Consider the following 115,343-nt stretch of genomic DNA (forward strand, 5'->3'; position numbering starts at 1 on the left):
CAATCTCAAACGGCCTACTTAACTTTGTCTTTCTGCTGTTTGATGTCTTCCTGACAACGTGGGGCGCATTATAGGGAGTTTCGGATTCAGTGCAACCCTTTATTTCAAATTAATTACCGAGTGATTAATATTCCTGCAGTACGTGTATTTATTGACTTAATCGTTTAAAATTTAATGTATTATATGGATAAACAAGAGGACATATTATGAATCTAAAAAATACAAAGATGTATAAAGGTATGGCACCAAAACTAGACAGTAGTGTTTTTGTAGAGGGCACTGCGGTACTTTATGGTGATATAACTCTAAAAAGTGATGTTAGTATTTGGCCTATGGTTGCTGCTAGAGGTGATGTTAATACTATTATTATTGGTGCAAGATCTAATATTCAAGATGGCAGTGTCTTACATGTCACACGAAAGTCGCCTTCTAATCCTGAAGGTAACCCACTACTAATAGGTGAAGATGTCACTATTGGTCATAAAGCTATGTTGCATGGTTGCACTATTGGTGATCGGGTATTAGTGGGTATGGGGGCAATTGTTATGGATGGCGCTATTGTTGGTAATGATTGTATTATTGGAGCAGGTTCTTTAGTCCCTCCTCATAAAACATTAGAAGATGGTTATTTATATGTTGGCAATCCAGCTAAACAAATAAGACCGTTAAAAACCTCTGAGTTGGAGTTTTTATCTGTCTCTGCTGATAACTATGTACGCTTAAAGAATGAATATTTAGAGCAGCTATAATAGAAAGCTACTCTAAAGTTGGTTTATTTAATATAAATCTTATGGCTCTTTTAATTAGCCTTTCTTAATAAATTTCTAATTTGGGATGTATCTGGTCGTACTCCATGCCAAATTAGAAATGATTCAGCAGCTTGTTCCACTAGCATACCTAGACCATCTATCGCTTTTACATCTGGATTACTATTTTCTAATACAAATTTATTAAAGCTAGTTTGATAAGGTTTGTAACTCATATCATAACTAACCGATATATTATTAAAACAAGCTGTGTCCATTTCTGGCACATCGTCTGTGATTGAACAAGATGTAGAATTGATAACAACATCAAATTCACCTTCAATTTTATCTAAACTACTTGCAGATAAATTATTACTATTTATAGCTGTTACTATTTGCTCTGCTTTTTGTTTTGTTCTGTTGGCTATAACTATGTGTTTAGGACTTTGATCAACTAAAGCCAGTATTGCTCCTTTAGCTGCACCACCGGCACCTAATACCAAAATACGTTTACCCTTTAAGTCTATATTATGGAATTTAAGATCTGTGACTAAGCCAATTCCATCGGTGGTATCTGCTTTAAAAATATTATCTTCTTTATATAGTGTATTTGCAGCTTCGGCTATTTGAGAATGGCTTGATACCTGTGAAGCATATAAATAGGCATCGTTTTTAAATGGTGTTGTTACATTTAAACCAGTTCCACCACTGGCAAAAAACTTATCTACCGTCTGTTTAAACTGATCAGGTTCAGACTCTAATAGTACGTAACTCAACTCAATATTAAGCTGTTTAGCAAAAGTTTGATGAATAAGTGGAGATTTAGAATGAGCTATAGGATTACCGATGACTGCAAATTGTTTCATTTGTTTATTTCAGAAAAGTTGATAATACAGTGATAGTCTCGAAATCGTATCTAGATAACAAGCCCATTAAGATAATATTAATGTATAAGTTAAACTCCTGTTGGAATTTTAATTGTTTAACTTATACATAGATTGGACATATTAGATCTAATTACTTAACGATTTAACCAGTTTCTAGGTACTAAGTAGTCATTAAGTTTTGCTTCTGGACTATTTTCATCTGGAGAATATTGGTATTCCCAACGCACCAATGGTGGTAGTGACATCAATATAGACTCAGTTCTGCCCCCCGTCTGTAAACCAAATAAGGTCCCGCGGTCGAATACGAGGTTGAATTCAACGTAACGACCACGTCGGTATAATTGAAATTGTCGCTGCTCTTCTGTGTAACTGTCATCTTTTCTTGCTTTAACAATTGGCGAATATGCTTTACAGAATCCTTTACCGACTTCTTGAGTAAACTCGAAACACTTCTCAAATCCCCATTCATTTAAGTCATCATAAAAAAGACCACCCACACCACGAGTTTCATCTCTATGTTTTAAATAGAAGTACTCGTCGCACCATTTTTTATATTTATCATATAAGTCATCGCCAAAAGGCTGACATATATCTAACGCCGTTTGATGCCAATGTAGAACATCTTCATCTTTTGGATAATAAGGTGTTAAATCAAAACCACCACCAAACCACCACACTGGCTCTTCGCCTTCTTTCTCTGCAATAAAGAAACGTACATTGGCATGAGTTGTCGGTATATGAGGGTTATGTGGGTGAATAACTAAAGACACGCCACAAGCATTAAAGCTGCGGCCTTTTAATTCAGGTCTGTGTGCTGTTGCTGAAGCTGGCATATTGGCGCCATATACATGAGAGAAATTAACACCTGCTTGCTCAAATATTTGACCATTTTTTAAAACACGAGAGCGTCCACCACCGCCTTCTTCTCTTTGCCACTGATCTTGTTCAAATCCGTTTCCGTCTAGTTCAGTTAATGTGGCACAAATATCTTCTTGGAGTGATTGAAAAAAGGCTTTTACTTGCTCTAACATATTGTTTTCCAACTTAATTCCTTATTACTTTTCCAGTAAATGCGTGTTTAATGGTTGAAGGGTTTGTGTTACCACCTAACGGCTCGTCAACATAAACAGCAACTTGTTCTTTAAATAGTGTTTGTAACTGCGGTAAATTCTGACAGGTTGGCTGTCCAGTCAAATTAGCACTGGTGGAAACAATTGCACTGCCAAAGTCATTACATAATGCAACAACCGTTGAATGCTCAGTAACTCTAACTGCAACTAATTCACTGCCGCCTGATATCCAAGATGGCGTTAACTCTGAACATGGTAACAACCAAGTTACAGGGCCAGGCCAAGAGTCGAAAACTTGTTGTTTAATCTCAACTGACAGTTTTGTTATATCTACATATTTTTCTACTTGTTCAAAACTAGCAGCAATTAAAATAAGCCCTTTTTCTATAGGTCTTTGTTTAATTGTTAATAAATGCTCTACGGCTACTTTGCTCTGAGGATCACAACCCATTCCCCAAACAGCTTCAGTTGGGTAAACGATAACTTGATTTTTTTTTAAAGCAGCGATTGCTGCTTGTCTGTTTAAATTATTCTTCATTTTGTTCAGCGGGAGATTCTACTTGAAAGTGGTGATTACAATTAGGGCATTGCAGCTCATTATTATGCTCTATCATTATACTCCAATCACACTCTTCACAGGTATGGAGTATCGGCTTGTGGTTAACGAGATAATCACATTTAGGATATTGATTACAAGCATAAAAGCTTTTGCCTTTTTTATTTGCTCGCATATGTAACTCACCTTTATTGCATAACGGACAAGCGACAGGTTCATAATCGTCGTCGTCATCATCTTTAACGGTAAAGTTACAATCAGGATAATTTAAGCAGCCAATGAACATACCAAACTTCCCTGCTTTCACAGCTAAGTCCCCTTCACATTCTGGACAGCAAACATCATCTAATATTTTTACCGTTTGAACTTCAGAAGATTGTGATAAAGCACGAGTATAATCGCAGGCTGGGTAAGTAACACATGTCCAAAAGGCGCCTGAACTTCCGCTCTTAATTTGTAATTCTGAATTACATTTAGGGCACAGCTCTTTAATTTTTGTGGCTTCAAACGGATTATCTTGGTCCGGGGTCATGTGCTGAGCAATCTATAAAATATATTTGTGTGGATCTTATCCACTACAAATATATAAGCAATAGAAATTAGTTAAATTAATTAATGAAGCGTTCCGTCTGGTTCATCAAAGACTAGATTCTCCATTTGTTCAAATGCTGATTCTTTACCAGGAACATTGAACAACACCATAAGTACAACCCATTTTAAGTCTTCTAATAAGATTTGGTTTTCTTCTAGTTCCATGACTCGGTCAATCACCATTTCACGTGTGGCAACGTCGAGTAAATTAACTTGCTCAAGAAAAAGTAGAAATCCTTGGGATTGAGTATCAAGCTTAATACTTTCTTCTAAAGTGTATACGCGAGTTGATACTGAGGTTTGCCCCGCTATAAATGGGACAATATCATTGGATTGTAGATCAGATAAATCTTCTAACCACATTAACGCTTTATATATGTCGTCGTCATGAAAACCGGCTCTTTTCAGCTCTTTGGATAATTCATCATCGTCTATCCATATTTCAGAACTGTCATTTACAATATTTTCAAATAAATATAAAAGTATATCAAACATAAATCGCCCTCTTAACGTTAAAGTAGGTAACCTAGGAACACACCTTTAAATAGCCTCCGGGCACTGACAATATAAACCCTTCAACCTCTAATCCTAATAGTCTTTCAAGTACCTGTTCAATAGGTAAATTTGACTTTTGAACTATAATATCAATTGGTGTTGTGTCATGCCCAACACTAGCTAACAATTTATCCTCTGCCAAGTTCTTTTTTACAGAAACTTTTTCTGGTTGAGGAAATTGCCAATACTCTTCAACAATATCATTTACATTAGTTATTATTTTAGCGCCTTGTTTAATAAGATGATGACAACCGTCTGATAAAGGATTAAATATGCTGCCTGGTACAGCAAAAACATCACGTCCCTCTTCCACTGCGCACCTTGCTGTTATTAAAGACCCACTTTTAATTGCAGCCTCCACAACTACTGTACCATTAGATAAGCCAGCAATAATTCTATTACGCTTAGGGAAATTAAATTGTATTGGTGGAACGTCAGGTAAAAACTCAGAAACTAACAACCCACCTTGTTCAACTATACCCTGTGCTAGTTGTAAGTGACGTTTAGGATAAATATTATTTAACCCTGAGCCGAGAACAGCAATAGTACTTCCATTTACCGACAATGCCGCTTTATGTGCAATCCCATCAATACCAATGGCTAATCCGCTGGTGATAGCGACATTAAATTGAGTTAACTCCGTCACTAAATTCTTGGTTACTTTGCTTCCGTATGCCGTAGGGTTTCTACTGCCAACAAACGCGACTTGCACTTTATTTAATAACTTAATGTTCCCGCGGACAAATAATAATGATGGTGGTCTTGAGGTGTTCAGTAACAGGTTAGAATATAACGCGTGATTAAATGGAATAACATGGACATTATGTCGTTCAAGCCACTCTACTAGAGCGTCGATATATTGCCAGTTAGGATTTGATAAATCTTCTATCTGTCTTGCTGTTAATTTAAATGCTGGCCATTCAGACACTGATAACTTAAATAAGTACAGAATATTCGGCAATAGACCCTCTAATCGTTTTAAAGCAGCAATGCCTAACTTAGGGCACATAAACAATGCTAACCAAAGTCTAAGTTCCGATTTTGACAGAAGTTGTACATTCATAATTTCATCCATAACCAGCTTGAATTTCCTATATTAGAAACATAGTTAACTATATATAAAATTGCTAATTTAAAATGAATGAATAATAACCATCAACACCTATTAAATTTTGCCATATACAGGTAAAATTAGATTATCTGTGGTTGCTGTAAATCTTAGTGTTTAAAAGGCAAGCACCTCGTATTTCAATATTGTTGAGTAAAAATTTTATATGACTGTTTTAAATGTACTGCAATTCCCTGATGAAAGACTACGTACTGTAGCCAAAGAAATAACAACGGTAACTCCAGAAATTCAAACACTTATTGACGATATGTTTGAAACAATGAAAGAAGAAACTGGTGTTGGCCTTGCAGCATCACAAGTAGATCAACATATTCGTTTATTTGTTTTAGATGTTAGTGAAGAGCAAAATGAACCTCTTGTGTTTATTAACCCTGTTATCACTCACAAAGACGGTTTAATGATCAATGAAGAGGGGTGTTTATCTGTTCCTCATTGTTACGCAAAAGTTGAACGCGCGGAAACCGTTACCGTTACTGCACTAGACAAAAACGGTGAAGAATTTACAAAAACGGCTGAAGGCTTAATGGCTGTTTGTATTCAACATGAACTAGACCATTTAGATGGCAAACTATTTGTTGATTACTTATCACCATTAAAACGCGAACGAATTAAGAAAAAATTGGAAAAAGAAGCTAAAGCCTTAGCTAAAAAGCAAGGGTAAACTGAGTGACCACAAAAAAGTTAAATATTATTTTTGCTGGCACTCCAGAGTTTGCAGCTAAGCACTTAGAGCACCTTATTGCTAATAACTACAATATTGTTGCTTGTTACACCCAACCAGATCGTCCAGCAGGACGAGGTAAAAAATTACAACCAAGTGCTGTAAAACAAGTAGCACTTGAGAACAATATACCTGTGTGCCAGCCTCAATCATTAAAAGATGAAGAAGCATTAACCGAATTATCTAACTGGAATGCTGATTTAATGATCGTCGTCGCTTATGGTTTATTACTTCCTAAAGCAGCGTTAGATGCACCAAAACATGGTTGTATTAATGTTCACGGTTCTTTATTACCTAAATGGCGTGGTGCAGCACCAATCCAACGTTCAGTATTAGCTGGTGATGTAGAAACAGGCGTTACCATAATGCAAATGGATATTGGTCTTGATACTGGTGATATGCTACTGGTAGAAAAGTGCGATATTACTAATCAAGACACTAGTGGCTCTATTTATGAAAAACTACAAATAATTGGCCCTAAAGCATTATTGAAAACCGTTGATCAAATTGAAAACGCTGAGATTACACCAATTCAACAAGACAACGAGCTAGCTACTTACGCACATAAATTAACAAAACAAGAAGCATTAATAGATTGGACGTTATCGGCCATTGAAATCGAACGTAACATTCGTGGCTACCAACCTTGGCCTGTTGCTTATACAGAATTAAGCGGCAATATTGTTAAAGTTTGGCAGGCTGAAGTCATAAGTTCATCAAGTAAACCAGCTGGTGAGATCATTAGTGCAGATAAATCTGGTATCACAGTAGCGACTTCTGATGGCGCAATTAAAATCACTCAATTACAGCCACAAGGCAAAAAACCAATGTTGGTTGCAGATTTTATTAACGGCCGTGCTGATTGGGTAACGTTAGGTAGTAACTTGTTAGTGGACGCAAATTAGAAATATATGAATAAAACCAAAAATGTAAGAGCAGAGGCGGCAAAGTGTTTAGTCGCAGTATTAGATAAAGGTTTATCTTTATCAGACGTGCTACCAAAATCTCAAGCCAATGTAGCACCAAAAGACGCCGCTTTATTACAAGAAATATGTTTTGGTGTATTACGTTATTTTCCAAAGTACGACGCGATAACTAATTTATTACTGAGTAAAAAATTAAAAGGCAAACAACGTATATTTCATCATTTGATAATAGTGGGTTTATATCAAATTGATAAAATGCGTATTCCAGAACACGCTGCTGTAGCTGAAACAGTGCAAGCTACCGTTGTATTAAAAGCTCCCGGACTTAAAGGGTTAGTTAACGCCTGCTTACGTAACTTCACACGTAACAAAGAAGCATTAGAGAATAAAACCGATAACCTTGTTACACAATACAGCCATCCTGGTTGGTTTATTAAACGTATTCAAGCCGCCTACCCTGAAAATTGGGCAGCAGTATTAGAACAAAACCTTGAACGTTCCCCTATGTGGTTACGAGTTCATACAAACAACGTGTCGCTTGAAACATTCATCATCGAGTTAAATAAAACCAATATTGAATTTGAGCAACCGTTAGAAAATAAAACTAGCATACTATTAAGTAAACCGAGTCCAGTTGAAGCAATACCTGGTTTTGAACAAGGTTGGTTTACCGTACAAGATGGCGCCGCACAACACGCCGCCTTATTACTAGAGCCTAAAGATGGTGACTTAATTTTAGATGCATGCGCCGCACCTGGTGGTAAAACCTGTCACATATTGGATTTAGCGACTTGTGATGTAATGGCTGCTGATATAGATGAAACTCGACTCGAACGTGTTTCACAAAACTTAACGCGATTAAACGAACACGCTGATATTGTCTGTGGTGACTTATCAGACCCAAGTGTTATTGATGAAGGTATTAAGTTTGACCGAATCCTTTTAGATGCACCATGCTCAGCTACCGGTGTTATTCGTCGTCATCCAGATATAAAATGGCTTAGACGTAATGAAGACATTGACGCACTTGCTCAATTGCAGAAAAAAATTCTAGAGACTTTGTGGCAAAAACTAAAAACTGGGGGCATTATGTTATATGCAACTTGCTCTGTTTTACCTGAAGAAAACAAACAGCAAATAGCACAGTTTTTACAGAAAACCGATAATGCTAAATTAATAAAAATTGATGAGTCTGAAACTAATGAAGCTCCGGGTTGGCAAATTTTACCCGGTCAGCTTAATATGGATGGATTCTATTACTGTCGCTTGATGAAGACGTCAGATTAATAATAAAAACAATAGGTTAACAACTATCTCAATATGAAGATAATTATATTAGGTGCAGGACAAGTCGGCGCGACTTTAGCGGAAAACCTCACAAGTGAAGAAAATGAGATCACTGTGGTTGATATTAACGCTGAAAAATTGCACGACTTACAAGACAAACTCGACTTACAAGTTGTATGTGGACAATGCTCTCACCCAGATGTATTAAGACAAGCTGGTGCAGAAGATGCCGACATGTTAATTGCCGTTACCAGAAGTGACGAAGTTAATATGATGGCCTGCCAAGTTGCCTACAGTATTTTTTCTACCCCGACTAAAATCGCAAGAATTCGCTCTCAGCAATATTTAAAATACAGAGAACAACTATTCCATAATCATGACTTACCGGTTGATCATTACATTGCACCGGAGCAATTAGTTACTCAGTATATTCGTCGTCTTATCGAATACCCTGGTGCGCTACAAGTATTAGAATTTGCTGGCGGCAAAGTCTCTTTGGTTGCGGTAAAAGCTTATTACGGTGGCTCTTTAGTAGGTTACGCTTTATCTGCATTAAAAGAACACATGCCAACTGTAGAAACTCGAGTTGCTGCCATATATAGAAAAGGCCAAGCTATCAAACCTCTTGGCACCACAGTTATTGAAGCTGATGATGAAGTATTCTTTGTTGCCGCATCGATACATATTCGTTTAGTAATGAACGAGTTACAAAAGCTCGAAGACAGTTATAAACGAATTATGATCGTCGGTGGTGGAAATATTGGTGCTGGCCTAGCAAAACTGTTAGAAACTGAATATCGTGTAAAAATAATAGAAAAGAATCAAAAACGAGCTGAATATTTATCGCAACAGCTTGAACATACAGTTGTTTTTACCGGCGATGCTTCAGATCAAGAATTGTTAGCTGAAGAGCAAATAGACCAAACTGACGTATTTATTGCCGTTACAGATGACGATGAAGCGAATATCATGTCTGCCATGTTAGCCAAACGCATGGGCGCACAAAAAACAATGGTGTTAATTCAACGTAGTGCTTATGTTGATTTAGTACAAGGTGGCGAAATAGATATTGCCATCTCACCGCAACAAGCAACTATTTCCGCTTTGCTAACTCATGTTAGACGTGCTGATATTGAGAATGTATATTCATTACGTCGAGGTGCAGCAGAAGCCATTGAAGCTATAGCTCATGGCGATGAAAATAGCTCAAAAGTAGTTGGTAAATCGATACAAGAATTAAAATTGCCGCCTAAAACCACAATAGGTGCAATTGTTAGAGGCGACGATGTACTCATTGCCCATGATGACACTGTTATACAGAGTAATGACCATGTTATTCTTTTTCTAGTAGATAAAAAATATATAACGGAAGTTGAAAAGTTGTTCCAAGTGAGCGCATTTTTCTTATAAAATTATGAATAATCAAGAAACACAAAACGATAATCCTGACACCCCCACGCATACCAATGATCACCTAAACGATTCTTTTAACCTAGGATATTTTGTCCGTTGGGTGGGTATTAGTCTTATAGTTATAGCTGGATTAATATACTTAGCTTATTACTTAGGTTCGAATGAAAATCAACATGAAATAACCCAGCTAAAGCAAGAGGTTAAAAGACTTGGTGAAATGGACTCTTTAAATGAGCTTATTTCTCAATTTGAATTAATTGGCAGTAATATTAAATTATCAGGGAATGAACGAATTCGTTTAACTGAATTATTAGATCAGGTAATTTTACATAAGAACAGCCTACAATTAACCGAAGTTGAATTAAGACAAAGTAAAAATAAAATTTCAAATATCACCGTAAATTATAAAGATCAGGTAGCACGGCTTAAAAGAGAGATTAAAGTATTAAAAGCTAAATTGTCAGAGGCTGAAATTGCCATGTCTTATAGCCAAGGCAAAGTAAAAACATTTACACTTAACGTTAAAGATACATACGCTCTTTTAGAAGAGCCTGCTGAACCTGCATCACGTATTAGACTACATAAAATTCTTAATAATGAAACGGCACAAATATATGTTGGTAATTCATTAATGTCTTTCAATATAGGACATACATTAAGATTCCGATTCGTCCCAAACTGGTTGTGTAACGTTACCTTAATTAAAATAAATAATGGAGTACAACAGGTTGAGTTTGAATATAAGTGTGACCTTAATTAAACCTCTTCACCTTAAGTTTTTGTCTTTAAAAAAACTTAAGGTATTTAAACTTAAATATGTAACGCAAGGCAATATTTCGGTCACATTAATTCCAATTCAAATAACGAATTAGTCAATTCATTAATTCAATTGGTATTAAATGTGTGTTGAGATAATTATTCTCAGCTTTGTCTCATGCATACAGTCATATATAAAATGGTATTTTGCGTAATTAGCTACGCCAAAATGCTGGAGTAAACAACACTAGTAATGTGAACACTTCCAGTCGGCCAAATACCATAGCCAACATTAAAATCCACTTTCCACCATCCGTCACACTTGCATAATTTGCGGCAACTTCACCTAAACCAGGACCTAAATTATTTAAACAAGCTGCAGTGGCGGTAAACGCCGTAATATTATCCATACCGGTTGCCATCAAACAAATCATGATCACAACAAACACTAATGTATAAGCTGAAAAAAATCCCCATACAGCTTCCACAACTCTGTCAGGTAGCGCTTTTCTTCCTAACTTAATAGAAAATATAGCTTTAGGATGAACAAGTCGATTTAGCTCTCTAATACCTTGTTTGAATAGTAAAATAACTCGTACTACTTTTAAGCCACCACCGGTAGAGCTAGCACAACCGCCAATAAAGGAACTAAAAATTAATAGCATAGGTAAGAATGTAGGCCAAGCTGAAAAGTTAGAGGTCGCAAACCCTGCTGTTGTTGACATAGAGACGGCTTGAAATAATGCCTGATCTAACGATTCAAGATTAGAATTATATTCACTTTGTGAAACTAATACATACCAACACACAAGTACCAAGGTCAATTGAATATATAGAAATATTTTAAACTCAGGATCACGGATATACTGCTTAATTGAACGGTTGGTCACTGCGGCATAATGTAATGAAAAGTTAGCCGCTGAAATTAGTAAGAATACAACACAGACTAAGTTAACCGCACTGCTATTGTAATAACCAATACTGGCATCATGAGTGGAAAAACCACCGATTGCTACCGTAGAAAATGAATGACTTATTGCATCAAACACATTCATACCCGCTAACCAATAACTAACTGCACATAATAGGGTTAATGAAACATAGATATACCAAAGGTGTTTAGCCGTATCTGCTATTTTAGGTGTCATCTTACTGTCTTTCATCGGGCCAGGAATTTCTGCACGATACAACTGCATACCACCAACACCAAGTATTGGTAATATTGCGACCGCTAATACGATGATCCCCATGCCGCCAAGCCATTGTAGTTGCTGACGATAGAATTGAAATGCTTTAGGTAAGAAGTCTAATCCTGTAAGTACAGTGGCACCTGTTGTGGTTAAGCCAGAAAAAGATTCAAAAAATGCATCTGTTATACCCATTTCTGGTGTGGCAGAAAACACAAATGGCAAAGCACCAAACGAGCCTAGTACCAACCAAAAGAAAACAACAATTAAAAAGCCCTCTCTTGCTCTTAATTCTTCTTTTTGGAATCGATTTGGGTACCAAATTAAAATACCGGCGATGATGTTAAAAAAGAAAGCGATGATAAATGGCACACCACCACCATCGTTATAGATCAGTGCAACTATTGCAGGTGGCAACATGGCCACACTAAATAGCGCAATTAACAAACCTAATATTCTTATTATCGTCCGGTATTGCATTGGCTTCTCTTATTTTAGGTCTAAGTCACGCGTCATGTTTTCATTACGTTCAGTGTGAACAATAATGTTGTCTTCAATACGAATGCCACCAAATGGTTTAAATTCAGCAACTTTATCCCAATTCACCATATTCTCTAATTTAGTGCCTTTTAAATCAGCTAATAAAGAATCAATAAAATATAAACCAGGTTCAATTGTAAATACCATATCCGCTTCAATTTGACGTGTAGTTCTTAAAAATGGGTGCTCTTTTGGTGACGCTATATGCGTACCTCTAGCATCTGCCATAAAACCACCTACATCATGTACCTGTAGGCCTAATTGATGACCTAGACCGTGTGGGAAGAATGTACGTACTAAACCAGCTTCTAAAGCTTGCTGAGCTGGCACTTTAATAATATTAAACTGCTCTAGCGCATTTGCAATTAACTCGTGTGTTTGAATATGTAAATCCACATAAGAACCATTTGGTTTTAATGCTTTGCCCATATCAGTTGCAATTTGATCAACAGAAGAGATTAACTCAGCAAATTCATTTGTCTTATCAAATGAGTATGTTCGGGTGATATCCGCAGCATAGCCATTAAATGAAGCTCCCGCGTCAATTAAGAAGCTTTTTGGTGACAATGGTTTACTACGCAAAAAATGAGTGTAATGCAGTATTGATGCATTTTCATTTAACGCAACAATATTACCATAAGGTGTTTCTGATTCTAAATGCTGACACGCATCTAAATAAGCCATTTGAATACCTAATTCAGATTCACCTGCATAAAAAGCATTTGCCGCTGCCTTATGACCCAAAACAGCTAAACGATTCGCTTCACGCAAACAATGTTTTTCATAATCAGATTTATACGCTCTTTGGTAATGGAAGTAGTTAACTAAGCTATCAGGGTTTATATGACCAAAGCTCAGTGCTTGAGCAACATCTACATTTTGCCCCACATAAGCAATGTTAGAGCGGTCATAAGGTAATAGCTGACCAACATCAGATGGATTTTTTAAATAAACGATTTCAACTTCGTCTGCCCAATAATCTGTTGGTTCATCAGGTACTTTATGCCAAAAATCGACTGGACGATAAAATATTAATTTAGGTTTTGTTTGTCCATCAACTACTAACCAACAATGTGGATTATCCACAACCGGTAACCAAGCTTTAAAATGAGGATTAACTTTAAATGGGTAATCCATATCATCTAAAAACTGACGAATAGGTTGACCGCTATGAATTACAAGTGCATCTACACGTTCGTTCGTAAGTGCTTCTAACGTTAATTTTTGTAGACGAGCGACATGCTCAGGAAAAGTAGCTGATAAAGAAGAAATTAAAGACATAATTGCGGCTCCGTATTTTTATAAGGAGTTTAGCATCTAAAGCCTTTTAGAATAAACAAGTTAGCGTTAAATGATATAAATAACAGCAGAACCATTTAACAAACGCTTAACAAGCCCGTTCAATTAACAAATTAACCAACAACATTTTCATTTATAGTGTTGGTTTAATTAACGTGCCTTGCATAGATGCAAATACATTATCTTGGCGTTTCAATAACTGTTGGTACACCTCGGTATAAGCCATAACCGCTTTCACGTAGTTTCTTGTTTCTTTGTATGGAATTGTTTCTATCCAAGCATCCGCCGGCATATTTTTATTTGGTAACCAACTTACTACTCGTGAAAAACCAGCGTTATATGCAGCGGTTGCCACTATCGGGTTACCTTTACTCTTTTTCATTAAGTAAGATAAGTAGTTAGTGGCTAACTTTACATTTTTTTCAGGTTTAAATAACTGAGATTTTATAACATTAGATTTAGCTACATAGCTTGCGGTACTTGGTTTTAATTGCATTAAACCCGCTGCACCTGCAGATGAGTATGCATCACGCATAAACGAACTTTCTCGTCTGGCAATTGCAAATACAAAAGCAGGATCAACAACATTCTTTTCTGCGTTAGTAGAGAGCAAACTTTTATATGCTAAAGGAAAACGTAAATTTACATCATTTAAGTAACCAACAGCAGCCAAGGTAAAAATAGGTCTGTCGTACCAACCCCAATTATAAGCTAATTGAGCTGCTGCTAATTTTTCTCTAGTTGTTGAGTTTTTGACTAATAAGTTCCACTCTCTTCTGGCGTCATTTAACCTGTTTAATTTGAATAACTCAAATGCCCGCTGCATCACTTCTGAGCGACCAATATTAAGAAACTCATGTTCACTAATATTAAGTGGTTCATGACGAAGATTAGCTTCTATTCCCATTTTGTTAGCCGATAAAAAACCATAATAATCTCGGCGCTCCGACAATTCTGAGAAGGCTTGTTTTGGCCATATTTTGTTTCCTAACTGCTCTAATGCTCTTGCTTTCCAATACACAACCGACTCGTCAGCTTGCATTTTATCTGGCAACGACGACAATATATTTACCGTATCTTGCCAATCACCACTTTCCAAACTATAAGCTAAACGCCATTGTTTTACGGATTCATCAACAAGTTCGTCTGGCACTTTTGACAACCATTCTAAAGTGGAATCATGAGCGCTTACGGCATAAGCCAAAGCAATACGTTTGGATAAAAACTCGGTTTCCTTAGTGCTAACGTTAAACTTTGGTGATAACTCCGTCCATATTCTGTCTACTCTTTCAGGAGATCTAAATACCATTTTATTAAGCGCATATAACAAGATGTCTTTTTCTTTGTCGTTATGTAGAAAAAAGAAGTTTTTCTTTCCAACATTAGCAGGTGTTCTTACTGCAGATTTCCACAAGCTTGCAAGATGAGTATCTGATGCGGCCAAGTGTGATTTTAAATAAGGTATTAATGCATTGTTCTTTTCCTTAACCGATAAAATCAAACGCTCTAATGCTTTCTCTGTTGTAAAGTAGCCACCTTCTTCCCACTTTTTAAATAAGTAATTACATTCTTTTGGTTGAGATATTGGCGCCATCCAAATAGCATCTATTTGAGGAATAATGTTACTAAGTGCTGCACCTGTCTGGAGTTGCCAGGTTAAATTTAAACAATTTAATCGTGTATCGCCTACATCAACATACTGCTCTAAAAAAGCAGGTCGTAATTGTTTATCGGCTAAATAATTTAACCATTTTTTCTGTAATCTATGGATAAATGGAGCTTCTGGATATCGTGAGATAAGTGCGGTAATACGACGTTTGTTTGACAACGACATATTGCGAGCAAGATAAATTGATTCAGCATACGGCGCTAAAGGATAATCTTTAATTTCAGGAGCAAGCTTTAAATATGACGATTTAGTACCATATCTAGCTTCATGTTCTACTTTTAAGTATAACTCTCTAATATCTTCAATATCTTGTCCATAGCTAGAGAAAGCAACAAGGCTAGTACACAATATAAGAATTTTATTTAACACATTTACCATTTAATACACATTACCTTTGAAATAATGATCAGCTAGAAGAAATAGATATAAAAATTAAGTACACCAATAGAGTGTAGTTAACTAATCTTAAGGTAAGTTCCGGATTTAGCAATAATAAAAATTACTAATGAAAATAATTAGCAAACCTTGTACCAAGTAAATTTTTACTTACAGTGAAATTCAAACAGTCGTTTAAAAACATTGCTTTTTTTGTGAAGTCGAGTAACACTCTACCAACTAATTAGACCAGTTGTATTTGGCCTCTGTATTAATACTAAGCTAGGAGATAAATATGTTGTTTAAAGGTGACACCCTTTCCGTAGACCTACAAAGTGATGGCATTGCCCATTTTACTTTTGACGCACCAGGTTCAGTTAATAAGTTTGACCAACAAACTATTAAAGAATGTAAGTTAGCAACCGATGCAATCAACAAAAGCACTGATGTTAAAGGTGTTTTATTTCGTTCTGCAAAATCTACATTTATTGTTGGTGCAGATATCACTGAGTTTCTTGGCTTTTTTAAAAATGAAGAGTCTGAATTAACTAAGTGGATTAAAAGCAGTACTGACATGTTTGATGGTATTGAAGATATTAAAGTACCAACTATTACTGCTATATCTGGATTTGCACTTGGTGGTGGTTTTGAACTTTGCCTAGCAACTGATATGCGTGTTGCTGATGAAACTGCACAAGTTGGCCTACCAGAAAACAATCTAGGTCTTATTCCTGGTTTTGGTGGCACAGTTCGTTTATCACGAATTATTGGTCCTGATAACGCATTAGAGTGGATCACAAGTGCTCGACCACAAAAACCTAAAAAAGCAATTGCCGATGGCGCAGTTGATGCTGTTACTAAAAGCGATAAATTAATTGATGTTGCAACTGCAATGTTAACAGATGCTATTAACGGTAAATTAGATTGGCAATCACGTCGCCAACAGAAACTAATGCCTATTGATTACAGCGCAACTGAACTAGAAAACGGCTCAATCGTTGCAAAAACTATGGTTATGGCGAAAGCTGGTAAACATTACCCTGCACCAATAGCAGCGGTAGAATCAGTATACTCTGGCGCATTGTTGCCAAGAGCAGAAGCCATGTTAATCGAAAATCGTTTATTCGCTTCTCTAGCTAAAACTGATACAGCAACCGCTATGATTGGCACATTCTTAAATGACCAATATGTAAAAGGTATTGCTAAGAAAGCAGCTAAAGGCGCTAGCATCACTGTAAAACAAGCAGCTGTACTAGGTGCTGGGATTATGGGAGGTGGTATCGCTTATCAATCTGCATCTAAAGGTACACCAATTGTAATGAAAGATATTAATCAAGCAGCGCTTGATTTAGGACTTTCAGAAGCATCTAAAATTCTTAACAAGAAACTAGCTAAAGGCCGTATCGATGGCAAAGCGTTTGCAAAAACCTTAACTAACATTACACCATCTCTTAGTTACGACTCTTTAAAAGACACCAACTTTGTTATTGAAGCTGTTGTTGAAAATCCAAAAGTTAAAGCGGCTGTATTAGCTGAAACAGAACAACATGTTTCTGCGGACACAATTTTGACTTCAAATACATCAACCATCTCTATTAACATGTTGGCTAAAAGTCTTACTCGTCCAGAGAACTTCTGTGGCATGCACTTCTTTAATCCAGTGCCATTGATGCCATTAGTAGAGATTATTCGTGGTGAAAAAACCTCAGATGAAACTATTGCAGCCACTGTTGCTTACGCCTCAAAAATGGGTAAAACACCAATTGTTGTTAATGACTGCCCAGGTTTCTTTGTTAACCGTGTATTGTTCCCTTACTTTGCTGGATTCAGCTTATTGCTAAATGACGGTGCTGACTTTACTAAAGTCGATAAAGTGATGGAACGTGACTTTGGTTGGCCTATGGGTCCAGCTTTCTTACTAGACGTTGTCGGAATAGATACTGCTGATCATTGTACAGATGTAATGTCAGACGGTTTCCCAACTCGTATGCCAAAACTAGCTAAAGACCCAGTGACTACGCTATATAGCAATAAGATGTTCGGTCAAAAGAATGGTAAAGGTTTCTACACTCACAGCCTAGACAAACGTGGTCGTCCAGCTAAAACCGTAGAAGAGTCAACCGTTGCTTTACTTGCTGATATAGCCCCTGCAAATAAAGAGTTCGACAAAGCTGAAACCATTAACCGTTTAATGATACCTATGATCAACGAAACCATTCGTTGTTTAGAAGAAGGTATTGTTGCATCACCAGCTGAAGCAGATATGGCTTTATTATACGGCGTAGGTTTCCCTCCTTTCAGAGGTGGCATTTTCCGTTACGTTGATACCGTTGGTTTAGCTGAATTTGTAGCACAAGCTGATAAATACGCTCACTTAGGTGAGATTTATCAAGTAACTGATAAAACACGTGAAATGGCCAAAAATGGTCAATCTTTTTATACAGCCTAGTAGGAGCTAAAAAATGAAAAATGTAGTTATTGTAGATTGCGTTCGCACCGCTATGGCAAAAGTACGTGGTGGTATGTTTACTCATGTTAGAGCAGAAGATTTATCCGCTGCTGTAATGAAATCGTTATTAGCACGTAACCCACAAGTTAATGCATCTGAATTAGATGACGTTATTTGGGGTTGTGTAATGCAAACACTTGAGCAAGGTTTTAATGTTGGCCGCCAAGCTGCTTTATTAGCTGGTATTCCAACGTCAGTTCCTGCGGTTACGGTTAACCGTTTATGTGGTTCATCTATGCAAGCTTTGCATGATGCAGCAGCTAAAATCATGTCTAACCAAGGTGATATGTTTATTATTGGTGGTGTTGAGCATATGGAACACGTTCCTATGACTCACGGCTTAGACTTCCACCCAGCGTTAAACTTATCAACTGCACAAGCAGCTGGTTCTATGGGTTTAACTGCTGAAGCGTTAGCACGTAAATATAATATTAGCAGACAAATGCAAGACGAATTCGGAGCACGTTCTCACCAACTTGCATACGAAGCGAGCATAAAAGGTCACTTTGCTAATGAAATCATTCCTGTTGAAGGCCATGATGTTAACGGTGCGTTAACTATGTGTGATTACGATGAAGTAATTCGTCCAGAGTCAACTGTAGAGTCATTATCTAAATTACGTCCAGTATTCAATCCTGTTAACGGTACTGTAACTGCAGCAACGTCTTCAGCTCTATCTAACGGAGCCTCTGGCATGTTAGTCATGAGTGAAGAAAAAGCGAAAGCATTAGGGTTAACTATTAGAGCTAGAGTTAGATCTATGGGTGTTTCTGGTTGTGAGCCTTCAACTATGGGTTGGGGTCCAGTTCCAGCAACTGGTATTGCACTTAAACGTGCTGGTTTAGCAATAACTGATATTCAACAGTTTGAATTAAACGAAGCGTTTGCAGCTCAAGCACTTTCAGTTATTCAAGGTTTAGGTATTGAAGACCGTATGGATTCTATTAATCCTACCGGTGGCGCTATTGCACTAGGACACCCTTTAGGTTGTTCAGGTTCAAGAATATCCACAACCCTTATCAATAACATGGAAAGAAACGATACTGAAATTGGTTTAGCCACTATGTGTATTGGTTTTGGTCAAGGTATTGCTACTATATTTGAAAGAGTGAACTAATCTCACTTTAGTTTTCTGTTAGTGAATATTCGCTAACAGTATCTACTAACAATAAAAAAGGTGTTTTAGTCCTCGACTTAAACACCTTTTTTTATCAAAATTACACAATGAATACTTTCGGTTATATGTAATGAACTCAAGTCCAGAAACAATACAGTCAGATGAAGTCTTAGACGCATTAACATTACGCTGCCCTGAGCCTGTAATGATGATAAGAAAAACAGTAAGAAATATGGAAGCGGGTCAAACATTACTAATAAAAGCTGACGACCCCGCAACGGTAAGAGACATACCGTCGTTCTGTCGTTTTATGGGACATGAATTAGTTGAGCAGTTTATTGATAGTAAACCGTTTTACTATTTAATTAAGAAAGGGAGTTAGTGGTTAGTTATTACTCACTTTTAAACTCTATCAATCTACTTTACTTACCATTACATGAGTTGGTATTTGAACCTTTCCTTGAGTCATTTTGAGCGTAAATGTATAAACCTGTGTTTTATTAGGCTTTAATGAAAATGGTTTTTGAATTGGTGTTGTATTTAATTTTTCAAAATCATAAGTGCATTCTAACTCCAACCACTTATCTAACTTAATGATCCTATCTGCATTATTTTTATAGCCACAGTTTCTGTATTTAGACCAGGTTTTATCCGCTATTTTAATATGATAAGCGTTACCATCAGCTTGAATTTTGGTTTTAATTATTTTGTTAGTAGAGTCTTTTATCGGTGAAAACTTAAATTCAGGTTTAGCTTCCCACCAAGTAAACTCAGAGCGTAAATACATATCCGAAGCGTTATCCTGTTGGAATATACTTTTACAGCTGCTTAATAAGATAACAGATGCTAAAACCACTAATATTTTCATAAAAATCACTCCACTAATTCATTAAATACTTAAATCAAATTGACATTGTTTGTACAGAATATTGTCAGTATAAATAACCAAATATATTCTATGCATAAAAAAAGCCAGCTAAACTGGCTTTTTAAATTAGAATGTCACTTTATTACGTTAAATCTATAAAACCGAAATATCCGCAGTAAACATAAATAAACGCTGTAACTCACCTAATATTGCTAAACGATTATTTTTAACAGCACTATCGTCAGCCATAACCATAACATCATCAAAAAACGCATCTATTACATCACGTAAGTCAGCAAGTTGATTTAAACCTGACTGATAATCACCAGCATCAAAGCTTGTATTAACAGAACCAGAAATAGAGTTTAGTTTATTAACTAAGTTAATTTCTGCAGGGTCAGTTAACAATGTAGCATCAATTGCAACAAATTCACTTTGGCCATTTTTGCTTAGTATATTATTAACACGCTTGTTTGCAGCAGCAAGTGCAACAGCAGTATCAAGTTTGGCAAAGTTAACTACCGCTTTTAAGCGACGTTCAAAGTCCAGTGCAGAAGTAGGACGCTTAACTTCTACCGCTCTTATCATTTCAACTTTGATGTTTTGCTCTTGATAATGCGCTCTAAAACGTCCCAACATAAAGTCGATAACGTCTTCTATTACTTTATCATTCGACAGTTTGTCGCCAAATAGACCAGCAGCGAATTCAGCAACTTGTTGGAAATCAATTGGTAATTCTTTTTCTATTAAGATACGAATAATACCAATTGCAGCACGTCTTAACGCAAACGGGTCTTTATCCCCTTTAGGATGTTGACCAATACCAAAGATACCAACTAGGCTATCAAACTTATCAGCAAGCGCTACAGAACAAGCTTCTAACGATGTTGGTAACTCATCTCCAGCAAATTTCGGCATATATTGTTGATATAAAGCATCCGCTACTTTTACATCTTCACCGTCATTTAATGCATAATATTTACCCATCACACCTTGGATGTCTGTAAATTCCATAACAACTTCAGTCATTAAGTCGGTTTTAGATAACAAACCTGCACGTTCTGACAAAGTAACGTCAGCATTAATTTGACTGGCAATATGCCCTGCTAATTTAGCAATTCGTTCAGATTTGTCTTTTAACGTACCTAACTGTTTTTGGAATAAAACAGTGTCTAGGCTTGCTAATCTAGATTCCAACGTATGCTTTTTATCTGTGTTATAGAAAAACTCAGCGTCGGCTAATCTAGGTCTTACTACTTTTTCATTACCCGATATAACTTGCTGCGGATCTTTACTTTCAATATTAGTGATAAAGATAAACTTAGGTAGTAACTTTCCGCTATCGTCTAGTAAAGGAAAGTACTTTTGGTCATCTTTCATTGTATAGATAAGTGCTTCTGGTGGTACATCTAAGAAGCGTTCTTCAAAAGTACCAACTAGAGCAACAGGCCATTCAACTAAAGAAGTAACTTCATCAAGCAAATCGTTATCTTCAATTGTCTTAGCATTGTTCTCTTTACAAATAACAGCCATTTGTTGGCTTATTGTTTGTTGTCTTTTGTTGAAATCAACCATTACATAAGCAGCGTTCAACTCTTCTTGATAATTATCAGCATGAGTAATTGTTACTAAGTCTTTATGATGGAATCTATGCCCCTGTGATTGATCACCAGAGGTTAAACCAAGAACTTTAACTGGTAACACTTTATCGCCATATAATGCGATTAACGTGTGTACAGGGCGAATAAATTCTTCTTTTCCTGTTCCCCAACGCATTGGCTTACTAATAGGTAATTGTTTTAGTGCTTGAACAATAAAACCTTCTACTAATTCGCTAATGTTCTTTCCTGCTACCGTAGCAACATGAAGTAACCACTCACCTTTATCGGTTTTAACGCGAGTCGCTTCTGTAACATCAATCCCACAGCCACGAGCCCAACCTTGAGCAGCTTTAGTTGCATTACCATCAGCATCAAATGCCGAAGATACTGCCGGACCACGTTTCTCAACTTGCTTATCCGCTTGTTGTTCATCTAAGTTATGTATTTTTAGCGCGAGTCTTCTAGGAGCTGCAAACCATTCAATAGAATCAAACTGTAAGTTTGCACTATTAAGTTGTGCTTCAAAATTTTCACAAAAAGAAACGGCTAATTTTTTTAGCGACTTTGGCGGTAACTCTTCTGTACCAAGCTCGATTAATAAATTTTGTTTAATCATTTTTATGCCTTATCAGAAGAATTAGTTTTACAAAGTGGGAAGCCTAATTTCTCTCTAGCATCGTAATAAGCTTGCGCACATGCTTTTGATAACGAACGCACACGTAGAATATAACGTTGACGTTCTGTTACTGAAATTGCATGGCGCGCATCTAACATATTAAATGCATGAGATGCTTTCATTACTTGCTCGTAGGCTGGTAATGGTAAATTTGCTTCAATCAGTTTTTGGCTTTCTTTTTCTGCTTCATCAAACTCAGTAAATAAAGCATCAACTTCAGCATACTCAAAGTTATAGGTAGATTGCTCAACTTCATTTTGATGGAAAACATCACCATAGGTAACTTTACCCATAGGACCGTCAGTCCAAACTAAGTCGTAAATACTATCTACACCTTGCAAATACATAGCTAAACGTTCAAGACCATAAGTGATCTCACCTGTTACTGGAGTACACTCTAAGCCACCAACTTGTTGAAAGTAAGTAAACTGTGTTACTTCCATACCGTTAAGCCAAACTTCCCAACCTAAACCCCATGCGCCCAAGGTAGGAGATTCCCAGTTATCTTCAACAAAACGTATATCATTAACCAATGTATCCAAGCCTAGCTCTTCTAGAGAGCCTAAATAAAGCTCCTGAATATTCTTAGGTGATGGTTTTAACATTACTTGGAATTGATAATAATGTTGTAGACGATTTGGGTTTTCACCATAACGGCCATCAGTAGGACGACGACATGGTTGCACATAAGCACTGCTCATAGGCTCAGGACCTAACGAACGTAAGAATGTCATTGGATGGAATGTACCAGCACCAACTTGCATATCTAGTGGTTGAATGATGACACAGCCTTGTCTAGCCCAATAATCTTGCAATGCTAAGATCAGGCCTTGAAATGTTTTTGTATTATATTTGCTCATAACTCTGTTCTATTGAACCTTATAAGTTAATCTATTTATTAAATTTCGTAGTTGTCAAACATGTAATTATCAAAATGCCATGCTTAAACGTAATAAAGCCTAGCAGCGATAACTGATAGGCTTTCTGTATTACTAACTATTAAATTATACGTCTAAGTTAGCAACTTTCAGTGCATTTTTCTCAATGAATTCACGACGAGGTTCAACGTGATCACCCATTAAGGTAGTGAATAATTGATCACATGCTATCGCATCTTCAATTTTCACTTGCAACATACGGCGCTGTTCTGGATCCATTGTAGTTTCCCACAATTGCTCAGGGTTCATTTCACCCAATCCTTTATAGCGTTGGATGTATAAACCACGTTTTGATTCTTTCATTAACCATTCAACCGCTTCGGCAAAATGTTCAATTGGGAAACGTTTTTCCCCACGGCTTACATAGGCTCCTTCTTCAAGAAGATCCATATTAATATTAGCTATCTCGATAATATTTTTATATTCAGTTGAATCAATAAAGTCTTTAGTAAACGTATAATCACGGTCTACACCATGCTGTCTAACTCTAATTTTAGGTAACGTTAGTTTACGCTCTTCATCAAAAACAGTTAATGGCGTGTAATTTACACCTTCAGTTTCTTTATCATTTAAATATTTAGTAAAGCTTTCAATCCAATTAACAACGTTTGTTTCGTTGTCCAACTGTGATGATAGTAACGATTTTTGGAACATTAACCCTGACAATATTTTAGGATTAATTTTCTTAGATAAACGGTTAAGGCTAGATTCTGCTAAGTGGAACTGTCTTAATAACTTCTCTAGTTCAAGGCCATGTACAGCTGGCGCTTCTAAGCTTAAATGTAGGGTACTACCTTCAAGTGCTAATGTGGTTAAGTATTCAGTTAATACTTCATCATCTTTAATATAACGTTCTTGTTTACCTTTCTTAACTTTATATAACGGTGGTTGTGCAATATAAATATAACCACGTTCTACAAGCTCAGGCATTTGACGGTAAAAGAAAGTTAACAACAATGTACGAATATGTGATCCATCCACATCGGCATCGGTCATGATAATAATATTATGATAACGTAGTTTATCTGGATCGTATTCTTCACGTCCAATACCACAACCTAATGCTGTGATTAACGTACCTACTTCCTGAGAAGATATCATTTTATCAAAACGTGCTTTTTCAACATTCAAGATCTTACCTTTAAGAGGTAAGATTGCTTGATTTTTCCGATTTCGTCCCTGCTTGGCTGAACCGCCAGCAGAGTCTCCTTCCACTATGTATAGTTCTGATTTACCAGGATCTTTTTCTTGGCAATCTGCAAGCTTACCTGGCAAGCCTGCAATATCTAATACACTTTTACGTCTAGTCATTTCACGCGCTTTACGAGCCGCCTCACGCGCTCTAGCAGCGTCTATTATCTTCATTACTATTGACTTAGCAACAACAGGATTTTCAATAAGATAATCTTGTAATTTTTCACCCATTGCTTGTTCTACTGCACTTTTAACTTCAGAAGAAACTAACTTGTCTTTCGTTTGCGATGAAAACTTAGGATCTGGTACTTTTACAGAAACAACAGCCGTTAAACCTTCACGAGCATCATCACCGCTGGCTGAAACTTCTAATGCGCCTTTACTCTTACCTTTGCCTTTATTTAGGCCTTCAGAGGTTATGTAACTATTAAGTGTACGAGTCAAAGCACCTCTAAAACCGCTTAAGTGGGTACCACCATCGCGTTGAGGTATATTATTCGTAAAACAAAGAATGTTTTCTTGGAATGAATCATTCCACTGCATGGCAACTTCAACAATAATGCCATCGTCTTTTTCTAGATTAAAGTAGAAGATTTCTTGGTTTACTGGAGTTTTGTTGGTATTCAAATAATCAACAAACGCCTTGATGCCACCATCAAAATAAAAGTGTTCACTTTTATCTTCTTCACGCTCATCAATAATACGAATAGATACGCCAGAGTTTAAGAAAGATAATTCTCTAATTCTCTTAACCAAAATATCAAAATGGAATAATACGTTTGAGAATGTAGTTGGGCTTGGCCAAAAACGTACTTCTGTACCATTTTCAGTAGCATCACCAATAACAGCCAACGGCGCAACTGGTTCACCCAATTTATATTCTTGTTCGTACAACTTACCATTACGGCGAATATTAAGAAGTAATTTATCACTTAATGCATTTACAACAGATATACCAACACCGTGCAAACCACCAGAAACTTTATAACCTGAATCTTCACCACCAAATTTACCACCGGCGTGTAATACAGTCATAATAACTTCTGCTGCTGAAACACCTTCTTCAGGATGAATTTCAGTAGGTATACCACGTCCATTATCTCGAACAGATACAGAGCCATCTAAGTGAATTTTTACCACGATTTCACTACAATGACCTGCTAATGCTTCATCTATAGAGTTATCAAGTACTTCGAAAACCATATGGTGTAAACCTGAACCATCGTCAGTATCACCAATGTACATTCCCGGGCGTTTACGAACTGCATCAAGGCCTTTTAAAACTTTGATACTAGCCGAATCATAATCATTTTCTACGGACATAGCTGCTCCATACTCTCTTGTCTGACGGTGCCATGTTCCACGTGGAACACGTTGACAGAATCTGTGTAATTCATAAATTCCATTGCAATATTATTCTCTATCCCTGTAACGAAAATTTGAGCTTGGGAATGCAAAAGCATTTCCAGCATCGTTTGTCTTGTTTGTTGATCTACCTCTGATGGTAAATCGTCAACCAACAACAAAATATTTTTTTTAGTTGTTTGTTTTATTATATTAACCATAGCAACAACTAATAAATAGAAAAGCATTTTTGCCTGTCCTCTAGAAAGACGACTAGACATATCTTCTCCATCTTTTAAAAATAAATAATCAGCTCGATTAGGACCAAAACCCACTTGCTTATATCGAATGTCTTTTTCGATTTGCTTTAATAGCATCTCATCGGAGACTTCTTGTTCAAGCGCTTTCTTTTTGTAACGCACCACTAAATTTTTCAACAAGTCGGTTCGTTCGTTACTTTCAAGTTCCAATGCTAATCCACTGATTGCTTTCGAAAAATGTTTATCTAAAAACAACTCTCGAAAATCATCAATCTTCTGTGCTAAATCAACCAACCCTCTATACCAAAAAAGCAATTCTCTTTGGTTTACACCTCCACGCCTTAGCAATGCATTGGTTTGTTTTAATGTTTTATTATAAGCAATCCAGTCATTTTGAAATTCATGTTCCACGTGGAACAAACCAAAATCAAAAAAGCTTCTTCTTGCTTTAGGTGAGCTCCAAAAAACATCAAAACTCTCTGGTGTAATAAGCTGAGTAGGGAATAAAATAGAAGCTTGAGATAGTTTAGTCACTACTTCACCATCTAATTTAAGTTTAGATGTTCCATTACCTTCTAAACCAATTCCTAACTTATGGGTTTTAGATTGTTGCTCTAAATCAGCACTTACCGCTAATAAAGAACAACCATCTTTTAACAACTCACCCTTTTTACTTGTTCTAAACGATTTTGCTCGACTTAGGAAAAACAAAGATTCTAATATACTTGTTTTTCCGCTGCCGTTTTTACCGTAAAAAACATTAACCCTTTTATCGGTAGTGATACTTGCCGTTTCTATATTCCGAAAGCCAAATATCTTCAATTGGGATATCAACATTTATAGATATTAACCAAATATAAACTAGCCAACTAAAGTTTCATCGGCATAACAACGTATAAACTAGATCCGTCATCATAGCCTTCAATTAGCGCACTGCTGTTTGAGTCCGCTAACATAATTTTAACTGTATCGGTTTTAATGTTGTTTAATACATCAATCATATAAGAAACGTTAAAACCTATTTCTAATGAATCACCAGTGTAATCAACAACAGCAGATTCTTCCGCTTGTTCTTGCTCTGGGTTATTAGCAGAAACTAATAATTCTCCGTTAGATAGATTTAAACGAACACCTTTGAATTTCTCATTAGATAAAATAGACACGCGCTGGAATACTTCTTTCAACATAGACTTATCGGCAACAATTGTTTTATCGCCACCTTGTGGAAGTACTCTGCGATAATCAGGAAAACGTCCATCCACTAATTTAGTTGTAAATATAAAATTTTGCTCTTCTATTCGAATATGATTACTACCAATATGCAACTGGATAACTGCATCATCATCTTCTAATAAGCGTATTATCTCCAGAACAGCCTTACGCGGGACAATTACTTGTCTTTGCTCTGTTAGCCCATTAACGATAGGTTGTTGCGCTAGAGCTAGTCTGTGGCCGTCTGTAGACACAGTTCTAATTAAATTAGGTTCTAATTCAAAAGACATTCCATTTAAGTAATAACGTACGTCTTGATTCGCCATGGAAAAGTGAGTACTTTCAATAAGCGCTCTTAAAGCATGGCGTGTTAATTCAATTTTCTCTGAACTCGACCATTCTTCAAGATTTGGATAATCACTTGCAGGTAAAGTTGAAAGGCTAAATTTACTTTTTCCCGACTTAACAACTGCTGAATGACCGTCTACTTTAAACTCAATCTCTGAGTTATCTGGTAATGAACGACATATATCAAATAACTTCTTGGCCGGTACAGTAATAGCACCTGCTTGAATAACATTTCCTGGTACAGCAGAAGCGATTAACTCTACTTCCATATCTGTTCCAGTAAATTTAACTTCTTCAAGTGAAGTTTCAATTAATACATTCGATAGAATTGGTAACGTATGTTTACGCTCAATAGCACCAGATACTAATGTTAACGGTCTTAATAATGCTTCTTTACTAATAATTATATGCATTTGTCTATTCCCACTACGAAGACAAGATTCTGTTCAGGTTTTGAACATCTTCTTTAATTTCGTGACTTTCTTCTTTTAATTCTTTGATCTTTCTACACGCATGCAGAACGGTTGTATGGTCTCTGCCACCAAATGCATCACCTATTTCTGGCAAGCTATGGTTAGTTAATTCTTTTGCTAACGACATAGCAATTTGTCTTGGCCTGGCAACCGAGCGACTTCTGCGCTTAGACAAAATATCAGCCACTCGTATTTTGAAATACTCAGCTACTGTTTTTTGAATATTGTCGATCGTTACCAGTTTATCTTGTAAAGCTAATAAGTCTCTTAACGCGTCTTTTACAAAATCAATTGTAATAGGTCTGCCAGTGAAGTTAGCGTTCGCTATCACCCTATTAAGCGCCCCCTCTAACTCTCTAACATTAGAGCGTAATCTTTTAGCAATAAAAAAGGCAACTTCTTCAGGTATCTTAACCTTACTTTGATGTGCTTTTTTCATTAAGATAGCCACACGAGTTTCTAACTCTGGCGGCTCAATTGGAACATTTAAGCCCCAACCAAATCTGCTTTTTAATCTGTCTTCCACCCCATCGATTTCTTTTGGATATCGATCAGATGTTAAAATTATTTGTTTGTTACCTTCAAGCAATGCATTAAAGGTATGAAAAAACTCTTCTTGTGAACGGTCTTTTTTAGCAAAAAACTGAATATCATCTATTAACAGTGCATCTAACCCACGGTAATAACGCTTAAATTCTTCAATAGCATTATTTTGTAATGCTTTAACCATATCCTGAACAAATCGTTCTGAATGCATATAAACTACTTTGGCATCTTTTTTATTCGCCATAATGCCATTACCAACAGCGTGCAATAAGTGAGTTTTACCTAAACCAGTACCACCATATAAAAACAGTGGATTGTAAGCATTACCTGGATTATCGGCCACTTGCATTGCTGCAGCACGTGCTAATTGGTTACTGTTACCTTCAACAAAGCTATCAAAGGTATAAGATTCATTTATATTTGATTTATGGTTTGTGCGTAAGCTCTGATTATTAATCGGCATGACACGAGATGGAGTATGTGAAGGTGCATTCACAGTGTTATTTGCTGGACTTGGCGTCACCGGCGCTTGATTGCTAGGCGCATTAACTATTTTTGAACCAACATCAAAGTTAACACTAGGAATATTGTCCGCATCACCAAACTGACCTAAAAGCTCAGAAATACGAACCATGTATTTATCTCTAACCCAGTCCAAAACAAATCTATTTGGCGCATACAGAGTAATTAGCTTTTCTGAGCTATGTAACTGCAGTGGTCGTATCCACATATTGAACTGCTGCAAAGTTAATTCTTGCTCGAGAACTTGCAAGCAACTTTGCCAAAGAGATTGATACACTGATTATCCTAATATGATGTACGGTTATAAAATTATAATCGCCGTTAAGCATTTTCTATTATGCCTTAGATTTATCCACAAACTCAACAAAGAATATGAATAAACTTCAATTAAAATATCAGTCCCTATTTTATAGATAGAGAGCTTGTGATATTTGAGTTAAACCCAGTAAATAATAGATTAAATTTTGATTGTCATTTATCAACAAAAAAAAGCTAAAACAGCAAAGTTATGCACAAAATCTATAAAATATTAGTAAAAAATGTGTATATCTTATTAATTTTAGTTTTTTTGAATGATTGTGTTGACTATATTTCCATCTATCTATATTATTCGGCGTCCTTTTTTGGGACCCTGCAGGGGTCGCGACCTGCGGAATATTTACATTAATTAGTTAAACCGATCGGATGGATTTAATATGAAACGTACATTTCAACCTAGCGTTCTTAAACGTAAACGTAGTCACGGTTTTCGTGCTCGTATGGCAACAAAAAACGGCCGTGCTGTCTTAGCTCGTCGTCGTGCTAAAGGACGTGCTCGTCTTTCAGCATAATTGTGAAAAGTAATACTTTTCCAAGGGAGTTACGCCTTGTAACTCCCTCTCAATTTTCCCGCGTTTTTGACCACCCCGTTAAAGCAGTCTCTGATCACATCACTATATTAGCTAAATTTAATGATCTAGAAAATCCACGTATTGGATTAACGATTGCTAAGAAAAAAGAAAAAACAGCAGTTGGTAGAAATAGAATTAAACGAATAATTCGCGATAGCTTTCGTTTAAATCAACATAATTTGCCCAATATTGATATAGTAGTCATCGCCAGAAATCAAATAGGTGAAGCAGACAATAAACATCTGCATAAACAATTGAATAAATTATGGAAAAAAATAACTCTGCGTTGCGAACAATCCTTAAAACAATAATAAGGTTTTACCAAAAGGCGATTAGTCCTTGGTTTCCAGCAAAGTGCCGTTTTTATCCAAGTTGTTCAGAATATGCAATTGATGCAATTAATCACCATGGTTCGATAAAAGGTAGTTGGTTAAGTTTAAAACGTATTTTAAGATGTAACCCATTTAGTAAAGGTGGATTTGATCCAGTACCAAATTCAACTCAATCAAATATAGAAAAAAAAGAGAATTAAGCTCTATGGAATCGCAACGTTCATTTTTAATTATTGGTTTAGGATTAGTAAGTTTTTTGTTATATCAACAATGGCTCGTTGACTATTCCCCAACCCCACAAGTAACGCCTCAAATAGAACAGACAAATAATAATATTGTTGGTTCGGCTTTACCTTCATCTATTGATGCAAATAGTGATTTACCATTAGCACCAAGTTCGGGAATTGTTGAAACACCAAAACAAGAACAACACTTAGTAACAATTACCACAGATACATTTGAGGTAAATATTGATACTAAAGGTGGTGATGTTGTTAAAACCGTATTGTTAAAACACGATGCAGAACATAAATCAGATGATAAGTTTGTATTGTTATCTCAGGAGCCAACCGTCTATGTTGCTCAATCTGGGTTAATAGGACGCAACGGTCCTGACGCTTCAACTGAAGGTCGCCCTATCTACCATATAGAAAAGACTGAATGGTTAATGGAAGGTGATGATCTTACTGTTCCTATGACTTATACCAGTAAAGATGGCTTAGAAGTTACAAAGACTTTTTACTTCCAACGTAATAAACACTCTATTGATGTTGCCTTTAATATTAAAAATACTTCATCGAAAACCTTAGAATTTGTGCCTTTTTATCAGTTAAAACAAGATTTCTCTACTGAAGAAGGCTCAATGATGATGCCAACATATCGTGGTGGTGCTTTCTCAACTTCGGAAGAATCATATGAGCATTATGACCTTGACGATATGAAAGATGAAAAACTTAATGAAGATACCTTAGGTGGCTGGGTTGGTATGATCCAACATTACTTTGTGAGTGCTTGGGTTCCGGCCAAAGACCAGAATAATAATATATTCACTAAAGTAGTAGGTAATGGCCAATACGGGATAATCGGTGTTAAATCACCAGCAATTGTTATTCAATCTGGTGAAACGGTTGAAAATAAGGCGACATTATTTTCAGGTCCTAAGAATCAAGAAGAACTTAGTACTCTGCATGACACATTAGACTTAACTGTTGATTACGGCATGTTATTTTTTATTAGCCAAATATTATTCTCTTTGCTTATTACTATTTATGGTTTTGTAGGTAACTGGGGTATCGCAATTATATTAATCACTGTGTTTGTTAAAATGTTGATGTATCCGTTAACTAAAAAGCAATATGAATCAATGGCTAAAATGCGTGCATTACAACCTAAGATGGCAAAATTAAAAGAACGCTTTGGTGATGACCGTCAGAAATTTGGTCAAGCAACCATGGAGTTATATAAGAAAGAAAAAGTAAATCCAATGGGTGGCTGTTTACCACTTCTTCTACAAATGCCGATTTTCTTAGCGTTATATTGGGTATTCTTAGAGAGTGTTGAGCTACGTCATGCTCCATTTGGTTTATGGATATCTGACCTTTCAGCTTCTGACCCATATTACATATTACCTGCATTGTTTGGTTTATCTATGTTCACCATGCAGAAGTTATCGCCATCACCAACGACCGATCCTATGCAACAAAAAATGATGTTGTGGATGCCGGTCATATTCTCTGTATTCTTTGTTATGTTCCCAGCTGGATTGGTATTGTATTGGTTTATATCAAACGTAATATCTATTCTACAAATGCTGTTCATTTATAGAAATATAGATAAAAAAAACGCAGCTAAAAAATAACTCTATGCAAACGGTTTAGCAAAAGTGCTGAACTGTTTTTTAAAATTGAGTTAAAATCAAAGGTGACTATTTAGTCACCTTTTTTATTGCATTAAATTCAAAGAGATACTCCAATGACCGTACTAGCTTATTCAAATGACACCATAGCTGCACAAGCAACAGCCCCAGGAAAAGGAGGTGTTGGCATAATCCGAGTATCAGGTCCTCAAGCTGAATTAGTTGCTAACAAGATTTTAGGTAAATGTCCTAAAACACGTTACGCGGATTACTTACCATTTAAAGCATTAGATGGTGAATTATTAGACCAAGGCATCGCACTATTTTTTAAAGGCCCAAATTCATTCACCGGTGAAGATGTATTAGAGCTCCAAGGCCATGGCGGTCCAGTCATCGTTGATATGATATTGCAACAAATTACTCAAATTGAAGGAATTCGTTTAGCCCGTGCTGGTGAATTCTCTGAACGAGCTTTTTTAAATGACAAAATTGACTTGGCACAAGCGGAAGCAATTGCAGATTTAATTGAGAGTAACTCTGTTCAAGCTGCTAAGTCTGCCATGCAATCACTACAAGGCGAGTTTTCAAGCAAAATTAATCAGCTTGTAGAGCAGATGATACGTCTACGTATTTATGTTGAAGCGGCTATCGATTTTCCAGATGAAGAAATTGATTTCCTATCAGATGGTAAAGTAGAAAAAGACCTACTCGCAATTATCGATTATCTAGTCACAGTACAAAACCAAGCCAAACAAGGTTCAATAATCCGCGAAGGCATGAAAGTGGTTATTGCAGGTAAACCAAATGCAGGTAAATCATCTTTATTAAATGCGTTATCAGGTAAAGATTCAGCCATAGTGACAGAAATAGCTGGAACGACTCGTGACGTATTAAAAGAACATATTCACATTGACGGCATGCCATTACATATTATAGATACAGCGGGTCTTAGAGAAAGCCCAGACAAAGTAGAGCAAATTGGTATTGAACGCGCTTGGCAGGAAATTGTATCTGCAGATAAAGTATTACTTTTAGTTGATGCTAGCGAAAATGAGAGTTTACAACCAGGTGAAATATGGCCTGAGTTTATGGCCAAACTACCAGAAAATATGCCTATTACTATTGTTCGCAATAAAATAGATTTAGTTGAATTAAATCAACAAGAAATCCAAGTAGATGGGGATATCCCAGTTCTATCTATTTCAGCTCAGCATAATATTGGTATTGAAGAATTAAGAGCACACCTTAAAAAATCAATGGGCTTTCAAGGTACAACAGAAGGTACCTTTATGGCTAGACGCCGTCATTTAGATGCATTAGAAGCGGCTTATTCCCATTTAATAACGGGTAAAGAACAGTTACTTTCTTACATTGCAGGTGAGATTTTAGCGGAAGAGCTACGCATAGCGCAGCAACATCTAAATGAAATAACTGGCGAATTTAGCTCAGATGACTTGTTAGGCCGTATATTTAGCTCATTTTGTATCGGTAAGTAATATAAACAGCAAATAAATTAAATAAGAAAATTATGATTGAAATAATAGTTGGGACAGAGACAGGCACTGCTGAATATGTAGCAGATGAAGTAATTGAGTTATTAGAAGCTAACGATATAAAAGCCAGATCCACCTTAGAGCCTGAATTAGAGCTATTATCAACTTCTGGCTTATGGGTTGTAATTACATCCACACAAGGTGCTGGAGACATTCCTAACAACTTACAGCCTTTTATACAGTATCTAATAAATAACCAAACGGACTTGTCCGATAAAAAAGCAATGATCATCGCATTAGGTGATTCAAGTTATGACACTTATTGCCAAGCTGGAAGCAAGATAAGTGAGCAGCTTTTATCGTTAGGTATTGAACTCATAACCCCTATATTTCAGGTTGATGCAATGGATGAAGAGATGCCAGAAGACCTTGTTATAAACTGGTTAACTGGTCATTTACCTCTAATAACAGCTATAAACTAACATTTGATCAAAATAAATTAGGATCCAAAAATAAATTTGGATCTTAATTGTTATTAACATCTCACATCCTATTTAGAGCAATAAATAAGCTTTTCACAACTAGTACTCAGCTTATCCACATTATCAACACAAACTTAGCTAATAAATATATACTTGTGTATAAGATCGTTAAGATCCTCTGATCTAACTGAAGATATCCAGAATATAACTATTGTAGGTAAAGTGCTTGTGGATAACCGCTATTTTTATATGCAGGTTAAACCCAAGTAGATCAAAGAATGATCACAGTATATAAAACAACTAACACTATGTATTAATGGGAAAAAATAGACTTACTAACAAAAAATGATTAGTTAATAGTAGAAATAATAAAAGATCTTTAAAAAGATCTTATATATATAAAGGAACACATCATTGAAAAAAGACTAAAATCTGAATAATAAATAACCGTTTCATTCCCGTTAAAAGAAAGATAGAATACGCGCCCTTTTTTAGAGGATCTTTATTTTAGAATTTTAGATCTAAATTAATAAAAAATTAGAACTGAAATAAAGTAACTTGAGGTACAAATGATTTTTGCTGAACAATTTGATGTAATCGTAGTTGGCGGTGGCCACGCAGGAACTGAAGCTGCACTAGCTGCTGCAAGAATGGGACAAAATACTCTTTTGTTAACCCATAACGTTGATACATTAGGTCAAATGTCATGTAATCCTGCAATTGGTGGGATTGGAAAAGGTCATCTTGTTAAAGAAATAGATGCTCTTGGTGGTTCAATGGCATTGGCAGCAGATGCTTCTGGTATACAGTTCAGGACATTAAATTCCTCTAAAGGACCTGCAGTAAGAGCAACTCGAGCTCAAGCGGATCGTATTTTATACAAAGCTTTCATTAGAGAAACTTTAGAAAGCCAACCAAATTTAAAAATATTCCAACAATCTTGTGATGACTTAATCGTAGAAAACGAAACTGTTGTTGGTGTAGTTACTCAAATGGGCTTAAAATTCAAAGCCAGATCAGTTGTATTGACCGTAGGAACCTTTCTTGGTGGAAAGATACATATTGGACTAGAAAACCACTCAGGTGGCAGAGCAGGCGATCCTCCATCAATAGCACTGGCTGATAGATTAAGAGAATTACCGTTTAGAGTTGACCGTTTAAAAACAGGCACTCCACCTAGAATAGACGCTAGAAGTATTGATTTCTCTGTTATGCAAGAACAACCAGGTGATACACCAACACCTTATTTTTCATATATCAGTGAAAAGGATACTCATCCACAACAAGTCCCTTGTTTTATCACTTATACCAATGAAAAAACTCATGAAGTAATTCGTGGTGGTTTAGACAGATCTCCAATGTATTCAGGCGTAATAGAAGGAATTGGTCCTAGATACTGCCCTTCAATTGAAGATAAAATTGTACGTTTTGCAGATAAAGACCAACATCAGATATTCGTAGAGCCAGAAGGATTAACAACCCATGAAGTTTATCCAAACGGCATTTCAACTAGTTTACCTTTTGATGTTCAAGTTGACTTAGTACGTTCAATTGCTGGATTTGAAAACGCACATATTACTCGTCCGGGTTATGCAATTGAATATGATTATTTTGATCCTAGAGACTTAAAACAAACGTTAGAAACTAAGTTTATAAACGGATTATATTTCGCAGGCCAAATTAATGGCACAACCGGTTACGAAGAAGCCGGTGCTCAAGGTTTAATTGCAGGAACTAATGCTGCATTGCGTTCTAAAGAAGCTGAACAATGGATCCCAACAAGAGACCTAGCTTACATCGGCGTTTTAATTGATGACTTATCAACTCTAGGTACAAAAGAACCGTACAGAATGTTTACTAGTCGCGCTGAGTACAGATTAATGCTCAGAGAAGATAATGCTGATATTCGTCTTACTGAGAAAGGTCGTGAACTAGGTTTAGTATGTGATAAACGTTGGCAGTTATTTAATGAAAAAATGGAAAAAGTAGCCATTGAAAAACAACGTTTAAAATCAACTTGGGTGCATAAAGATCATGCTCAAATTGATCAAGTAAATGCCTTGTTAAAATCACCAATGTCGAAAGAAGCAAGTTTAGAAGACTTAGTAAGACGTCCTGAAATACGTTATGAAGATTTAATGGAAATTGAAGGAATTGGTCCAGCTTGTGATAATAAACAAGCTGCAGAACAAGTTGAAATCCAAATTAAATACCAAGGTTATATTGATCGTCAGCTATTAGAAATTGAAAAATTACAAAAGCATGAAAAAACAATACTGCCTGCAGACTTTGAATATTCAACCGTCAGCGGTTTATCAAATGAAGTAGTTGCTAAATTAAAAGATGCGCGTCCAGAAACTATTGGACAAGCATCTAGAATTTCAGGTATCACGCCTGCTGCTATATCTTTGTTATTAATTTATCTAAAAAAACAAGGCGCATTACGCAAAACGGCTTAATGTTTGTTTTGAAAGTAATAGGTATAAATAAAAAATTTTTAATTAACACTAGGTATGACAGATTTTGCTAGTTATACTTTTGGGTCTATTTTATAAATTTTGAATCTATTATTATATGTTGAAAGCGAGACTAGCTAAATTAATTGCCAAAACAGACCTACAAGTTAGCGATGAACAAATCGAAAAACTTGTCGCTTATGTAGGTTTGCTTGATAAATGGAATAAAGCTTATAACTTAACTTCTGTTCGTCAACCTGAGCAAATGCTAGTAAAACATATAGTCGACAGTCTTGTAGTAAGTCCTCACTTATCTGAAGTGTCAGATATCAATAATAAATTCATCGATGTAGGAACAGGTCCTGGATTACCAGGAATTCCTCTGTCTATTGTAAATCCTGATTATGAATTCACTTTGTTAGATTCTCTTGGCAAACGAATTCGGTTTATTACACAGGTAAAACACGAGTTAAAATTAGATAATGTCACACCGTTACAAAGTCGAGTTGAAGATCACCAAGGACAATATGCTGGAGTTTTAAGTAGAGCATTTGCATCAATTTCTGATATGGTAAATTGGAGTCATCATTTAGTTGCCGAAAATGGATTGTTTTTCGCATTGAAAGGCCAACTTGATCAACAAGAAATAGATGACTTACCAGAATTTGTCGAAGTAAAACAAGCTTATACGTTAGTAGTCCCTGAGTTAGATGGTGAAAGACATCTCGTTTTATTAAAAAAACGTTAGTTAGAATTGAGGATAATGTGGCCAAAATAATAGCAATTGCCAATCAAAAAGGCGGTGTTGGAAAAACAACATCGGCAGTCAATCTTGCAGCTTCAATGGCAGCGACTAAACGTAAGGTTTTATTAGTAGATTTAGATCCTCAAGGTAACGCTACTATGGGATCGGGTGTTGATAAATACGATGTAGAATTCAGTACATATGATTTATTAGTAGAGGACACGCCTCTAGATAAAATAATAATTACAGAAACCATAGGTGGTTTCCATCTTATTGCAGGTAATGGCGATATTACAGCTGCTGAAGTAAAAATGATGGAAATGTATGGTCGAGAATTACGTCTTAAAAATGCATTAAGTAAAGTAACTAATGATTACGATTATATATTTATTGACTGTCCACCTTCGTTAAATATGCTAACTGTTAATGCTATGGCTGCTGCAGATTCGGTTATTGTTCCGATGCAATGCGAATATTATGCATTGGAAGGGTTAACTGCATTAATGGACACTATTACGCAATTAGCTAAAGTAGTGAACCCAGATTTAAAAATAGAAGGGATCTTACGCACTATGTACGACCCTAGAAACCGTTTAGCAAATGATGTGTCTGAACAATTAAAACATCACTTTGGCGATAAAGTTTATAGAACTGTCATTCCTAGGAACGTTAGATTAGCAGAAGCACCTAGTTTTGGTGCACCTGTTATGTATTACGACAAATCTTCATCTGGTGCTAAAGCATATTTAGCGCTTGCCGGTGAGATGTTACGACGTTCAAATAAAACAAAAGCCGCATAAAAAATTCAAAGGAACAATATGTCTTCACGAAAACGTGGATTAGGTAGAGGTTTAGATGCCCTTTTATCTACACAATCAAATCATAATGCAAATTCTGACAATGCATTAGATCAAGCTGATATTGAAGCAAAGACAGGTTTATCTAAAATACCAATTGAGCAACTTGTTCCTGGTAAATATCAACCACGCCAAGATATGTCACCAGAAGCGCTTGATGATCTTGCATCATCAATTCGTTCTCAAGGTATTATTCAACCAATTGTTGTTCGCCCTATTTCTGATAATACGTATGAAATAATTGCTGGTGAACGTCGTTGGCGAGCAGCTCAATTAGCTGAGTTAGATTTAGTTCCTTGTATTATTAAAGATGTTCCAGATGAAGCTGCTGTTGCTATTGCGTTAATTGAAAATATTCAACGTGAAGACTTAAATGCAATGGAAGAAGCTATTGCGTTGCAACGTTTACAAGATGAGTTTGAACTTACTCATCAAGAAGTAGCTGATGCCGTTGGTAAATCTCGTACTTCGATAACCAATTACCTTAGATTAAACAAATTAGAACCTGACGTTAAAACATTAATGGAACATGGGGATTTAGAGTTTGGTCACGCTAAAGTCCTATTAGGTCTTTCTGGTGATGAACAAATTCTAGCAGCTAGAAAAGTAGTAGCAAAAGAATTAACAGTAAGGGATACCGAAAAGTTAGTTAATTCCATAACCGAAGGCGTAAAAGATAAAGAAATTGTTGATAAAGACCCAGATGTTAAATTGTTGGAGCAACAATTAATTGAGAAACTCGGTGCTAAAGTCGATATTTCTTACAACCGAAAAGGAAAAGGAAAGCTCGTTATTTCCTATTCATCTTTAGATGAACTCGACGGTATTATCTCCCACCTCAATCCCGAACAAGATTAATAAATTTAAAACCAACGTTAGTTGGTTTTTTTATGCCTGTTAGTATCATTTATTCATCAACCTATGCGTATTTGTATATAAAATATCAAGTTAGATGCATAACCAGTCACAAAATTTTTTTGCTATACATGAAGATGATTAATCTATAATTGAGTATAGGGGAATACCTTACTTTTAAAGCTCTTAATAGTTGCAAATTGATGACATAAACGTATAATTTCGCGAGTTTTGGCCTAAGAAAGCCGATAAGTTAAAAATTATCGTTTATTAAATTTCGTTAATTAGGCTTTAAGAAATGCCAATATAATTCGGCAACTTAGTACCCTTTGTATTTATATGTATATTAATAGGTTTGTTTAATGAGTAGAACGTTAGCCGGCAGATATAGAAAAACTGCTTATAAGGGCGTATTACTTCAAGGGTGCTGTGCAATTATTATTGCAATTATTATTTTTATTGGTTGGGGATTTACAGCAGGTACTTCGGCATTAGCTGGAGGGTTTGTATCTGTAGTCCCTAATTTTGTATTTGCTATGTACGCTTTTAGATATGTTGGAGCGTCCAAGTCAGAATTAGTATATGTGTCTTTAAAAAGAGGCAATGCGTTAAAGTTTTTGCTTACTATTTGTTTTTTCGCACTAGTATTTAAGTATTTTACAGTAATGGCTATGCCATTTTTTATCTGTTACATACTGGTGATGTTCTCACAATGGTACGCACACATTTTTTTTAATCATTAACATTTAGGATATAACATGGCTGCAGAAGAAGTTACTCTGGATGGCCATATTCAGCATCACTTAACGAATGCTAAGATGTGCTCGACCGACGCCGGTCTAGCCTTCAATAAAGCATGCGCAGATAGTGGTTTCTGGACATGGCACGTAGATACCCTTGCATGGTCAATCGGACTAGGTCTAATATTTTTATGGATCTTCCGTAGCGCCGCAAAAAAAACCACCATTGGTGTACCTGGTAAATTCCAATGTTTCATTGAGATGATCATTGAATTTGTTGGCAATAATGTTAAAGACACATACCACGGTAAAAGCAGCTTGATCGCACCATTAGCCCTAACAATTTTTGTTTGGGTATTCTTAATGAACTTAATGGATTTGATACCAGTTGACTTTATACCAGCATTTGCCGGTTTTGTTGGCGAAACAGTAGTTGGTGTTGATAGTCATGACGTATTCATGAAAATCGTACCTACCACAGATATTAACTTAACGGCCGCTTTAGCTATTGGCGTGTTTATTCTGATGATTGGTTATTCTATTAAAATTAAAGGGGTTAGTGGCTTCATTAAAGAACTTACACTTCACCCGTTTAGCGCTGATAGCAAAGTAGCTATGGTATTCTTAATTCCGTTTAATTTATTATTAGAAACAATCGCTTTAGTGTCTAAGCCTTTCTCGTTAGCACTACGTTTATTCGGTAACTTATACGCTGGTGAATTGATATTCATACTTATCGGCGCTGTTGGTTTAATGCAACTTCCGTTGCATTTTGTTTGGGCTATATTCCATATCTTAGTAATCGTGTTACAAGCATTCGTATTTATGATGCTAACTATTGTTTACCTAAGCATGGCAAGTTCAGACAATCACTAATTTATACACTTTTTATATTTAACTTTAACAATTGAAACTTTGGAGAAAAAAATGGAACTATTATTAGGTCTTAAGTACATCGCAGTTGCTTTACTTATCGGCTTCGGTGCAATCGGTACTGCTGTCGGCTTCGGTAACATGGGTGGTAAATTCCTAGAAGCATGTGCACGTCAACCTGAGCTTGCACCATCATTACAAGTGAAAATGTTTATACTAGCTGGTCTAATCGATGCGGTAGCAATGATTGGTGTTGGTATCGCAATGGTAATCTTGTTCGTACTTTAAAACATACCTGTTAAATAGCTTACTATTTAAGGAGGAGCGGTTGTGAACTTAAACGCCACTCTTATAGGCGAATTAATCGCGTTTACGGTATTTGTATGGTTTTGCATGAAGTATGTGTGGCCACCGCTAAACAACGCAATTGAAGAACGCCAAAATAAAATAGCAGATGGTCTTGCTGCGACAGAACGTGCAGAAAAAGACCTCGAGCTTACTCAAGCCAAAATGGCAGAACAGTTGAAAGAAGCGAAAGCTCAATCAGCTGAAATCATTGAGCAAGCAAAAAAGCGTGCAACACAGATTGTTGATGAAGAAACGCAAAAAGGTCATGACGAACGTGAAAAAATTATTTCACAGGGTCATGCTGAGGTTGTCGCTGAGCGTAACCGTGCGAAAGAAGAACTTCGTCAACAAGTATCTGTTTTAGCCATTGCTGGTGCAGAAAAGATCTTAGAGCGTCAAATTGATGCTGCTGCACATAGCGACATTCTAGATAAACTAGTTGCAGAACTATAAGCAGAGGAAGAGCAAATGTCTGAATTGACTACAGTAGCTCGTCCCTATGCTAAAGCTGCGTTTGATTTCGCTGTTGAAAGCGGAGCCGTTACGCAATGGCATGAAATGTTAACATTTGCTGCACAAGTTGCAGAAAATGAAGATATTAGTGCTTATTTAGCAGGCTCTCATTCACTAGAAGTTACTTCTGACTTATTTGTCAAAGTATGTGGTGAACAACTAAACGAACAAGGCCAAAACTTTGTAAAAGTATTGGCTGAAAATGGACGTTTAGTTGCTCTTCCTGCAGTTGTTGTTTTGTTCGAAGAACAAAAAGCACTGTACGAGAATGAGATCGAGGTCGATGTGACTTCAGCAACAGAAATTAGTGAAGCACACCAATCATCATTGGTTGTTTCTTTAGAAAAACGTCTAGCACGCAAAATTAAGCTGAATTGTACTGTTGATAGTTCTGTTGTAGGCGGATTGTTAATCAAAGCGGGCGATACCGTTATTGATGGAACTATTCGTGGCAAGTTAGAACGTTTATCACATACATTACAATCGTAATTGGGGATTTGAGCATGCAACTTAACTCAACTGAAATCGCTGAACTTATCAAGAAACGTATTGAGAAGTTTGACGTTGTCAGCGAAGCTCGTAACGAAGGTACTATCGTATCAGTAACTGATGGTATTATTCGCATCCATGGACTTGCAGCTTGTATGCAAGGTGAGATGATAGAGCTTCCTGGTAGCCGTTTCGCTATCGCATTAAACTTAGAGCGTGACTCTGTAGGTGCGGTAGTAATGGGTCCATATGCGGACCTACGTGAAGGTACCAAAGTAAAATCTACTGGTCGTATTTTAGAAGTTCCAGTAGGTGAAGGTTTATTAGGCCGCGTAGTAAATACACTAGGTGAGCCAATCGATGGTAAAGGTCCAATCGACGCAGCTGGTTTTGAACCAGTTGAAAAAATTGCACCAGGCGTAATTGAACGTCAATCAGTAGATGAGCCAATTCAAACTGGTTATAAATCTGTTGATGCCATGGTTCCAGTTGGCCGTGGCCAACGTGAATTAATCATCGGTGACCGCCAAACAGGTAAAACTGCATTGGCAATTGATGCAATCATCAATCAAAAAGATTCAGGCATTAAATGTGTATACGTAGCAATTGGCCAAAAAGCCTCTACTATTGCTAACGTGGTTCGTAAGCTAGAAGAACACGGTGCGTTATCTAACACTATCGTTGTTGCTGCTACTGCTTCTGAATCTGCTGCACTACAATTTTTAGCGCCTTTCTCTGGTTGTACTATGGGTGAATATTTCCGTGATAACGGTCAAGACGCACTTATCGTATATGATGATTTGTCTAAGCAAGCAGTTGCTTACCGTCAAATTTCATTGCTATTAAAACGTCCACCAGGACGTGAAGCATACCCAGGTGACGTTTTCTATCTTCATTCTCGTTTATTAGAGCGTGCTGCTCGTGTAAACAGTGTGTATGTTGAACGTTTTACTGAAGGTAAAGTTAAAGGCAAAACTGGTTCTTTAACAGCACTTCCAATCATTGAAACTCAAGCTGGCGACGTATCTGCGTTCGTACCGACTAACGTAATTTCGATTACTGATGGTCAGATATTCCTTGAGTCAGACATGTTTAATGCTGGTATCCGTCCTCCTGTAAATGCAGGTATCTCGGTATCACGTGTTGGTGGTGCAGCTCAAACTAAAATTATCAAGAAACTAGGTGGTGGTATCCGTCTAGCTCTTGCGCAATACCGTGAATTAGCAGCTTTCTCTCAGTTCGCATCTGATTTAGATGAAGCGACTCGTGCTCAATTAGAGCATGGTGAGCGTGTTACTGAGTTAATGAAGCAAAAACAATATGACCCAATGTCAATTGGTGACATGGGTGTATCTTTGTTTGCTGCTGAGAAAGGTTACTTACAGGACATCGCAGTTTCTAAAGTTTTAGACTTTGAAGCAGCGCTAATTTCTTACATAAACAGCACTTATGCTGATCTTATGAAAGACATTAATGCATCTGGTAACTTCAACGGTGAAATCGAAGCAAGTTTGAAAGAAGCTATTGAGAAATTCAAAGCGACACAAACTTGGTAATTAGGTTAGGTGAGATTTTCTTGTTAAAAGATAAACTCACCTTCGTTGAAAGTTAATCGGAGAATCACATGTCCGGCGCAAAAGAGATAAAAGGTAAGATTGGGAGTATTAAAAATACTCAAAAAATTACCAGTGCTATGGAAATGGTTGCGGCTTCTAAAATGAAGAAAGCTCAAGACCGTATGGCGTCAAGTCGTCCATATGCACAAATTATGCGTAAAGTGATTGGTCATCTTGCACGTGGAACCATTGAATATCGCCATCCATATTTGGAAGAGCGTGAGGTTAAACGTGTAGGTTATTTGGTCATTTCATCTGACCGTGGTCTGTGTGGTGGCTTAAATTCTAACGAATTTAAAGCTGTAGCCCATGACGTTGAAAAATACTCTGAAGCAGGTGTAGAACTAGATTTTGCACTTATTGGTTCAAAAGCAGTAACTTTCTTTAACCGTTTTGGCGGTAACGTTGTTGCAGTAAAATCAGGCTTAGGTGATGCACCATCTGTACAAGATGTAGTAGGTGCAGTACGTATTATGTTAGATGCGTACAATGAAGGCAAAATTGACCGTTTGTTCGTGGTTTACAATAAATTTGTAAATACCATGACTCAAACGCCAACGATCGATCAGTTATTACCTTTACCAAAGTTAGAAGAAGACAAAGACATGTCTGGAAACTGGGATTACATCTACGAACCAGAACCTGAAGCGATATTAGATGCTTTATTGGTTCGTTACGTGGAATCACAGGTATACCAAGGTGTCGTTGAAAATGCAGCATCTGAACAAGCTGCACGTATGATCGCAATGAAAGCCGCTACAGATAATGCGGGCGACATAATCGACGATTTACAATTGGTATATAACAGGTCTCGTCAGGCAGCAATTACTCAGGAAATTTCTGAGATATGTGCTGGTTCTGCTGCGGTTTAGGTTAACAAAAATTTATGAGGAAATGTCATGAGTCAAGGTAAGGTCGTACAGATCATTGGCGCAGTTGTGGACGTTGAGTTCCCACAAGATGCAGTACCTGCGGTATATGACGCTATACAAGTAACTGATGGTAACCTTGAAGGGTTAACATTAGAAGTACAACAACAACTTGGTGGTGGTATCATTCGCGCAATCGCGATGGGTACAACTGATGGGTTGTCACGTGGTGCAGCAGTCGTTAGTACCGGTAAAGGTATTGAAGTTCCAGTTGGTGTTAAGACGTTAGGTCGCATCATGGACGTATTGGGTAATCCAATCGACGAAGCTGGTCCAATAGGCGAAGAAGAACGTTACACGATTCACCGTGAAGCGCCTTCTTATGAAGAACAATCAAGCTCTACTGAATTATTAGAGACTGGTATCAAAGTAATCGACTTAGTTTGCCCATTTGCAAAAGGTGGTAAAGTTGGTCTATTCGGTGGTGCTGGTGTTGGTAAAACAGTAAACATGATGGAACTTATCCGTAACATCGCAATCGAGCACAGCGGCTACTCAGTATTCGCAGGTGTTGGTGAGCGTACTCGTGAGGGTAACGATTTCTACCATGAAATGAACGAATCAAACGTACTAGATAAAGTATCTCTAGTGTACGGTCAGATGAACGAGCCTCCAGGAAACCGTTTACGTGTTGCCCTAACTGGTTTGACAATGGCTGAAAAATTCCGTGACGAAGGTCGTGACGTTTTATTCTTCGTTGATAACATCTACCGTTATACATTAGCTGGTACAGAAGTTTCTGCACTACTAGGCCGTATGCCTTCTGCTGTTGGTTACCAACCAACTCTAGCTGAAGAAATGGGTGTTCTACAGGAACGTATCGCGTCTACTAAGACAGGTTCAATCACATCAATCCAAGCGGTATACGTACCTGCGGATGATTTGACGGATCCATCACCAGCAACAACGTTTGCTCACTTAGACGCTACTGTTGTACTTTCTCGTGATATCGCATCAAAAGGTATTTACCCAGCGATCGATCCACTAGACTCGTCTTCACGTCAACTTGATCCATTAGTTATTGGTCAAGAGCATTATGACGTAGCACGTGGTGTACAAACTGTATTACAACGTTATAAAGAGCTAAAAGACATCATCGCGATTCTAGGTATGGACGAATTATCTGAAGAAGATAAACAGACTGTATCTCGTGCTCGTAAGATTGAACGTTTCTTATCTCAACCATTCTTCGTAGCAGAAGTATTCACTGGTTCTCCAGGTAAATACGTATCGCTTAAAGACACTATTGCAGGATTTAAAGGTATTCTTAATGGTGACTACGATGAACTTCCAGAACAAATGTTCTACATGGTAGGTTCAATCGACGAAGCGGTAGAAAGAGCTAACAAATAGAATACGGAGCGTAAAATGGCTGCAATGACTGTACACTTGGATGTAGTAAGCGCTGAACAGAAATTATTTTCTGGTCTTGTTGAAACATTACAAGTAACAGGTAGTGAAGGTGATTTGGGTATATATCCAAATCACGCGCCTTTACTTACTGCCATTAAACCTGGCATGGTACGCGTAGTTAAGCAATTCGGCGTAGAAGAAGTTTTCTATGTTGCAGGTGGTATTTTAGAAGTACAACCTGGATCTGTTTCTGTATTAGCAGACACAGCTGTAAGAGCAGAAGACCTAGATGAAGCAGAAGCACTAGCAGCTAAAAAAGCTGCTGAAAATGCGATTGCTGATCCAGGCGCTGACTTTGAATACGCAGCAGCAGCTATACAGCTTGCTGAAGCAATTGCTCAAATACGTATTATCCAACAAATTCGTAAAGGCTAATTAAGCTTCCGAAAGTTTGATGAGTCGACTCTTATACACCCTTGTATCGTCGACATTCCATCATCCATTATGTAAAAACCCAGCTTTGGCTGGGTTTTTTTATGCCTGAAATTTATTTCTGATAAATAAAACTATCAAATGATAGAAAAAACATAATTAATACATGTGGTTATATTATATATAATTATTAATTCAATAAATTAGTCAAATAGTAATGATTATCATTTGTGTTATTGGTTTGGTTGGTATATTGTAACTGTAAGTTGATGGTCAACTTGTTGTTGTGTTGATACAACTGAAAGGTTGTCTCTGGGATGATTTAGGCGAGGCATCGCCTTACACGGAAGTTAAAGCACTTTGTTCCCCTCTCTTGCTCTCTTACAGGCAGGGTAAGAGAGGTGGAACACCCCTTTGTACATTATTACCTCTACTACTTTGTCTTATCCATTAAAATAGCTTTTGTCTCTTGTTGCTAATGCAGCTTAAAGCTATTATGCATTATCTATTTTATTTGTAAGTATTTCTTATCGTGTCTCACAATATCGCAACAAAAAGTAAGCAAGAACAAGAAGCTATTCAATATGACTTAATGTCTTCATATTGGGCATACAAAGAAAGACGTGGATTGATGAGCAAACCTGAAATATTTAAATATATACATCAGCATTTTACTGATGCGACAATTCAAGATCACCTTATTCAACGTTATGAGTATTACAAAACTCAGTAGTTCAGACGTTAGTATGATTCAAAATAACAATTCGTAATTAAAATCATATAATTTAATAACTTAGTTCCACATGGAACCAAAATGTCTAATAACCTTCAGTACGAAAAAATTTGGAAAGTAGTTCAACTAATTCCCCAAGGAAAAGTAGCCAGCTATGGTCAGGTAGCAGATTTGGCTGGTTTACCCGGGAGAGCTCGCCTTGCTGGAAAATGCTTAGGTTATGTACCTAAGGATGGTGTTAATGGTAAGCCGGTTCCTTGGTTTAGAGTATTACGTTCGTCTGGCCAATTGGCTTTTCCTTTAGGCTCTGAGACTTTTGAGCGACAACGTGCACTATTAATGGATGAAGGTGTTTTTGTAAAAGGTAAAAGCACTTCTATCAAAAAGTACGGTTGGAAACCTGATCTTGGTGAAATACTCTTTTTACTAGAAAATTAAAAACGAATTATTAAAAACAAAGAATAAAAACATTCACTTCCGTTTTCATCTAGTTTTATTTAATAGTTAGGTTACACTCATAAAATCGTCCAGTTAATAAACAGATGTAGAGTGAAAGATGAATATTCAAGATTACCAACAAGCTCGTTTATCTCGTGATCCTCGTTTTGATGGCATATTTTTTACTGCAGTAAAAACCACAGGTATTTTTTGTCGACCGGTTTGTCCTGCATTTCCACCTAAAGAAGAAAACGTTGAATACTTTGAGACCGCCTCAGAAGCTTTGGTGTCAGGTTATCGTCCTTGTTTAAGATGTCGGCCTGAGTCAGCTCCATTCTCTCCAGCATGGAGCGGTACAGAGACCACAGTGAAACGTGCGTTATCCATTATTCATCAAAATGGTTTTAACGGGCTAAAATTATCAGAGCTAGCAGAAAAGTTAGGGATCACCGACAGATATCTACGCAAGTTGTTTGAACAGCAGTTAGGTGTTTCGCCAAAAACTTATGTGCAACATCAGCAAATTTTATTCGCTAAGTCTTTATTACACCAAACACATTTGCCCATTAACCAAATTGCTTACGCTTGCGGCTTTAATAATGTTCGTCGTTTTAATGATGCGTTCAAACGCATAACCACTAAAACCCCTTCTGAAATTAAAAAGTTACAAGTATCTGACGCCCCAATACGACTACAAATGAATTACCAACCACCTTTTAATTGGCAGCACTGGCATGACTTTTCTGAGTTTAGATTAATGGATGGTATAGAAACATTAGGTAATAGCTCTTACGGCAGAACATTCCATTGGCGAACTGAAACTGGTGAGTATATTAAAGGTTGGTTTAATGCGGTACATAGACCTGACAAACAAGGGTTTAATGTAAGTATTAATATTGATGATGCAAAATATTTATATCCCGTAAGTCAGAAGATCAGACAAGTTTTCGATTTAAACGCTAATGTAGAATTAATTAAAACACAGATCTTAAAAACGGGTTTTCCAGAACATAGTATTCAACCTGGTATACGTATACCAAGTTGTTGGAATTCATTTGAAGCCGGAATAAGAGCTATTTTAGGGCAGCAGATATCGGTTAAAGCGGCAACTACATTATTGAATACGCTGGTCAAACACTTAGGTGACAAAGAAGAGATTAAAACAGGCGAAGATAGCAAAACTCGCTACTGGTTCCCGACCGCAAAACAAGTGGCAGACTCAGATTTAGTATTTATGAAAATACCTGAAGCAAGAAAAGCGACCTTGATCACCTTAGCTAAATGGTGTGCAGAAAACCCAAATGGGCCAGTTGAAGACTGGTTGGCGTTGAAAGGCATAGGTCCGTGGACTGTGGAATACGCACAAATGCGCGGTGAAGCAAATACCGATATTTGGTTAGATTCAGATTTAGGCGTACAAAAAGCGTTAGATATTTTCCCAGAAATTGATGCTGACCAAGCAAAACCATGGCGTTCATATTTAACATTCAATATGTGGGGAATGTTGTAATTTTTTAGATACGAGTGAAAAATGAAAAATAAATTAGCTTTGCATCGTTACATAACAACACCTTTGGGTCCGTTGGACATCACTCTTGATATTTCAGATCAAATAAATCCAAGATATCAATCGTTTAAGTTCAAAGATGAGTCGGAAGTAGTACGCAAGGTTGATGAGTCTAAACATGAATTATTAGACTTAGCGGCAATGCAATTACAACAATATTTTGCTGGTCAACGGCAAGAATTTTTAGATTTGGTTCCTTATTTTCATAACGAAGGTACTAAATTTCAACGCCAAGTTTGGCAAGCGTTATTGGATATTCCCTATGGTGAAACCTGTTCATATTTAGATCTAGCGACAAAGATAAATAATCCAAAAGCAGTACGTGCTGTTGGTGCGGCTAATGGAAAAAATCCTCTAGCGATTATCGTTCCTTGTCACAGAGTTATAGGCGCTAACGGAACATTAACTGGCTATGCTGGCGGCTTGGACAAAAAACAGTGGCTATTGGAATTAGAGCAACAACAGATACCCTTGTTATAAAGGTAGTTCATTAATATCACGTCAAATCCAACCTTTTTGTTTAGCTATTCTTGCCGCGTCTACCCTATTAGTGGCATTGAGTTTGGATATGGCTTCGGATAAATAATTTCTAACTGTACCTTTAGATAAAAATAACGTTTGCGCTATTTCTTCGGTTTTTAAGCCATCCCCGGCGAGCTTTATCGCTTTTCTTTCTTTGTTTGATAATGGGTCATTATCATCTAAAGCCATTAATGCGAGTTCAGGATCTATTACTCGCTCACCATTTTTCACTTTAGTAAAGGCATTAACTAAATATTCAGTTGGCGCTTCTTTAAGAACAAACGCTTTTACACCTAATGCCATTGCCCTTTTTATGTAACCTGATTTAGAAAATGTAGTCATGATCATAACGTTAATATGGCTATATTTTTCATGGACGATTTCGGCTAATTCAAGCCCTGACATAATAGGCATTTCTATATCGGTTAGAATATAGTCCACCTCCAAGTCAGCAAGCATGTTTAGTGCAACTTGCCCATTTTCAGCCTGCCCTACAATTTGAACATCATCTTCTAAAGACAATAAACTGCAAATAGCACCACGTACTAAAGCTTGATCTTCAACCACTAATATTTTCATTATTGTGAAACCTTAACTGCAGTTTGTTCGTTAATTAATGGAAGTGTCACTTCAAGTTTTACGCCGTCGTTATGTGTGATGGTTATAAATCCATCTAGTTCAGCAACTCGTGAGCGCATGCCGTCAATACCATTACCGGCAGTAAAGTTAGCTATATTGCCATTGTCGGTGATCGTCATATTCACATCTTTAGATGTTGAGTTAATAGTCATAGATACTCGATCACCTTTACTATGGCGCAAAATATTAGTTATCCACTCTTTGCTTAACATAATAAGGGTGGACTCAACCTTAGCGGATAACTCACCAACTTGGATATTACTTGTTGTCTCAAAATTCATTTGTTTAAGGTCGTTAGTGAGTCTTTCTATGGTGCCAACTAGCCCTTTTTGTTTAAGACCGGTAACAGCATAACGGACTTCCGCTAACGTTTGCCTTGCAAGTGACGCGACTTCTGCTATTTCTTTTTTTGCTGCATCAAACTGTTGCTTGGCTGCTAATTTTTCAGCAAGCTCTGATTTTAATGCTAACGAAGATAAAGAGTGTCCTAGTAAATCATGCATATCACGGGCGATACGTTCACGTTCAGCTATGGTAGATAATTGTTCAATTTGTTGATTTTTCTTTTCTTGCATACGTCCATGCAAATACTCTTTTTGACTAAAAATGCCAAATACAAATAAACCAAGGCTACAGGCTAATGAGGGACCTAAGTAATAGATGCTGACGATATCAAAGGCAAAAGCAGAGATAACTTGGCCTAAAACATTAAGACCCAGTAATAAAAAAGCTCGGTTAGGTAAAAAATAATAACCAGTAAAAAACGCAGCATATCCAAACAGTGTATTAGCACCTGGGTTTATATAGGCGGCGCAAGAGGACAACAGAATAATGGCGATTATAGGTTTAATTGCAGCATTAGCTGTTGTACGTATAGCTTGTATATATAGCAAGATGAAAACTATATAAATGCCGGCTGCGATCAGTAGTTCATTGCTGGTATATCTGTCGTATCTGGCTATTAAATTGAAGAAATAAAATGCGGAAAAAATTAGAGAAAAATAACTCCACTTAGCGGCATCTGTTCGTATTATCGGTTCGATATAAAATGGCGTTTTCACGGTGTTTTCAGTCATTTACCTATTCCTAGTGGCGCTTTGTACAAAACTACATAATGCAGCGACTTAATTCGATATGAGAAAAGCCAACTGGGATATTACAACTCAGTTGGCATGTTAAAAAAAGCTAGGTTATTAATTTTGTGACAATAACATCTTAGCCCAACCGTAATCTGGGTTAATGTTTAACGCCAGTTGCCAGTCTTGTTTAGCTTTATCGGTTTCACCACTTTGCATATGTACTAAACCTCTCCATGTATAAGTTTCAGCATAACCCCAATGGAATCCTGAATCTTGGTCATTAGCGTAAGCCAATACCGCTTTATCAAAAGCTTGGTAAGCCGCTTCACTGCTTCCGCCAAACATTGGAGGTGTATTTAGTTTACCAATACCTTTCACTAATAAAACACGTGGGTTATTTGGTGCTAATGTTTCAGCTTCAGCTAACTTAGCATTTGATTTTGGTCCAAAATACATACCTTTAATTGGTTCTAGGGATATTTTATAACCATACACTTGTGCTAATAAGGCTTTAATTTCAACATCATCAGGTGTTGATGAATCTAGCTGTTCTAATAATTCGATAGATTGATCAATAGACTGATTTGCTTGCTCAGTTTTACCCATTAAGTTGGCGCTTAAACCAGTACGGTAATACGCCAATGCTTTATCGTATCCTGTAACTTGTGTAGTTATCGTTTGTAGCTCAGTCACATTTAACGTTGCAGCGGCTTGTTCTATTTGGTCTATGTCTGCTTGACTAGAAATAGCAGTAAAAGACAGTTGTAAGCTTATTGTTAATACAATTGGTATAAGTAATGTTTTCTTGATATTCATGTCATAGCTCCTATTTAGTTGACGTAGATAATATTGGCTAATCAATGGAAGTATTTTAGAGCAAGTTGTCACCAATTTGATGTGACAATAGTCATGAATTTAATCTAATAAAAATAGTTGGTTACGAATGTTTAAAAGAATAGCTATGTGATTAAAGTAGGAAATTAATCCAAAATAGATAACTAAAAATACAAAGTAAGGTTGATAATACAACGGCAGACGCTGATATATCTTCTGCTATATTGTGTTTTTTTGCCATAATGTAAGCGCCGACTCCTACTGGGCTAGCTGATAACATAACCGCTATAAATATTTGTTCAGAGGTTAATTCAAATACATAAGTTCCTGTTAAATACACAAATGCAGGCAGTAGCATTAATTTATAGACAGAATTAATGAAAGCCACGGTTCTATTACCTTTAAATGGTAAGTAATACATAGATGCACCTAAGCCAAATAATGCCAATGGAATTGCAGATGCTGACAAGGTAGTTAATGGGTTTAATAGTAACTCTGGAATGCTTACACCTAATAAATTTAAGCTAAACCCACCTAGGATACTCAGGACTATTGGGTTTTTACCGGCTCTGATCAGAGTTTTAAATCCAGAATTATTTACTAATATTTCTGTGAGTGTAAATAATACAGCGCTATGGAAGGCAATTAGAACAAATCCACTACCTGCTGCAGTTTCAGATAAAATACTAGCAACAATAGGAATAGCGACTAAAACATTATTTGAGTAAGTCGCCGAAAGTGCGGTTAATGCACTGTAATCATTTTTATGTTTCAGTCTGTATTTATTGATCATAAAGATAACAATAAAACTGGTAATCACAGGAATGTAAAAAGATAAAAACCATTGAGGTGAAAGTGCAATTTCTAAGTTGGTTTTATATGTGGAGTTAAATAAGAATAAAGGTACTAACAAGTTAAAACTAACGGCCGACAAGCTATCCATTTGTGCTTTATTAAATAGTTTTACCCTTACCGTTAAATATCCTAAAAAGCAGATTATAATTAACGGCAATATGATAAAAAATGTATTCATTTTATAAAGCCTCTGATCATTTAGTACACTCTTCGTTTATTCAATATAACCAATAGCTAATACAGCCAATACTCAATCACAAGTCCAATAAATATTACCATTCCAATAAAATGATTTTCTAAAAATGCTTTAAAACAGGCCATTCGTTCTCTATGTCTACATTGCCATAGCTGTTTCATGAACAACAAAGCACAAATCACTAAACTAGTAATTACAGGCCAGTGCCAATTTAATACAATCGCCATTTTACCTATCAATAACAAAGTAATGAGCTGTAACATTCCAACATTTAGTAGATCATTTTTACCGAAGGCTATTGCGGTAGATTTAACACCAATTTTTAAATCATCTTCTCTATCGACCATGGCATATAAAGTGTCATAAGAAACAGTCCAGGCAAGGTTTGCAAAATATAATAACCATAATACGTCTGGTAAGTCGGCATTTATTGCCATAAATACCATAGGCATGGACCAACTATATGCAGCACCTAGTACCACTTGCGGGTAATGGGTGTAACGTTTCATAAAGGGATAACAAAAAGCTAATATTAAACCAATAACCGATAAGATTATGGTTTGCAGATCTAGCGTTAATACCAATAAAAATGCGATAAATATCAATAATACAAATAACTGTAATGCTTCATTAGGTAAAATTTTTCCAGACGGAATCGGTCTTTGTTTGGTTCTCGTTACATTGCCATCTATATTTCTGTCAGCATAATCATTAATAACACAGCCTGCAGATCTCATCACAACCGTACCTAATATAAATACCAGTAAATAATGCCATTGTGGAAATCCATTAGATGCTATCCATAGTGCCCATAATGTGGGCCACATAAGTAAATAAATACCAATAGGTTTATCCAGACGCATTAACTGAATGTAGGCTGCGTAATTAGATGGTTTTAGCAAAAATCGCATGGATAAGGTCTCTTATTTGAAAAGGTGATTAATAAATAGCTTTAATTAAAAAGCTCAGGTAAAAAGCATTCACAGACTAATAATGGTTTTCCATTTAAATGGAAAACAGATCGGCGAATATAACAATCCTGTTTTATAGGTTGTTGCAATTGTTGTTCTATATATTGACCAAGCTGACTCGTTGGCGCCACAATAGAAAATTCAATATTACTGCGAATCGCTTGTGGTGACTGGAACAAAACCTGTCCTAACGATTTATTACCAAGTTCGCTTAACATTGATTCTGTGCCTGTCACTGTAGAGTCTGGCATTATTGTTTGAGCATAAACTAATGGCTTAGTTCCTTGTTTTAACAATACCTCACGGAATAAACCGCTGTTATCATTAACCGACAATAGTGTTTTTATATCGGCTGAGATAACCTGTTCTACTTGGCTTAGCAGCTGAACAGAAAAAGCAGTTCCTAACTCTTTGACTTTAACGGTCAATGAAGTATCAGAACAAATCCAACTTTCTACATCGGTATCATTAATGTTCTGGTCTTTTTGGTCGCTAGAGTACCAAAGGTTTGGAAGGTTAATTGGAAACAATTTAATTACCACATAATTTATCTGGGCGTATGTTAACAAGCTCAATAAAAAAGATCTTGTTAGTTTTAAATTAACAGTGGTAGTTAATCAATAAACCTCTAGAATTAACAATATATTGGATTAGACATTTATAGGATTGGAAAATGATAAAACGTTTTTTTAACGCATTGGTATTAATAGGTTTTTTAGCAAGTACTCAAGCTCACGCAAATGTTGCGGTTAAAAAGTTTAACGTTGGTTATTATGGCTTTGAGCCAGATATTATCACCAATTATGTCAGCGCTAACGCAAGAAAGGTAGGTTTTGTCCGCATCACAGTAGAATTAATGGTAGAAGATGTAAGCTACGTTTCAATTGTTGAGCACCATAGTCCGTTATTAAGAGATGCGATTATTGATGTGTTAATGCGTCAACCAGAGCAAAAAGTTAAATCTATGACAGGGCGAGAAGAGATCCGCGTACTTATTCTAGATAGATTAAAGCGAGTAATGGAAGAAGAGACTGGCAATGCTTTAATACAGGATATCTTGTTTACTAAATATTTATATCATTAATATTAAAGACTTATAATGAAAAAACACGATATATGTATCGTGTTTTTTTATCTGTGCGAATTAATAAAGTTAAGCTAACGATTATTCACTGTTAATATTTGCGCACAAATTAAACCAGCAATTAAACCAAATAAATGTGCCCAATTCGCCATGTTTATTGGTAATAAGTCAATAAAACCAAGTCCCATCCAAATTAGTAAAAATACAAAAATATTATTAGGTAATTGGATATCACTATTTGGCCTATTTCGTCCATATAGCCAAGTGAATCCAGTTAGCGCATAAACAACGCCAGATATGCCCGCAAAGTTCGTACTAACTAATACCGCCTGTGCTGTATTGGATAATAACGCGCTTAATAAGGTTAAATTGATTAACCAAAAAGCAGATAAAGATTTCTCTATTTTACCACCTAAGTACCACCACCAAGTTATATTGAATACTAAGTGCAATGTATCCAGGTGCATTAGTATTGGAGTAAATAACCGATACGGCTGTGATAAATCCAAACGAAAACTAAGTGCATTGAAAATCACTTGAGAGTAGCCAGAGTAAAAGGCGATATAAATAGTGATACAAATTAAAGTAATAAGTTTTGTGAACCAGCCTGTACTATTCCAAATTCGGGCTAAACCTAAATCTGTTTTTGAATTACTACCATCAAATACAGAATTGTCTTGAGGTTGGTTTACTTGCCAAGATGCATCTAAAAATTTAGCTTGGTTTGGGTTATGTACAAAATCAGTAAACATCTTCTGGCATAGTTGATGTTGCTCAGGAGCAACGGAGATAACATAACGGTTATCTAGCTTCTCAACCTTATGCTCAATCTTATTAACACTTAAGTAGTCAACAAAAGCTTGGCAAGCGCGTTTATTACCAAGCTCACCAATGGTTATCATTGTGGTAATGTGACGAATGGATAGTTAAGCTTCCACATCTCAAATCCACCATCCACACTGTAAACTTCATCAAAGCCTTCTTGCGCAAGGTATTGTGCAGCGCCTTGGCTGCTATTGCCGTGATAACAAAATACTAAAACTGGAGTTTCGTAATCGTATTTTTGTGAAAACGAAGACATGCTAGCATTACTTAAATGGAATGCATTTTCTACATGACCACTGGCAAATGATTGATCATCGCGAATATCGGCAATAACAACATGCCCCGCTTCTATTAATTTATGAGCTTCTGCAACACTAATACGTTTAAATTCAGACATGATATTTTTCCTGAGATATTTATGCGTTAAATGATATCGCATTTTTAATCTTTGTCGATTTCTGTTTTGCAGATAATTATAATTTTTAACGATGGCACACAAAGTACATTCTTCCGCCCTGTTATTAATGTCACAAAGTAGGCTATAAATTAGACAGAAAACCAGTCTTCGACTACCTTGTATACTATATAAATAAGCGATTCCCATTTAGGTATCTAGATTCTTAATATAGGTTATAAATGAAAATATCCAGCAAGTTGATGATCATCGTTGCTTTGACATTCTTTGAAATAAACTTAACTTTATGGTCTATTTTTGAAGTTGCAAAAGGTGCAACATTCCACCAACTCAATTTTCTACACTTAAAATATAGTTCTATCTTTTCTAATGAAATAACCAATATAGAAAATGGTTCTTCTTCTATTTCTATAGCACAGTTGAAATTTGATATTAATAATATTAAACAGCAACCGATTGACTGTTTAGATCAAGTTAATGCCCTTAATCTATTTATGATGAAACAGATTGGCACCGACATCGCTTTAGATATATGTAAGCAGGATATCCAGTCTGCAAATAGGATATTGGCTTATTTAGATAAATTTTCTGAAGAGATTGGTGATAGGGATAGTTTAGTTCAAGAACTCAAAGTGGCTTCCGATGCATTCAATGAAAACTCAATTTTATTTGAAAAGCCTATAGTAGAAACAGTCGCATTTATTATGCGTACAATAATTCCCCTAGTTATTATTGTTTCTTTTTTTAACATACTATTTATTACTTACATGTCGCGCAACATAAAGAGCTCAATCAGCAGTGTAATAAACTTGCTAAGTAATCCAAATAGTAAAGAGAGTTTGGATATAGAGATAGATAAAAATGTGACAGGTGAATTAAAAACGTTATTAGATGTAGCTAAAAAGCGCGTGATAAAGGAATTAATGGTCATAGAAATCAATCAAAAATTAGAATCTTTGGTAGAGAAAAGGACATTGAATTTAACTCGAGCAAATGAGGAGTTAGCTCAATTTGCTTACCGTGTTTCACACGATTTAAAGGCTCCTTTAACATCGACAAAACGACTGGCGCAATTTATTAAGGAAGATATCAAGGATGGTGAGTTAAACACAGCGTTAAATGATACGGACAAAATTATCTCTCAGATGATCAAATTAGAACAACTTGTTATGGGGATTTTAGCATTAACAGAGGCAGATTCTAGTGAGAAAGAGCTAGTTGAAATTGATTTTGAATCAATACTATTAGAACTAAAATCTACTACAAGTGAACTACAAAAAGACAATAACTGCACATTTATAGTTGATATAAATGTGCAGAAACCAATGAAAAATGAAAAAGTAAGGATTGTCCAAATTTTAGAGAATTTAGTGTCTAATGCCATTAAATACAGTTATCAAAATCAGGAGCAATCGTTCGTAAAAACAAGTGTGCTGGAGGAATCGGATAGCTATGTGATCCAGGTTGAAGATAATGGGTTAGGTATACCTAAATCAAGGCAGGGCGAAGTATTTCAAATGTTTAAACGTTTCCACCCGAACGTGAGTTTTGGCTCAGGATTGGGAATGGCTATTGTTAAAAAGCACGTTGATTATATGGGGGGTACTATTGAAATGAAATCATCAGGAACCGGTACTATTTTTACAATAGTGTTTGAAAAGGAGATCGTTAAATGAAGCAAATAAATGTATTGATTATAGATGACTGTGAGGTTGACCGTTATATTCTTAAACGTCATCTCAATAAAATTGGTGTGATGAATGTCTTTGAAAAGGATGATGGTTTATCAGCCCTACAATTTTTAAAGGACTATGAAGAAAACCGCAAAATTTATAAAGACAAATTCCCGCCAATCGTTATATTTTTAGATATTAATATGCCAAATATAGGCGGTTTTGAGTTTTTGGAAAAATTCGCTGAACTGCGTAAAACATTAGAATTAAAATCTTGTGTGATTATGATGTATTCATCATCGGATCTTCCGGAAGATAAAGCTAGAGCATCATCGTTTAATTTTGTGAAAGATTTTTTAACTAAAGGTGAGATTCAAATAGATGAGCTTAAGACTAAGATTGAAGCGTTATAAGTTTTAGATTGTCTTATTAAGCAGCACATAGTAAATATTGAGCCCAAACTATTGTTAGCAATAGTAAAAGGCTCAAACCATACAATCGATACTATTTTAAATCAGGCATCTGACCAATACGTGCGATCATTTCTGTAATGATTTGTAGGTCTAGTAAAAACTGATCTACACGTTTAAATTCATTAGCATTATGACCTGTGTATTTTTGATTTGGCATTGCCAGTCCAAATTGCACACCATTAGGTAGGTTATGCACAGATGTGCCACCACTAGATGAACCAAATTCACGCGGCATAGACAAGTTCTCGGTTGCTACATCCAATAATGCATTTACCCATTGGCCTTTTGGATTACGGTACATAGGCTCTTTCATATAAACATTATATTTAAGGCTAATATTACTGGCTTGCTGCCATTTGGTTAACTTAGTTGAAATCTCTTGTTTGTATTTATCTAAGTCACGTCCTACTGGAATGCGCAAATTCACACCAACTTTCAAGCTTTTCTCATCAAGTTTTACAGAAGTAACCGCATTAGTTAAAGGCCCCATAAAGTCATGAGCAAAACCAATATCTAATGTTTCTCCCAGATAGCCTAATCCCCAGTTAGCAGCAATGTAACTAGCGGCGTCAGTAATATGATTCTGTTTGAAGGTATTTTGTTGCTGTTGGACATAATCAATAAAGGTAAACATTCTAGATACTGGATTGACACCAGACTCAGGCTCTGATGAATGAGCAGAAACACCTTTAACCGTCAGTATTACATCTTGTGCTTGAACCACTGCGTTAATAGCAAAGTTTGATTTATTCTTGGCTACAAACGCAGCGCCTAAGGTATTTAGCTTGCTTGCTAAGTCACTAGGGTTCGAGGTTTTAATCTTAGCTAAACTGGCAGCGGGAATTTGGTTAATCGCTAAACCACCGGTAACGTCTACAATTTCAGCGCCCGTAGTTGGTGTTTTTGAGCCTGTACGCACTGCAAAATCAGCCATAATAATGCCAAAACCTTTTTCAGCAATGACGACAGGATAACCGCCGTCTAACGCTAAATTGTAGTTTGGTGTAGGGTTACGTTCAAAGTAGTAAGGAATTGCTGATGAGCTTGTTTCTTCAGTAGTATCAATTAACAGGTTAAAGTTACGTAATAAAGGCAGGTTTTCTTCTTGGATAACTTTCATTGCGTACATTGATACAACAATACCGTTTTTATCATCTTCAGTCCCGCGGCCATACATACGGTCGCCAATTAAGGTAAGTTTAAAAGGATTCAGTTTAGTACCATCTTCTAGTACCCATAAAGAAGGGTTAACTTGAACGACGTCGGTGTGAGCATGAATACCAACAACTTCATCTGAACTGCCTTTTATAGATACTTCAAATACTCGGTTATCAATATTACGAAACGCTAAGTTAAAGTCTTTTGCTAATCCCTCAATGGCATCGGCCATTTTATGGAATTCAGGATTGTCGTGTTGTTCAATGCCTTCAACTCTAAATGTTGGAATAGCTACAAATTTTGCTAACGTATCCATGGCATCTTGGCCGTATTTGATTCTGGTGTATAAACCTAATAAACGTTGTACTTGATGTAACTCAGTACCTTCTAACGTTTGTTTATTGCGGAATTTTTTGATTGTGGCGATTAACGGTTTTTGTTCTGCGCTTAACTTGCAGGAAAGTAACTTAGCTAAGAAATCATCAAACTTATCTGTTTTTTGTACACTAACAGTTTCAATGATTTTGCTTGATAATTCAGCTGACAGATTAGTCGTTGGTTTAGCAGCATTAACAGTAGTGACAAAGCCCACAACCAAGATCATGCTGGCTTTTAGAAAAATATTCACAAGTACTTCCGTCCTATTTTTTATAATTAATCTGCATAGCCGTTAATTGGGCTTAACAGAATAGTTTTAATGCTCCGCTGTGTTACTTAATAGCAGGCATTAGCGTTTTACCATCGCTATCCACTTTATTTAAAAGCTTCAGCCCCAGTTTATTCTGGTAAATACCGGATTTGCTCGTTTGTACCACGTTGTCGCTTATCCGACTGATTTATTGTAGATAACCAGCAAACGGACAATAACCTTCCATGTGTATATACATTATTAAAAAGTATGACGATATTCCTCCAGAAATAGTAAACTAAAAGTTACCTAAGTTACTATTATTATTGAATATATATCTAAACTGATTGTTTATACAAAAAAGTCTAACGTAGAGTTATCAAAATATTGTAAGTTGGGGAAAATATCGCCAAGTTCAGAACTTGGTACACCAAACCACTGAGCTAATGTTGCAAAGTATTGCTCGTTAGCAACTTGTGGAATTAAGCGGCCACCGCCAAGATCTAGAGGTCCATTAAGGTGTTGAGATAAAAACTCACCATAAATATCACCGCCACTTACTGCGCCTCCCATTACAATTTGGTTTCCAGCCCAACCATGATCGGTTCCGTCACCATTGGACGTAAGCGTTCGGCCAAATTCAGACATAGTAAAGGTGGTGACTTTTTCAGACATGCCAAGTTCTTCCATTGCACTATTAAACTCACTCAATGCTTGAGATAGCGTATCAAGTAAAATGGGATGTTTATCTAATTGGTAATCATGAGTATCAAAACCACCTAATGAAACAAAGAATACTTGGCGTTCAGAACTCAGAGCCGACTGTATACTAATGGTTTTTGCTACCGTTGCTAATTGTTCAGACAAGCTTGTTTCACTAAATTGGGTTGTTAGCTCTGGTGCCTCTTCGAGCGCGTTATTCATTAATTCAGTGTTATTAATCGCACTGGTTAAACTGCTAGCATAAGCGCTACTTAATGGGTGGCTAGTATTAGTTAGTAATCGATTCATTATACTGGTGACATGGTCAGCTCTAGGCTCATAATCTGAAAAGGCATTAATTTTAGTTATACCACTTTTATTTAATGAAAATGCTTGAGTGCTGGTGCCTGTTTGCCATAAATTAGTGCCATCTAATGATATGTTAGTGGCAAACTGTTCTTGTTGTTCAAGACGTTCCAGTAAACGAGCTCCCCAACCACTGTTTAATGTTTGTTTTTCACGCCCATACATCCATGATGCTTGTTGATCATTATGGGAAAATAAATGCTCAGGTATAGATACGGCTTTGTTTTTATAATCATCTAACGTTGTAGGCGCAAGTAATGTCCCTACCCCCCCAACAAAGGCTAAGTTAGCTGAGTCAAAAACACTTTGGATTGGCGAAAGTGATGGGTGCATTCCTGCAATACCATCAAACACACTATTGGTTGTAAGTGCAATTGGAGACGCTACGGCTAAATTTTGTCTGCTTTCTTCATATAAAGTACGTTGCTCACCTTCCATTGGCATTAACATATTGAGTGAGTCATTACCGCCGAATAAGTATATGCAAACTAATGCTTTATAATCGCCAAGCTCAATAGAACTTACGGAACCAGTAAGCGCTTGAAGTTGTAAATTAGTTAATGCTGCAGCCGAAACACCACCTTTTAAACATAATGACAAAAAATCTCTTCTATTAATGCTCATTATCTTTCTCCTAATACTGCAAATTAAATTCAGGTGAAATAGCAATCATGTATAACAAATAAGATACTCGGTATCTATTGTCATCACTGTCAAAATAGTCATCTAAGTCCAGTAATGCTTCACGAGTCTCTTCACTTAAATTACCGGCGAAATACAAAACATTATACAAATCTAATAAGGCATCAATGCCATTACTATTTAAATAATCCATATCAGTTTGAATATAAACATATATCCTAGTTGAGCTTATTGAGTTAGTTCCCTCAGCTGTACTCCAGACTAAATAATAAAACAGATCATTAATTGTCGCTATTAACGTTGCGTCGTTGGCAATTTGTAGTTCTGGCGCAACCAAGTCATCATCACGTAATGCAGATGGTTGATAGTCAGGACTAAAAAAGTTAAACACTGAGTTAGAGCGCATTGCAGCTTGTCCGTAATTATCAAAGGTGTTCCAGGTTTTATAATAATCTTCAATTGATCTAGCATCTAAGCTGCGCCAAAAGTGTACTTTCTTTAATAGTGGTTCTTTAATTTTGCCCCTATAAACTAAAACACTTGAATCATTGCGTGCCTCATCATCTAAATATATCGCTTTAACCACAGCGGCTAAGTCACCACGAACACCTTTGCCATTATTATTGAATACACTAGCAACACGTTCAACATAAGAACCCGTTGGGTTTGAGGTAATTAAACGCTGGATAAGCTGTTTACTAATAAATGGCCCAACATTGTCGTGATCAAACAAGTTGTCTAAGGCTATTTTTAAGGAATCTTCTGGCCCATATCTCTCAGGTATTACTACATCATTCAGTAGTATTTTTTCTTTTTCTGAATGGTAATCTTCAAAAGCATCCATTGGATTTATATAGTCGTAGCTTTTGCGGGTAAATGATTCGCTATCAGCAAATGTCCAGCCAGTAAATACTCTAGCAAATCCTTCAATTTGTGTTTGATCGTAAGTAGCAATGGTATTGCCCTGTTCGTCAAGTTCAGGTGTGCCATCTAAATTGAGCTCTTCAAGGCCAATAGTGAATAACTGCATTACTTCACGGGCGTAGTTTTCGTCAGGTCGGATATTTAATTCTTCATCGGCTTTTTCATTACCTAAGTGGCTTAAATAGGTTCCCATTATAGGTGAGAGAGTAACGTCTTCTAACAAGTCTCTAAAGTTACCAAAAGCGTGTTTTATCAGTAAATCGTAATAAGTGACCATACCCTCTGGTTTAGAACTTAAGCTGCTGTTGGAATCCGACACGACTAATATTTCGCTCAGTGCAAATGCCACTCGTTGGCGCAATTGGTCATCACTGCGTAATGTGGCTTTCCACCATGCATCAATACGATTGATATAAGAAAAGTTCTCAGCATCAGTACTTTTGACTAAATAATTAATATGGTAGTTAGGCTCTAGTGCTATTTGTTCATCTATCCATTGCTCTGCACTTAAGTCTTGGGCGTATCTTATTTCGCTTAATGTTGGCCCCATAGTAGCTTGATGTAATAAACGAGCAGCGGCAACCTCATCCATAGGTTCATCATTTTGATCTGGATTGGTACAAGCGCTCAGTAACAAAATGGAGCTTATAATTAAAATAAATTTATACTGCATATAAAACGCCATGGTATTTGAATTAAGGTAATATTTGAGAATAGCAGAAATTACAGCCAGACCCACTTAAAATAAAATCTCTTGTGGTAATAAACCAAACAAATTAATGGCTTAACAATTGATTATTAATAGGTAAGTTTGAGCTTAAGCTATTTCTATTCAGGCTAATAAAAAGAATAATAGAACGCAGAAAAGCCAAAGGCGAGTTCAATTAATAAATGAAAGGTTAATGCAGGCCATAAACTGCGTGTCTTAATGGTTAAATAAGATAATAAAGGTGAGGCGACAATCATGCCTATTGCTTCATAAATAGGTTTTTTAATATGAAATAATACTTCAAATATACAGACGATAACGGTCATTATGATAGCTGCGGCTGTTGGATCCAGTTTGTAATGTTTAGTTAAACAATATTGACCACCGCCTAATAAAAATCCTCTGTGTATTATTTCCCAACCTATAATGGTAGAAGCTGTAAAAATAAGAAAACGGTCAAACTTACCTGCTTCTCTCAACGCTTCCACAGAACGGCCATTACGATAATGTGATAAATAATCAGCTGCAAAAAACTGTAAATAAACAAACAAACAAAGTATCAGACCAGTAAAAACCCCCATCATAATTAGATTTTGACGGTTAATTATTGGTTTAGAGAAATAGAGGCTTTTTAACGGTATCGCCAATAAAAATACTAAAAGGAAAGGTAGAACCAATCGGCTTAAAATCCAATAACCTTTAATCCCTCCAGAGGCTAAAAAGCTGTTGCTAACATACACACCAATAACTTGTAATAGCAACATAACACCCAATAATATACAAAAAGGTGCTGCCATTTTTACGGTGATCACTTGCTCTTGTTTAGCCATTTTTAGGTATTACCTTTTATGCTCAGTATATATTATTTACATTACAAGATTTAGATTTCTAATTTAAGTCCAAGGTCATAAACTTACTATTTGGATCTTCTTTATAGTCAGAAAATGGAGGACAAAATGCAAAGCCGTGTTTTTTGTATAAAACGTGAGCTGGATAGAAATACTCCATAGAGCCGGTTTCCAAACTGAGTTTGTTCAAACCCAATAGTTTAGCTTGGTCAATAATATGAATAAGTAAGGTTGATGCGATACCTTTATTTTTATAACCGCTAGAGGTTCTCATGGATTTAATCTCAGCGTGTTTATTATCTAGTAATTTAAATGCACCACAGCCCGCTAAATACTCATTATCCCAAATAGTCCAAAATTTTACGGAGGTATGTTTAAGTTCAGTCAAATTAAGAGCATGCACACTTTCTTCTGGCGATGTTGCATTCATATCATCAAGATGTTCTTGTAAAAGAGCATGAATTTCTTTGCCTGATAAATCATCAAGTTTAATTTTGTACACAGTTGGTTACTCATCCTTTATTGAATTCAGACTTTCTATCAATTAATTCATACGTTTATAATGCGTTTATATAGTTAGATACTATATTTTTAGGTTAACAAAATAGCAATAACTATAACAATTGCTATTCTTACTTGAACTCAACAACGTAATTAAACCGCCTCTCAATATAGTAGTTATTCATTTATGCAAAGTGCTCGTTATATACCGTTTAGAAAACAAGACATTGTGACTATGTGTCGTCAAGAATTACCAAGTGACCAATCTAATGACGAAGGAAAAACCTCGTTTAATCAATTTTGTGATCTACTCGCCAGCCTTATTCACTTTGAATACCACTCTGAACTTGAGTCTCTAAAAAACAATTATGCTCCGTTTGATCCCAATAGTGATACCCGAGTGCTTAATTCAGTCTCTGCTGAGCAAAAAGCACAATGCCAGAGTGACTTTGCTAAAGGCTTTGCCAAAGTACTTAATGCCGCTAATTTTGAAGTGATCACTCATCAAGATTTGCAAGATGCACTAAACGAAGAATCACTTTTTAAAGTGCGCTTAGAAGTTGAGTTTGATGACTTTGAAGAAGTAGTGTTTTACCGCCGTGGCGAGTCACAACTTACGGAAACCATCACTAGTTTTTGGGGATTGCGTACAAAGCCACTGCATTTTACTAATTACGATCGTGTTGCCGTATTTATTCGTTTTAAAGATAGGGCTTATTTTTCAGCTAAAAACAAAATTCCAATGGGCTTTGAGCCAAACTCCACCATAGTTAAGTTATTTCAAAATGTACCAAAAGCAGACTTGGAAATGTTGTTTCCAAATAGTGAAGTACGTATGCGTTCTATCGACAAAGTGATTATTGGCACCTCAGCCTTAGCTGGTGGCGCAGTTGTGCTTATCACTAAGCTTGGCGCATCACTGGTGTTATTGTTTGCCCTCTTTGCTTTTTGGGGCGGGTTTAGGAGTGAAGCGGTAGAAATGAGCCAACAACACTGGATCACCTTTGCTATTGGTATGGGCGTGTTTGGCGGCTTTATTTTTAAAGAGTGGAGTAAATTTAAAAACCGTAAAATTAAATTTATGAAGGCATTAAGTGACAACCTGTATTTTAAAAATCTCGACAACAACGCCGGTGTTTTTCATACCTTAATAGACGCCGCTGAAGAAGAAGACATCAAAGAAACACTGTTGGCTTATACGTTTTTACTTAAATCAAAAAACGGCTTAACTGCACAACAGCTTGATGATGAAATTGAGCTTTGGTTTAAAACCAAATACCAATGCACTCTCGACTTTGAAATTAACGACGCCCTTGAAAAACTAATCCGCATGCGCTTAGTTACCAGTGAAAATCAGGTTTATACCGTGCTGAGTTTAGACCAAGCCAAAGTGGTACTAGATGAACACTGGGACAACCTATTTCAATATAATTAAAACGGGTTGAGCAAAAACAAAAAAGCAGTAACCTGGGTTACTGCTGGGATTAAGATCGTTCGAGAATTAAGGTGGTTAGTCTTATTTAACTTGATGATGCTTAAGGTTTTCTATACGTTCAGCTAACCAAACCTTTATTATTGATTGTCTAGTTACGCCAACACGATTTGCCTCACGGTCTAGTGAATCAATCATCCATTCAGGAAAGTCTACATTAACCCTTTTTGTTGTTTGCGTAGTTCGTTTAGCTTGAGATAAATCAAGGCTAGTAAATACGTCATTACCATCATCAAATTCTTTATCAAAATCAGAAGCTTTCATAAAATTCCACCTCATTAGTTCGTGATCGTCTAACTGAGATTATGCGGATATTAATATCTCGATAAGTTATAACAGCAGACCAATGTTTACCATTATGGAATGCAATAATAACAAAACGAGGCTCGTCGCTGTATTTGCAGGGATCTCGATTAAATCAGGATCATTCCATAGCAATTAGCTTTTTCAAAATCGATACCATGCTTATCGAAGTTGATTTGGCTTTTATTTGAGTCATATTCAAAAATATACATGGAGTAAAAACTATACCTTTTTGGTGTAGTATGCAAGTTTTAGGTTAATAAGTAAGCGGTTGGCTTTAAGTGAAATCGTTTGAGTTTGTAAGTTAGGAAATTAGAGTAGCATTTTTAGAATGCACTTATCTCAGCTCTTTTATTTGGTTTATTGAGCTAACTCTTATTTGAGTTTGAAAATAATACTTTTCAGTCACTTTACCATCACACAAATTGAGGTGGGTGGCCTTGTTATTCAGTTTTTTTATTTTCCAGTATTGCTAGCATATCTTTGTTAGCACTCAATTCAAAATGACTTTCTTCGCCTTTAATCTTTGTAAAATGAGTAAACCACGCTTGCCTCAAACCTTCGAGAAAGTCATCAGATACCTGAGATAGGCCATTGCGATGTTTTACGATCCAAACCGAGTACTCTTCTCCGGTTTCAGGGTGAATCGAAGCTTGGCCTGCGGTTAAGTATACAGCTGAGTTAACGCTGCTGTAATCTGGCTTACTTAGCAGTTCTTCAAGTATAAAGTTCGCATGCCACGGGTCTAGAGCGCTGTGGTTATTATTGGCCACAATTAGTAGACCTTGGAATTTCGGCTGTTCAAATGCTTGTTTTGTTTCCCTGATCTGTCTATTGGCTTTTTTTATCGCTCCTTGTATTGGCTTTTTATAAATATCAATTACACTTCGGGTAAATCCTTCAGAAAAGCCCTTAGTAGACATATTTACAGTGCCAAAAGCTATAACAGGAGCTTTATTGGCTTCTAACTCCTTAAGATATAACTTGGAAACTTTTTCAATATTTAGGTCATCATTAATTTTATCTTCTTCTAATGATTTAAGTTCGGAAATAATGCCGTAATCTTTAAAGATAAAGTCTGCATCTTGAAAGCTAGGCGACTCTCCAAATGTTTTTGATACTCGCTCTCCTCCGAGCAACTCTACGCATACTTGGATTTCATCTTCAACATTCATAATTTATCCGATATGCATAACAACTTAATATCGACTTAGTGGGTCGTTTTTCTGCCAAAAAGTTTATCACTTTCTTATTTACCTTATTAATATCAGATTAATTAACTCCTTACTAGTTCTAGATTAGAGAGAGAAAGGAGATCATTGAAGACGATGATTAGGGAACTTTTAGTGTGATTTGAGCTACCGAACACGAAGCTAAAACATCAGGGGTTATGGACTTTTTGAGTTGTTTGAACGGGCGGTACCCCCTCATTGGCCATCTGTGGTTTATGCTGTTTTCAGTGTGTATTGAACTATCGAACACGAAGCTAATACATCAGGGGGATTATGGGCTTTCAGTGGTGCTTGAACCACCGAACACAAAACTTTTACATCCCTGTAGTTTTGATGTTCCTTCATCCATGAAGTAAAAAAAAGCCGCTACTTATTTAGTAGCGGCGAGTGGTTTACAAGGAACATGAATTTTTTATTGCCAAGGGCGTGATTCAGTTAGTTTTTCTTCAAATTGTTTAATTTGATCAGAAAACTCTTCTGTTACGCCTATAAAATCTAAGTTTTTTAGCAGTCTATCCTTTACATCGGCTGCAATTTCAAATGCTATAGGTGATTCACCCTCAATAAGTAGTTGTTGGCCTTTTAAGTCCACAACCATATTCACTTGATCTTGTGTTTGGCATAAGCTGAACAGCTTATCTATCGCGGCTTCCGGCAACTTAGCTGGTAATATTTGGTTGTTAATACAGTTGTTATAAAAAATATCAGCAAAGCTAGGTGCAATAACAATTTGGAAACCATATTGTTTTAATGCCCAAGGCGCATGTTCGCGGCTTGAACCACAACCAAAGTTTTCACGGGTTAATAAAATACTCGCGCCTTTATACTGTGGGAAGTTTAAAACAAACTCTGGGTTTGGTGTGTCGTCACTTAAATAGCGCCAGTCATAAAATAACGCTTTATCAAAACCACTGCGTTCAACCGAGGTTAAAAACTGCTTTGGAATGATCTGATCGGTATCTACGTTGTTTTTATCTAATGGGCAGACTAAGCCCTGATGAAACACGTCCTGATTAAAAACTGCATCTGACATAATGTTCCCCTTATCCTTTTCTAATATCAACAAAGTGACCATGAATCGCGGCTGCTGCAGCCATAGCTGGGCTCACCAAATGTGTACGGCTGCCTTTACCTTGACGACCTTCAAAGTTACGGTTTGAGGTAGATGCGCATCGCTCACCCGGTTCTAACCTATCGTCGTTCATGGCTAAACACATAGAGCAACCTGGCTCGCGCCATTCAAAACCAGCTTGTTTAAATACTTGGTCCAACCCTTCTTGTTCCGCTTGCGCTTTTACTCGCATAGAACCTGGAACTACTAAGGCTCTTACTCCTTTAGCTACGGTTTTGCCTTTGCTAATTGCAGCCGCTGCACGTATGTCTTCAATACGAGAGTTAGTGCAAGAACCTATAAATACCGTGTTTATCTTAATGTCAGTAATCGCTTGGTCAGCTTCTAAACCCATGTAAGCAATAGCACGACGAATCGCATCTGCTTTTACTAAGTCAGGTTCTTTATCTGGATTTGGTACTTTAGCGTCAACGCTAATAACTTGTTCTGGGCTGGTGCCCCAAGTTACTTTTGGAATGATGTTATCTGTGTGCAATATTATGGTGTGGTCGAAAACGGCACGATCGTCTGTTTTTAATGTTTTCCAGTAAGCAACGGCATCATCAAAATCATTACGCTCGGCTGTGTTTGTAGGTGAATAGTCTTTACCTTCAACGTAATCAAAGGTGACTTGATCTGGTGCAACCAATCCGGCTTTAGCACCCATTTCAATCGCCATGTTACATAATGTCATGCGGCCTTCCATTGATAACTCTTCAATGGCTTGTCCACAAAACTCTGCAACATAACCTGTACCGCCGGCAGTGCCTAAGATTTCAATAACCGCTAAAATTACATCTTTAGCAGTAATGTCTGGACGCATTGGGCCGTTAACTTCAATTTTTAATGACTTAGCTTTTTTCTGTTGTAGTGTTTGCGTAGCTAATACATGTTCAACTTCAGATGTACCAATACCAAAGGCTAACGCACCAAATGCACCGTGTGTTGCAGTATGTGAGTCACCACAAACAATAGTGTGTCCTGGTAATGTTATGCCTAACTCTGGGCCAATAACGTGAACAATACCTTGATTTTCATGGTTTAAGTCAAATAAGGTAACGCCAAACTCTTTACAGTTTTTAGCTAACGCTTCTAACTGTTTACGTGATGTTTCACCAGCAGCTTCAAATGAACGCACTTGGGTAGAAACGTTATGATCCATAGTGGCAAAGGTTTTATCTAAACGATGCACCGGGCGATTTTTCTCACGCAAGCCTGCAAAGGCTTGTGGAGATGTAACTTCGTGAACTAAGTGACGGTCGATATATATTAAATTAGTGTCACCTGATAATTCTGCGACAAAATGTGCGTCCCAGATTTTTTCATATAATGTTTGTGCCATTTTCTTTTCCAAACTCATTTATTTAATTGCTTGCGCAATGGCTTGTGCTACTTGCTCAGTGCTATAACTTTTAGCACCTTGCGCTATATCGCCCGTTACTTTGCCTTGTGCAATAACATCAGCAATCGCTGCATCAATTGCATTAGCTGCATCAGCTTGATTCAAGCTGTAACGTAGCATTAATGCTGCACTTAATATTTGTGCTATTGGGTTAGCAATACCTTGGCCTGCGATATCTGGCGCTGAGCCTCCGGCTGGTTCGTACATGCCAAAACCTTGCTCGTTTAAGCTTGCAGATGGTAATAAACCCATAGAACCTGTGATCATGGCGCATTCGTCTGACAAAATATCGCCAAACAAGTTATCGCACAACAACACATCAAACTGACTTGGATCTTTAATCAATTGCATAGTCGCGTTATCAATATAGATATGTTCAAGCTCTACATCAGGATAATCTTTAGCCACTTCTATAACGGTCTCACGCCATAAAATAGAGGTTTGTAATACGTTGGCTTTATCCACCGAGGTAACCTTGTGACGGCGTTTTTGCGCAGCTTCAAAACCAAGTTTAGCAATTCGAGTGATTTCACTTTTAGAATAACGTTGAGTATCAAAAGCTGAGTCACCTTCTCGGCCTTTTTCACCAAAGTAAATGCCACCAGTTAACTCACGCATAACTAATACATCAAAGCCCTTTTCACTAATGTCTGCTCTTAATGGACACATAGCTGAAAGTGCTGGAACCAAAGCGGCAGGGCGCATATTACAAAACAGAGAAAAGTGTTTACGTAACGGTAATAATGCACCACGTTCTGGTTGGTCGTTTGGTGCCAGGTTTTCCCATTTAGGGCCACCTACTGAGCCAAACAAAATAGCGTTTGACTGTTCACAGACTTTTAGCGTGCTGTCTGGCAGTGGACAACCGTGGTTATCTATCGCAATTCCACCTGCATCAGCATGGGTGTAATTTAGTTTAAAATCATATTTTTTCTGTACCACGTCCAACACGGTTATTGCGGCGGCCATAACTTCTGGGCCAATTCCGTCACCGGATAAAACGGCAATTTTGTATTCGTTACTCATTGTTATTCATTTCCCAATATTTTTATTACTGCATCTTTTTTTAGATGCTTTGGTGTTTTTCTTTAATTTCTTCCACTTGCTGTGCGCGGTGGACTAGGTTTAATACGTGAATATATGCTTTCACGCCTGCGTGAATAATGTCGGTAGCTAGGCCTGTTCCGTGGAAGTTACGTCCCATAGACTGAGCAATAATGTCGACTTGGCCAATTGCATCACCACCTTCACCTTTTGAATTTAATTTAAAATCAATGATGTTTAAGTCAATGTGGGTCATTTGTTTTAAAGCATTGTAAGCGGCTTCAATTGGACCATTACCTGTTTCTGCTTTATAAATGGCATCTTCTCCACCAATAGAAACTCCAACCGTTGCGGTATTCACTGCTGAGTTGCTAGACAAACCTTGTAACGAGGTTAATTTGTAATAATCAGAGTCATCTTTTAATTGCTGATCAAACAAAATAGCTTCTAAATCATAGTCGTGAACTTGGCCTTTTTTATCGGCAAGTAATAGGAAGTCACTGTAAATATCATCCAAATTGTAGTCGTTATCGGAATAACCCATTTCAGTCATACGATGCTGAATAACATGGCGGCCAGAACGAGACGTTAAGTTTAACTCGTTACTTTGCATGCCTATGTGCTCAGGTTTCATGATCTCATAAGTATTTTGTGCTTTTAAAATACCATCTTGGTGAATACCAGATGAATGAGCAAATGCGTTAGCGCCAACAATAGCTTTGTTTTGTTGCACTGGCATATTACAAAGCTGGCTAACCAATTTTGATGTCCGGAAAATCTCTTCTGATTTAATGTTTGTACTCACACCAAAACGTTCTTGGCGGGTTTGTAAGATCATCGCCACTTCTTCCAGTGCACAGTTACCAGCGCGTTCGCCAATACCATTTACTGTACATTCTATTTGGCGTGCTCCGGCTTGTACCGCAGCAATACTGTTTGCTACTGCTAAACCTAAGTCGTTATGGCAATGCACAGAAATAATCGCTTTATCAATATTTGGAACCGTTTGTTTTATTCCTGCAATGATTTCAGCAAATTCTGTTGGCTCTGTATAACCTACAGTATCTGGAATATTAATAGTGGTTGCGCCAGCGTCGATAGCACGTTCAATAACATAAGCTAAATCTGCCACTGACGTGCGGCCAGCATCTTCACAAGAAAACTCAACATCGTCTGTATAGGTTTTTGCTAGCTTTATAGCCTTAACTGCCATTTCAGTAGCTTGTTCTAATGTTTTTTGTAACTTGTGTTCCAAATGAATTGGAGAGGTTGCAATAAAAGTATGAATACGACGTTTTTCTGCAGGCGCTAACGCTTCACCACAAGCGATAATGTCTTTTTCCATTGCTCTAGCTAGGCCACAAATTATTGGCCCTTTTACTTGTTCAGCAATCGCTTTTACAGCGTCAAAGTCACCAGGGGAAGAAACTGGAAAACCAACTTCCATTACATCTGCGCCCAACTTGGCAATAGCGTGAGCAATTTGTAGTTTTTCACGCTTACTTAAACTAGCGCGTAATGCCTGTTCGCCATCGCGTAATGTGGTGTCAAAAATAATGACCTTGTCTTGATTCATATTGTGCATATTCCTTTCTCCTGTTGCCCCACTTACCAACAAACAGGGTAAAAAAAACCCCGCTAATTGAGCGGGGTTTTTATTGATACTATTTAAATTTAGTCAACCAAAACAAGCCCGCGTGCAGATAAAAGCAGCAGGTTTAGCAGTAAGATAATTGTAGTGGTGAATAAATTTGTCATTTTATTAAATAAGTATTCTAAATTGATTATCTAATTTTTATCATTCTAGTAAATGGAGTGCAAGCTCTAATTCTTAAATTGACTATTCTTTTCGTTATTTGTTATTCAAAACTGCAAAAATAGAGTAATTTATGCTGGTAATTTATATATGTAACTAAAGGAAGTTAATTATGCCAACTCAAACACAAATGGCTAGCACTAAAGCTCCTTTATTGGATCTTGTAACCGTTATAAAAATAGGGATGATTGCTTCAATTGCCTCATTATTTATTTCAGGCTGTTCTCCATCTAATCAAACGGCAGATAATATGACATCAGAAACAGTAAAGTCAGCACCAATAGCAAAGAAAATTCCATTTAAAATGGAGCAGCACGGTCACCAACGTATCGATGATTACTACTGGATGCGAGACGATAGCCGTGAAGATAAAGAGATCTTAGCGCATCTAGAAGCTGAGAATAAATTTGTTGATGCACAAATGGCGCATACCCAAGCATTACAAGATACTTTATTTGAAGAAATGACAGGCCGTCTTAAAAAAGACGATGCCAGTGTACCATACCAAAGACGCGGTTATTGGTGGTATACACGTTATGAAGGTGATAATGAATACGCTATTTATGCACGTAAAAAGACGTCATTAGAAAATAAAGAAGATGTATTTTTAGATGCCAACGTATTAGCTAAAGAGCATGAATACTTTAGCTTAGGTGGTGTATCAGTAAGTACTAACAATAATATATTAGCGTATTCAACGGATACAGAAAGCCGCCGTTTATATGTTATTGAGTTTAAAGATTTAGCCACAGGCAAAATGTATGAAGACAAGTTAGTTAATACATCTGGCAGTATAGTGTGGGCAAACGATAACCAAACCGTGTTCTACATTAAAAAAGATGTACAAACGTTATTAGGTTATCAAGTATATCGTCATACTTTAGGCACAAGCCAAGACAAGGATGAGTTAGTTTACCAAGAAGACGATACAACTTTTTATACTGGTATTGGTAAAACCCGCGATAGCCAAACTATTTATATCTACCACGACTCTACGTTAGCTGCAGGTGCATCCGTTATATCGGCAGAAACGCCAAATGCTGAATTCACCCCTTTAGCTCCGATAACGTCTGGTCATGAATATGACTTTGATCAACATAACGACTGGTATTACATACGCACAAACTTAGACGCTAAAAACTTTAAGTTAGTCAAAGTAAGCCGTTCTGAAAGCTCAGACACCAGTAAATGGCAAGACGTGATACCACATAGAGCCAACGTGTATTTTGAAGACTTTATTGTTTTCAACAATCACTTAGTGGTGGAAGAGAGTGAAAACGGTAATACCAATATCAGAGTGATTAATTTAAAAACTAATAAAGAAACGTCATTACCATTTAATGATGCAGCTTATGTTGCCACGTTCGATACTAACCCAACGGCAGACAGCGACAAGTTACGTTATTACTACAGTTCGTTAACTACACCTGGTTCAGTTATAGAAGTGGACTTGAACACGTTTGAAAGCACAACATTAAAACAAGATGAAGTCCTAGGTGACTTTGATCCTAACTGGTATCAAAGTGAACGTATATTTGTTACCGCTCGTGATGGTAAAAAAGTCCCTGTTTCTTTGGTATACCGTAAAGATAAATTTAAAAAAGACGGTACAAATCCACTTTACCAATATGCGTATGGCTCTTATGGTGCAACCATTGACCCGTATTTTTCAGCGTCTAGATTATCTTTATTAGATCGTGGTTTTGTATATGCGTTAGCACATATTCGTGGTGGTCAAATGTTAGGTCGTACTTGGTATGAAGACGGCAAAATGTTTAACAAAATGAATACGTTCACTGATTTTATTGATGTGACTAAAGCATTAACGGAACAAAAATATGCAGCAAAAGACAAAGTGTTTGCCGTAGGAGGCAGTGCTGGTGGTTTGTTAATGGGCGGCATTATGAACATGGCTCCTGAGTTATATCTTGGTGTTGGAGCACATGTGCCGTTTGTTGATGTGGTTACCACTATGTCTGATCCAAGTATTCCTTTAACGACTAATGAGTATGATGAGTGGGGAAATCCTGCCAATAAAGATTCTTACGAGTATATGTTGTCGTATTCACCTTATGATCAAGTGAAAGCGCAAGACTACCCAAATACACTGGTAACCACTGGTTTGCATGACTCACAAGTTCAATACTTTGAACCAATGAAGTGGGTCGCTAAGTTACGTGATATGAAGACGGATTCAAACAAACTGTACTTCCAAACTAATATGGATGCAGGACACGGCGGTGCATCAGGCCGTTTCCGTCGTTATAAAGAACTTGCACTAGAATATGCATTCTTTATGGATTTGGTTGGTATCAATAAGTAATCTAAGTTTTGATTAAACCAATAGGCGCCTAATATGGGCGCCTTTTTTTAAATTAGGCTTGTCCAAAGTAATACACATAGCTAAATAAGACGAATACATGAATTTAGAAAAATTAGAACAAGATTGCGCAGAGTTTATTCTTCAGCAACAAATCCATGATGCTGCACACGATATTAATCATATAAAGCGAGTTGTCGCCAGCGCTAAGCAACTATGTGCAATTGAAGATGCAAATATCAATATAGTATTGCCAGCGGCTTGGTTGCATGACTGTGTTTCTTTCCCTAAAAATCATCCTGATAATAAACGCGCATCAACATTAGCCGGTGAAAAAGCGGTTGAGTTTCTAACCTCTATTGGTTATCCGTCTGAGTATTTAGACGCTATTGCTCATGCTATTAAAACACACAGTTACAGTGCTAATTTCACACCTGAAACATTAGAAGCTCAAATCGTACAAGACGCTGACAGATTAGACGGGTTAGGCGCAATTGGTGTGAGTCGTTGTATGTTGGTATCTGGCAAATTAGGCAGTAAGATTTATCATACAGAAGATCCATTTTGCCAGAGTAGAACACCGGACAGCAAAGTAGCTGCGGTTGATCATTTTTATGAGAAGTTATTTAAAACAGCAAAAACCATGACAACCAAAGCAGGCTTACAAGAAGCACAAAAGCGTGTTGAATTTATGCAAAGCTTTTTAGCGCAACTAGCTGCTGAGCTTGGCGATGATACTGGTTTATCAAAGTAATAAATCGAAATAGCAAACGTGTTTAACAAGTTAGGTTAAAAATAAAGTACCCGTTAAGGCAAGTGCGAGTAATGACGTTATTAACAGTGGAAACCGTCCATTCCTGTACTTGCCATTATATTTAATCCAATACCAACCTAGCCTTACTGCTAACCAAGAAATAGCGGCAGGTATGGGGGCTTGATTTACTTCTTTAACTATCTGGTAAAACAAATAATCAACCTCATGTCTTTGTACCACACGTTGTTGTAACTGTTCAGAACCCTCTTGTTTATAATTTAATTTTCCATGTATAAATGCATAGTCATGGGGAATTGAGGCGGTAAGTAAAATACCCATAGGCCGTAAAATACCAAAGGTAATAAAAGCAACAAACCAAGGAAAGGGAATAGATGCCCCATCTATTTCAGTGCCTTTAGTAACGACAATAGTGCCGTCTAATTTAGCAGAAATACCAGAAACACTAATACACCAATCTTGAATTAAAATGTATTTTCTTGGGGTTCTAGCATTTATAAAGTGTTGCCACCAACTTAAGTTATTGGTTTCTATAATCTGAGGTTGTAACTGAGGCAGTTGATCAAAGGTAATTTTTACGCAGCCTCGGGTATATTCAAAATTAGCCATAATGGTATTTTATTTCGCAATTGGTTTTAAACAGTATAAACCTAAAAATGGTTAATCTTAAATTAGCTTATTTTCTCAATGGTTATACTTTAGGAAAGGAAAAAGGAGGTAAGTTACCGCGCGAACGTTAAAGAAAAAACGTTCACACAGTAATATAATGCACTTGTTACTTGAATCTAAAATTCAAATGTCGGATCGGCAATAAGGTCGTTGATTGCTTGTTTTAAATCGTTTTTAAACTCAGGTCGTTGTAATGAATATTCTAAATTAGCTTTAATAAAACCAAGCTTGTTACCGCAGTCGTGAGTTTTACCAACAATATGATAAGCCGACATATTTTCAATCTCATTTAACTGATGCAAGGCATCGGTTAACTGAATTTCGCCACCGGCTCCAGGAGCTGTCTTTTCTAACAAATCCCATATTTTAGGTGAGACAACATAACGTCCAGTTATTGCTAGGTTTGATGGAGCTGTTCCATCTTCTGGCTTTTCTATCATAGTTTTGATTGGAGCAGATCCGCCTGGAATTAACGCATCTCCGTTAATGTCTACTACACCATAACTACCAACTTCACTTTCAGGTACCGGGTTTACCATTATCTGGTTGTCACCGGTTAACTCGTACTGTTTCAACATTCCAGCTAAATTCTCAACACCTAGGTCTGAATAATATTTATCTATGATCACATCAGGCAATATAATTACAAAAGGGTTATCACCAATTGCAGGTCTTGCGCAAGTGATAGCGTGACCTAAGCCCTTTGCTTCCGCTTGGCGTACCGAGATCATAGTTACGTCTTTCGGGTTAATAGAACGTACTTCACTTAATAAAGAGCGCTTAACACGGGACTCTAATTGAGCCTCTAGTTCAAAGCTAGAGTCAAAATGATTCTCTATAGAATTTTTACTAGCATGGGTTACTAAGATAATTTCACGAATACCCGCCGCCGCAGCTTCTTCTACTACATATTGGATCAAAGGTCTGTCGACTAAAGTCAGCATTTCTTTTGGTATTGCTTTGGTTGCTGGCAACATACGAGTACCAAGGCCAGCTACAGGAATAACCGCTTTAGTTACTTTTTGAGTCATGTTAATTTCCTTTTTTATTCATTTTTATGGTTAGTCAACCACACCGTTTGATACGGCATTAATTCAAGTTCTGTGGCGGTATTTTCAATATTTTTATTGGTTATCAATTCAACCCAATCGTCAGTGACAATTAAGTTTAATTCATTTAGGCGTAACTCTACTTTTTCATCACTGACATTACTAATACAAAATATACTTTGTTTTCTATTTAAGCTTTGACGCCAAAATCCAAATAACTGCAATCCTAGGTGTAACACATATTGTGTGGCATTTGGATGAAACGCAGGTTGTTTAGTTCTAATATCGATTAAATCCAACATACGATTGAGTACTTTACTGTGGCTAGTGTAATCTGAGTCGAGTTGTTCTTTTAATAAATTATAATCCCAGCGATGACGGTTGATTGAACGATTATGGTGGGTATTTTTGAGCTTTTCATAATCGTTTGGTGTACCTAATATACTGTGGATATAAATCCCCGGAATACCTTCTAAACCAAACATAATGGCGTGAGCACAAATAAAGCGCTCTAATCCCCATTTATCTTCACCGCCTATGGTTCCTTTTAGTGCATCAAACAAGGCAATGTTGATTTCATAGGCTTTTTGTTCGCCTGTATCTGCCGTTCTCCATGAAACACGGCCACCAAAGTTCTGCATGGTGTTCACTAAAGTATTTAACTCAAGATCTGACAACAAACCTTCAGCAGGTCTAAGACCAATGCCATCATGTGAGGCAATAAAGTTAAAGTAGCAAGTGCCGTTTTGCGCTGGTGGCATACTCATTAACCAACGTTTTAAATAGGTGCAATCACCGGTTATTAAAGAGTTAACTAACAACGGTGGTAATGAGAAGTTATAAATACAATGTGCTTCATTAGCATTACCAAAATACGTTAGGTTTTGCGTATTAGGTATATTGGTTTCTGTGATGATCACAGTTTCTGGTTCAGTATGTTCTATTAACGTACGTAATAAACGGATGACTTCATGGGTGTAAGGTAAATTAATAGATGGACCACCGACAATTTTCCATAAAAATGCAACGGCATCTAATCTAAATACTTTTACACCAGAATTTAGATATTGACGAATAATAGAAACAAACGCGATAAGCACGTGTGGGTTTCTAAAATCTAAATCTACTTGGTCATGACTAAAGGTACACCAAACGTATTTTGTGCCCTCAGCTGTTTCTGTTTCACGTAATAGTGGGCTAGTTCTTGGACGAACGACCTGTGATAAATCGTCGGACGGATCAGCAGTGAAAAAGTAATCCTTTCCTACGCCAGAACCTTTTATAAAGTTTTGAAACCAAGCGCTGCGACTGGAACAATGATTTATTACCAAGTCAGACATCAGCTTGTATTTATCGGCTATGTCTTCAATATCTTGCCAGTCACCTAAAGATTCATTCACACTGGAATAATCGATAACAGAGAAGCCATCGTCAGAGCTATAAGGAAAAAACGGCAATATATGCACTGAGTTGATTTTGTCATTTAAGTAAGTATCCATAAAAGACTCTAAGGTCTTTAATGGTTTTTGGTCTGGCTCAACAATGCTGTCACCGTAAGTGATTAACATCATGTCTTTCTCAGACCAATGGTTGGTGTAAGGGACAGGTTCAACAAAGTTATTTGGAATATTCATCTCATCCACTAATAACTGAGTTAATTCAGTTATTGTCATGGGTAAATCAATATTTTCATAAATAACACTCAGTTGTAGTTCAACCTTGTGTTTTAGTTCATCTAAAGTGGCTGGCATAGGTGCATACTCCTATTTGGCTGTATCAGCTTTAATTTTGCTGGCAAATTCTTCATAGTCTAATTCCACAGCCTGTTTTAATTCTTCTAATACGTTAGGCATGGCACTAGTAACTCGATGCCAAGATGGTATAAACGGCGTTTCCATAGGGTTAGATAAAAAGTTTTCACCGGCTTCAATAATATTTTTAGCAAACATTTCTACCGATTTTTCTTCAGTATGTATATCTAATGTTAAACCATTGATCATAGCGTCATTACGGTATGTTTCTACGTAATCTAATGCGATTCTGAAATAGGTGGCTTTAATCGTTCGCATATTTTCAGCGTTAATAATATAGCCTTGAGTGGCCAGTTTACGGAATAAGGCTTTAGTGATATCAATCGACATTTTAGATAAACCACCGTCTGTAGACTCTAGTGATAAATCTTGATGTTTATGATCGTAGTTGTTGGCGATATCTACCTGACAAATACGGTTTGAAGCAAAGTTACGATGCATTTCTGACAGTACACCAATCTCTAAACCCCAATCGCTTGGAATGCGTAAATCGGTTAATACGTCGCGACGAAAAGAAAATTCACCTGATAATGAATAACGGAAGCTATCCATATATTCCAAATATTCATTGGTGCCTAAAACACGCTTAAGTGCTTTTAATAATGGGGTTACTAATAAGCGCGCAACACGACCATTTAATTTACCGTTAGCTACACGAGCATAATAACCTTTACCAAATTCGTAGTTAAATTGTGGATTGGCAACCGGGTAGATTAAACGAGCTAATAAGTTTCTATCGTAAGTTAAAATATCGCAGTCATGCAAAGCAACAGACTCCGCTTTACCAGAGGCTAAGATATACCCCATGCAATACCAAACATTACGGCCTTTACCTAATTCAGTTGGTGCTAATCCTAACGCTTGTAATTTGGCATCTAATGCTTGTAAACGAGGACCGTCGTTCCATAAAATTCTGTGATGTTGAGGTAAAGTACTAAAAAAGTCGATGGCGCTTTTATATTGATCTAAGTCTGCGCGGTCTAAACCAATAACAATCTCTGATAAGTAGGGAACCTTAGCAATTTTTTCTATGATATCTGGCAGTGCTTTGCCTTCTAATTCTGAATACAAAGAAGGTAAAATTAAGCCAAGTGGGCGAGTTTTGGAGAAAGTTAATAACTCAGCTTCAAGATCTTCTGTGCTGCGGTTGGTTAAATTATGTAACGTTGTTACAACGCCGTTTTGATAAAAATCAGCCATGATGTAGCTCCTTAGGAAATTTAATAATTTTTGCTAAACACTCAGTCCAACCTGTTGGTCCAAATTCTGTACTTTGAACCACATTGTCAGTGCGAGTTAATGCAGGAAAATCATGTTTGTGAGATTTGATTTGAACTGCGATATCAGCAGCTTCTAACATTTCATTGTCGTTATAGCTGTCACCTAATGCGACAGTGGTGTAAGTGGTGTTTTTCGATGCTGCAGAAACTAGACTAGATAAAAATTCGGTTAGCCAAAGCATTGCCTTACCTTTATCACTATGGCCGCTTACATGTAAAAAGCGACCACCTTGTAATACGTTAGCGCCTGCATCAATTAGTAGCTTGGTAATTTGTTGTTTTTGTTCATCGGTTCCATTCCATTTTAACGGTTCGCTGTATAAACGGCTGTTGGCATTTAACGCAGCGGGTGCGCTTAATCCTGTTTCATTACACAGTTGCTGGTTATTCATGGCCGAAAAGCCGACATAACATTGCTGTAATTCTAAAGGTAAAGTTGCCAATAATTGCAACCAATGCTCCCTAGATTCAGAAAAGCTTTTAACCCAATAACGCTCAAACACTTCAGTACCTGCAGGTTGTTCTTTTACGAACCCGATAGGGATAAAAACAGCAGCGCCATTTTCAACAATAAAAGGAGTATCTAATTGAGTTTGTTGTCTGAAAAAAATAAGCTCAGCAAAGGTTTTGCTGGTATTGGGAATAACAGGGATATTGGCGTTTTTTAACTTGCCTAACATCTCTACCGCCGGCTGAAAGCTATAGGTGTGATGATCTAATAATGTGCCATCTAAATCGGTAAAGATTAAATACTGATCGTCCATCTTAATGATTGCCCCTTACTTATGTGAATTCAGGAATAGCTTATTTATGTTATATAATTGTTACACGGTCAAATTCAGCAAGTGAACTACCGTCTATAGATATAGGTGTTCGTTGAGCATCTAATTGCAGCACCAAATTGCACTTTTCTGGAACATGTTTTAAACCATGTTCAGTTAAACGTTGGAAGTGTTGGATAAAACGCTCAACTTGCTTATCTGACATAATTGCTGAAGGTACATTTTCATCAGTTAATAATGTATGGGCTTGACGTAACTTGTGCTCTTGTTCTTTACGCCAATTAGAAATGCAGTCGAACGATGGCGCTTTAAGCATTAGCCAAAAGTCCATTTGTTGATACAAGGCCAAATATTCAGACTTAAGTGAGTCATTAACATATTTACGCCAAGTTCCGTTTTTGTCTTCTTCACTTTCTAGCGTATTTATAGGATTAACCAACTCTTGTTCTGTTTGTTCTGGTGTTCCCCAACACCAGCCTTCCATAATCACCACATCTACTTTTTTAGTGATCAAAGGCCAGTTTGTTTCAGGCTCTGGATCATCTATTGCTTTGTTAAATCGAGGTAAGCGACAGTTAGGCTGCTCTGATTTTAATGCGTTTAAGGTAGATGACATCAATTGAGTGTTATGTGTGCCGGGTACACCGCGAGATTTTAAAAGAGGATGAACCGTGTCAGCTAAGTGATTACGAGTTTGCTGGCTTAAATAAAAATCATCTAACGAGATAACAGCTACGGATAACTGATGTTGGCTTTCAAGATACATTTTTATAAAGTCAGCTAAAGTGGATTTTCCCGAGCCTTGACTGCCATTAAGACCTACAAAGAGGCATTTAGACTCCCGCTTTTGGTGAGTGTTTATTAATTCAGCAATAGGTATGAACCATTCTGGTGCATGATTTTCAAATGAACTTGTTAGCTTATGCTGTGCTTTAAAGGCTTGTATTAGCTGGTCTGTAGTCATATTTGTTAGCTGATTTTTAATCAAATTTTTTATATATGTAGAGTATAGATAACAACTAGTGTGCCAGTGGAAATATTTATCGCGGATTAATGCAATCCTTTATACAATGCCTACAAGTATTTTTAAGAGTTTAGCCAATGTCAGAAATTAAATTATCAAAACAACAGCAAGAGTCCGCAATTACAAAGCTACAGACATACTTTCAGCAAGAGCTCGACCGAGAATTAGGCCAGTTTGAAGCTGAGTTTTTATTGGAATTTATAATGAAAGAGCTAGGTTCTTCTATTTATAACCAAGCTTTATATGACGCTCAAAGTTTACTTACTGGAAAAATTGAAGATGTGTTTGCTGAAATAGAACAGTTTGACTCTTTGTAGTTTTAACCAATATCCTTTTTAGTCTATGTTAAGCTAATGCCCTCGCTATTTTATAGGAAGCCCTATGTCTATTAGATTTAACCGCCCTTTTGCTAACCCTATCAAAGCAATCAGTTTTGATTTAGACGACACTCTTTATTTTAATGAAAACGTGATCCGTAACGCCATTCAAGTTCAGTTTGCTAAAATATGTGAATTGGTTCCAAGTGCAAAACAAAAAGGAATTGAGTTTTGGGAAACACTAAAGTGGCAAGTTGCTAAGAAAAATCCTGAGTACTGTCATGACGTTAACGTATGGCGTCATCATGTTTTAGATTTAGGGTTAACTGAGTTTGGTATTAAAGAACCTCAAAAATCAGTTATGAATAAACAAATTTACGATGCATTTTGTGAAGCACGTTCAGACTTTACCGTGCCGCAACAAACTTTTGATGTGCTTGAGCAATTAAGTGAAAAGTACCCGCTGGTGGCAGTAACTAATGGTAACGCCGATTATGAACGTATAGGTTTAGCGCCGTACTTTGTTGGTTATTACCGAGCAGGCGAAAACGGAACAAGAATGAAACCGTACCCAGATATGCTTAATGATGCTTCTAAACATTTGAATATACCTTGTCATAATATTCTACATATTGGTGACAGCGCTATGTCAGATATTCAAGCAGCGTTAAACGCTAATTGTCCGTCTTTATGGTTCAACCCAAACAATAATCACTATCCAAGTGGCTTTACTTTGGCAAATGGTGAATATTCGCACTTGGATGATTTGTTAACCCTGTTATAATCATTTCCTGTTTATATATACAGCGTTATTATTTGCCTTAAATTAAATAGTAATTTAATAGCGCTGACGTTACTCGCTTCACTAATTTTATAGGTTTTGTCTCTTATGGACGTTTATATTCCCTCGCAAGATATTCCAAGTTCAGATACAGCTATGTTAAAGCTGAATGAGCTAAATGAACGTCAATATGAAGCCGTTACTGCACCACCACAAAATATGTTGGTGTTAGCCGGTGCAGGTTCTGGCAAAACTAAAGTGCTAATTAGCCGTATCGGTTATTTAATTCAAGCACACCAAACATCAGCCTTTTCAATATTAGCGGTAACCTTTACTAATAAAGCGGCCGCAGAAATGCGCCATCGTTTAGAGTCGTTATTAGGTCAGGGTACGGTTGGTTCACAATATGGCTCAAGTGGTATGTGGATTGGTACTTTCCATGGTTTAGCCCATCGTTTTTTACGTACTCATTTCCGTGAAGCAAAATTACCAGAAAGTTTCCAAGTATTAGACTCGGACGATCAACATCGTCTTATTCGCCGTATCATGAAAAGCCTTAATTTGGATGATAAACGTTATCCAGCAAAGCAAGCTATGTGGTACATCAACGGAAAAAAAGATGATGGACTTAGACCAAAACATATCGATGCGTTTGATCCAACGGAACAAGTATTTTTACAAGTTTATACTGCGTATCAAGAAGCGTGTGACCGTGCGGGTTTAGTCGATTTTGCTGAAATATTGTTACGCAGCCATGAGGTATTAGCGACGAATTCGGAAGTATTAAGTCATTACCGTAAACGTTTTCGTCATATTTTAGTGGACGAATTTCAAGACACCAATAAAATTCAATACGCTTGGATTAGACTATTAGCGGGAGCCCATGGCGGTAATGTTGCTGAGAAAATAGCACCTTCACATGTAATGATCGTGGGTGATGACGACCAATCTATTTATGGCTGGCGTGGTGCGCAAGTTGAAAACATTCACAGTTTCCAAAAAGACTTTACCGACGTAGAAGTGATCCGTTTAGAGCAAAACTATCGCTCTACGGCCACTATCTTAAAAGCCTCTAACGCAGTTATCGCAAATAATACCGACAGACTAGGTAAAGAGCTTTGGACTGAAGGTGCCGAAGGCGACCCAATAGCGTTATACGCAGCGTTTAATGAAATAGACGAAGCACGCTTTATTGTTGGCAATATTAAAAAGTGGCAGGAAGAAGGCGGATCGTTATCTGAGTCTGCCATCTTGTATCGTAACAATGCCCAGTCTCGTGTTTTGGAGTCAGCATTAAATGAAGCTGGATTAAGCTACCGTATTTACGGTGGTTTACGATTCTTTGACCGCCAAGAAATTAAAGACGCATTGGCGTATTTACGCATGGTTTCCAACCGTGACGATGATGCCGCTTTTGAACGTGTAATAAACACACCTGCGCGCGGTATAGGCGAAAAAACATTACAAATGTTACGTGATGCTGCTCGTAGTCAAAATATGACCATGTGGCAAGCTGCAGGGCGTTTACTGGACGAAAAACATTTGTCTGGCCGAGCTAGCAATGCGGTACAAAGTTTTATGGATTTAATTGTACAGCTTGAAAGTACAGTGCAACCTTTGCCTCTGCATGAACAAGCGGATCATGTTATACAAAGCTCTGGTTTGAAAGCTATGTACCAAGCAGAAAAAGGCGAGAAAGGTCAAACACGAGTAGAAAACTTAGAGGAATTGGTTTCTGCTTGTAAAGACTATGAACCTGATGAAAATATGCAAGAAATGCCATTGTTAGCGGCATTCTTATCGCACGCGTCATTGGAGTCTGGCGAATCTCAAGCCGATGCTTATGAAGACGCGGTGCAGTTAATGACATTACACAGCGCTAAGGGATTAGAATTCCCTATGGTATTTATGGCTGGCGTAGAAGAAGGCATGTTCCCAAGCCAGCAAAGTGGCGACTCACCAGAACGTTTAGAAGAAGAACGTCGTCTTGCTTATGTTGGCATGACGCGGGCAAAACAAAGATTGTTTATAACTCATGCAGAAACACGACGTATGTACGGCCAAGAGTTGTATCATCGTCCATCTCGTTTTATTGCTGAAATCCCGCAAGATTGTATTTATGAAGTTAAGTTGTCGACGCAAATGTCGAGACCGCAATCAGGTTATAGCAGTGGTTATGGTGAAGGCTCTACTTATAGCCAAAATTCTGGTTACAGCTCAAGTTCAAACCACGGTAGTTCTACCGGACATGGTGGCTATCAAGGTGACAGAAATAAAGCCAAATCCTCTAAAAACTTTGGCGGTGGATTTGACCAAGCATCAAGTCATTTAAAGTTTAGCGAAAGTCTATTTTCTTTAGGTCAAAGAGTCAGTCACGCTAAGTTTGGTGAAGGTACGGTATTAAACTGTGAAGGTGACGGCGACAACTCTCGCATTCAAGTTAACTTTGATGATTTTGGCGCTAAATGGTTGGTAACGACTTACGCAAAATTAACTGCCATTTAACTTTATGTTGAACCAACTTATTCATCATTTAACCCAAATAGAACAGAGATGTTTGTTATGGGTTAAAGGTGAACAAAGTTGGGCGCGTAGCCAAGTTGAATCTTGGTTGTCTCAAATGGATAAACCGATAAACACTATTTGGTTTGGTGATCTGCAATCAGAGACATCTGAAAATAACGCCCCTCAAATACACCTCAATGTAGAGAAAACTACAGACCAGAGTTACATTGACGAACCAGTTAAGAGCCAACGTAAAAATCAGCGTCAAAATGAAATTACTGATGTAAGAATAAAACAATACAAAAAAATGCTCGGGCAAGAATGCGATGTACTGGTTTACGACAGTTACGCAGGGTTAAATCCTGATGCGTTAGGCGCACTTGTCGGCACAATTAAACTCGGTGGCGTATGTATTATTATTTCACCAGAACAACCAGACTGGATAGATTATACAGACCCAGAATACAATCGATTATGCGTAGAACCTTTTACACCAGAGCAAATTAGTCATCACTATATTGAATATTTCATCAATCAATTAAATCAGTCAAAATCAATATTGACCATAAGTCAAAGTAATGATTTTTTACCTTTAAGTGGTAAATTAACAAGGTTAAATAAGAGCGATTTTGATGATGGACAAAGTACATACCTGTTGGAAAAACTAAATAATTGGATTGCTAAGCACCCGGTAACGAATGATGAAAAACACACGATAGGTCGCAAGGTTATTGATATTGAAGGGTTTTGTAATGATTTTTGTAAAACTCAAGATCAAAGTGATGTGCTAAATACACTATGCGAATCTTTAATTGACTCAAGGTCAATTGATAGCAAAGTTATTAATAATCAATTGGTTATTGGTGATTTGGTTAATTCAAAGGCCGTTGTGTTACAATCTGACCGTGGCCGAGGAAAATCATCCGCACTCGGTTTATTTGCCGGATGTGTATTAATTAACGCTGAAAAAACATTAAGCGAGTCTCATTTATTATTAACTTCACCCCACGTAGAATCTGTGTTTTGGGTGTTTGAGTTGTGTAAGATAAGTCTTGAAAAATCCAATATTAAATACACTTTTAATAACAATAAAATATTAACTGACTATGGTTCACTTTGTTTTGTTGCACCCGATGAATTAGAAGATAACCTAGAAAATACAGACTTGGTTTTAGTGGATGAAGCCGCCGCTATCCCAACTCAAATGCTATTGCCGCTGATAAAAAAATGTAACTTTGCGGTCTTTGCAACAACCATTCATGGTTATGAAGGAACGGGACGAGGTTTTGAATACAAGTTTAAGCCCCTGTTAAATAAAACATTTGATGACGTAAAACAGTTAACACTAAACCAGCCGATCCGTTGGAATGAAGATGACTTTTTAGAGTCAGACATAAATCGTGTGTTAATGATCAATGGGCAATTATCAAAACTCTCGAAGCAAAATATTTTATCAAAATCTGAAAATATATTATTTAAAACAGTAACACCTGAACAACTAATAAAAGATGCATCTAATCAAGGTAGTCAGTTAGAACAATTATTTAGTTTATTAGTAAATGCTCACTATAAAACCACACCTAACGATTTACGTAATTTATTAGATGGTCCAAACATTAAAATATTTTGTTTGGAATACGACAGTAAAATATTAGGTGCGGTACTACTAGCACAAGAAGGAAATCTTGATCCCGAACTAGCTGAAAAGATTTGGCAAGGCACTCGAAGACCAAAAGGTCATTTACTCCCTCAGTCTTTATTGGCTCATTCTGGTTTTAAACAGGCAGGAAAATATAAATACGGCCGTATTATTCGCATCGCTATTCACCCAGAATTGCAGGGGCAAGGATTAGGCAGTTTATTATTGGATAAAGTGAAAGATGCTCTTATAAAACAAGATTTTGATTTTTTAGCCACCAGTTTTGGTATGGCTGAAAATCTGGTTAATTTTTGGCAAAAAAACAATTTAATATCGGTACGCTTAGGATTAAAAGCACAAGCATCCACCGGCGAATATTCTCTATTAATGACTCAAGCTTTGAATCCGTCGGCGAGTGTTTTTCAGCAACAACTAAACGTCAGGTTTCAACAAACCTTAAAACTTGAACAACAATTGAATATGCGCACTAAGCTAACCTTGAGTTTATTAACGGATAATATTCTAGTAGACACAATAGATGCCGAGCATAATAAAAGTGACTTATTGTGTTTTAGCCATTTTCATCGATCGTTAGACACTTGTTTACTAGCCATGTCATGTTTTATAAAAACACACCAAGCATTAACTTATCCACAGATAATTTTGGACAAAGTGATTGACGGTTATAGCGATAAAAAATTAATTGAAAAATATAAGTTAACCGGTGAAAAGCAATTGGTGCAAAAACTCAGAGATGAGTGGAAAGTCCTTATAAAGGTTATTGAGACTAGGGATTAGTTTAGAAAATGATTTAGTGTTGCCGTTCTTGTATTACGGTTCTCAGAATCGCTTTTGTGACTAACCTTATAAGTACTTTTAAATAACAAAAAAGCCGAGTGATTTATCACTCGGCTTTATCAATTTAGTCACTTGTTATTTCTAACTGTGACTTATAACGTAAACGCTATTTTTAACTTTTAGAATGTATAGTTCAAACGAGCGTAGTAGTAACCACCCTGCCAATCAACAATGTTACCAGCCCAGTAAACGCTACCACAACAGTCATCGCCTTCATCTTCATCCGGATAAGTATCTAGAATATTACGAGCGCCGCCAGAAATACTTAAACTATCACTGATAGTGTAAGACAATTCAAGGTCAAATAATACACTTGGGTCATAGGTTTGAATTACCGTTGCATCAGAGTCGATTGCATTATCATACGAACCATAAAAGTTTCCGCGTAATAAAACAGATAACGCATCAAAGTTATGTTTAGCTGATAAAACCGTACGCCACTTTGGTATAGCGTTTTCTAAGTCATATTGATTTTCAGCATTTAAATAGGCTGAAACTTCATCAACGCCTGTGTCAATTACGGTTGAGTTATAGTTTACAGAACCCGTTAATAAAGTATCTACTAGCTGATAAGTTGCAACAAAATCAAAACCTGAAGTTGTCGTATCAAATGCATTTTGGAAGTAATTTACACCACCAATTGTATTTGCACCTGCAACACCGGCAGCTTCAAGCGCTAAATAATTATCATACGCTTCTCCAGTTGTAGAATCCGTTGACACATCTTTGGTTGAAACTGCGTAGAAACGATCTTCTAAAGCAATGCTGTATAAGTCGAAAGTAAGATTCAATTTATCAATATTACCGGTAAAGCCTAATGAGTAGTTCACTGATTTTTCAGGTGTTAATGGCTCCGCTCCTAGTGCTAGCCCTACAGGACTTGATGCTGGGAATAAACCCGTTGCTACTGGTAAACCATTTGGTAATCGAGTAGAAACATTGGTTGTACCTTGTTGACCCGGTGTTGGCGCTCGGAAACCTGTACCAACAGAACCACGTAAATTAAAGTCATCCGTTATGCTTAACTTAACAGCAATTTTACCAACTAATTCATCACCAAAATCTGAATAGTCTTCGTAACGAAAGGCTGTTTGTACGAATAACCAGTCAGATAAATCTGTACTTAAATCAAGGTATGCACCAACCATGTCACGTTCATAAGCACCTGAATATACTTCGGAATAACCAGGGAAACCATTAGAGCCTACGCCAACAGCAGTATAAACAGCATCTGAACTGTCAGAACAATCTAATGTAGAGCCGTTTGCAATAACCGCTAAGCCATTAGCTGTTGTGGTACCGTCATCATTACAAAAATCATGAGGATCTGGCAACGCATAGTCTCCAGCAGTATAAGATGCTTCATCACCAGCACCTAGTTCATAACTTTCTTCCATATAAGTAAGACCAAAGGCAACTAATACATCTGAATATAAGCCTATCTCTAAATATTTAGTAAAGTCAGCTGATAATTGCAACTCTTCATTGGTTAAGTCACCAGGTTTGAATGTTGTTGGAGATGCAGATCCCAGTGAAGGGTTAATTGTATTTTTTAATGTATATTCAATTTTATTAGAGCCAAAGCGAGCGCTAATGTCATAAGTCATTTCGTTAGCTAATTCACCTTCTAGACCACCAACAAACGACATATCAGTAATGTCACCAAAGAATCGAGGGGTAAAACCACCTGGAAATTTTTCTAATGGAGAATAAAGTAAACCATCTTCTTCGCGTATATCTTCAATTGTGCCATTACCTGGGTAACGATAATAGAAACCACCATCACCTTCACTTTGAGAATAGTTACCAAATGCGTAGAAATTCATAGAGTCACTAAGTTCATAACCCGCATTGAAGAACATACGGGCCGCAGAGGTATTAGGTTGTCCCCACGGTTGAACAACACCTTCGCCATTAAGGTTAGCATCAGCTAACCCTGCAATAAAGGCATCTTCATCATAACCAGCTAAACTAGTGTCAAGACCTGTTAAAAAGTCTGGATCATTCACATCAACACATGCCCAACTTTCACAGTACTGCTCTGAGCGCGATGTAGAAGATGTGTCTGAATATTCAGCAGAAACACTAACAAATCCTTTATCGCCAAGAGCAAAACCTAAATTACCTGTAATTGAAATTTGCTCACCGTCACCTTCATAATATTGACCTGTAGTAACAGAAACTGAACCACCTTCACTATTGTCTTTTAATGCAAAGTTGATAACACCAGCGATAGCATCACTACCGTATTGTGCTGCTGCCCCATCACGTAACACTTCAACACCTTTAAGCGCTGACGATGGAATAGTCGCGATATCTGGACCTTGCGTACCAGAACCACCAATTTGAACTAAAGCTGAACGATGACGACGCTTACCATTAATTAAAACTAAGGTTTTATCTGTTGGCATACCACGTAGGGAAGCTGGACGGATAAATGAAGCACCATCAGAGATAGGTTGCCTTTCTAAAGAATAAGACGGAACTAAGGTTTTTAATATGTCATTAGTGTCTGAAAACGGAACCGCGGCCAAATCATCTTCACTAAATACATCAACAGGTACTGGTGAATCTGCAACCGATCGTGGCGCACCGCGGGAGCCGGTAATAACAATTTTTTCAACTGCTTGGTCTGTGGCTGCGGCATCTTCTGCCTCTTCAGCGTAGGCTGTTGATATAGCAACAGAGCCTATTGAACATGTTATTAAGGCCGTTCTTATTGCTTTGCTTAGTTTGGTTTGCGTTAGCATAATGTTCCCCTTAGTAGGATAAATGTTATTATTTTTATTAAGTTATTGTTTTTATTATTAGAATATTAAGCGCACGGCATTTAGGTAACTGCCGTGTTAATCGGCTTTATGGTTTAGCGATAACTACTTCTATTTCTATAAGCATATTTGGACCGCCAGCTAAGCCAGCAATTTGAAATGCTGAGCGTGCTGGTTTGTTTGGCTGTTCTTTAGTGCCAAAGTATTTTGTGTAGGCTTTCATAAAGCCTGAAAAGTCCATTTTTCCATCCATAGCTGGGTCACCAACTAAAAATACCTGCATTTTGATCACGTCAGAAAAGCTAACACCTAGCTCCTTTAAAGAAGCTTCGTAACGTTTAAATACATTTAGAGCTTGAGTTTCAGTATCACCGTAATATTCACGGCTGCCTTTTTTAGCATCAGGATTTACCGGACCTGGTACCATGCCGCTATGAAAAATTAATGCAGTGTCAGCTGTCACTTCAACCGCTCTAGATATTGGGAATGTGCTGTTGTTTGGTAAAGCGTGGCGAGTTACATCTGCTAATGCGCTCGCAGAAAGTAGAGTCATTGCTGTTAGTAAAATATATTTTTTCATAAGAGTATCCCTAAAATTATAGTTGAGTTATTTAAGTTGAGCTATATAAGCAGCAAGGTTTGCAGCATCTTCTTCTGAAGTGATCACAACACTGGCGGCTTTCATTTGTTGGCCGTAGGTATCATCACTTTCTGAGCCACGAACACCTGTACGGAAGTGATTAAGTTGTGTTAAAACATACCAGTCATTGAGTCCTGTTAAATTAGGAGCACCAAGTAACTTATTGCCATGACCTTCAGCTCCATGACATGCAGCACAAGTTTGATATAACTGCTTACCTGCATGAGCATCTGCGGTAATACTATTGGTTGGTTTTAATGATTCGGTTGATGCAATCCATTCAACAATATTTTCAATTTCTTGTTCGGATAGTTGCGAGACCATATTCATCATTTCACCACCGGTTTTATCTTCAGGGTGGCTGCCGCGAATACCGTCTCTAAAGTTTTTTAATTGGCGATTAAGGTACCAAGGTTGCAATTTCGTCAATCTAGGAGCGCCAATATTAGGGTTTCCTTTCACTTGGTTGCCATGGCAAACCGTACAATATTCAAGACCTTTTGGTGTTATAGCTTCTTTTGCTATTACCGTATTTGAAATGCAAAGCAGTAGCCCGATGATTAATGAGAATTTAACTAACATGAATTTTTCCTCCTTGATCAACACTTGCACTAAGTAGCGTATTTAGTTGCTGTAGAGCTTGCTCACTTGAGGCTAATGCTCCTTCTTGCCAACCACTGTGATGACTGATCTGATCACCAATCATAATGTGACGACCTTCTGGTTTTTGTAGCATGTGGAAGTATTTTTCAAAATCCTCTTCATTCATACGCATACCACAGCCCATTTGGTGATTCATACGAGCCCAAGGAATACTGATGCCATTTTCAATATATTTACTATAACCCGGATGAATTTTTTCACCCGATATAGCGCCTACTTTTAAACGTTCAGCTGGAGATAATGACTCGAACATTGCGCTTGCTTCTGGATCCCATGTATACGCACCAAGCAACACACCTTTCTTGGCATTAATGTCATGTGATGGATACCATATTTGGTTAATTGGATCTGCGGAGTAACTAATACCGCCATAAATTCCATCTTTCTCCCAGAATCGTTCTTTCATCTGGTAAGCGATTTTGAACAAATGACCACGTTTAATACTATTTAGGCCATCTTGATATGTTGAAGTGAAATTATTTTCTATACCAGCCATAAAATAAGCTGGAATACCATTAAAACAGTAATCAGCTTGTACTGTATGGAATTTTCCTCCTTGCTCATAAGTAACCTCTACCCCCTTTTCACGGTTATAGATCTTTTTCACTTGAGCGTTTAATACAGGCTGTTTTTTTAGGTTTCTGAGGAACGCTTTTACAACTGAATCCATACCACCGATTGGTTCCATTAAAGGTTCACACCAATCATATAATTCTGCGCCTAGAAGACCGCCGTACCAAAAACGGCTATCTAACATGGCTTTTAATTCTAATGGAGCATGTGGTTGAGGATGTTCTAACATTCGATCTGTTGTTGAACCTGCACGTTCGCTACCTATGTACTTGCCGTTTTCAGTTAAGTCGCCAAAGGTTTTAGAAAATGACATTAATTTTTCAACATCTTCTTCATTAAGCATTTGATCAAAAGTACTTGAGTCTGCAGATTTCCATAACAGTTCAGACATTAAGCCGCGAGCATCTGTATGGTATTCAATAATACGTTTTGGTTTGCCACCTAAAAACTGATCATCTTGGAAATAAGACATTTTGCTGCTATTAGCTTTGACCTGTAATGGTACATTTAGTGCCTTACAATAGTGCAAGATGCGACGATGGTGACCAGGAATTCGTGCTGGGCCACAATTGAAGAACATATTCTCTTCTTTGTCGAAATTACAAATTTGGGTATTACCCATTTCATCAATTTTATCGCCGTTACGCACTGTTAAGTTACGTCCGCCAGCCCTAAATGATGCTTCTAAAATAGTACAATTATAACCTGCTTGTTCTAACTCAAATGCCGTTGCAAGGCCCGCTATACCTGATCCCAAAATAAGAACGCTTGGTTTGTTTTTTGCTGATGGAGGCGCTATTTTCACAGGGCCTGAATATGAATCTTCATTCATCATTCCCATTGCTAAACCGGTTTTAAGTAAGGCTGATGAGCCGCCTACTGCGCCTATGTATGAAAGAAACTGCCTTCTACTGATATTTTTCATTTTGGGGAGATAACCTTTAAATCTATGACTGAAACTCAAGAAATCATGGATTTATCCTATATAAAGCTTATACAGCCTAGAACGTAAAATAATATGTAGGGGGGACAATATTATTTTTATACCCCTTACAAACAAAGGGCTTTAAAACGATTTGCTAATGTAAATTTTCGTCCAGTAATAGAATGAAATATTCTGGCATTGAGGTTGCATTATGGAATATTAAATTTGGAATAAAAAATTTTGAGAAAACATAAGGATATTATAATTTTAGTATAAAAAATAAGGTTGTGATGTGATGTTAGTACAATGTTTAAAGGTCGTAATATTGATAGAACGCGATATTAGGTTTGGTGATATATGAATACTAAACAATTACAATATTTTTTAGCTACAGCTGAACAAAGAAGCATAACCGCAGCAGCAAAAAAGCTTGATATTGCCCAGCCCGCAATTAGCTTGCAACTTGCCAATTTAGAACATGAATTAAAGGTTAAGTTATTCGATCGTGATTTCCGTGGAATGACATTAACGGAAGTCGGAGTGAAGTTTGAAAAGCACGCAAAAAAAATACTATCGCAAATGCAACTGGCAAAATCTGAGGTAACTGAGACTCAGAGTGAATGTTTAGGTAAAGTAGTGGTAGGGCTTAGTCAGTCAGTATGTAATGTTTTATCAATGGAGTTACTTAATGAAATTGAACATCGTTATGAGAATATTGAGCTAACCTTTCGAGTTGGCCCATCTTATATTGTTGATAGTTGGCTATCGGAAAAGAAGATAGATATCGCCTTATGTTATGACGATTCAGCTTTTCTTGATTCTAAGGCGAACGTCATAGAATTAATCCGTGAAGATCTGTTTTTATATATATCAGAAAAACCTCAAAACCCCGCTTACAGTGAGCTTAAATTATACTCAGCAATTCCTTTCGTAGATTTACAAAACTACGAAATATTTATGCCCGATAAAGACGACGCGTTATCAAAGTTATTAGTTAAAACCGCGGATAATTCAGGCATAAAACTAAGAACAAAAGATGCATTTGGTCAAATGATGACAACATTACATTTTGTTACCCAAGGTTTAGGACTAGTAGTGTGTCCATCATCATCTACCTTTCACTTAGAACAAAGTAAACACATTAGAGGCATTAAAATCGTTGCACCTCGGTTACAACAGAAGTTGCATTTGGTTAAGGCTGAAGACGTCGAAAATGCAAATGCTGTTGACGCTATATTTGAATTGATCCGTGAGGTTACCGCCTGTGTTCATACTCAAAATAATTGGCGCGGCACCTTGCTAGATAAAAAATATTACTTGCCAAAAGTCATTGATATTGAAAAATTTGTTGAGGGTTAATAACCTGCTCAACAAACTCATATGTAATATAACGGTAGGTTAAAAGCTTGTGCCTATTAAAGGTAAACCTTACTTTCATTGAAACAACAAGTGGTACAAAAGTTAACTTATTTGTTGCCCCATATTTTTGCAATTGCTCGATCATTTCCCAACAAGCCAACGACCTCACATAATAAACCTAATAAAAAAAATACTATAAAAGGAATAAACCCCGCCAACTGTTCTGAGCTGATTGCAGACATGAGCGAAACACCTGAAAGAACCCAAAATAGAATACCAACAACAAGTGTAATTTTTCTGTGGGATTTTTCATGATTGTATTCATCTTCACCAGACTCAAGTACATTAAGGATTGGGCTGAAGATTTTTCTAAATGTATTTTTCATAATTACTTCTTAATAAGGTTAATACGATTCAATATAGTTTTTTATTTATACATATTGTCAGACAGCTAACTAATCTTCAATTTACATATTTATCAATCCATTAAAAAACAAAGAAAAACATTTTCTATCAGTTATATCAGATTAAGGTCATACTGCTGTTGAGGCACATTAAGATATATTGATGTTGTCTTTGATAATACTGATATTCCGCCCTCAAGTTGACCTTAATCAACTTTAGGTTTTTATGCACTTATTACTAAGGTAAATATTATGAGCAAAGGACAAGACAGTAAAAAAAATAGTAAAAAGCAGCCATTGTTAACTGCAAAAGAAAAGAAAGCAGCTAAAAAAGACAAGAAAGCAGAATCTAATGTGATCGGTCGTCAATAATGAATTAGGCTACCAACTATTATTTATATGTTTGGTAGCCTTTTTGTATAAATAAACCAGATTACTAATGTTTTATTACGTTCCCTCCTTTCACTACAACAGTAACGTTTTCTAATACAGAAACATCTTTCAATGGGTTACCCTTTACAGCGATAAAGTCGGCATATCTTCCTGTCTCAATGGCGCCAACATTAAGTTGACCATTTTCATTACGCCAATCTAATAACTCAGCAGCTTTAGACGTTGCAGCTTGAATAGCTTCCATCGGTGTCATTCCCCACTTAACCATATAAGCGAATTGCTTGCCATTATCGCCATGCGGATAGACACCAGCATCAGAACCAAAAGCAATATTAATTCCCATTTCATGTGCTTTTTTAAAGTTCTCTCGTTGTACTTTTCCAACCAAGCGCTCTTTAGCCAATGACTCTTCTAAAATACCGGCCTTTTCACCTTCACCTAAAATAAAAGAACTCACGTAAACATCCATTACTAAATAAGTACCGTTTTTCTTAGCTAATCTTAAGCCTTCAGCATCAATAAGCGAAGCATGCTCAATTGAATCAACACCTGCGCGAATAGCACGTTTAATACCTTCTGCCCCATGTGCATGGGCCGCTACTTTGCGGTAACGATCGTGAGCTTCACTTATAAGTGCTGACATTTCAGTACTATCAAATTGCGCTGCATTTACATTAGTATTTTTAGATAATACACCACCTGTAGCGGTAAACTTAATTACATCAGCACCGTGTCTAATGTTATTTCTTACTTTACCTTTTAATGCATAAGGCCCATCAGTCGCACCGGCTGAATGTGCGTCATATTCAGGAGGTAATAAATTGTTATCACAATGTCCGCCTGTCATACATAACGTAGGACCTGACACTCGCATTCTTGGACCCAGTACTTCACCGTCGTTAATACTGTCACGTAACGCTACATCTGCAAAACCAGCAGCACCTAAATTTCTAACCGTGGTAAAGCCTGCCATTACGGTGTTTTTCGCCGCGTATGCACCATATAAGGCTTGTCTTGGAATTGAAGACTCTAGACGACGATAACCATGTTTGTTGGGATTAGACGTAAGGTGAACATGCATATCTAACAAGCCCGGTAAAACCGTGTATGCAGATAAATCAGTGACCATTGCATTTGCTGGAATTTTTACCTTGTTAGCCGAGCTGACAGAAATAATGCGATCATTCTCGACTTCAATAACTTGGTTATTAAGGGTTTTACCTTTTAACACATCAATTAATGTACCCACTTTAAAGTAAGTAGACTCAGCGTAAACCGCTGATGACATCAAAATAATCGAGCATGAAATCAGGCAGTTTTTAAGAGTGGTGTTTTTCATAGTGCGGTTTTTCATTGCATAGCTCTTCATGGAGTAGGTCTAATTGATTGTAAAATTGGACTTTAACATAACTTATTCACCTATAAACCCAAATATGATTAAGGTGAATAACCTTCATGTTAAGTTTATTGAATGGAATTAATAAAGCGAAAAGTAAAAAGCCTCTAATAAAAATTAGAGGCTTGTGGATTTGTATCTAAATTGCGTAATTAAGCTTCTCGTCACGCTTATAGAGTAATAGCGCTTATGGGAAATAGCTCTATTTATAAATAACTATTATGAAAATAACACACTTAATAATGCTAACAGCGCTGGAACACCCTGAACAAATAAGATGGAGCGTTTAACAGTAAAGCTACCAAAAACAGCGGCAACTAACACACAAGATAAAAAGAATACCTGCAGTTGAAATCCAAACACTGGATTACAGTGTAATAAGCCAAATATAAGCCCAGCAGCTAAAAATCCATTGTATAAACCTTGATTGGCGGCCATCGCTTTGGTTTCTTCAGCGAACGATTTCTCTAAACCAAATACTTTTAACGTACGTGGTTTTGTCCACATAAACATTTCCATGATTAAAATGTAAATATGTTCAACAGCGACTAATGACACAAGAATAATAGATAAAGTAGACATGCTTTGTTCCTAAAATTTGATTTAATACGTTTAATATAAAGCGGTAAGTTAACAATAAATATAATAAAAGCCTAATACTGTTTATGTATGTCCATGTTGTTAACCATTAGCACTCTGATAAATTAGTTATTGCTGTTGATCTTTCTTGTCATAAAGTGCGTATAAAAAGCTAGTAATAACGGGTGTTGATGTTTGTATGAAAAACACTTACTCATAGGTCAAAATACGATGAACTTTAATAATGAAAGCTAAGCAACTCAAACTCATTTTAGGCGATCAGCTAAATCCACAACACAGTTGGTTTAGAACCGTTGATAACGATGTTGTTTTTGTTATTGCAGAACTTCATCAGGAGGCTAATTACACCAAGCATCACATTCAAAAAATTACCGCGTTTTTTTCTGCAATGCATGAATTTGCAAAAACACTTGAGTCGCAAGGTCACCGTGTATGTTACTTAACACTTGACGATACTCAGGCATTTGAGGACTTAAATGCACTGATCGTTAGCTTAGTAAAAAAATATGATAGCGAAAGCTTTTGCTATCAAAGGCCAGATGAATATCGCCTGCGAGAGCAGCTAAAGAACATCACTTCACATATTAATATCCCTGTGTATGAAGCGGACACCGAGCACTTTTTATTACCATTTGATGAATTACCAAACCATTTTACTAAAGCCACTCATGTAAGAATGGAAAACTTTTATCGGTCTATGCGTAAGCGTTTTAATATTTTGATGGAAGGTGATAAACCCACTGGTGGCGCTTGGAACTTTGACAGTAATAATAGGCAAGCGTTTAAGAAGTCTGACATTAAAGTTATCCCCAAACCGCTAGTGTTTAACAATGATGCCAGTGAATATTTAGCACGCATTAAACAACACGGTATTAAAACCATGGGGAAAGAGTCAGTTGAGGTCGCTTATCCAATTAATAAAGAGCAATCATTAACGCTACTAAGATTTTTTTGCCAACACCAATTACCAAATTTTGGTAATTTTCAAGATGCGATGACCATGGCTTCACCTTATGCATGGAGCTTGTATCACTCACGATTAAGCTTTGCTATTAACTGTAAAATATTAAACCCTCAGGAAGTTATTCAAACTGCGTTGCTGGCTTATGAAGGATCCGAGGGCAAAATTACCTTACCTCAAATTGAGGGATTTATTCGGCAAATACTAGGATGGCGAGAGTATGTTCGCGGCATGTATTGGATAAATATGCCTGAGTATGCAGACCAAAACTTTTTGTCTGCACATCGTGATTTACCTGACTTTTTTTGGCACGGTAAAACTAATATGCAATGTTTGAACAGTGCGATTACGCAATCGTTAGATCATGCTTATGCACATCACATACAACGTCTTATGATCACGGGTAACTTTGCTTTATTAGCTGGGATATCACCAAAACAAGTGGATGAATGGTATTTAGGAATTTATATCGACGCGATTGAGTGGGTTGAATTACCCAACACCAGAAGCATGGCATTATTTGCTGACGGGGGTTGGATAGCGACTAAACCATACGCTGCCAGTGGTAATTATGTAAATAAAATGAGTGATTACTGTAAAGGTTGCAAGTACGAGGTAAAAGAAAAACTAGGCGAAAACGCATGTCCATTAAACAGTTTGTACTGGTACTTTATTGGTGAAAACTATGACAAATTATCCTCCAATCATCGCATGAGTTTCCCGGTGCGTAATTGGGAAAAAATGCCTGAAGCGCAAAAAATAGAAATATCTGAACACGCAAATTATCTATTAAATAACCTAGATACACTGTGAGTATGACAGCTTTACCAGATTGAATAAGATTGATCGTTACAATGTGGTGGTACGATCATTTACTAAATTAGTTAACACAGGTGAATAATGAATTTATTACCAGATGAAAAATCTAGAATTATTGAAATGGCATGGGAAGACAGAACGCCGTTTGAAGCAATTGCATTACAATTTAACATGCAAGAAACTCAAGTGATTAAGTTCATGCGCAGTCACTTAAAACCCAGCAGTTTTAAATTATGGCGTAAACGAGTGAGTGGTCGAGCAACTAAACATAATAAATTAAGAAGCAAAGATGTTTTAAGAGCTTACTGCTCTACTCAATATAAACAAAGGGGATGATCTAAAAACTAACATTTATAGCCTGTTAATATCGTTATTTAGCCTTGTTATTTAATAATCAATCCCTGCCAAAAAATAGTTAAGAATAGATTTAGTTGCCTATCCAGTTCTTCTAAAGAATTACTGGCATTTTTTATCCCATCAATAGCCTGCAAAATTATTTTTGCTGCATCAGCGGTGCCTGCATTTAGCTTTGTCAGGTCAATTTCTTGCTCTGTTAAAGCCTTTTTTAGCACATATACAACTTTGTCAAAAAGTTGCATTTCAAAGTTCATCATTAATTCAGGCGCTAGTTTTTTGGATAAAGTAAGTAACTCTTTTCCGTTAGGTTTTAAAAAAATAGGACCAAATAACACTTGTTCCATATCTTTAATGCCATGCAATAAACACTCAAAATTATCTGCAGAATGTTTAAAACCTTTTATCGCAGCTTGTTCGCCTAAGTTAAGCGTGTGCTCTACTAAGGCTAAGAATACAGCCTCTTTATTTTTGTAGTATTGGTATAAAGCTGGGCGAGAAATACCTAGTGCATCTGCAATATCTTGCATGGATGTTTTTTTATAACCGTAGGACCCAAATACCTCTAGCGAAGCTTGGAGGATTTGATATTTTTTATCTTCAATCTGCATTTTATAAAAACACTTCTCTAATCAAAAGGGAATGAGTGCCATCCACCACACAAAAATAATCTTGACATAATTTACAAATATTGTCACCATGTCATTTCTGACGTTTTTTGTAATTTATGTCAGGTTTTGAATTTGATAAATTTTGAATAAGAGGTGAATTATGCAAGAACAAAACAAAGAAGCGGTTGTAGTTACAGGTGTCACGGGATTTTTAGGTAGTCACACATCAATTAAGCTTTTAAAGCAGGGATTTAATGTAAGGGGCACATTACGTTCTTTAAAACGTTCAGCGGAAATTGAAAAAATAATTCTAGAGCAAGTTGGTGATACTCAAGCAACGCTTAGTTTTGTTGAATGCGATCTATCAAAAGACCAAGGTTGGGATGATGCGATGGAAGGTGCTGACTATGTTATTCATACAGCGTCGCCTTTTTTATCGTATGTACCAAAAGATGAAAATGAAATTATAAAACCTGCAATAGACGGTACATTACGTGTATTAAAAGCAGCAAATGATAAAAATATAAAACGTGTTGTATTAACATCATCCGTCGCGTCTGTACTTTATGGCAATGAAAATATGCAGCAAACTGAAGAATGCTGGACAGATCCAAATGACAAAAGAGTTACTCCTTATTATAAGTCCAAAACATTAGCAGAAAGAGTGGCGTGGGACTTTGCTAATAAGACAGGATTAGAATTATCGGTTATTAATCCAGGCATTATTTTAGGCCCAGTATTGGAGTCTGATTATGGTACTTCTGCAGAGGTGATCATTAAATTGATGGATAAATCATTACCTGCTATCCCACAAATTGGGTTTACTGTTTCAGATGTCAGAGACGTTGCACAAGCACATATTTTAGCAATGAAATCACCAAAAGCTGCAGGGCAAAGATACATAGCAGCAAGTAAGTTTATGTGGATGAGTGATATTGCTAATACATTAAGATCACAATTTCCAAATCAGAAAATACCAAGTCGTTCATTACCAAACTGGTTAGTGAAAATGATATCTTATGTTGATCCTGCTTTAAAAACAGTAGTGAAAGACTTAGGCTTTAAACATAATATGAGTAATGCAAAAGCCAAGCAACAATTGAACTGGAGCCAACGCCCAGAAGATGAAACAATTTTAGACACAGCGCAAAGCTTAATTAAGCAAGGTGCGATTAAATTATAAGTGTCAGTGTAATTTTGAATTAAATGTATAAGCAAAACCATACTCATTTGAATATAAATAATATATCTAGGTGAGTATGGTTTTGTTGTTTAAGTAATACTTAATAAAATTGGTATAACTCTACACTGAAAAATAAATATTTTAATTTAACCCCTTTTTTTAACCTCAAGCGTTTTACTACTGAAGTTAATTACGCGCACTTAACTTCCTTAACTTATCCAACAATAAATTGAGGAATTAATATGAACACAATCATGCAACCGTCAACAACATACTTACCAGCACCATCTTTAGTAAAAATGGTGCTAAAAGTTTCAGGGTTTACTATTGCTGGCACCCTAATGGCACTCGTTCTTTTTGTTATTATGAGTAAATTGGCCGAAACTGAGGCGTCATTTATTGAGCCTGCTCCGGCAATCACGGTTAATGTCAATGGTATAAAAGATGAAGAGCCAACCAAGGAAAAAGTAAACCCCTTGCCTGAACCACCAAAGGCGAAGCCTATGCCGCCACAGGTTAAACAAGATCTAGCTCAAAACGATAATTTGGAACTTGGGCCTCCGGGGATTGATGTGGAAATACCAAGTATAGGATTAACGAAAATTGGGTTAGGTGGCCCCAAAAATAAAAGTGCTACACCAATATTTAGAGTTGAACCCCAATACCCAATTAAAGCAGCCACTAACGGCATTGAAGGTTGGGTTAGCTTATCTTTCTCTATAGATAAATTAGGCCGTGTAATTGATGTAAAGGTTATGGACGCTAAGCCAAAACGTTATTTTGAACATGCGGCACGTAAAGCACTTAGAAAATGGAAATACCAACCTAAGTTAGTTAATGGCAAACCTGTGGTACAAAGTGGCCAGTCAATATTACTTGAATTTGGTATGACGCAAAGTTAGCCTATTGTTTTAGATCAACACGCTTTAGTTGCATTAAAGACTATTCTTGGCAACGTTTGTCGCAGTATTGATAGTACCCGATAGGGAATATTAAGGATGAAAATGGGATTTGGACTAACCGTTAGAAGCTGGTTAAACATCGCAGAAAGTAGTGAGAGCTTGATGCTTAAATACGCAGACACGAGTGATGTTAAATATCTGAATGAGTTGATTAAACGCATAGGTGACGACTTATTCCATTATCTTTTATCACAAATAGCCGCAGACTTAGCCCACGACATCTATCAGATAACGTGGGAAAAGGTGATTAAGCGACGTAAGTCTTATAGCGATACTGGCAGTTTTAAAGCTTGGGTATTTAAAATTGCCAGATTCAGCTTAGTTGATGAATATCGCCGAGTTGGCCGTTGGCATTGTATAGAGTTTGATGAATTAGCCGATCAACAATCAACGCACGTTGACATATTGATGATGGAACAAGACATGAAATCTTTCGACGAGGCATTAAATGCGCTGCCATTTTTACAAAGAGAAGTGTTTATTTTACAACAAGAAGGATTGCGCTTACGTGAGATTTCCAACATAACCCAAACAGAAATGGAAACGGTAAAAAGCCGACTTAGATACGCAAAGTCAACCTTAAAACAAAAGCTGTTGTTAGAAGATAAAGTGTCATTAGACGATAAACTGTCATTAGAAGATAGAGAGACTGTAAAATGAGCGAAAAACATTCAGAGCAAGTTTTACAGGAGCTTTACCTTAAAAGAAAAGCCCACACAAAAGCGCCAAAGCAGCTTAATGATCAAGTGTTGAACTACGCCCGACAAACCAAATCACCGATATGGCGATGGTTAAGTGGTCCTGCTATTTCAGCCGTTTTTTTATTAGTGATCATATTTGGTATTCAACGCAATACTGATGTGACTTCACAAGCCCCAATTTATACCGTTAGCCAAGGGCTTAGTAGTGATTTAGAGGTAGTTTATTATCATGATGTTCACCTTAAAACCAACGATGTAAACCATAATAAAAAGTCAGTAAATGATGCTCAATATAATCAATATTTAACGGCATTATCTGAACTTAAAGATAGAAAGTCGTTACACGGTTTTATTACCGTTAATGACGATGTCATGGTGATCAAGGTATGTGATTTGGGCTTAGTGCAATTATCACAAGATGTGATGAAACAATTAGACAAAAGCGAGACAATAAATACGTTTGAAATAGGCTCGCCAGTAACGTTACTGGCTGATAACAGTGGCCGACTTCATCAGATAATAAACGCAGATAACCAGCATTACGACAGCAGCGTAGAAATGTGTGAGTGAGGTAAAAAGCCTAATAATGATCACTCATTATTAGGCTTTTTTAGCTTAAAATGTCGTTTAGTTTAACAGTAACCTTCTAGGTTAAAGCTACGATCTACTCTTGATATCAAACTCTTCGGCAGAAATTGGGTGTATTGCTACAAATAGACTAATTAAAAGCTATATAAAACAGTAATACCTACTGTAGATTGATAACCATCTGTGTATGAGTTTGTTCCACTTCCCATATCAAATTTAAAAATAAAACCAGAGTTATTTATCCCCCCATAAGCGTAACTGTAAGATATGCCTAAACCATTTAGAGTTTTTTGTCTAATAGGAGCTAATGAGCAATTCGCGATATATTCACCAAAATCATTTAAGAAGTCTTGTGAATTATTATAAGCACAGCCTGTTGACTTGGTTCCGACAGCCCCAATAAACAAACCTAACAAATGACTATCATTGAAAACTGCTTTTTCTAGTCCTAAAGAGTAACCGTCATCTAAACCATATTTATAATTAAGGTAAAGCTTGTAATCATCATTAACGGCTGTAGAAACCTCCGCTACTAGAAAATAAGGGGCACCAAAACCTAATGAAACATCAAATTCTTTGGCATTAGCATTAGTTTGATAAAAAATGATTAAAAATAATAGTATGAATCGCATTTCTCTATCCTTGTATACGAAGTATGAATGTTTATCTAATACTATGTTAAATAAGTATAAATTATCAACGTTTTTTAATATGTCTACAACTTGTATAAAAAAGCCTAATAATGTTTGTGCATTATTAGTCTATATAAGAACAGAGATTTACTAGTTAATATGCACTAGGTTAAAGTAACAAACTCTTCTGCTGATGTTGGGTGAATAGCTACACAAGAATCAAAGTCTGCTTTGGTTGCGCCCATTTTCATGGCTACACCAAATCCTTGTAGAATTTCATCCATACCAAGGCCAATACCGTGAATACCAACAACTTTTTCATTGTCGCCGGCACAAACTAATTTCATTTTAGTCATTTGACGATGTGACGTAACCGCTGTGTACATAGCAGCAAAGCTTGATGTATATACTTTTACATTTTCTTCACCATATTCAGCAATTGCTTCTGGTTCAGTTAAGCCCATAGTCCCGATAACTGGGTGACTAAATACCACCGTTGGGACGTTGGTGTAATCCATAACCACGTTAGTAATTCCACCAAATAAACGTTCTGCCAATATACGACCAGATTTAACGGCAACAGGTGTTAACTCTATCTTGCCAATAATATCGCCAAGGGCATAAATGCCTTTCACGTTGGTTTCATGATGTTCATTTACTGGAACATAACCACCTTTTGCCAATTCAACGCCAGTAGATTCAATATTAATATTGCTGGTTGCAGGTGTACGACCAATAGCCCAAATAACACAATCTGTTTCAACGCTTGTGCCATTTTCAAAATGAAGTACCAAGCTGCCGTCAGCTTGTTTAACAACTTTAGACGGTGTGCTTTGAGTTAATATCTCAATGCCTTCCTCAGTCATCATTTCCGCTAAGGTTTCTGACAATATTGGATCAAAGTTACGTAATGCCATGTGTTTACGTACGGCCAATTTAGTTTCAGTACCAAGGCTGTGCAATACGCCAGCAAGTTCAACGGCAATATAACCTGCACCAACAACAACGGTACGTTTTGGTTGTTCTGTTAACGCAAAAAATCCGTTTGAATCGATACCAAGTTCAGCACCTTCAATTTCTGGCCAAGTTGGGCTACCGCCAGTGGCGATGGTAATATGATCGGCTGTGTATTGTACGCCATTAACTTCTACTGTTTTTGCATCAACAAACTTAGCAAAACCATCTATAACGGTAATATTGTTGTTGGCTAATACTCGGTCGTAAGAACCATGAATACGTTTAATATAAGCTTCGCGGCTTTCTACTAATTTGCCCCAATCAAATTTATTAACGGTGACATCAAAACCATAATCTGCACTGTATTTATGAATGGCTTCAGCGACTTGAGCACCAAACCACATAGCTTTTTTAGGAACACAACCAACATTTACGCAAGTCCCACCCATGTGTTTTTCTTCAATAAGTGCGACTTTAGCGCCACGCATAGAGGCTCTGTTTGCTGAGGCAATACCGCCGCTTCCGCCACCAATGGCAATGTAATCAAAATGTTGTGTCATGTATGAATTCCACTCTTGAATTAAAGTAATAAGGACAATAGATATAGGATATGGCTTTAACCATAGAAAACCAAATGAAAAAAGTCGATAAAGTTAATCGGTTTATTTTAAAAAGGCGATTAATATCACCGACTATAGATCTAATAGTGATAAGACCTTACATTTGATGAAAAACATTCAAACTAAGCCGTTTTTGTTAATAAAAAACTAATTAACTCTAAGTATTCTTTTTGAGTTTTTAACGCTTGATGGTTCGGTTTGAATTTACCGTTGATAATTAATGTTGGCACGCTGCCAATGCCTTGCTTGCGTAATGCGCTGGTTTTAACTCGCATAGTGTTGGCGGTCATATTTACCTTAAAGCTGCCAAAGGTCTTATCAAATTCTACACTGTCTACTCCGTTTAACAAAAACAGGTTTTTAACCTCTTTTGCTGTAGAGAAGTCAGCTTTGCCTTTGTGGATATAAGAGAAAATAACGGCAACCATTTTATCTTCAATATTTAATAATCTTGCGGTAACCAAGGCCTTGGTCAGTAGATGCTCAACTTCAATGCTTCTACCAGGCATACCATCCACATGAGTTTTAACAAATTGACTTGGCTGCTCTAATAATTTTTTTACGTTACTCATAAAAGACTCTGCTTTGTAGCAGTGTGGGCAATAAAAAGAGAAAAACTCTGTAACTTGAGGTGTGCTAGTTTGCTTTCCCTCAATTTCAATATAATGCTCACCAAGTATAAATTGCTCGGTTTCATTTGCTTGAGCTGGTGTAATAACAAAGTAACTAATTAATAGAAATAACGACGAAGCGATAAACTTAAACTTCATATTGAATCCTTTATGAATTATTTTCGAACCTCATTAGAAGTTTTACTTAGGTAAAATTCAAGTAAAGATTCTAATAATGTATATAAGTCGCGATGAAAATCAGCGGTTTAGGGCAATTATCTTTGCACATATAAGTCACCTACCCCTTGTAAAACTGTGATCTAGGTACTACTTATTTAGTATTATTCGAATAATCATAAAAATTATTGAGAACTCATGTCTGAACAAAATAATCCGTTATTAGCCAATCTGAACTTACCTGCATTTTCTAAGATCAAACCAGAACATATCAAGCCAGCAATAGAGCAATTAATAACGGAATGTAAGGCCGCTATTACAACTGCGGTTGAACAAACTTCGCCAACATGGGAAAACTTAGTGTTAGCGATTGATGAAGTTGACGACAAATTAAGTAAAGCGTGGTCGCCAGTCTCTCATATCAATTCTGTTCTTAGCAGTGATGAACATCGTGAAGCGTATGAGTCATGTTTACCTTTGTTAACTGAGTATTCAACTTATGTCGGCCAGCACAAAGGTTTATATCAAGCATATAAAACGTTAGCGGAGTCTGCTGAATTTAAGTCTTTTAACACCACACAACAAAAAGTGATCAACAACGCATTACGTGACTTTAAATTGTCGGGTATAGACTTAGATACAGAGAAACAAAAACGTTACGGTGAAATCCAAACTCAATTATCTGAGTTAAGTTCAACCTTTAGTAACAATGTTTTAGACGCCACAAGCGCTTGGCAAAAAGTGATCACAGACGAGTCGGAATTAAAAGGCTTACCAGATTCAGCCATTGCTGCAGCAAAACAAATGGCAGAAATGAAAGAGCTTAAAGGCTGGTTATTTACTTTGGACTTTCCAAGCTATTTGCCAGTAATGACGTATTCAGAAAATGCTGAACTACGTGAAAAAATGTACACTGCATTTGCTACTAGAGCGTCTGATCAAGGCCCTAACGCTGGCGAGTTTGATAACTCAGAGATTATTGATCAGCTGTTAGCACTGCGTCATGAGGTATCTAATTTACTTGGTTTTGATACTTATGCGGATAAATCTTTAGCCACAAAAATGGCTGAAAACACTCAGCAAGTTATAGGCTTTTTAGATCAACTGGCAGAAAAATCACACGGCCAAGCAAAGCAAGATTTAGCTGAATTAACGGAATTTGCACAAAAAGAATATGGCGTAAGTAAGTTAAATCCTTGGGATAACGCGTTTTACAGTGAAAAACTTAAGCAACAAAAATACGCAATATCAGATGAAGAATTACGTCCGTACTTTCCAGAAGACCGAGTATTGTCTGGCCTATTCACAACAGTAAATAAACTATTTGGTATAACCGTTACAGAGAAAAAAGATGGCGTAGATACATGGCATAAAGACGTACGTTTTTTTGATATTAAAGATGCTGACAATAATTACCGCGGTAGCTTTTATTTAGATTTATACGCCCGTGAGAAAAAACGTGGCGGCGCTTGGATGGACGACTGCAAAGGCCGTGCAATTTTAGCTGACGGCTCATTACAAACGCCGGTTGCGTATTTAACCTGTAACTTTAATCAGCCAATTGGCGACAAAGCGGCACTATTTACTCACGACGAAGTGATCACCTTGTTCCATGAGTTTGGTCACGGTATTCACCACATGCTGACTCAAGTGGATGAAGCGGCTGTTTCTGGCATAAACGGTGTTGCTTGGGACGCGGTTGAATTGCCAAGTCAGTTCTTAGAAAACTGGTGTTGGGAAGAGGAAGCGTTGCAGTTTATTTCTGGTCATTTTGAAACCAATGAACCATTACCAAAAGATATGTTAGATAAAATGTTAGCTGCGAAAAACTTCCAATCAGCCATGATGATGGTACGCCAGATAGAATTCAGCTTATTTGATTTCCGTATTCATGCTGAATTTAATCCTGAAACGGGTGCTAACGTTCAACAAATATTAGACGATGTACGCGACAAAGTTGCGGTTATTAAGCCACCTGCGTTTAATCGTTTCCAACATGGTTTTGGTCATATATTTGGTGGCGGTTACGCGGCGGGATATTACAGCTACAAATGGGCAGAAGTATTATCTGCCGATGCATTTGCTAAGTTTGAAGAAGATGGAATATTTAATCCAGAAACCGGAAAACAGTTCTTAAATTGTATTTTGGAAAAAGGTGGCAGTGCGGAGCCAATGGAATTGTTTAAAAACTTCCGTGGCCGTGAACCGCAAATTGATGCTCTGTTACGTCATAGTGGTATCGCTGCTTAAATATAGCCCTGTAAAATAACGCTTTCATTATTTATAGAGTGACTTTGATAGTTATTCATATAATTATGTAGTGTATTTGTTAACTAAGCTCCCACACTCAAGGTGGGAGTTTTGCATTTCACACGTGACTAAATTGATCAAAAAATATGACTGAAATTAAAAACCTAGAACCTTTTGCTGACATTCTCAAACGTGCCTCTGAACGTAAAGGCTCTGAAGACTTTGTGTTGGATATGGCCGGACAAACCTTTACTAAAGAAGAGTTGGCGCAAATTCCAGATTCTATGTGGTTGGCTGCGTTTACCAAGCAAATTTTCCAAAGTGGCTTTGTTTGGCGCGTGGTAGAAAATAAATGGGCTGGTTTTGAAGAGGTGTTTTTTAATTTCGACATTGAAAAAATGTTAATGATGCCGGACGAAATGTGGGAAGCTAAATGCAAAGACGAACGCATTATTCGCAACGGTAAAAAAGTCATGACCATTAAAGATAACGCGCAAATGATCTTTGAAATTGCTGCAGAGCATCGCTCGTTTGGTAAGTTTATCGCTAATTGGCCAGCACAAGATGTCATTGGTTTGTGGGCGTTTTTGAAAAAACGCGGTTCACGTCTAGGTGGTAATACCGGGCCTTATGCGTTACGCCGTTTGGGTTATGATACCTTTTTAATTAGCCAAGACAATGAAGCGTATTTTAGAGCGTATAAACATATCGACGGTGGCGTGAGCAGTAAAAAAAGCCAACAAACCATGCAAGACTGTTTTGATACTTGGCAGCAACAAACCGGTTATTCATACCAAGCATTAAGCCGAGTATTGTCATATTCTGTGGGTGATAACTTTGTTGGTGTTGATACTAATGGCAGATAAATCCGACAAACCACAATCTAATCCAGTTCAGTTCGTAAACTGGCGTGCCGCTCCGCTCGAAATTATTGATTTAGCAGAGTCGTTCGGTTGGAACATGACAAACAAAGCGCCAACCGATAATCAGCTTTTTGCCGCCTTTGATGACGGTAAATTGTTTTTAACCCGCGACAGTAAAACTAAAATCTTTGTTGATTTTGCTGAGGGCGCAAGCGCGCATAGGCAAAAATTTGGTGGTGGAAAAAATCAAGCTATCGCTAAAGCAGTGGGATTAAACAAAATAGACTTAGATAAAAAATCATTACACGTATTTGATGCCACTGCCGGTATGGGAAAAGACGCATTTGTATTAGCGTCTTTAGGTTGTAACGTTACTTTAGTGGAACGCCAGCAGCCGATTTATGCTTTATTGGTTGATGGTTTTCGCCGAGCCAGAATCTCGGCACACTTACCTTGGTTTGATGAGCGTATGCAGTTAATTAATGCGCCAGCACAACAAGCCTTAACGCAGGCTATTGAGAATAAACAACAAGTAGATGTAGTGTATTTAGACCCTATGTTTCCTCATCGTGAAAAGTCCGCAGCGGTAAAAAAAGACATGGCTTTGTTCCAAACTTTTGTTGGAACAGATGATGATGCGGACGAGTTATTACCAAATGCGTTAAAACTGGCAGATAAACGTGTTGTGGTAAAACGCCCAGATTACGCTCCGTTTTTAAATAACCAACAACCGAGTACACAAATTAAAACTAAGAAAAATCGATTTGATGTGTACGTCAATGCCGCCATGGCATAGACGGGTTGTTAATGTTATTTATCTTTATGAGATCCTATCTAACACCAAAATAGGTTATAATCCGAAAACATTTGGCCTTACCGATAAAATAAATACAATTTATATTGTGGTTATTATGTAGGTTTAGGAAGCCAAATTCGCTTAAGAATAATCCGCGAAAATAAGAAAAATACAGGAATTATGATGATAGAAGTAAACACTAAGCTACCGAGTGTGCAGTTTCAATATTTTGTTGATGGTGAAATGATCACCGCTACTACGGAAGAATTATTTGCTGGAAAAAAAGTGGTTATGTTTGCCGTTCCAGGTGCATTTACACCTACATGTTCAAACAGTCACCTTCCAGGTTATGTTGTTAATTATGAAAAGTTTGCTGAAAAAGGTGTCGACACCATTATTTGTTTATCAGTAAACGATGCGTTTGTGATGGATGCTTGGGGTAAAAGCCAAAATGCTGAAAACATTATTATGCTTGCAGACGGCGGCGCTGATTTTACTAAAGAAATTGGCTTAGAAGCTGAAACCGGAATTTTCGGTGGCACCCGTTCTCGTCGTTACGCTATGGTTGTTGAAGACGGTATGGTGCAAGTGTTAAACGTAGAAGAACCTAAAGAGTTTGAAGTAAGCGACGCGGAAACAATTTTAGCTGCGCTTTAAAAATTGATGCTAATATATTTGTTATATTAAAAACTCGGCCTTAATGGCCGTTTTTTTATGGGGTGAAGATGAATAATTCAGTTGAGAAAATTAATCCTGCACAAGAGACTAATTCAAAAGAAACTCTTAATTTAGAACAAGGCGTTAACCCACAATTATGCCCTTTATGCGCCAAAGATAATGCCTGTGGTAATGTTATTAACAATAGCCTTGCTTGCGACGAAAAAAATAAACTCACCTGCTGGTGCCAAGACCCAAACATTCAATTTCCTCCACAGCTTTTACAACAAGTGCCAGACGAGCTAAAAAACAAAACCTGTATTTGCCAGTCTTGCGCAAAAGAGTTTATGTTGGAATCTGGCGAGTAAGTTTGTAGTTACAGACTTCAAATATCTTTGTAATAAATTATTTGATTGTGCTATTAATAAAATTATTGGCTAAAAAAGTTAACAATACTGCCGGAGAAGTTATTTTCTTTATTTAATAAATAACGCTTATTCTTATCACCTTGGATCAATCTTAATATATTATTGTGCGATAAATTTTCAGACATATTGGTTAAATGAAAATCCATTTTAGATATATTTTCAGGCATTCCTTTAATTTGAAAAATAACCACACTTAAGTGATCATTCAACTTTATTCTACCCTTTCCAAGACTTAGTTTTGCTGACTCAATAGTAATATTTTTATCATCAGAGCCTGTGATCTTTATATCAAAACCTTGCTTTATATATTCAATAACCTTTTGTTTATATTTAACACTGTGAAGGTCTGCTTTAGGTGCATCTTTAATACTTGCTTGTAATGACTTATCTAAGTTAGATAAAGGTGTCATTACCTCATACATCCATTGTTGATCTTTAATTTGCCTTATTTGAAATGTTGCTATGTTAGTGTCATGAGCAAAGGTGGGGACTGAGAAAGAAATAATAAATATGGAGATAAACAACAACGAAATAAAACGGTTTATATTAAACATCAAATTTTTGCCTCGCTTTACCATACATGTATTGGTAGTAAAAAAGTAGTTCATAGTCACCAGACTATGAACTGTTTATTGATACTTACTCCACAGTAACACTGCGGTCGACAAAACTGCCCATTAAGCAAGGTGGAAGATTTGGAGCGCCACCTTCTAATGCATGGTAGTGATACACACCATCAGGGAATTCATCAGTTGTGTGACTGTGACCATTACATTCATCTACCGTTGCTACTGTATCTGGCAGTGTATCTACAGCATCAACTGAGTCATAAGCGCCATAAATTGGATAACCATCTTTGGCAAGCCCTGCAAAAGATGTCGGTTCATCATAATCTATAAATGAGTTACTACAGCTAATACCATATTGTTCTGTGAAGTCGTAATCTTCAGACTCGTAAACCGTGTTAATAGATTGAGGAATAAAATGCCAATGGTAATAACCTGATGGATCTGGATGTCCTCCACATTGATCGAGTGCTGGAATATTACCGCTACCAGTTCCGCCAACACCTTCTTCTGCAACGGTTACACTAGGTGGATTTGCCGTAAGCGGTACGCCGTTAACACCCACACCTAAACTGTCAATTGTACCTAGCTCGTATGGTTCACTTCTTAATTCAGGAGTAACAGGAATTAAAAAGGTAACTTCTAAAGTAGAGTCAAAGCCAGCAGACAAACAGTAGCTAAAGCCCTCTTCTTCACTACCTTGGGTTAAGTCGCTCATACGGATGTTGCCATCTTCATCGACAATATCGTATCCGTCAGCATCCATTCCTTGAGCCGCGTCTACTAAAGATTGAAAGCCTGGATTAGTAGCGCCGTCATATACACCAAGACCAGACTCTGAACGATCGGTTGTTATTGTATCTGGACAATAAGGACCCACAGTACCTTCACCTTCAGTGTCACCTACGGTATTGGAATTAAATGTTAATTGATAACAAGTGGTTGAGCTGCCATTTTCAAGTGTACAGTCTACTAACTCTTCTGATGTCGTTGCAGTATCAAATAATGCACTTTGGTAGTTACCAGTAGCATCGGCTACTGTGTCCGATCCAGTTGTCGTTGTATCATCAGATGTAGTATCGCTGTCATCGTCGCTTCCACAACCACCTAACATTAAGGTAAGTATAAGGACTGACGATAACGTTATAGTGTTTTTCTTATAAGATGAACTCATAAATGGTAACTCCTGATTAAATAGCCATTATCATCCTAATGTGAGAATGTGTAAGCATTGTGCAAGCAATCGTATAAATCACATTAAAGTAAGTAAACATAATAGTTCATGTTTACCTATTGGTTTGTATTCTTCGGTCTTTTTTCATTT

110 protein-coding genes (1 of these 110 running past the window's edge) are annotated in these 115,343 nt (G+C 37.0%); 54 read left to right on the top strand and 56 right to left on the bottom strand.

The window, feature by feature from the left end; all coding sequences use genetic code 11:
- Nucleotides 1-206: 206 nt before the first annotated feature.
- Nucleotides 207-749 (top strand): gamma carbonic anhydrase family protein, encoded by a 543-nt coding sequence (locus tag Q0940_RS02130; RefSeq protein WP_299263316.1) that lies wholly within the window; start codon nucleotides 207-209, stop codon nucleotides 747-749.
- A 50-nt stretch (nucleotides 750-799) separates the two neighbouring features.
- Here the strand turns inward: Q0940_RS02130 and aroE are convergent, their stop codons facing one another.
- The 6 genes from aroE to dprA form a co-directional block, all read right to left on the bottom strand.
- Nucleotides 800-1,612, bottom strand: coding sequence for a shikimate dehydrogenase (aroE, locus tag Q0940_RS02135; RefSeq protein WP_299263318.1), 813 nt, complete (start codon nucleotides 1,610-1,612; stop codon nucleotides 800-802).
- A gap of 155 nt (nucleotides 1,613-1,767) precedes the next feature.
- The gene (gene hemF / locus Q0940_RS02140; protein ID WP_299263319.1) at nucleotides 1,768-2,676 is read right to left on the bottom strand and encodes an oxygen-dependent coproporphyrinogen oxidase; all 909 of its coding nucleotides are present in this window, start codon (nucleotides 2,674-2,676) and stop codon (nucleotides 1,768-1,770) included.
- A gap of 1 nt (nucleotide 2,677) precedes the next feature.
- On the bottom strand, nucleotides 2,678-3,241 hold the full coding sequence (locus Q0940_RS02145; protein ID WP_299263321.1) for a Sua5/YciO/YrdC/YwlC family protein: 564 nt from the start codon (nucleotides 3,239-3,241) through the stop codon (nucleotides 2,678-2,680).
- Nucleotides 3,231-3,791, bottom strand: a complete 561-nt coding sequence (locus Q0940_RS02150) for a topoisomerase DNA-binding C4 zinc finger domain-containing protein (protein WP_299263323.1) — start codon at nucleotides 3,789-3,791, stop codon at nucleotides 3,231-3,233. The genes Q0940_RS02145 and Q0940_RS02150 overlap by 11 nt, the downstream gene beginning before the upstream one ends.
- Before the next feature lie 80 nt (nucleotides 3,792-3,871).
- A complete protein-coding gene (locus tag Q0940_RS02155) occupies nucleotides 3,872-4,345 on the bottom strand; it encodes a DUF494 family protein (protein WP_299263325.1) in 474 nt (157 codons plus the stop codon).
- A gap of 31 nt (nucleotides 4,346-4,376) precedes the next feature.
- Nucleotides 4,377-5,468, bottom strand: a complete 1,092-nt coding sequence (dprA, locus tag Q0940_RS02160; protein ID WP_299263327.1) for a DNA-processing protein DprA — start codon at nucleotides 5,466-5,468, stop codon at nucleotides 4,377-4,379.
- A gap of 211 nt (nucleotides 5,469-5,679) precedes the next feature.
- Between dprA and def the strand changes: the two genes are divergently transcribed.
- The 5 genes from def to Q0940_RS02185 are packed head-to-tail and all read left to right on the top strand — an operon-like array spanning nucleotide 5,680 to nucleotide 10,641.
- Nucleotides 5,680-6,195 (top strand): peptide deformylase, encoded by a 516-nt coding sequence (gene def / locus Q0940_RS02165; RefSeq protein ID WP_299263329.1) that lies wholly within the window; start codon nucleotides 5,680-5,682, stop codon nucleotides 6,193-6,195.
- Between the two features lie 5 nt (nucleotides 6,196-6,200).
- The gene (gene fmt, locus Q0940_RS02170) at nucleotides 6,201-7,160 is read left to right on the top strand and encodes a methionyl-tRNA formyltransferase (protein WP_299263331.1); all 960 of its coding nucleotides are present in this window, start codon (nucleotides 6,201-6,203) and stop codon (nucleotides 7,158-7,160) included.
- 6 nt (nucleotides 7,161-7,166) lie between these two features.
- On the top strand, nucleotides 7,167-8,468 hold the full coding sequence (gene rsmB / locus Q0940_RS02175) for a 16S rRNA (cytosine(967)-C(5))-methyltransferase RsmB (RefSeq protein ID WP_299263333.1): 1,302 nt from the start codon (nucleotides 7,167-7,169) through the stop codon (nucleotides 8,466-8,468).
- A 33-nt stretch (nucleotides 8,469-8,501) separates the two neighbouring features.
- Entirely contained in the window at nucleotides 8,502-9,878 is a 1,377-nt protein-coding gene (trkA, locus tag Q0940_RS02180; RefSeq protein WP_299263335.1) for a Trk system potassium transporter TrkA, read from the top strand.
- A gap of 4 nt (nucleotides 9,879-9,882) precedes the next feature.
- Nucleotides 9,883-10,641, top strand: a complete 759-nt coding sequence (locus Q0940_RS02185; RefSeq protein ID WP_299263337.1) for a hypothetical protein — start codon at nucleotides 9,883-9,885, stop codon at nucleotides 10,639-10,641.
- A 211-nt stretch (nucleotides 10,642-10,852) separates the two neighbouring features.
- Here the strand turns inward: Q0940_RS02185 and Q0940_RS02190 are convergent, their stop codons facing one another.
- The 3 genes from Q0940_RS02190 to Q0940_RS02200 all read right to left on the bottom strand — a co-directional run bounded on the left by Q0940_RS02190 (nucleotide 10,853) and on the right by Q0940_RS02200 (nucleotide 15,710).
- On the bottom strand, nucleotides 10,853-12,304 hold the full coding sequence (locus Q0940_RS02190) for a TrkH family potassium uptake protein (protein ID WP_299263339.1): 1,452 nt from the start codon (nucleotides 12,302-12,304) through the stop codon (nucleotides 10,853-10,855).
- 9 nt (nucleotides 12,305-12,313) lie between these two features.
- On the bottom strand, nucleotides 12,314-13,636 hold the full coding sequence (pepQ, locus tag Q0940_RS02195) for a Xaa-Pro dipeptidase (protein WP_299263948.1): 1,323 nt from the start codon (nucleotides 13,634-13,636) through the stop codon (nucleotides 12,314-12,316).
- A gap of 160 nt (nucleotides 13,637-13,796) precedes the next feature.
- Nucleotides 13,797-15,710 (bottom strand): transglycosylase SLT domain-containing protein, encoded by a 1,914-nt coding sequence (locus Q0940_RS02200; protein WP_299263341.1) that lies wholly within the window; start codon nucleotides 15,708-15,710, stop codon nucleotides 13,797-13,799.
- A 292-nt stretch (nucleotides 15,711-16,002) separates the two neighbouring features.
- On the opposite strand from Q0940_RS02200, the gene fadB reads away from it, so the two are divergent.
- The 3 genes from fadB to tusA all read left to right on the top strand — a co-directional run bounded on the left by fadB (nucleotide 16,003) and on the right by tusA (nucleotide 19,715).
- On the top strand, nucleotides 16,003-18,156 hold the full coding sequence (gene fadB, locus Q0940_RS02205; protein WP_299263343.1) for a fatty acid oxidation complex subunit alpha FadB: 2,154 nt from the start codon (nucleotides 16,003-16,005) through the stop codon (nucleotides 18,154-18,156).
- Between the two features lie 13 nt (nucleotides 18,157-18,169).
- On the top strand, nucleotides 18,170-19,333 hold the full coding sequence (gene fadA / locus Q0940_RS02210; protein ID WP_299263345.1) for an acetyl-CoA C-acyltransferase FadA: 1,164 nt from the start codon (nucleotides 18,170-18,172) through the stop codon (nucleotides 19,331-19,333).
- Between the two features lie 130 nt (nucleotides 19,334-19,463).
- Nucleotides 19,464-19,715 (top strand): sulfurtransferase TusA, encoded by a 252-nt coding sequence (gene tusA, locus Q0940_RS02215; protein ID WP_299263347.1) that lies wholly within the window; start codon nucleotides 19,464-19,466, stop codon nucleotides 19,713-19,715.
- Between the two features lie 30 nt (nucleotides 19,716-19,745).
- On the opposite strand, the gene Q0940_RS02220 is transcribed toward tusA, so the two are convergent.
- The 7 genes from Q0940_RS02220 to dnaA all read right to left on the bottom strand — a co-directional run bounded on the left by Q0940_RS02220 (nucleotide 19,746) and on the right by dnaA (nucleotide 29,592).
- Nucleotides 19,746-20,201, bottom strand: a complete 456-nt coding sequence (locus Q0940_RS02220) for a hypothetical protein (protein WP_299263349.1) — start codon at nucleotides 20,199-20,201, stop codon at nucleotides 19,746-19,748.
- Nucleotides 20,202-20,354: 153 nt separating this feature from the next.
- The gene (gene glyS, locus Q0940_RS02225; protein ID WP_299263351.1) at nucleotides 20,355-22,418 is read right to left on the bottom strand and encodes a glycine--tRNA ligase subunit beta; all 2,064 of its coding nucleotides are present in this window, start codon (nucleotides 22,416-22,418) and stop codon (nucleotides 20,355-20,357) included.
- 2 nt (nucleotides 22,419-22,420) lie between these two features.
- Nucleotides 22,421-23,338 (bottom strand): glycine--tRNA ligase subunit alpha, encoded by a 918-nt coding sequence (glyQ, locus tag Q0940_RS02230; protein ID WP_299263353.1) that lies wholly within the window; start codon nucleotides 23,336-23,338, stop codon nucleotides 22,421-22,423.
- Between the two features lie 144 nt (nucleotides 23,339-23,482).
- Entirely contained in the window at nucleotides 23,483-25,933 is a 2,451-nt protein-coding gene (gyrB, locus tag Q0940_RS02235) for a DNA topoisomerase (ATP-hydrolyzing) subunit B (protein WP_299263355.1), read from the bottom strand.
- Nucleotides 25,924-27,051, bottom strand: a complete 1,128-nt coding sequence (gene recF / locus Q0940_RS02240) for a DNA replication and repair protein RecF (protein ID WP_299263357.1) — start codon at nucleotides 27,049-27,051, stop codon at nucleotides 25,924-25,926. The genes gyrB and recF overlap by 10 nt, the downstream gene beginning before the upstream one ends.
- Nucleotides 27,052-27,083: 32 nt before the next feature.
- The gene (gene dnaN, locus Q0940_RS02245; protein WP_299263360.1) at nucleotides 27,084-28,187 is read right to left on the bottom strand and encodes a DNA polymerase III subunit beta; all 1,104 of its coding nucleotides are present in this window, start codon (nucleotides 28,185-28,187) and stop codon (nucleotides 27,084-27,086) included.
- A gap of 13 nt (nucleotides 28,188-28,200) precedes the next feature.
- Nucleotides 28,201-29,592, bottom strand: a complete 1,392-nt coding sequence (gene dnaA / locus Q0940_RS02250) for a chromosomal replication initiator protein DnaA (RefSeq protein WP_299263363.1) — start codon at nucleotides 29,590-29,592, stop codon at nucleotides 28,201-28,203.
- A 418-nt stretch (nucleotides 29,593-30,010) separates the two neighbouring features.
- On the opposite strand from dnaA, the gene rpmH reads away from it, so the two are divergent.
- The 23 genes from rpmH to Q0940_RS02365 all read left to right on the top strand — a co-directional run bounded on the left by rpmH (nucleotide 30,011) and on the right by Q0940_RS02365 (nucleotide 49,791).
- On the top strand, nucleotides 30,011-30,145 hold the full coding sequence (gene rpmH, locus Q0940_RS02255; protein ID WP_105051306.1) for a 50S ribosomal protein L34: 135 nt from the start codon (nucleotides 30,011-30,013) through the stop codon (nucleotides 30,143-30,145).
- 2 nt (nucleotides 30,146-30,147) lie between these two features.
- Nucleotides 30,148-30,516, top strand: a complete 369-nt coding sequence (rnpA, locus tag Q0940_RS02260) for a ribonuclease P protein component (protein ID WP_105051305.1) — start codon at nucleotides 30,148-30,150, stop codon at nucleotides 30,514-30,516.
- Nucleotides 30,471-30,737, top strand: a complete 267-nt coding sequence (yidD, locus tag Q0940_RS02265; RefSeq protein ID WP_299263374.1) for a membrane protein insertion efficiency factor YidD — start codon at nucleotides 30,471-30,473, stop codon at nucleotides 30,735-30,737. The genes rnpA and yidD overlap by 46 nt, the downstream gene beginning before the upstream one ends.
- 5 nt (nucleotides 30,738-30,742) lie before the next feature.
- Nucleotides 30,743-32,395: a membrane protein insertase YidC gene (yidC, locus tag Q0940_RS02270; protein WP_299263376.1), complete on the top strand. Its 1,653-nt coding sequence runs from the start codon at nucleotides 30,743-30,745 to the stop codon at nucleotides 32,393-32,395.
- A gap of 113 nt (nucleotides 32,396-32,508) precedes the next feature.
- A complete protein-coding gene (mnmE, locus tag Q0940_RS02275; RefSeq protein ID WP_299263378.1) occupies nucleotides 32,509-33,888 on the top strand; it encodes a tRNA uridine-5-carboxymethylaminomethyl(34) synthesis GTPase MnmE in 1,380 nt (459 codons plus the stop codon).
- A gap of 32 nt (nucleotides 33,889-33,920) precedes the next feature.
- Nucleotides 33,921-34,367 carry a flavodoxin domain-containing protein gene (locus Q0940_RS02280; RefSeq protein ID WP_299263380.1) on the top strand — a complete coding sequence of 149 codons (447 nt, stop codon included), beginning with the start codon at nucleotides 33,921-33,923 and terminating at the stop codon, nucleotides 34,365-34,367.
- A 569-nt stretch (nucleotides 34,368-34,936) separates the two neighbouring features.
- Entirely contained in the window at nucleotides 34,937-36,826 is a 1,890-nt protein-coding gene (mnmG, locus tag Q0940_RS02285) for a tRNA uridine-5-carboxymethylaminomethyl(34) synthesis enzyme MnmG (RefSeq protein WP_299263382.1), read from the top strand.
- Nucleotides 36,827-36,941: 115 nt separating this feature from the next.
- Complete coding sequence (gene rsmG / locus Q0940_RS02290; protein ID WP_299263384.1) at nucleotides 36,942-37,571, top strand: 16S rRNA (guanine(527)-N(7))-methyltransferase RsmG; 630 nt, start codon at nucleotides 36,942-36,944, stop codon at nucleotides 37,569-37,571.
- A 17-nt stretch (nucleotides 37,572-37,588) separates the two neighbouring features.
- The gene (locus Q0940_RS02295) at nucleotides 37,589-38,368 is read left to right on the top strand and encodes a ParA family protein (protein WP_299263387.1); all 780 of its coding nucleotides are present in this window, start codon (nucleotides 37,589-37,591) and stop codon (nucleotides 38,366-38,368) included.
- An 18-nt stretch (nucleotides 38,369-38,386) separates the two neighbouring features.
- A complete protein-coding gene (locus Q0940_RS02300; RefSeq protein WP_299263389.1) occupies nucleotides 38,387-39,283 on the top strand; it encodes a ParB/RepB/Spo0J family partition protein in 897 nt (298 codons plus the stop codon).
- 359 nt (nucleotides 39,284-39,642) lie between these two features.
- Nucleotides 39,643-40,023, top strand: a complete 381-nt coding sequence (locus Q0940_RS02305; RefSeq protein WP_299263392.1) for an ATP synthase subunit I — start codon at nucleotides 39,643-39,645, stop codon at nucleotides 40,021-40,023.
- 15 nt (nucleotides 40,024-40,038) lie between these two features.
- Nucleotides 40,039-40,896, top strand: coding sequence for a F0F1 ATP synthase subunit A (gene atpB / locus Q0940_RS02310; RefSeq protein ID WP_299263394.1), 858 nt, complete (start codon nucleotides 40,039-40,041; stop codon nucleotides 40,894-40,896).
- A 51-nt stretch (nucleotides 40,897-40,947) separates the two neighbouring features.
- Nucleotides 40,948-41,181 carry a F0F1 ATP synthase subunit C gene (gene atpE, locus Q0940_RS02315; protein WP_299263396.1) on the top strand — a complete coding sequence of 78 codons (234 nt, stop codon included), beginning with the start codon at nucleotides 40,948-40,950 and terminating at the stop codon, nucleotides 41,179-41,181.
- Nucleotides 41,182-41,223: 42 nt separating this feature from the next.
- Nucleotides 41,224-41,694, top strand: a complete 471-nt coding sequence (gene atpF, locus Q0940_RS02320; RefSeq protein ID WP_299263398.1) for a F0F1 ATP synthase subunit B — start codon at nucleotides 41,224-41,226, stop codon at nucleotides 41,692-41,694.
- A gap of 15 nt (nucleotides 41,695-41,709) precedes the next feature.
- Entirely contained in the window at nucleotides 41,710-42,243 is a 534-nt protein-coding gene (atpH, locus tag Q0940_RS02325; protein WP_299263400.1) for a F0F1 ATP synthase subunit delta, read from the top strand.
- Nucleotides 42,244-42,257: 14 nt separating this feature from the next.
- The gene (gene atpA / locus Q0940_RS02330; protein WP_299263402.1) at nucleotides 42,258-43,799 is read left to right on the top strand and encodes a F0F1 ATP synthase subunit alpha; all 1,542 of its coding nucleotides are present in this window, start codon (nucleotides 42,258-42,260) and stop codon (nucleotides 43,797-43,799) included.
- A 68-nt stretch (nucleotides 43,800-43,867) separates the two neighbouring features.
- A complete protein-coding gene (gene atpG / locus Q0940_RS02335) occupies nucleotides 43,868-44,731 on the top strand; it encodes a F0F1 ATP synthase subunit gamma (RefSeq protein ID WP_299263404.1) in 864 nt (287 codons plus the stop codon).
- A gap of 27 nt (nucleotides 44,732-44,758) precedes the next feature.
- A complete protein-coding gene (gene atpD, locus Q0940_RS02340; protein WP_299263406.1) occupies nucleotides 44,759-46,141 on the top strand; it encodes a F0F1 ATP synthase subunit beta in 1,383 nt (460 codons plus the stop codon).
- A gap of 15 nt (nucleotides 46,142-46,156) precedes the next feature.
- Entirely contained in the window at nucleotides 46,157-46,576 is a 420-nt protein-coding gene (locus Q0940_RS02345; protein ID WP_299263407.1) for a F0F1 ATP synthase subunit epsilon, read from the top strand.
- 529 nt (nucleotides 46,577-47,105) lie between these two features.
- Nucleotides 47,106-47,306, top strand: a complete 201-nt coding sequence (locus Q0940_RS02350) for a hypothetical protein (protein WP_299263408.1) — start codon at nucleotides 47,106-47,108, stop codon at nucleotides 47,304-47,306.
- Nucleotides 47,307-47,387: 81 nt separating this feature from the next.
- A complete protein-coding gene (locus Q0940_RS02355) occupies nucleotides 47,388-47,744 on the top strand; it encodes an MGMT family protein (protein ID WP_299263410.1) in 357 nt (118 codons plus the stop codon).
- Nucleotides 47,745-47,862: 118 nt separating this feature from the next.
- Nucleotides 47,863-49,254 (top strand): Ada metal-binding domain-containing protein, encoded by a 1,392-nt coding sequence (locus Q0940_RS02360; RefSeq protein ID WP_299263412.1) that lies wholly within the window; start codon nucleotides 47,863-47,865, stop codon nucleotides 49,252-49,254.
- A 21-nt stretch (nucleotides 49,255-49,275) separates the two neighbouring features.
- Nucleotides 49,276-49,791, top strand: a complete 516-nt coding sequence (locus Q0940_RS02365; RefSeq protein ID WP_299263414.1) for a methylated-DNA--[protein]-cysteine S-methyltransferase — start codon at nucleotides 49,276-49,278, stop codon at nucleotides 49,789-49,791.
- A 21-nt stretch (nucleotides 49,792-49,812) separates the two neighbouring features.
- Here Q0940_RS02365 and Q0940_RS02370 read toward each other — a convergent pair whose 3' ends face one another.
- The 6 genes from Q0940_RS02370 to Q0940_RS02395 form a co-directional block, all read right to left on the bottom strand.
- Nucleotides 49,813-50,415 (bottom strand): response regulator transcription factor, encoded by a 603-nt coding sequence (locus Q0940_RS02370; RefSeq protein WP_299263952.1) that lies wholly within the window; start codon nucleotides 50,413-50,415, stop codon nucleotides 49,813-49,815.
- Nucleotides 50,412-51,548, bottom strand: a complete 1,137-nt coding sequence (locus tag Q0940_RS02375; RefSeq protein WP_299263416.1) for a sensor histidine kinase — start codon at nucleotides 51,546-51,548, stop codon at nucleotides 50,412-50,414. The genes Q0940_RS02370 and Q0940_RS02375 overlap by 4 nt, the downstream gene beginning before the upstream one ends.
- A 117-nt stretch (nucleotides 51,549-51,665) precedes the next feature.
- Complete coding sequence (locus tag Q0940_RS02380; RefSeq protein ID WP_299263418.1) at nucleotides 51,666-52,367, bottom strand: tetratricopeptide repeat protein; 702 nt, start codon at nucleotides 52,365-52,367, stop codon at nucleotides 51,666-51,668.
- A gap of 151 nt (nucleotides 52,368-52,518) precedes the next feature.
- Complete coding sequence (locus Q0940_RS02385; RefSeq protein WP_299263421.1) at nucleotides 52,519-53,418, bottom strand: AEC family transporter; 900 nt, start codon at nucleotides 53,416-53,418, stop codon at nucleotides 52,519-52,521.
- A gap of 56 nt (nucleotides 53,419-53,474) precedes the next feature.
- Nucleotides 53,475-54,347, bottom strand: coding sequence for a 4-hydroxybenzoate octaprenyltransferase (gene ubiA, locus Q0940_RS02390; protein ID WP_299263423.1), 873 nt, complete (start codon nucleotides 54,345-54,347; stop codon nucleotides 53,475-53,477).
- Between the two features lie 41 nt (nucleotides 54,348-54,388).
- Nucleotides 54,389-54,937, bottom strand: coding sequence for a chorismate lyase (locus Q0940_RS02395; protein WP_299263425.1), 549 nt, complete (start codon nucleotides 54,935-54,937; stop codon nucleotides 54,389-54,391).
- Nucleotides 54,938-55,080: 143 nt separating this feature from the next.
- On the opposite strand from Q0940_RS02395, the gene Q0940_RS02400 reads away from it, so the two are divergent.
- Nucleotides 55,081-55,491 (top strand): flagellar basal body-associated protein FliL, encoded by a 411-nt coding sequence (locus tag Q0940_RS02400; protein WP_299263427.1) that lies wholly within the window; start codon nucleotides 55,081-55,083, stop codon nucleotides 55,489-55,491.
- A gap of 74 nt (nucleotides 55,492-55,565) precedes the next feature.
- On the opposite strand, the gene glpG is transcribed toward Q0940_RS02400, so the two are convergent.
- Both glpG and glpE read right to left on the bottom strand, forming a co-directional pair.
- Nucleotides 55,566-56,393 carry a rhomboid family intramembrane serine protease GlpG gene (gene glpG, locus Q0940_RS02405; protein ID WP_299263429.1) on the bottom strand — a complete coding sequence of 276 codons (828 nt, stop codon included), beginning with the start codon at nucleotides 56,391-56,393 and terminating at the stop codon, nucleotides 55,566-55,568.
- Nucleotides 56,390-56,713, bottom strand: a complete 324-nt coding sequence (gene glpE, locus Q0940_RS02410; RefSeq protein ID WP_299263431.1) for a thiosulfate sulfurtransferase GlpE — start codon at nucleotides 56,711-56,713, stop codon at nucleotides 56,390-56,392. The genes glpG and glpE overlap by 4 nt, the downstream gene beginning before the upstream one ends.
- Nucleotides 56,714-56,952: 239 nt before the next feature.
- On the opposite strand from glpE, the gene Q0940_RS02415 reads away from it, so the two are divergent.
- The gene (locus Q0940_RS02415) at nucleotides 56,953-58,407 is read left to right on the top strand and encodes a HAMP domain-containing sensor histidine kinase (protein WP_299263434.1); all 1,455 of its coding nucleotides are present in this window, start codon (nucleotides 56,953-56,955) and stop codon (nucleotides 58,405-58,407) included.
- Nucleotides 58,404-58,817 carry a response regulator gene (locus tag Q0940_RS02420; RefSeq protein WP_299263436.1) on the top strand — a complete coding sequence of 138 codons (414 nt, stop codon included), beginning with the start codon at nucleotides 58,404-58,406 and terminating at the stop codon, nucleotides 58,815-58,817. Before Q0940_RS02415 ends, Q0940_RS02420 begins: the two co-directional genes overlap by 4 nt.
- Before the next feature lie 91 nt (nucleotides 58,818-58,908).
- Here the strand turns inward: Q0940_RS02420 and Q0940_RS02425 are convergent, their stop codons facing one another.
- From Q0940_RS02425 to Q0940_RS02445, 5 genes are all read right to left on the bottom strand, one after another.
- Nucleotides 58,909-60,663 carry a dipeptidase gene (locus Q0940_RS02425; RefSeq protein ID WP_299263438.1) on the bottom strand — a complete coding sequence of 585 codons (1,755 nt, stop codon included), beginning with the start codon at nucleotides 60,661-60,663 and terminating at the stop codon, nucleotides 58,909-58,911.
- 351 nt (nucleotides 60,664-61,014) lie between these two features.
- Entirely contained in the window at nucleotides 61,015-62,355 is a 1,341-nt protein-coding gene (locus tag Q0940_RS02430; RefSeq protein WP_299263440.1) for a DUF1501 domain-containing protein, read from the bottom strand.
- A 10-nt stretch (nucleotides 62,356-62,365) separates the two neighbouring features.
- Nucleotides 62,366-63,970, bottom strand: a complete 1,605-nt coding sequence (locus Q0940_RS02435; protein ID WP_299263441.1) for a DUF1800 domain-containing protein — start codon at nucleotides 63,968-63,970, stop codon at nucleotides 62,366-62,368.
- A 164-nt stretch (nucleotides 63,971-64,134) separates the two neighbouring features.
- Complete coding sequence (locus Q0940_RS02440; protein WP_299263443.1) at nucleotides 64,135-64,836, bottom strand: CPBP family glutamic-type intramembrane protease; 702 nt, start codon at nucleotides 64,834-64,836, stop codon at nucleotides 64,135-64,137.
- A gap of 58 nt (nucleotides 64,837-64,894) precedes the next feature.
- Nucleotides 64,895-65,356: a GNAT family N-acetyltransferase gene (locus tag Q0940_RS02445; RefSeq protein WP_299263445.1), complete on the bottom strand. Its 462-nt coding sequence runs from the start codon at nucleotides 65,354-65,356 to the stop codon at nucleotides 64,895-64,897.
- A 186-nt stretch (nucleotides 65,357-65,542) separates the two neighbouring features.
- On the opposite strand from Q0940_RS02445, the gene Q0940_RS02450 reads away from it, so the two are divergent.
- Nucleotides 65,543-66,790: a TMEM143 family protein gene (locus tag Q0940_RS02450; RefSeq protein WP_299263447.1), complete on the top strand. Its 1,248-nt coding sequence runs from the start codon at nucleotides 65,543-65,545 to the stop codon at nucleotides 66,788-66,790.
- An 81-nt stretch (nucleotides 66,791-66,871) separates the two neighbouring features.
- Here the strand turns inward: Q0940_RS02450 and Q0940_RS02455 are convergent, their stop codons facing one another.
- The 7 genes from Q0940_RS02455 to leuA all read right to left on the bottom strand — a co-directional run bounded on the left by Q0940_RS02455 (nucleotide 66,872) and on the right by leuA (nucleotide 73,515).
- Nucleotides 66,872-67,111 carry a CopG family transcriptional regulator gene (locus Q0940_RS02455; protein ID WP_299263449.1) on the bottom strand — a complete coding sequence of 80 codons (240 nt, stop codon included), beginning with the start codon at nucleotides 67,109-67,111 and terminating at the stop codon, nucleotides 66,872-66,874.
- On the bottom strand, nucleotides 67,098-67,220 hold the full coding sequence (locus Q0940_RS02460; RefSeq protein ID WP_363323565.1) for a hypothetical protein: 123 nt from the start codon (nucleotides 67,218-67,220) through the stop codon (nucleotides 67,098-67,100). Before Q0940_RS02460 ends, Q0940_RS02455 begins: the two co-directional genes overlap by 14 nt.
- Before the next feature lie 373 nt (nucleotides 67,221-67,593).
- Nucleotides 67,594-68,325 (bottom strand): hypothetical protein, encoded by a 732-nt coding sequence (locus Q0940_RS02465; protein WP_299263451.1) that lies wholly within the window; start codon nucleotides 68,323-68,325, stop codon nucleotides 67,594-67,596.
- Between the two features lie 469 nt (nucleotides 68,326-68,794).
- Nucleotides 68,795-69,415 carry a 3-isopropylmalate dehydratase small subunit gene (gene leuD, locus Q0940_RS02470; RefSeq protein WP_299263453.1) on the bottom strand — a complete coding sequence of 207 codons (621 nt, stop codon included), beginning with the start codon at nucleotides 69,413-69,415 and terminating at the stop codon, nucleotides 68,795-68,797.
- 10 nt (nucleotides 69,416-69,425) lie between these two features.
- Complete coding sequence (gene leuC / locus Q0940_RS02475; protein WP_299263455.1) at nucleotides 69,426-70,835, bottom strand: 3-isopropylmalate dehydratase large subunit; 1,410 nt, start codon at nucleotides 70,833-70,835, stop codon at nucleotides 69,426-69,428.
- An 18-nt stretch (nucleotides 70,836-70,853) separates the two neighbouring features.
- Nucleotides 70,854-71,921, bottom strand: a complete 1,068-nt coding sequence (leuB, locus tag Q0940_RS02480) for a 3-isopropylmalate dehydrogenase (protein ID WP_299263457.1) — start codon at nucleotides 71,919-71,921, stop codon at nucleotides 70,854-70,856.
- 40 nt (nucleotides 71,922-71,961) lie between these two features.
- Nucleotides 71,962-73,515, bottom strand: a complete 1,554-nt coding sequence (gene leuA / locus Q0940_RS02485) for a 2-isopropylmalate synthase (protein ID WP_299263459.1) — start codon at nucleotides 73,513-73,515, stop codon at nucleotides 71,962-71,964.
- Nucleotides 73,516-73,939: 424 nt separating this feature from the next.
- Between leuA and Q0940_RS02490 the strand changes: the two genes are divergently transcribed.
- On the top strand, nucleotides 73,940-76,078 hold the full coding sequence (locus tag Q0940_RS02490) for a S9 family peptidase (protein ID WP_299263961.1): 2,139 nt from the start codon (nucleotides 73,940-73,942) through the stop codon (nucleotides 76,076-76,078).
- 97 nt (nucleotides 76,079-76,175) lie between these two features.
- Nucleotides 76,176-76,829: an HD domain-containing protein gene (locus Q0940_RS02495; protein WP_299263461.1), complete on the top strand. Its 654-nt coding sequence runs from the start codon at nucleotides 76,176-76,178 to the stop codon at nucleotides 76,827-76,829.
- A gap of 30 nt (nucleotides 76,830-76,859) precedes the next feature.
- Here the strand turns inward: Q0940_RS02495 and Q0940_RS02500 are convergent, their stop codons facing one another.
- From Q0940_RS02500 to Q0940_RS02525, 6 genes are all read right to left on the bottom strand, one after another.
- Entirely contained in the window at nucleotides 76,860-77,456 is a 597-nt protein-coding gene (locus Q0940_RS02500; RefSeq protein ID WP_299263462.1) for a DUF1353 domain-containing protein, read from the bottom strand.
- Nucleotides 77,457-77,632: 176 nt separating this feature from the next.
- Nucleotides 77,633-78,547, bottom strand: a complete 915-nt coding sequence (gene galU, locus Q0940_RS02505; RefSeq protein ID WP_299263463.1) for a UTP--glucose-1-phosphate uridylyltransferase GalU — start codon at nucleotides 78,545-78,547, stop codon at nucleotides 77,633-77,635.
- Nucleotides 78,548-78,561: 14 nt separating this feature from the next.
- Nucleotides 78,562-80,316, bottom strand: coding sequence for a sugar phosphorylase (locus tag Q0940_RS02510; RefSeq protein WP_299263464.1), 1,755 nt, complete (start codon nucleotides 80,314-80,316; stop codon nucleotides 78,562-78,564).
- 12 nt (nucleotides 80,317-80,328) lie between these two features.
- Nucleotides 80,329-81,576, bottom strand: coding sequence for a glycosyl transferase (locus Q0940_RS02515; RefSeq protein ID WP_299263466.1), 1,248 nt, complete (start codon nucleotides 81,574-81,576; stop codon nucleotides 80,329-80,331).
- The gene (locus tag Q0940_RS02520; RefSeq protein ID WP_299263467.1) at nucleotides 81,569-82,420 is read right to left on the bottom strand and encodes an HAD-IIB family hydrolase; all 852 of its coding nucleotides are present in this window, start codon (nucleotides 82,418-82,420) and stop codon (nucleotides 81,569-81,571) included. The genes Q0940_RS02515 and Q0940_RS02520 overlap by 8 nt, the downstream gene beginning before the upstream one ends.
- Nucleotides 82,421-82,469: 49 nt before the next feature.
- Complete coding sequence (locus Q0940_RS02525) at nucleotides 82,470-83,402, bottom strand: kinase (protein WP_299263468.1); 933 nt, start codon at nucleotides 83,400-83,402, stop codon at nucleotides 82,470-82,472.
- Between the two features lie 137 nt (nucleotides 83,403-83,539).
- On the opposite strand from Q0940_RS02525, the gene Q0940_RS02530 reads away from it, so the two are divergent.
- From Q0940_RS02530 to Q0940_RS02545, 4 genes are all read left to right on the top strand, one after another.
- A complete protein-coding gene (locus Q0940_RS02530) occupies nucleotides 83,540-83,779 on the top strand; it encodes a DUF2164 domain-containing protein (protein WP_299263469.1) in 240 nt (79 codons plus the stop codon).
- 64 nt (nucleotides 83,780-83,843) lie between these two features.
- Nucleotides 83,844-84,563, top strand: coding sequence for an HAD-IA family hydrolase (locus Q0940_RS02535; protein ID WP_299263471.1), 720 nt, complete (start codon nucleotides 83,844-83,846; stop codon nucleotides 84,561-84,563).
- A 105-nt stretch (nucleotides 84,564-84,668) separates the two neighbouring features.
- Nucleotides 84,669-87,065, top strand: a complete 2,397-nt coding sequence (gene uvrD, locus Q0940_RS02540) for a DNA helicase II (RefSeq protein ID WP_299263473.1) — start codon at nucleotides 84,669-84,671, stop codon at nucleotides 87,063-87,065.
- A 4-nt stretch (nucleotides 87,066-87,069) separates the two neighbouring features.
- Nucleotides 87,070-89,502, top strand: a complete 2,433-nt coding sequence (locus tag Q0940_RS02545) for a GNAT family N-acetyltransferase (protein WP_299263475.1) — start codon at nucleotides 87,070-87,072, stop codon at nucleotides 89,500-89,502.
- A 179-nt stretch (nucleotides 89,503-89,681) separates the two neighbouring features.
- Here the strand turns inward: Q0940_RS02545 and Q0940_RS02550 are convergent, their stop codons facing one another.
- The 4 genes from Q0940_RS02550 to Q0940_RS02565 form a co-directional block, all read right to left on the bottom strand.
- Nucleotides 89,682-92,312: a TonB-dependent receptor gene (locus Q0940_RS02550; RefSeq protein ID WP_299263477.1), complete on the bottom strand. Its 2,631-nt coding sequence runs from the start codon at nucleotides 92,310-92,312 to the stop codon at nucleotides 89,682-89,684.
- 106 nt (nucleotides 92,313-92,418) lie between these two features.
- Complete coding sequence (locus tag Q0940_RS02555; RefSeq protein ID WP_299263479.1) at nucleotides 92,419-92,910, bottom strand: RidA family protein; 492 nt, start codon at nucleotides 92,908-92,910, stop codon at nucleotides 92,419-92,421.
- 27 nt (nucleotides 92,911-92,937) lie between these two features.
- The gene (locus Q0940_RS02560; RefSeq protein WP_299263483.1) at nucleotides 92,938-93,552 is read right to left on the bottom strand and encodes a c-type cytochrome; all 615 of its coding nucleotides are present in this window, start codon (nucleotides 93,550-93,552) and stop codon (nucleotides 92,938-92,940) included.
- Nucleotides 93,542-95,131 carry an FAD-dependent oxidoreductase gene (locus tag Q0940_RS02565; RefSeq protein ID WP_299263485.1) on the bottom strand — a complete coding sequence of 530 codons (1,590 nt, stop codon included), beginning with the start codon at nucleotides 95,129-95,131 and terminating at the stop codon, nucleotides 93,542-93,544. The genes Q0940_RS02560 and Q0940_RS02565 overlap by 11 nt, the downstream gene beginning before the upstream one ends.
- A gap of 357 nt (nucleotides 95,132-95,488) precedes the next feature.
- Here Q0940_RS02565 and Q0940_RS02570 point away from each other — a divergent pair, with 357 nt between their 5' ends.
- A complete protein-coding gene (locus tag Q0940_RS02570) occupies nucleotides 95,489-96,490 on the top strand; it encodes a LysR family transcriptional regulator (RefSeq protein WP_299263487.1) in 1,002 nt (333 codons plus the stop codon).
- A gap of 107 nt (nucleotides 96,491-96,597) precedes the next feature.
- Here Q0940_RS02570 and Q0940_RS02575 read toward each other — a convergent pair whose 3' ends face one another.
- The 3 genes from Q0940_RS02575 to Q0940_RS02585 all read right to left on the bottom strand — a co-directional run bounded on the left by Q0940_RS02575 (nucleotide 96,598) and on the right by Q0940_RS02585 (nucleotide 99,265).
- The gene (locus tag Q0940_RS02575) at nucleotides 96,598-96,876 is read right to left on the bottom strand and encodes a hypothetical protein (RefSeq protein ID WP_299263489.1); all 279 of its coding nucleotides are present in this window, start codon (nucleotides 96,874-96,876) and stop codon (nucleotides 96,598-96,600) included.
- A gap of 454 nt (nucleotides 96,877-97,330) precedes the next feature.
- Nucleotides 97,331-98,641, bottom strand: a complete 1,311-nt coding sequence (locus Q0940_RS02580) for an amidohydrolase family protein (RefSeq protein ID WP_299263491.1) — start codon at nucleotides 98,639-98,641, stop codon at nucleotides 97,331-97,333.
- A gap of 261 nt (nucleotides 98,642-98,902) precedes the next feature.
- Complete coding sequence (locus tag Q0940_RS02585) at nucleotides 98,903-99,265, bottom strand: DUF1304 domain-containing protein (RefSeq protein WP_299263493.1); 363 nt, start codon at nucleotides 99,263-99,265, stop codon at nucleotides 98,903-98,905.
- A 241-nt stretch (nucleotides 99,266-99,506) separates the two neighbouring features.
- Between Q0940_RS02585 and Q0940_RS02590 the strand changes: the two genes are divergently transcribed.
- Entirely contained in the window at nucleotides 99,507-101,057 is a 1,551-nt protein-coding gene (locus tag Q0940_RS02590) for a cryptochrome/photolyase family protein (RefSeq protein ID WP_299263495.1), read from the top strand.
- A gap of 87 nt (nucleotides 101,058-101,144) precedes the next feature.
- The gene (locus tag Q0940_RS02595; RefSeq protein ID WP_299263497.1) at nucleotides 101,145-101,399 is read left to right on the top strand and encodes a TIGR03643 family protein; all 255 of its coding nucleotides are present in this window, start codon (nucleotides 101,145-101,147) and stop codon (nucleotides 101,397-101,399) included.
- Nucleotides 101,400-101,446: 47 nt separating this feature from the next.
- On the opposite strand, the gene Q0940_RS02600 is transcribed toward Q0940_RS02595, so the two are convergent.
- Complete coding sequence (locus Q0940_RS02600) at nucleotides 101,447-102,028, bottom strand: TetR/AcrR family transcriptional regulator (RefSeq protein WP_299263499.1); 582 nt, start codon at nucleotides 102,026-102,028, stop codon at nucleotides 101,447-101,449.
- A 160-nt stretch (nucleotides 102,029-102,188) separates the two neighbouring features.
- Here Q0940_RS02600 and Q0940_RS02605 point away from each other — a divergent pair, with 160 nt between their 5' ends.
- The 4 genes from Q0940_RS02605 to Q0940_RS02620 all read left to right on the top strand — a co-directional run bounded on the left by Q0940_RS02605 (nucleotide 102,189) and on the right by Q0940_RS02620 (nucleotide 105,444).
- Nucleotides 102,189-103,211: an aldehyde reductase gene (locus Q0940_RS02605; protein WP_299263501.1), complete on the top strand. Its 1,023-nt coding sequence runs from the start codon at nucleotides 102,189-102,191 to the stop codon at nucleotides 103,209-103,211.
- A 242-nt stretch (nucleotides 103,212-103,453) separates the two neighbouring features.
- Entirely contained in the window at nucleotides 103,454-104,113 is a 660-nt protein-coding gene (locus Q0940_RS02610) for an energy transducer TonB (protein ID WP_299263503.1), read from the top strand.
- Between the two features lie 102 nt (nucleotides 104,114-104,215).
- Nucleotides 104,216-104,833: a sigma-70 family RNA polymerase sigma factor gene (locus tag Q0940_RS02615; protein ID WP_299263505.1), complete on the top strand. Its 618-nt coding sequence runs from the start codon at nucleotides 104,216-104,218 to the stop codon at nucleotides 104,831-104,833.
- Nucleotides 104,830-105,444 (top strand): hypothetical protein, encoded by a 615-nt coding sequence (locus Q0940_RS02620; RefSeq protein WP_299263507.1) that lies wholly within the window; start codon nucleotides 104,830-104,832, stop codon nucleotides 105,442-105,444. Before Q0940_RS02615 ends, Q0940_RS02620 begins: the two co-directional genes overlap by 4 nt.
- Before the next feature lie 152 nt (nucleotides 105,445-105,596).
- On the opposite strand, the gene Q0940_RS02625 is transcribed toward Q0940_RS02620, so the two are convergent.
- The 3 genes from Q0940_RS02625 to Q0940_RS02635 all read right to left on the bottom strand — a co-directional run bounded on the left by Q0940_RS02625 (nucleotide 105,597) and on the right by Q0940_RS02635 (nucleotide 108,441).
- A complete protein-coding gene (locus Q0940_RS02625) occupies nucleotides 105,597-106,094 on the bottom strand; it encodes a hypothetical protein (RefSeq protein WP_299263509.1) in 498 nt (165 codons plus the stop codon).
- Nucleotides 106,095-106,258: 164 nt separating this feature from the next.
- Complete coding sequence (gene gorA, locus Q0940_RS02630; protein WP_299263511.1) at nucleotides 106,259-107,611, bottom strand: glutathione-disulfide reductase; 1,353 nt, start codon at nucleotides 107,609-107,611, stop codon at nucleotides 106,259-106,261.
- A 182-nt stretch (nucleotides 107,612-107,793) separates the two neighbouring features.
- On the bottom strand, nucleotides 107,794-108,441 hold the full coding sequence (locus Q0940_RS02635) for a thiol:disulfide interchange protein DsbA/DsbL (RefSeq protein WP_299263513.1): 648 nt from the start codon (nucleotides 108,439-108,441) through the stop codon (nucleotides 107,794-107,796).
- Between the two features lie 216 nt (nucleotides 108,442-108,657).
- Here Q0940_RS02635 and prlC point away from each other — a divergent pair, with 216 nt between their 5' ends.
- The 5 genes from prlC (at nucleotide 108,658) to Q0940_RS02660 (ending at nucleotide 113,393) form a co-directional block, all read left to right on the top strand.
- Complete coding sequence (gene prlC / locus Q0940_RS02640) at nucleotides 108,658-110,709, top strand: oligopeptidase A (protein ID WP_299263515.1); 2,052 nt, start codon at nucleotides 108,658-108,660, stop codon at nucleotides 110,707-110,709.
- Nucleotides 110,710-110,855: 146 nt separating this feature from the next.
- The gene (locus Q0940_RS02645) at nucleotides 110,856-111,575 is read left to right on the top strand and encodes a DNA-3-methyladenine glycosylase I (RefSeq protein WP_299263517.1); all 720 of its coding nucleotides are present in this window, start codon (nucleotides 110,856-110,858) and stop codon (nucleotides 111,573-111,575) included.
- Nucleotides 111,565-112,368: a class I SAM-dependent methyltransferase gene (locus Q0940_RS02650; protein ID WP_299263519.1), complete on the top strand. Its 804-nt coding sequence runs from the start codon at nucleotides 111,565-111,567 to the stop codon at nucleotides 112,366-112,368. Before Q0940_RS02645 ends, Q0940_RS02650 begins: the two co-directional genes overlap by 11 nt.
- Nucleotides 112,369-112,551: 183 nt before the next feature.
- Entirely contained in the window at nucleotides 112,552-113,025 is a 474-nt protein-coding gene (locus Q0940_RS02655; protein ID WP_105051229.1) for a peroxiredoxin, read from the top strand.
- A gap of 68 nt (nucleotides 113,026-113,093) precedes the next feature.
- Entirely contained in the window at nucleotides 113,094-113,393 is a 300-nt protein-coding gene (locus Q0940_RS02660) for a cysteine-rich CWC family protein (protein ID WP_299263522.1), read from the top strand.
- Nucleotides 113,394-113,455: 62 nt separating this feature from the next.
- Here the strand turns inward: Q0940_RS02660 and Q0940_RS02665 are convergent, their stop codons facing one another.
- The 3 genes from Q0940_RS02665 to rarD all read right to left on the bottom strand — a co-directional run.
- Nucleotides 113,456-114,007, bottom strand: coding sequence for a hypothetical protein (locus Q0940_RS02665; RefSeq protein WP_299263524.1), 552 nt, complete (start codon nucleotides 114,005-114,007; stop codon nucleotides 113,456-113,458).
- Nucleotides 114,008-114,092: 85 nt separating this feature from the next.
- Nucleotides 114,093-115,193: a YHYH protein gene (locus Q0940_RS02670; protein WP_299263526.1), complete on the bottom strand. Its 1,101-nt coding sequence runs from the start codon at nucleotides 115,191-115,193 to the stop codon at nucleotides 114,093-114,095.
- A gap of 112 nt (nucleotides 115,194-115,305) precedes the next feature.
- A protein-coding gene (gene rarD, locus Q0940_RS02675) for an EamA family transporter RarD (RefSeq protein WP_299263967.1) crosses the window boundary here: on the bottom strand, nucleotides 115,306-115,343 show its final stretch. Its footprint extends 871 nt past the window's final position; only the last 38 of its 909 coding nucleotides appear in the window; its start codon lies beyond the right edge, outside the window; its stop codon occupies nucleotides 115,306-115,308.

Source organism: uncultured Psychrosphaera sp. (assembly GCF_947500655.1).
GTDB lineage: Bacteria > Pseudomonadota > Gammaproteobacteria > Enterobacterales > Alteromonadaceae > Psychrosphaera.

Excerpts from the sequence above, each read along its gene's own strand:
- tusA (WP_299263347.1), top strand. The coding sequence starts at position 19,464 with ATGAACTCAAGTCCAGAAACAATACAGTCAGATGAAGTCTTAGACGCA.
- Q0940_RS02565 (WP_299263485.1), bottom strand. The coding sequence starts at position 95,131 with ATGAAAAATATCAGTAGAAGGCAGTTTCTTTCATACATAGGCGCAGTA.
- atpD (WP_299263406.1), top strand. The coding sequence starts at position 44,759 with ATGAGTCAAGGTAAGGTCGTACAGATCATTGGCGCAGTTGTGGACGTT.
- Q0940_RS02600 (WP_299263499.1), bottom strand. The coding sequence starts at position 102,028 with ATGCAGATTGAAGATAAAAAATATCAAATCCTCCAAGCTTCGCTAGAG.
- Q0940_RS02650 (WP_299263519.1), top strand. The coding sequence starts at position 111,565 with ATGGCAGATAAATCCGACAAACCACAATCTAATCCAGTTCAGTTCGTA.
- Q0940_RS02555 (WP_299263479.1), bottom strand. The coding sequence starts at position 92,910 with ATGAAAAAATATATTTTACTAACAGCAATGACTCTACTTTCTGCGAGC.
- Q0940_RS02665 (WP_299263524.1), bottom strand. The coding sequence starts at position 114,007 with ATGTTTAATATAAACCGTTTTATTTCGTTGTTGTTTATCTCCATATTT.
- Q0940_RS02440 (WP_299263443.1), bottom strand. The coding sequence starts at position 64,836 with ATGGCTAAACAAGAGCAAGTGATCACCGTAAAAATGGCAGCACCTTTT.
- atpE (WP_299263396.1), top strand. The coding sequence starts at position 40,948 with ATGGAACTATTATTAGGTCTTAAGTACATCGCAGTTGCTTTACTTATC.
- atpG (WP_299263404.1), top strand. The coding sequence starts at position 43,868 with ATGTCCGGCGCAAAAGAGATAAAAGGTAAGATTGGGAGTATTAAAAAT.
- glyS (WP_299263351.1), bottom strand. The coding sequence starts at position 22,418 with ATGATTAAACAAAATTTATTAATCGAGCTTGGTACAGAAGAGTTACCG.
- mnmE (WP_299263378.1), top strand. The coding sequence starts at position 32,509 with ATGACCGTACTAGCTTATTCAAATGACACCATAGCTGCACAAGCAACA.
- Q0940_RS02655 (WP_105051229.1), top strand. The coding sequence starts at position 112,552 with ATGATAGAAGTAAACACTAAGCTACCGAGTGTGCAGTTTCAATATTTT.
- Q0940_RS02385 (WP_299263421.1), bottom strand. The coding sequence starts at position 53,418 with ATGAATACATTTTTTATCATATTGCCGTTAATTATAATCTGCTTTTTA.
- Q0940_RS02190 (WP_299263339.1), bottom strand. The coding sequence starts at position 12,304 with ATGCAATACCGGACGATAATAAGAATATTAGGTTTGTTAATTGCGCTA.
- rsmG (WP_299263384.1), top strand. The coding sequence starts at position 36,942 with ATGTTGAAAGCGAGACTAGCTAAATTAATTGCCAAAACAGACCTACAA.
- glyQ (WP_299263353.1), bottom strand. The coding sequence starts at position 23,338 with ATGAGCAAATATAATACAAAAACATTTCAAGGCCTGATCTTAGCATTG.
- atpH (WP_299263400.1), top strand. The coding sequence starts at position 41,710 with ATGTCTGAATTGACTACAGTAGCTCGTCCCTATGCTAAAGCTGCGTTT.
- rpmH (WP_105051306.1), top strand. The coding sequence starts at position 30,011 with ATGAAACGTACATTTCAACCTAGCGTTCTTAAACGTAAACGTAGTCAC.
- leuD (WP_299263453.1), bottom strand. The coding sequence starts at position 69,415 with ATGTCAGATGCAGTTTTTAATCAGGACGTGTTTCATCAGGGCTTAGTC.
- dnaN (WP_299263360.1), bottom strand. The coding sequence starts at position 28,187 with ATGCATATAATTATTAGTAAAGAAGCATTATTAAGACCGTTAACATTA.
- Q0940_RS02510 (WP_299263464.1), bottom strand. The coding sequence starts at position 80,316 with ATGCCAGCCACTTTAGATGAACTAAAACACAAGGTTGAACTACAACTG.
- Q0940_RS02455 (WP_299263449.1), bottom strand. The coding sequence starts at position 67,111 with ATGAAAGCTTCTGATTTTGATAAAGAATTTGATGATGGTAATGACGTA.
- Q0940_RS02515 (WP_299263466.1), bottom strand. The coding sequence starts at position 81,576 with ATGGCTGATTTTTATCAAAACGGCGTTGTAACAACGTTACATAATTTA.
- leuB (WP_299263457.1), bottom strand. The coding sequence starts at position 71,921 with ATGAGTAACGAATACAAAATTGCCGTTTTATCCGGTGACGGAATTGGC.
- Q0940_RS02450 (WP_299263447.1), top strand. The coding sequence starts at position 65,543 with ATGCAAAGTGCTCGTTATATACCGTTTAGAAAACAAGACATTGTGACT.
- trkA (WP_299263335.1), top strand. The coding sequence starts at position 8,502 with ATGAAGATAATTATATTAGGTGCAGGACAAGTCGGCGCGACTTTAGCG.
- leuC (WP_299263455.1), bottom strand. The coding sequence starts at position 70,835 with ATGGCACAAACATTATATGAAAAAATCTGGGACGCACATTTTGTCGCA.
- ubiA (WP_299263423.1), bottom strand. The coding sequence starts at position 54,347 with ATGCGATTTTTGCTAAAACCATCTAATTACGCAGCCTACATTCAGTTA.
- Q0940_RS02300 (WP_299263389.1), top strand. The coding sequence starts at position 38,387 with ATGTCTTCACGAAAACGTGGATTAGGTAGAGGTTTAGATGCCCTTTTA.
- Q0940_RS02610 (WP_299263503.1), top strand. The coding sequence starts at position 103,454 with ATGAACACAATCATGCAACCGTCAACAACATACTTACCAGCACCATCT.
- galU (WP_299263463.1), bottom strand. The coding sequence starts at position 78,547 with ATGACTCAAAAAGTAACTAAAGCGGTTATTCCTGTAGCTGGCCTTGGT.
- Q0940_RS02495 (WP_299263461.1), top strand. The coding sequence starts at position 76,176 with ATGAATTTAGAAAAATTAGAACAAGATTGCGCAGAGTTTATTCTTCAG.
- Q0940_RS02130 (WP_299263316.1), top strand. The coding sequence starts at position 207 with ATGAATCTAAAAAATACAAAGATGTATAAAGGTATGGCACCAAAACTA.
- Q0940_RS02305 (WP_299263392.1), top strand. The coding sequence starts at position 39,643 with ATGAGTAGAACGTTAGCCGGCAGATATAGAAAAACTGCTTATAAGGGC.
- aroE (WP_299263318.1), bottom strand. The coding sequence starts at position 1,612 with ATGAAACAATTTGCAGTCATCGGTAATCCTATAGCTCATTCTAAATCT.
- Q0940_RS02145 (WP_299263321.1), bottom strand. The coding sequence starts at position 3,241 with ATGAAGAATAATTTAAACAGACAAGCAGCAATCGCTGCTTTAAAAAAA.
- uvrD (WP_299263473.1), top strand. The coding sequence starts at position 84,669 with ATGGACGTTTATATTCCCTCGCAAGATATTCCAAGTTCAGATACAGCT.
- Q0940_RS02435 (WP_299263441.1), bottom strand. The coding sequence starts at position 63,970 with ATGCAGTATAAATTTATTTTAATTATAAGCTCCATTTTGTTACTGAGC.
- Q0940_RS02635 (WP_299263513.1), bottom strand. The coding sequence starts at position 108,441 with ATGAAGTTTAAGTTTATCGCTTCGTCGTTATTTCTATTAATTAGTTAC.
- Q0940_RS02575 (WP_299263489.1), bottom strand. The coding sequence starts at position 96,876 with ATGAAAAATACATTTAGAAAAATCTTCAGCCCAATCCTTAATGTACTT.
- Q0940_RS02525 (WP_299263468.1), bottom strand. The coding sequence starts at position 83,402 with ATGACTACAGACCAGCTAATACAAGCCTTTAAAGCACAGCATAAGCTA.
- Q0940_RS02545 (WP_299263475.1), top strand. The coding sequence starts at position 87,070 with ATGTTGAACCAACTTATTCATCATTTAACCCAAATAGAACAGAGATGT.
- Q0940_RS02355 (WP_299263410.1), top strand. The coding sequence starts at position 47,388 with ATGTCTAATAACCTTCAGTACGAAAAAATTTGGAAAGTAGTTCAACTA.
- Q0940_RS02585 (WP_299263493.1), bottom strand. The coding sequence starts at position 99,265 with ATGTCTACTTTATCTATTATTCTTGTGTCATTAGTCGCTGTTGAACAT.
- Q0940_RS02530 (WP_299263469.1), top strand. The coding sequence starts at position 83,540 with ATGTCAGAAATTAAATTATCAAAACAACAGCAAGAGTCCGCAATTACA.
- gyrB (WP_299263355.1), bottom strand. The coding sequence starts at position 25,933 with ATGTCCGTAGAAAATGATTATGATTCGGCTAGTATCAAAGTTTTAAAA.
- Q0940_RS02280 (WP_299263380.1), top strand. The coding sequence starts at position 33,921 with ATGATTGAAATAATAGTTGGGACAGAGACAGGCACTGCTGAATATGTA.
- Q0940_RS02200 (WP_299263341.1), bottom strand. The coding sequence starts at position 15,710 with ATGGTAAATGTGTTAAATAAAATTCTTATATTGTGTACTAGCCTTGTT.
- Q0940_RS02150 (WP_299263323.1), bottom strand. The coding sequence starts at position 3,791 with ATGACCCCGGACCAAGATAATCCGTTTGAAGCCACAAAAATTAAAGAG.
- Q0940_RS02620 (WP_299263507.1), top strand. The coding sequence starts at position 104,830 with ATGAGCGAAAAACATTCAGAGCAAGTTTTACAGGAGCTTTACCTTAAA.
- dprA (WP_299263327.1), bottom strand. The coding sequence starts at position 5,468 with ATGAATGTACAACTTCTGTCAAAATCGGAACTTAGACTTTGGTTAGCA.
- Q0940_RS02490 (WP_299263961.1), top strand. The coding sequence starts at position 73,940 with ATGATTGCTTCAATTGCCTCATTATTTATTTCAGGCTGTTCTCCATCT.
- atpB (WP_299263394.1), top strand. The coding sequence starts at position 40,039 with ATGGCTGCAGAAGAAGTTACTCTGGATGGCCATATTCAGCATCACTTA.
- Q0940_RS02570 (WP_299263487.1), top strand. The coding sequence starts at position 95,489 with ATGAATACTAAACAATTACAATATTTTTTAGCTACAGCTGAACAAAGA.
- Q0940_RS02415 (WP_299263434.1), top strand. The coding sequence starts at position 56,953 with ATGAAAATATCCAGCAAGTTGATGATCATCGTTGCTTTGACATTCTTT.
- prlC (WP_299263515.1), top strand. The coding sequence starts at position 108,658 with ATGTCTGAACAAAATAATCCGTTATTAGCCAATCTGAACTTACCTGCA.
- def (WP_299263329.1), top strand. The coding sequence starts at position 5,680 with ATGACTGTTTTAAATGTACTGCAATTCCCTGATGAAAGACTACGTACT.
- Q0940_RS02660 (WP_299263522.1), top strand. The coding sequence starts at position 113,094 with ATGAATAATTCAGTTGAGAAAATTAATCCTGCACAAGAGACTAATTCA.
- Q0940_RS02550 (WP_299263477.1), bottom strand. The coding sequence starts at position 92,312 with ATGCTAACGCAAACCAAACTAAGCAAAGCAATAAGAACGGCCTTAATA.
- Q0940_RS02400 (WP_299263427.1), top strand. The coding sequence starts at position 55,081 with ATGATAAAACGTTTTTTTAACGCATTGGTATTAATAGGTTTTTTAGCA.
- mnmG (WP_299263382.1), top strand. The coding sequence starts at position 34,937 with ATGATTTTTGCTGAACAATTTGATGTAATCGTAGTTGGCGGTGGCCAC.
- Q0940_RS02605 (WP_299263501.1), top strand. The coding sequence starts at position 102,189 with ATGCAAGAACAAAACAAAGAAGCGGTTGTAGTTACAGGTGTCACGGGA.
- recF (WP_299263357.1), bottom strand. The coding sequence starts at position 27,051 with ATGTTGATATCCCAATTGAAGATATTTGGCTTTCGGAATATAGAAACG.
- Q0940_RS02580 (WP_299263491.1), bottom strand. The coding sequence starts at position 98,641 with ATGAAAAACCGCACTATGAAAAACACCACTCTTAAAAACTGCCTGATT.
- Q0940_RS02560 (WP_299263483.1), bottom strand. The coding sequence starts at position 93,552 with ATGTTAGTTAAATTCTCATTAATCATCGGGCTACTGCTTTGCATTTCA.
- Q0940_RS02615 (WP_299263505.1), top strand. The coding sequence starts at position 104,216 with ATGGGATTTGGACTAACCGTTAGAAGCTGGTTAAACATCGCAGAAAGT.
- Q0940_RS02365 (WP_299263414.1), top strand. The coding sequence starts at position 49,276 with ATGAAAAATAAATTAGCTTTGCATCGTTACATAACAACACCTTTGGGT.
- yidD (WP_299263374.1), top strand. The coding sequence starts at position 30,471 with ATGGAAAAAAATAACTCTGCGTTGCGAACAATCCTTAAAACAATAATA.
- Q0940_RS02360 (WP_299263412.1), top strand. The coding sequence starts at position 47,863 with ATGAATATTCAAGATTACCAACAAGCTCGTTTATCTCGTGATCCTCGT.
- Q0940_RS02345 (WP_299263407.1), top strand. The coding sequence starts at position 46,157 with ATGGCTGCAATGACTGTACACTTGGATGTAGTAAGCGCTGAACAGAAA.
- gorA (WP_299263511.1), bottom strand. The coding sequence starts at position 107,611 with ATGACACAACATTTTGATTACATTGCCATTGGTGGCGGAAGCGGCGGT.
- Q0940_RS02625 (WP_299263509.1), bottom strand. The coding sequence starts at position 106,094 with ATGCGATTCATACTATTATTTTTAATCATTTTTTATCAAACTAATGCT.
- atpA (WP_299263402.1), top strand. The coding sequence starts at position 42,258 with ATGCAACTTAACTCAACTGAAATCGCTGAACTTATCAAGAAACGTATT.
- Q0940_RS02375 (WP_299263416.1), bottom strand. The coding sequence starts at position 51,548 with ATGACTGAAAACACCGTGAAAACGCCATTTTATATCGAACCGATAATA.
- rsmB (WP_299263333.1), top strand. The coding sequence starts at position 7,167 with ATGAATAAAACCAAAAATGTAAGAGCAGAGGCGGCAAAGTGTTTAGTC.
- Q0940_RS02645 (WP_299263517.1), top strand. The coding sequence starts at position 110,856 with ATGACTGAAATTAAAAACCTAGAACCTTTTGCTGACATTCTCAAACGT.
- glpE (WP_299263431.1), bottom strand. The coding sequence starts at position 56,713 with ATGTCTGAATTTAAACGTATTAGTGTTGCAGAAGCTCATAAATTAATA.
- fadA (WP_299263345.1), top strand. The coding sequence starts at position 18,170 with ATGAAAAATGTAGTTATTGTAGATTGCGTTCGCACCGCTATGGCAAAA.
- Q0940_RS02465 (WP_299263451.1), bottom strand. The coding sequence starts at position 68,325 with ATGAATGTTGAAGATGAAATCCAAGTATGCGTAGAGTTGCTCGGAGGA.
- Q0940_RS02380 (WP_299263418.1), bottom strand. The coding sequence starts at position 52,367 with ATGAATATCAAGAAAACATTACTTATACCAATTGTATTAACAATAAGC.
- Q0940_RS02670 (WP_299263526.1), bottom strand. The coding sequence starts at position 115,193 with ATGAGTTCATCTTATAAGAAAAACACTATAACGTTATCGTCAGTCCTT.
- leuA (WP_299263459.1), bottom strand. The coding sequence starts at position 73,515 with ATGAATCAAGACAAGGTCATTATTTTTGACACCACATTACGCGATGGC.
- Q0940_RS02590 (WP_299263495.1), top strand. The coding sequence starts at position 99,507 with ATGAAAGCTAAGCAACTCAAACTCATTTTAGGCGATCAGCTAAATCCA.
- Q0940_RS02430 (WP_299263440.1), bottom strand. The coding sequence starts at position 62,355 with ATGAGCATTAATAGAAGAGATTTTTTGTCATTATGTTTAAAAGGTGGT.
- Q0940_RS02520 (WP_299263467.1), bottom strand. The coding sequence starts at position 82,420 with ATGGACGATCAGTATTTAATCTTTACCGATTTAGATGGCACATTATTA.
- Q0940_RS02500 (WP_299263462.1), bottom strand. The coding sequence starts at position 77,456 with ATGGCTAATTTTGAATATACCCGAGGCTGCGTAAAAATTACCTTTGAT.
- Q0940_RS02185 (WP_299263337.1), top strand. The coding sequence starts at position 9,883 with ATGAATAATCAAGAAACACAAAACGATAATCCTGACACCCCCACGCAT.
- Q0940_RS02155 (WP_299263325.1), bottom strand. The coding sequence starts at position 4,345 with ATGTTTGATATACTTTTATATTTATTTGAAAATATTGTAAATGACAGT.
- yidC (WP_299263376.1), top strand. The coding sequence starts at position 30,743 with ATGGAATCGCAACGTTCATTTTTAATTATTGGTTTAGGATTAGTAAGT.
- Q0940_RS02535 (WP_299263471.1), top strand. The coding sequence starts at position 83,844 with ATGTCTATTAGATTTAACCGCCCTTTTGCTAACCCTATCAAAGCAATC.
- Q0940_RS02220 (WP_299263349.1), bottom strand. The coding sequence starts at position 20,201 with ATGAAAATATTAGTGGTTTTAGCATCTGTTATCTTATTAAGCAGCTGT.
- Q0940_RS02420 (WP_299263436.1), top strand. The coding sequence starts at position 58,404 with ATGAAGCAAATAAATGTATTGATTATAGATGACTGTGAGGTTGACCGT.
- glpG (WP_299263429.1), bottom strand. The coding sequence starts at position 56,393 with ATGATAACCATTGGTGAGCTTGGTAATAAACGCGCTTGCCAAGCTTTT.
- fadB (WP_299263343.1), top strand. The coding sequence starts at position 16,003 with ATGTTGTTTAAAGGTGACACCCTTTCCGTAGACCTACAAAGTGATGGC.
- Q0940_RS02595 (WP_299263497.1), top strand. The coding sequence starts at position 101,145 with ATGAATTTATTACCAGATGAAAAATCTAGAATTATTGAAATGGCATGG.